This is a genomic window from Ollibium composti (assembly GCF_004801285.1).
In the GTDB taxonomy this organism is placed as follows: Bacteria; Pseudomonadota; Alphaproteobacteria; order Rhizobiales; family Rhizobiaceae; genus Mesorhizobium; species Mesorhizobium composti.
Window position 1 is genome coordinate 1 of the sequence record NZ_SSNY01000015.1, and the last position, 84,656, is coordinate 84,656.

The following is an 84,656-nucleotide window of genomic DNA, read 5'->3' on the forward strand; positions in this document are numbered from 1 at the left end:
GCACAGGCCGCAACGAGCAAGAAGGAGAAAGCCGCCCCTTGACCAAAACCTAAGACCCAAACCATACATGAAGGCGGGTCACTTCTCGGCGAAAATCCCGGGTCAGCTCTCAGCGGAAATCAACACCTTGCCCTCAGCCAGGTTGTCGGCAATGCACTTCTTCGTCACCTTCTGAATGTATTCGCGACAGAACTGGATCGCGTTCTCGCGCGTGTGTATCGTGGTGATCTTCGCGTGCGTCGAATTCAAATTCGACTTCTTGACGACGGTTACGACCATGCCCGCTCGCGAGCCGTAATAAATCGTCTCGGCTGCTGCCATGGTTGTCATTGCCAGCAGCGCTGCGATCAGGATCATGTTTCGCAAGATCGACCTCCGGTTCCTGTCTCGTCGAGACACTATCCCGGCTTCCGGGCTTCTTCCAACGGCGGCGCGGACTTGAGCCATGCTGCGATCTCTTCGGCGATTTGAGCGTCAGCGGCCGTTCTATCGGAAGCGGGCGGCGCGGTAGGGCTCGACCGGGATCGCAGGCGCGCGGCCGCAAACGATGTCGGCGACGATCCGGCCGGTCGCCGGCCCCGCAGCCAGGCCGACATGGCCGTGGCCGAAGGCATGGAAAATGTCGGCCGACGCAGTGGAGCGGCCGATGACGGGCAGGCCGTCGGGGGTCGAGGGCCGATGCCCCATCCAGCGGCCAAGGGAGTCGGGCCTGACCGTGCCGGCCAGCGGCGGAAAGGCGCGCTTGAGGTGGTCGAGCAGCACATCGGCCCGCCTCCAGTCGGGGGCGGCTTCGACCGCCGCGAGCTCGACCTGACCGGCGGCGCGCTGCCCGCCCTCCGTCATCGTGATGCCCATCTTGCCGTCGCTGGGCATCACCGGAACGGCAAGCGTCATCGCCGGATCGCGGATCTCGACATGATAGCCGCGCTCGCTGACGAGCGGCACGCTGTCGCCGGCCTGCCGGGCAAGGCTTCGCGAGCCGATGCCGGCTGCGAGGACCGCCGTGTCGCAGGCGATGGTTTCCCGCCCGGCGACCTTGACCCCGCTCAGCCGGCCGGCGTCGAAGACGAAGCCGGTCGCCTGCGCCTTGACGAGCCGGGCGCCGCGCGACACCGCATGCGCCACCAGGGCCGCGACGTAGGCGCCGGGGTCGAGGCAATGCGCGCCTTCGCCGACGAGGATGCCGAGCCTGTACTGCGGTCCGAGCGACGGTTCGAAGGCGCGCAGTTCAGTTTCCTCGAGTTCGCTCCAGGCGACGCCGTTGTCGCGCCGCAGCCGCCAGGCGAGGCTTTCGGCCTCGAAGGCGGTGCGGTCGGGATAGGCGTAGAGCAGCCCCGACTGCCGGATCAGGTGCCCGGCGCCGGCTTCGTCGGCCAGATCCTTATGGCGCGCCGGTGCGTCCGCCAGCAGGGCCGAAAGCAGGCGCGCCGTTCTCTCCACCCGCGCCACGCTCGACCCGGCCTTGAGAAATCGCATCAGCCAGGAGGCGAGGCCGGGCAGCGCCGTCCAGCGTACGGTCAGCGGCCCGAGCGGGTCGAGGAGAAAGCCCGGCACCTTGCGCCAGAGGCCGGGCATGGACATTGGAACGATCGAGGCTGGACTGATCCATGCGCCGTTGCCGAAGCTTGCCGCTTGCCGCCCGCCTGCTTCGCCGGCTTCCAAGATGGTGACGCGGCAGCCGCTGCGCAAAAGCTCGACCGCCGTGCATGCGCCGACGATACCCGCACCGATGACGACGACGTGGCGGCTCATTCGATCACTCCTCGAACGCCTGTTCACGGACCTTGCCGATCGCCGACATCGACACGGCGACGAGCGCGACAAGCGAAAGGACCAGCAATCCCAGCGAGATGGGCCGGGTGACGAAATTGGTGAAATGGCCGCGCGCAAGGAATATGGCGCGGCGAAAAATCTCCTCCATCATGGGGCCGAGGATGACGCTCATGATGAGCGACGCCGGCTCGCAGCCCAGCTTGAGGAAGATATAGCCGAGGGCCTCGAAGCCTATCAAGGGCCAGACGTCGAACAGCGTGGCCGACAACGTGCAGGTGCCGATGGCGCAGGGCACGAGGATCAAGGGATAGAGATACTCGAAGGGAACGCTCAGCAGCTTCACCCATATGCCGACCGAAGGCAGGTTGAGCACGACGAGCATCACGTCGCCGACCCACATCGATGCGATGACGCCCCGGAAGCTCTCCGGCTTCCCGGAGGCGGGCATCGGTCCGGGAGCGACGCCGTGGGCAATCAGCGCGCCGATCATCAGCGCCATCACGGCGACGAATGCCCTCAGACCACTGCATGGAAAACATGGGCCCGCCTAAGCTCGGGACCTGGGCAATCGAAGTTTGTGCCGATCCTCAGGATTTCGTTTGACATTCGTTCTCGCTTCGAAATAATCGCCACATGGTTTCGGAAATGTCGCATGACGTGCGATACGAAATCGCGGGAGGCAAAGGTGGGCGAGTCCCCGATCCACGACATCTTCGTCATCGGCGGCGGCATCAACGGCTGCGGCATCGCCCGCGACGCGGTCGGACGCGGCTTCTCGGTTTTCCTGGCGGAGATGGGCGATCTCGCCGGCGGCACGTCTTCCGGCTCCACCAAGCTCATCCACGGCGGCTTGCGCTATCTCGAATTCTACGAATTCCGCCTGGTGCGCGAGGCGCTGATGGAGCGCGAGGTGCTGTGGAAGAACGCGCCGCACATCATCTGGCCGATGCGCTTCGTGCTGCCCTATTTCAGCGGCGGCCAGCGGCCGGCCTGGATGCTCAGGCTCGGCCTGTTTCTCTACGATCATATCGGCGGCCGCAAGCTGCTGCCGGCGACCCGCACACTCGACATGCGCAGGGACCCTGCCGGCAAGCCGTTGAAGCCGATTTTTTCCAAGGCGTTCGAGTATTCCGACGGCTGGGTCAACGACGCCCGGCTGGTGGCGTTGAACGCCCGTGACGCGGCGGATCGCGGTGCGACCATCCGGACGCGTACCAGGGTGGTCGGCGCGCGCCGCGACGGCGACAATTGGGCGATTACCCTCGAGGACCTTCGCAGCCGCAGGACCGAAGAGGTGAAGGCGCGGCTGCTGGTCAACGCCGCCGGCCCTTGGGTCGACCATGTGCTGGCCGAAGTGGTCGGCCAGAACGCGCACAATGTCCGCCTCGTGCAGGGCAGCCATATCGTCGTGCGCAAGAAATTCGACGATCCGCGCGCCTATTTCTTCCAGAACAAGGACGGGCGCATCATCTTCGCCATTCCCTATGAGGAAGACTTCACGCTGATCGGCACGACCGACCGCGACTACGATGCCGATCCGCATGATGTGAAGATTTCCGATGCGGAGATCGACTACCTGTGCGCGGCGGCGAGCGAATATTTCGCCGATCCCGTTCGCCGCGAGGATATCGTTTGGAGCTATTCGGCGGTGCGCCCGCTGTATGACGATGGAGCGTCGAAGGCGCAGGAGGCGACGCGCGACTACGTGCTCAAGGCTGACGGCGGCGGCGCCACCGCCCCGCTGGTCAGCGCCTTCGGCGGCAAGATCACCACCTATCGCCGGCTGTCGGAATCCATGCTGGAGAAGATCGAAGGCTTTCTCGGCAAGCGCGGCAAACCATGGACCGCGACGGCGCCGCTGCCGGGCGGCGATTTCCCGGCGACCGGCTTCAAGGCCGAAGTCGGCACGCTGCAGGCCGATTTCCCTTTCCTGGAAGCACGCCTCGCGCATCGGCTGGTCCGGCTCTACGGCACGCGTGCCCGCACGCTGCTCGGAACCGCCAGATCATATGCCGACCTCGGCCGCGACTTCGGCGGCGACCTCTATGAGGCCGAGGTGCGCTATCTCGTCGAGCACGAATGGGCGCAAACGGTCGAGGACGTGCTGTGGCGCCGCACCAAGCGCGGCCTGCATCTGAGCCGCGAGCAGGTGGCGGCGCTGGAGGATTTCATGCGGGAGCTGGACAAGGGACAGAGCGCGGCGGCGGAATAGACCGCAAAAAGGGGGAGAAGCCGAATGCTGGAACTGAAGAACGTCTCGAAGGTCGTGGGCGGTGCCACGCACATCGCCGATGTGTCGCTGACGCTCGCGCACGGCTCGCTGAACGTTCTGCTCGGCCCAACGCTTTCCGGCAAGACCAGCCTGATGCGGCTGATGGCGGGCCTGGACAAGCCGACCTCCGGCTCCGTCTGGTTCGACGGCAAGGATGTTACCGGCTTGGCCGTCCAGCAGCGCAACGTCGCCATGGTCTACCAGCAGTTCATCAACTACCCGGCGATGACGGTCTACGAGAACATCGCCTCGCCGCTACGCGTTGCAGGCGTCGAGAAGGGCAAGGTCGACAGCGAGGTTCGCAAGGCAGCGGAACTGCTGAAGCTGACACCCTATCTCGACCGCACGCCGCTCAACCTTTCCGGCGGCCAGCAGCAGCGCACCGCGCTCGCCCGAGCCATCGTCAAGAACGCCAGCTTGGTGCTGCTGGACGAGCCGCTGGCCAATCTCGACTACAAGCTGCGCGAGGAACTGCGCGAGGAACTGCCGAAGATATTCGCCGAGGCCGGCACCATCTTCGTCTATGCCACGACCGAGCCGCACGAGGCGTTGCTGCTTGGCGGCAACACCGCGACGCTGAGCGAAGGCCGCGTCACCCAGTTCGGGCCAACGGTCGAGGTGTTCCGCAAGCCGGTCGACCTGGTCACGGCGAGGACCTTCGCCGACCCGCCGCTGAACACCATTATGCTCGGCAAGCAGGGCAATCATTTTCTGCTCGACGGCGGGGTAAACCTGCCCGTGCCGGCGGCCCTCGCCGGCATTGCCGACGCCAGCTACATAATCGGCTTCCAGCCGCATCATCTTTCTCTCGAACGGCCGAACCCGGCCGCCGTGCCGGTGCGCGCCAAGGTGTCGATCACCGAAATCACCGGCTCGGAAAGCTTCGTGCATCTCGATTTTGCCGACGTGCGCTGGATCATGCTGGCGCATGGCATCCGCGAGTTCGAGCCGGACGAGCAGGTCGAGGTGTTCATCGACCCGCGCCACATCATGGTCTTCGACGAGCATGGCCGCGCCGTTTCGGTCGCGCCCCGGCTGGCGGCGTAGGAGGAGACGATGGCCCGCATCGACGTCGAGCATATCCGCCACTCCTACCTGCCGAATCCGTCGAAGGATTCCGACTTTGCGCTGAGGGAGGTCGATCACACTTTCGAGGACGGCGGCGCCTATGCGCTGCTTGGGCCTTCCGGCTGCGGCAAGACCACGCTGCTCAACATCATTTCCGGCCTGCTCAAACCCTCCCACGGGAAACTGCTGTTCGATGGCAAGGATGTGACCGGCCTGTCGACGCAGGAGCGCAACATCGCCCAGGTGTTCCAGTTCCCGGTCATCTACGACACCATGACCGTCTACGACAACCTGGCCTTTCCGCTGCGCAATCGCGGTGTGCCGGCGGACGTGGTCGAGCGCCGGGTGCGCGAGACGCTGGACATGATCGACCTTGCCGACTGGGCCAGGCGCAAGGCGAGGGGCCTGACCGCCGACCAGAAGCAGAAGATCTCGCTCGGCCGCGGCCTGGTGCGCTCCGACGTCAATGCCATCCTGTTCGACGAGCCGCTGACGGTCATCGATCCGCACATGAAATGGGTATTGCGCTCGCAACTGAAGCAGCTTCACCGGCGCTTCGGCTACACCATGGTCTATGTCACCCACGATCAGACCGAAGCGTTGACCTTTGCCGATCAGGTCGTCGTCATGTTTGACGGCGGCATCGTCCAGATCGGCACGCCGGCGGAACTGTTCGAGCGGCCGAAGCACACCTTCGTCGGCTATTTCATCGGCTCGCCGGGCATGAATTTCATGCCGGTGGCGGTGGACGGACGCCGGGCGAAGCTGGGCGACCAGATCATCGAACTGCCCGGCACGCCGACGAGCACGGAACGGGCAATGGAACTCGGTATCCGGCCCGAATATGTCCGCGTTGGCCGCGAAGGCATGCCCGTTTCGGTTTCCAAGGTCGAGGATGTCGGCCGCCACAAGGTCGTGCGCGCCAGGCTGGAAGGCCGTGATGTCGCTGCGATCGTGGGCGAGGACGAGGAGATTCCCGCCGAGCCGAAGCTCAGCTTCGACCCCGCGGGCATCAACATCTACGCCGGATCCTGGCGCGTCGAGATGGGAGCCTGAGCCATGGACAAGACATGGAACAACAGGGCCTGGTTCCTCGTACTGCCGGTGCTGGTGCTGGTCGCCTTCTCCGCCGTCATCCCGCTGATGACGGTCGTGAACTATTCGGTGCAGGACACGTTCGGCAACAACCAGTTCTTCTGGAACGGCGTGGACTGGTATCAGGAACTGCTGGCTTCGTCCCGGTTCTGGGAATCGATGTTCCGCAACCTGATCTTCTCCGCAATCATCCTCGCGATCGAAGTGCCGCTGGGCATCTTCATCGCCCTCAACATGCCGCGGCGCGGCTGGGGCGTGCCGACCTGCCTGGTGCTGATGGCGCTGCCGCTCCTGGTGCCGTGGAATGTCGTCGGCACCATCTGGCAGGTATTCGGACGCGGCGACATCGGCCTGCTCGGTTACTATGTCAACGCGCTCGGCGTCGACTACAACTACGTGCAGGATCCGTTCGACGCCTGGGTGACGGTCATCGTCATGGACGTCTGGCACTGGACCAGCCTCGTCGTGCTGCTCTGCTATGCCGGCCTGGTGTCGATCCCCGATGCCTTCTACCAAGCGGCGAAGATCGACGGCGCCTCGCGCTGGGCGGTGTTCCGCTATATCCAGTTACCGAAGATGCAGCGGGTTTTGCTGATTGCGGTGCTGCTGCGCTTCATGGACAGTTTCATGATCTATACCGAACCCTTCGTCGTCACCGGCGGCGGGCCGGGCAACTCGACGACCTTCATGTCCATCGACCTCGTGAAGATGGCGCTCGGCGAGTTCAATCTCGGCCAGGCGGCGGCGATGTCGCTGGTCTACTTCCTCATCATCCTGCTTCTGTCATGGGCGTTTTACACCGTCATGACCAACTATGACGCGGAACGCTGAGCCATGGCCGGGGTGAACGAAAGGACAGGGCAGGCGATGGACGATGCGGGCGCCCCCGCGGCGAACGCCGCACAGGAACAGATCGCCCGCCGCATGCGTCGGCGCGGCGACGAATCGCGCTGGTGGTGGCTGGTTCCGACACTCTATATCGTCTTCCTGCTGGTGCCGATCTACTGGCTCGTCAACATGAGCTTCAAGACCAACCGGGAGATCGTGACCGGACTGACGCTCTATCCGCACCAGCCGACGCTCCGCAACTACGCCATCATCTTCACCGATCCGTCGTGGTATTCCGGCTACATCAACTCCATCTCCTATGTGGTCATGAACATGGTGATCTCGGTCGCCGTGGCGCTGCCGGCGGCTTATGCCTTCTCGCGCTACCGTTTCCTCGGCGACAAGCACCTGTTCTTCTGGCTGCTGACCAACCGCATGGCGCCGCCGGCGGTGTTCGCCCTGCCGTTCTTCCAGCTTTATTCGGCCTTCGGCCTGATCGACACCTATTGGGCGGTGGCGCTGGCGCACTGCCTGTTCAACGTGCCGCTGGCGGTGTGGATTCTCGAAGGCTTCATGTCGGGCGTACCGAAGGAGATCGACGAGACGGCCTATATCGACGGCTATTCCTTCCCGCGCTTCTTCGTGAGGATCTTCATGCCGCTGATCGCAAGCGGCATAGGCGTCGCCTGCTTCTTCTGCTTCATGTTCTCCTGGGTGGAACTGCTGCTCGCCCGTACGCTCACCACCACCGACGCCAAGCCGATCGCCGCCGTCATGACCCGCACGGTTTCGGCGGCCGGCATGGACTGGGGCCTGCTCGCCGCCGCCGGCGTGCTCACCCTCATCCCCGGCGCGCTGGTGATCTGGTTCGTGCGCAACTACATCGCCAAGGGCTTCGCCCTGGGGAGGGTGTGATGGAAGTCAGGAGCAACTGGACCATCCCTCTGATCGCGGTTCTTGCGATCTACCTCGCAGCCACCGGCCTGCTGGCCGCCTTCGTTCCGACCGCGGATGGCGCGCGCGACTGGACCGCGCCGCTGGTCACCGGCGGCTGGATGGCATGGACGTTTCCGACGGCCCTGTTCTTTCTGACCATCGCCTTCATCCTGTCGCTGATGGCGGTGTGGGAATACGCCTCGCCGGGTGGCGCTCCGCGTATCGGCCTGCTGCGCTTCGAGACGACGCGCGGCGACCGCCTGTTCATTTCGCTGCTCGGCAGCGCCTTCATCCATCTCGCTTGGCTGGGCCTTGTCGGACCCAACCTGTGGTGGGCTCTCGCTCTCTGCGTAGTCTACGCCATCGCGGTGTTTCGCTACGTTTAGGGGAGAAACAGTCGGGGCGGCGGCCTGCACGCCACCGCCCCGGATCGCACTTGAAACCTTTTTCAATCGGAGGAAACGCAATGCGACGGCAAATATTAGCATCGACGAGCGCGCTGGCACTTCTCTTCTGCGTGAACCAGGCTTTCGCCGGCATGGACGAGGCGAAAACCTTCCTGGACAAGGAAATCGGCGACCTGTCGACGCTTTCGCGCGCCGACCAGGAAAAGGAAATGCAGTGGTTCATCGACGCGGCCAAGCCCTTTGCCGGCATGGACATCAAGGTTGTGTCGGAAACACTGACGACTCACGAGTATGAATCGAAGGTGCTTGCGCCCGCCTTCACCGCCATCACCGGCATCAAGGTGACGCACGACCTTCTGCAGGAAGGCGACGTGGTCGAGAAGATCCAGACCCAGATGCAGACCGGCCAGAACCTCTACGACGGCTGGGTCAACGATTCCGACCTGATCGGCACGCACTGGCGTTACAAGCAGGTGCGCAACCTGACCGACTTCATGGCCAACGAAGGCAAGGACGTCACCAACCCGGGCCTTGACCTCAAGGACTTCATCGGCTCGTCCTTCACTACCGCGCCGGACAAGAAGCTCTACCAGCTTCCCGACCAGCAGTTCGCCAACCTCTACTGGTTCCGCTACGACTGGTTCAACGACGAAAAGAACAAGGCCGACTTCAAGGCCAAGTACGGCTATGACCTTGGCGTGCCGGTCAACTGGTCGGCTTATGAGGACATCGCCGAGTTCTTCACCGGTCGCGAGGTCGACGGCAAGAAGGTCTATGGCCACATGGACTACGGCAAGAAGGACCCGTCGCTGGGCTGGCGTTTCACCGATGCGTGGCTCTCCATGGCTGGCAACGGCGACAAGGGCATCCCGAACGGCCTGCCGGTCGACGAATGGGGCATCAAGGTCAATGAGAAATCACAGCCGGTCGGCTCCTGCGTGGCACGCGGCGGCGATACCAATGGCCCGGCCTCGGTCTACGCCATCCAGAAGTACCTTGACTGGATCAAGGCTTACGCACCGGCGGAAGCCCAGGGCATGACCTTCTCCGAGTCCGGGCCGGTTCCGGCACAGGGCAACATCGCCCAGCAGATATTCTGGTACACCGCTTTCACGGCAGACATGGTCAAGCCCGGCCTGCCGGTGATGAACGAGGACGGCACGCCGAAGTGGCGCATGGCGCCGTCGCCGCACGGCGTCTACTGGAAGGACGGCATGAAGCTCGGCTATCAGGACGTCGGTTCGTGGACGCTGATGAAATCGACGCCCGACGACCGCGCCAAGGCCGCCTGGCTTTATGCGCAGTTCGTCACCTCCAAGACCGTGGACGTGAAGAAGAGCCATGTCGGCCTCACCTTCATCCGCGACTCCACCATCCACGACAAGAGCTTCACCGAACGTGCGCCGAAGCTCGGCGGCCTGATCGAGTTCTACCGCTCGCCGGCCCGCGTGCAGTGGTCCCCCACCGGAACGAATGTTCCGGATTACCCGAAGCTGGCGCAGCTCTGGTGGCAGGCGATCGGCGATGCGTCCTCCGGCGCCAAGACGGCGCAGGAAGCCATGGATTCTCTCTGCGCCGAGCAGGAGAAGGTCATGGCCCGCATCGAGAAGTCGGGCGTGCAGGGCGACATCGGCCCGAAGCTCGCCGAGGAGCACGATCTCGAATACTGGAACAAGGATGCCGTCTCGAAGGGCAACCTTGCGCCGCAGCTGAAGATCGAGAACGAGAAGGAAAAGCCGATCACGATCAACTACGACGAGTTGGTCAAGAGCTGGCAGAAACAGTAAGTTGACGCGGGCGCCCGCGCCCGTGCCGTGACAAGGGGGAGGCGGCATCGCGCCGCCTCCCCTGCTCATGTCCGCAAAGGGGCGATCACGAAGGGGAGGCAATGACCGGTTTTATTCTCGCCATCGACCAGGGCACGACCTCCAGCCGTGCCATCGTCTTCGATCGAAATATGAAGATCGTCGGCGTCGGCCAGAAGGAATTCACGCAGCATTATCCTGCTTCCGGCTGGGTCGAGCACGATCCGGAGGAAATCTGGTCGAGCGTGCTTTGGGCGGTCAAGACGGCACTCAAGAAGGCCGGGCTTACCGCTTCCGACATCGCCGCCATCGGCATCACCAACCAGCGCGAGACGGTGGTCGTCTGGGACAGGGCGACCGGCGAACCGATCCACAACGCCATCGTCTGGCAGGACAGGCGCACCGCGCCGCTTTGCGCCAAGCTCAAGAAGCAGGGGCTGGAACCGAAATTCACGAAAAAGACCGGCCTGCTGCTCGATCCCTATTTCTCCGGCACCAAGATCGCCTGGCTGCTGGACAAGGTGAAGGGCGCGCGCCGCCGCGCTGGGAAGGGCGAACTCATCGCCGGCACCATCGACAGTTTTCTCGTCTGGCGGCTGACCGGCGGCAAGGTCCATGCCACCGACGCCACCAACGCCTCGCGCACGCTCATCTACAACATTGCCAGAAACGAATGGGACGATGAGCTTCTGCGCATCCTGAACATCCCGGCAGGGATGATGCCGGAAGTGCGGGATTGCGCCGATCATTTTGGAAGCACGGATGAAAGCCTGTTCGGAGCGCCGATCCCGATCCTCGGTGTCGCCGGAGACCAGCAGGCCGCCACCATCGGCCAGGCCTGTTTCCGGCCAGGAATGATGAAGTCGACCTATGGCACCGGCTGCTTTGCCTTGCTCAACACCGGCACCGACATGGTGCGCTCGAAGAACCGGCTTTTGACCACCATTGCCTACCGGTTGAACGGCAGGACCACCTATGCGCTGGAAGGCTCGATCTTCATCGCCGGCGCTGCCGTTCAGTGGCTGCGCGACGGCACCAGGATGATCGACAAGGCCGCCCAGAGCGGCGAACTGGCGGCGAAAGCCGATCCGACGCAGAACGTCTATCTGGTGCCGGCTTTCGTCGGCCTCGGCGCGCCGCACTGGGACGCCGAGGCGCGCGGTGCGATCTTCGGCCTGACCCGCAATTCCGGCCCGCCCGAGTTCGCTCGGGCCGCCCTGGAGTCGGTGGCCTACCAGACTCTCGACCTGCTCGACGCCATGAAGAAGGACTGGAAGGGCGATTCGACACAAACCGTTCTGCGTGTCGACGGCGGCATGGTGGCGTCGGACTGGACCATGCAGTGCCTCGCCGACATCCTCGATGCGCCGGTGGACCGGCCGACCATCCTGGAAACGACGGCGCTGGGAGCGGCGTGGCTTGCCGGTTCGAAAGCCGGCGTGTGGCCGGATATGGCGGAGTTCGCCCGAAGCTGGGCGCTCGATCGCCGCTTCGAGCCGGCCATGGACGCCAGGACCCGGACGGCCAAGCTGAAGGGCTGGCACGACGCGGTGAGGCGAACCCTGTCGACCGGCTGAGCCTGCCGGCGACGTTGCCGGCCCACCGTGTCCACCGCTCTGCACGGCGAGGTTGTGAAATCCGGCAGGCGCTGATGTATGGTGTACCGGCACCGATTCGCTCCGATCATGCTGGCTGACCGATATGAGAAAAATCGCCGCCGCGCTGATTGTCGTCGCAACGCTCGTTGTTGCGCTGCTTTTCCTGCTGCCCCTGCTGATTTCGACCGACTGGGCCCGATCCGAACTGGGGCGGCAACTGTCGTCCGCAAGCGGCATGGACATCCGGCTGGAAGGACCGGTGCGGCTGTCGTTCCTGCCCGGCCTGGCGGTGGTCGCCAGGGACATCGGCATCTCGACCGAGGCGGGCGATCTTTCGGTCAAGGTTCCCGGATTCTCGACGGCGATCACGCTGTCGTCCCTGTGGTCGGACAGGCTCGAGATCCGGTCCATCGCGCTGGTCGGGCCGGTCATCACCGTCAAGCCGCCGGCTGTGGCGAAGACTGCGGAACCGGCATCGGCCGGCCAGTCGAAAGGCGATCCCTTCGCCGCGCTCGTGACGACGCTGGAGCGGCTGGCGGTCAACCGCATCACCATCGAAAACGGCAGTCTCACCATCGTCGACGAAGCCGGGGCGGCAAGCACTGTCGGCGCCATCGACGCGGATTTGAAGGCGCCGGACCTCGACGGCGAGGTCGCCTTCTCGCTTTCGGCCACGCGGGACGACCGCCGCGTGCAACTGAACGGAAGGCTTTCCGCGCTCAGGCCGATCCTCCAGCACCAGCCGGCCCAAATCGCCCTCGATGCGGAAATCAAGCCGGCGCCCTCGCCGTTGCTTGCCTCGTTGAAAGCGAGCGGCGAGATCAGGCTGAACGAGAACGGCAGCTATCAGATCAGGGGCGGGCAGTTCGATCTCGGTGGCCAGGCTTTGCGGATGGATGCGCTTTTCCTGCCCGGGCAGCGACCTCGTTTCCTTGCCGACCTGTCGGCGAAGCGCGTCGACATCGGCACCCTGATGGCAGCCGGGGACGGAGGCGCAAGCGGGGAGGGGGCGTCCGCCGGCGCGGGTGAGCCCAGTCTCGCCATGCTGGCGGCCTTCGATGCTGACGTCAGCGTTACGGTCGATCAACTGGTCAGCGGCGCGCTCGCCGCATCCGACGTGCAAGTCGCCGCGACGCTGCGCAACGGGCGGCTCGAAGCGAAACTGGAACATCTCGGCCTCGATGCGGGAACCGTCGCCGCCTCGGTTTCGACCGATGTAACGGAGGCGTCTCCCGCCTTCCAGGGCAAGGTCGCCAGTTCCGGCCTGGACATCGGCGCGCTGGCGAAGCTTGTCGGCCAGGCCGTCCCGCTGGCGGGGAAAGTCACGATGGATACGGCCTTCGCCTTTCGCGGGATGACGCCGGCCAGGATGCGCGAAAGCCTCAACCTGCGCGGAACGGTCGGCATCCGCCAGGGCAAGGTTCCGCTTGCGGCACTCGCCGACGCAAAGGGCGGCACCGTCGGCGACATCACCGGCCTGACCCTCGATGCGAAGATTCAAGACATCGCCAAGCCGGTCGACGTGGCGGGTAAACTGACCTGGCAGGGGCAGGAGGTCGCTTTCAAATCACAGCTCGCGCCCGCCGATTTCCTGGCCGGCGCTTCCGCAGCCCAGGCCTCGGGACCGGTCAGCCTTTCCGTCGCCTCGAAATATCTCGGCGCCAGCGCGACCGGCAGGGTCGGCGCAGGCGGCACGTTCAAGGGCCAGGTTTCCGCCACCTCGCCGTCGCTCGACAAGCTCCTGCGCTGGCTGGGGCAGGGCGGTTCCCCCGGCCTGCGGGATTTCGCCTTCGACGGCGCCGTAGATGCCGGCCCGCAAGGGGTTTCCTTCACCAAGGCGAAGGTCGGCCTGAATGGCGTCAGGGCATCTGGCGAAGGCGCCGTCAAACTCGGAACGCCGCTTGACATCCGCACGTCGCTCAGCTTTGCGAAGCTCGATTTCGCAGCGCTCACGAGCGGGACAAACGGCACGGCCACGGGCAGCAAAGGCCCGGCCGGATCCGGTGACGCTCCAATCGATCTTTCGTTCCTGAAAGGACTGGATGCGAAGATCGACGTGGAGGCGGACAAGATCGGCTACGGCAAGGTTTTTGCCGGCCCGGTGAAAACCACGCTTGTCGTGGCCGACGGAACCGCCGCCCTGACCGTCCCGCAAAGTCCTTTCTACGGCGGCACCGTGGCCGCTACAATGTCCGCCGACGGCTCCGGCGATGTGCCGGCCATAAAGCTGGGCATGGCGATTGCCGGCGCCGCGGCGGCGCCGCTGCTTCGCGACGCGGCGGAGTTCGACCGTCTGGAAGGCAGGCTCGACACGAACGTCGCCGTTTCGGGAGCCGGGAAAACCAGCAAGGCGCTGAGGCGCTCGCTTGACGGCAAGGCCTCGGTGAAGTTCAGCGACGGCGCGCTGCGCGGCATCGACATCGCCGAGGTCTATAACAACCTGGTCGGACTGCTCGCCAGCGGCTTCAAACCGGACGAAGGCAAGAAGACGACATTCACCGAGCTCGGCGCTTCCTTTTCCATCGGCAACGGCATCGCGCAGACCAACGACATCAGCCTGCTGGGCCCGCTGGTCAGGATGGATGGCGCCGGCAGGATCGACCTCGCCGAGCAGACGCTTGAAATCAAGCTCAACCCGCGCATCGTCGCCTCGCTTTCCGGACAGGGTGGCGACATCGCGACGAAGGGGATCGGCGTGCCCGTCATCGTCGACGGTTCGCTTTCGGCGCCGCGCATCTATCCGGATCTGAGCAAATTGCTGCAGGATCCGAAAGGTGCGCTGGAAATGCTGAACCGCTTCGGGTTGCCGACCGAAAAGCTAGGCCTCGACAAGCTGCTGCCCGGCCAGGCTGGATCGGGCGAAGCGGGAAAGGGAGCAGCCGACCTGATCGGCGATCTCATCAGGGGCGACGGCTCTGAAACCGGCAGGCAGGATCCCGCAAAGCCCTCCTCGGCGGAAGACGCCGCCAAGGCGATCATCGGCGATCTTCTCAAGAGCAAGGCCGCGAAACAGGTTCCTTCGACCGGCGGCGTGGCCACGGACGCGGAGAACACGGCCGAAACGCCGGATTCGGCCGCGCAGCAGCCCGAAACATCGAAAGAAGACGGGATCGGCTCGCTTCTCGATCAGTTTCTGCGTTAGGCCTTGGAATGGATAACGGGCCGTCGGCAGTCCTTGTCTGGCCCTGTCGCCACCGCGTCCGACAGAGCGGATTGTCAAGCCGAGAGTCAGCCGTAGGTCCGCGGCGCCAGCGCCCCCTGGAACCAGCGGACGAATGTCTCGATGGAGAAGACAGGAAGTCTCGTCTTCGCGTGGATGTCGGCTGCGTATGGCACCATGTTGGTGCATTCGAGCACGATCGCGCCGAGATCCGGATTGGCGGCGACCAATGCGGCGGCGGCGTCGATATTGTCCTGCCGCGCCGCCTCTACGTCGAGCTCCAGCTCGTTTCCGAGAATGGCGCGGGTGAATTCGCGGCCGCCTTCGGTGGTGCCGACCGGCGTTCCCGCCGGGACGCCGGCCTTGTCCAGGTGCAGCGGCGTCAACGTCGAGGCCGAGATGGTGAGGATGCCGGCGCGCCTGCCTCTCGGCAGCAGGCGGTTGACCATGGCGACCTGCATCAGCGACGAGGTTGCCACCGGTACGCCGACGGCATCGGCAAGCTCCTCCTGGAAAAGCGACAGGAAGCCGCAATTGGTCGTGATCCCGTCGACGCCGTCGGCCACCAGTTCCCGTGCAGCCGCGATGAAATCGCCGAGCAGGCCCTCGGCGCCCTTGCGCACGACGCGGTCGGGCGTGGCGCTGCGCACGATCCTGTAGTGGACCGGGAACGGCCAGGTGGTGGCGTTGCCCATGTCGCCGGGAATGCGGGGAAAACGCGCATCGAGCATGAGAATGCCTACCGAAGCGCCGTAGATCGATTTTCCGCCGGTTACGCGCATGCCTGATCCATTGTCTTGAAAGCGGGATGAACGAAGTCGTCTTCGACGAAGAGCCGGGCGTGGCACTCCTTGACCGCCTCGGCGATCTCGTCGCGCCGCCTGGCGATATGGCCGTCGACCAGCGCGACGGCCTTGCCCTTATCGCGCGCCCGGATGGCGTCGAGAATGGCGCGGTGCTCGCCCTGCGTGCGCTGCCGCCGGCTGCCCAGGTCTATCCAGCGAAAGAAGCGGATGCGCGCATTGACGTTGGCGAGCGTGCGGCCGATCTCGGCGTTTTGCGAGAACGATGCGATCGTCTCATGGAAATGTTCGTCGAAAGCGAGCAGGTCTTCCAGGGACCGGCCGGCCGGGTCGCCGGTACGGTCGAGGAAAGCCGCGAGTTCGGCCAGCTCGGCGTCGGCTGCCAGTTCGACGGCGCGCTCGGCCGCGAAACGCTCGATCGCCTGCCGCAACTGATAGAGGTCCTGCACCTCCGTGACCGAATACTTGCGGCAGAAGAAGCCCTTGCCGCTCTCGAAGGTGAGGAAGCCTTCGGCGACCAGCCGGTTCAGCGCCTCGCGCAGCGGCGTCCGGCTCGCATCGAGGCGCTTCGACAGCGCGACCTCGTTGATGCGCTCGCCGGGCTTGAGGCGAAAGTCGATCGCCATGGCCCGGATGTCGGCATGCAGTGCCTCGACCAGCCCGTCGCTCACGATCCGCCCTCGTTCCCCCGGCCTCTTGACTCAATCATGGTCTGCCACCAGTATTCAGACCTGTATACAGAATAAGCCGTGATCTTGAAAGGCCTTATCCAAGACAATCGGGAGAGACAGACTTGGCGGCGCCATCCGTGACCGTGCATGACAGGACCAACGCGATGACCGGCGCCGAAGCCATGGTCCGCATGCTTCAGGCCTATGGGGTCAGGCATATCTTCGGCCTTTGCGGCGACACGACGCTGCCGCTCTACGACGCGCTTCACAGGCTGGACCACGGCATTGCCCACCTGCTGACGCGCGACGAGCGCCACGCCGGCTACATGGCCGACGCCTATGCGCGCGTCACCGGGCGCCCCGGCGTCTGCGAGGGCCCGTCGGGCGGTGGCGCGACCTACATCCTGCCCGGCGTCGTCGAGGCCAACGAGAGCTCGATTCCGATCCTTGCCATCAACAGCGATGTCTCGACCGGTTCGCGCGGCCGCTATCCGCTGACCGAACTCGACCAGGTCGGGCTGTTTCGGCCGGCGACGAAATGGAACGCTTCGCTCGACGATGCGCAGCGCCTGCCGTCGATGGTGCGCCGCGCTTTCCGTGAGATGACGACGGGGCGGCCGGGTGCGGTCCATCTGGCGCTGCCTTTCGACACCCAGAAGGCCAGCGTCGCGCCCGACGAGATATGGGCCGACACGCGCCATCAGACGTTTCCGGCGCTTCGCGCTGGCCCCGACGCCGCGTCGGTCGAGGCGGCGGCCGAGGCGCTGCTGTCGGCAAAAAGGGCGGTCGCCATCTGCGGTGGCGGTGTCGTCGTCGCCGGGGCGATGGAGGCGCTGCGACAGTTGTCGACGATGCTCGACATGCCGGTTGCGACAACCGTTTCGGGGCAGGGGGCCATCGCCGAGACGGACCCGCGCGCCGTCGGCGTGGTCGGCTCCAACGGTGGCGTTGATTCGACCCGCGCCGTGGTTGAAGAGGCCGATCTGGTCCTGTTCGTCGCCTGCCGTGCCGGCTCCGTCACCACCGAGCGCTGGCGTCATCCGAGGACGGACGTGCGGGTCGTTCATATCGATTCCGATCCGGCCGTCATCGGCGCCAACTACAAGACGGAGGTGGCCATCGCCGCGGATGCGCGGCTGGCGCTGGAGGCGATTGCGGCTGACATCGCGCGACGCGGTACAGGCGGTTCAAATGGAGGCGCGGCGCGCGCCAAGGCCGCCTGGGACGCCAAGCTGGCCGCTTTTGCGCCGCTCGCCACATCCGGCGAGGCGCCGATCCGGCCTGAACGGGTGATCGCGACACTGCAGGCGCTGCTTGGTGACGACGCCATCGTCTGCGCCGATCCCGGGACGCCGTGCCCCTATTTCTCGGCCCACTACCGCTGGCCGAGCGTAGGCCGCCATTTCATCACCAACCGTGCCCACGGCGCCCTCGGTTTCGCCATGGGCGCGGCGATGGGGGCGCATATCGGCCGGCCCGGCGTCAAGACGGTCGCCGTCATGGGCGACGGCTCGTTCGGCATGAGCGTCGGCGAACTGGAAACAGCGATCCGCTACCGCATGCCGATCACCTTCATCACACTCTCCAACAGCGTCTACGGATGGATCAAGGCCGGCCAGCGTTCGGGCTTCGGCGCGCGGTTCCACAATGTCGATTTCACCCGCACCGACCATGCCGCGGTCGCCGCCGCCTTCGGGCTCAAGAGCTGGCGCGTCGAAGACCCCGACGATCTGGATACGGTATTGAGGGAGGCGCTCGAGGCCGACGGGCCGACGCTTGTCGACGTCATTTCCCAGCCGCTGGACGAGGCCGCCGCGCCGGTTTCCGAATGGGTTGCCTAGAGCGGCGGCCGGGCGGGATGATGGCGCACCCGGTTTCTGCAAGGACGACGAACTTAAATCTTGCGTCGCGAGCGCCTCGCGGTTCCAATAAGGGCATGAGAACAGGGAACGCCATACCAATCAACAATGGGAGCATGACGATATGAAGCGACTGACCACACTCCTGGCGACGACCGCCATGGCGTGCTTCGCCGCGAGCGCCGCACTTGCCGAAAAGTGGGATATGCCGATGGCCTATCCGGCGACGAACCTGCACTCCGAAAACGGTGCGGCCTTCGCCAAATGCGTCGGCGACGGCAGCGGCGGCAAGCTTCAGATCGTGACCCATCCGGGTGGGTCGCTGTTCGCGGGCAACGACATCAAGCGCGCGGTACAGACCGGCCAGGCGCCGATCGGCGAGCGGTTGATCTCGGCGCACGCCAACGAGAACCCGCTGTTCGGCATCGATTCGATCCCCTTCCTCGCAACCTCCTTCGAGCAGTCGGACAAGCTGTGGAACGCCGCGCGGCCGAAGATGGAAGAACTCCTGGCCAGCCAGAACCTCGTCTACGTCTACGCCGTGCCGTGGCCGCCGCAGGGCCTCTACGTCAAGAAGGAGGTCAATTCGGTCGCCGACCTGAAGGGTGTCAAGTTCCGCGCCTATAACGCCGCGACCGCCCGCATCGCCGAGCTGGCCGGCATGGCGCCGGTGCAGATCGAGGCCGCGGACCTGAGCCAGGCGCTCGCCACCGGGGTCGCCGAGAGCTTCATCTCATCGGGTTCGACAGGCGTCGACTCCAAGGTGTGGGAAAGCCTGACGCATTTCTACGACGTCCAGGCCTGGCTGCCGCGCAACGTCGTCTTTGCCAACAAGGATGCCTTCGAAGCGCTCGACGAAGCGACCAGGAAAGTCGTCATGGACTGCGGCGACAAGACCGCCAAGGAAGGCACCGCCAAGTCGCAGGAGCAGTCGGCCGGCTACCTGAAGACGCTCGCAGACAACGGCATGAAGGTCTCGGCTCCGGGCGACCAGCTCAAGAAGGAACTGGCCGGCTTCGGCGAAACCATGACGGAGGAATGGATCAAGGCGGCCGGGCCTGACGGCAAGGCGATCATCGACGCCTACAAGGGTAACTGATCCCCAAAAGCGCGAGAGGGTCCGGCATTGCGCCGGACCCGTCCATGACAGCCGTCAAGGGGGAACGCCATGAAAACGACAAGACGCGCGCTCGACGCGTTGTATGACGGCGCGGCGGTGCTCGCCGCCATCTGCCTGGTGCTGCTGCTCGTCGTCATCGTCCTGCAGATGGCGGCACGCTGGACCGGAATTCCGTTTCCCGGATCGTCGGACTATGCCGGCTACCTGATGGCGGCGGCGTCCTTCCTGGCATTCGCGCAGGCGCTGAACCGCGGCGCGCACATCCGGGTTTCGTTGCTGTTCAACGCGCTCGACGCCCGCAAGCGCTACTGGGCAGAATTGTGGAGCCTGACCATCGCCACGGCGGCTTCCGTCTATCTCGCCTGGTATGCGGTGAAGATGGTCTACTGGTCGCGCAAGCTGCACGACCTGAGCCAGGGACAGGATGCGACGCCGTTGTGGATCGCGCAAATGCCCATGGCGATCGGCGCGGTGATCCTCGCCATCTGCTTCGTCGACAACCTGGTGACGTTGCTGGTCAGCGGGCGCGACAACATACGCACCGAAAACCTCGAACAGTCGCACGCGGAGTAGGACGATGCAGGAGGTCTATTTCATCGGCATCTTCCTCTTCATCCTGTTCCTCCTTCTGGGGACGGGCGTGTGGATCGGCCTGGCGCTGCTCGGCGTCGCCTATGTCGGCATGGAGCTTTTCACGCTGCGTCCCGTCGGCGACGCCATGATGACCGTCATCTGGCGGTCCTCCTCCTCTTGGTCGCTGACGGCGCTGCCGATGTTCATCTGGATGGGCGAGATCCTTTTCCGGACGCGCCTGTCGGAGGACATGTTCAAGGGTCTCGCGCCGTGGATGGCCAGGCTGCCGGGCGGCCTGCTGCACACCAACGTCGTTGGCTGCACGGTCTTCGCCGCCGTTTCCGGTTCGTCCGCCGCGACGCTGCTGACGGTCGGCAAGATGTCGGTGCCGGAACTCAGGAAACGCAAGTATCCCGAGCATCTGGTCATCGGCACGCTCGCCGGTGCGGCGACGCTCGGCCTGATGATCCCGCCGTCGCTGACGCTCATCGTCTACGGCGTGACGATCAACGAATCCATCACCAAGCTGTTCATCGCCGGCATTCTGCCGGGTCTGGTGCTGGCGGCGATGTTCATGGTCTATGTCATTGTCGTTTCGCAGATCTCGAAGAAGTACCATCCCGATCCCGAACCCCCCATGACCTTCCTCCAGAAGGTCAGCAATTCGCGCTTCCTGATTCCCGTCATCCTGCTCATCCTCGTCGTCATCGGCTCGATGTATCTCGGTTTCGCGACAGCTACCGAGGCAGCGGTGTTCGGCGTCATCGGCTCGCTCATCCTCGCCGCCGCGCAGGGTTCGCTGACCTGGGCAAGCTTCGTCGAGAGCCTGATGGGCGCGACGCGCACCTCGGCGATGATCGCGCTGATCCTGTCGGGAGCGTCCTTCCTGTCGCTGTCGATGGGCTTCACCGGCCTGCCGCAGAACCTCGCCGAATGGATCAATTCGCTGCAATTGACGCGGTTCGAGCTTTTGATGGCGCTGTTGGTCTTCTACATCATTCTCGGCTGTTTCCTCGACGGCATTTCCGCCGTGGTACTGACCATCGCGGTGGTCGAACCGATGATCCGCCAGGTCGGCATCGACATCATCTGGTTCGGCATCTTCATCGTCGTCGTGGTCGAGATGGCGCAGATCACACCGCCGGTCGGCTTCAACCTCTTCGTCATGCAGGGCATGACCGGGCACGAGATGAACTACATCGCCAGAGCCGCCTTCCCGATGTTCCTCATCATGGTGCTGATGGTGTTTATCCTGATCGCCTTTCCAGACCTCGCGACCTGGCTGCCGGAGAATATGCGCCTTGGCCCCGGTGGCTGACCTGGACTGCGCGCAGGCATGATCGTGGTTCGGCTGCTTGCGGGTGCTGCGCGTCACGGCCGCCTGATCCTGGTGATCGGTCTTGTCGTCGGCATCCTTTTGCCGGGCCTCGCGCTTGCGATGAAGGACTGGATCGCCGAGCTGATCGCCGGCCTGCTGTTCATCGCCGCGCTGCGCGTCGGGCCGCGCCAGGCGGTGGGCGCGCTCGCCGAGGCGCGCGCCTCGCTCGGTCTCGCGCTGGTCTATCAGATCGCTGTCCCCGCAGCGGCCTTGTCCGCCTTCGCGCTTTGCGGCTGGAAAGGCGCGCTGGCGACGGGGCTTATCCTGATGATGGCCGCCTCACCGATCTCCGGCGCGCCGAACCTAGCCATCCTGACCGGCAACGACCCCGCGCCGGCGCTGCGTCAGCTCGTCATCGGCACGGCGCTGCTGCCGCTCACCGTGCTGCCTGTCTTCTGGCTGGCGCCGGCGCTCGGCGAGACGGCCGAGGTGTTGAGGGCGGCAGGCAGGTTGCTCGTCATCATCGGCGCGGCCGCCGGGGCGGCATTCCTCGTGCGCGCCTTTCTCCTCAAGGCGCCGTCCCGGACCGCGCTCGATGTCATCGACGGCCTCTCGGCGATCGCCATGGCGATCGTCGTCGTCGGGCTGATGTCGGCGGTGGGGCCGGCGCTGCGTGGCGACCCGGCCCTGCTCGCGGCCGCGCTGGCTGCCGCCTTTATCGGCAATTTCGGATTGCAGATAGCCGCCGCAGTCCTGCTGCGCCGTCTTGCGCCGGATCGTGCCGTGGCGCCGCTTGCGATCACAGCCGGCAACCGCAACGTAGCCCTGTTCCTGACCGCACTGCCGACGTCCGTTACCGATCCGCTGCTTCTGTTCATCGGCTGCTATCAGATACCGATGTACCTGACGCCGCTGCTGCTCGGACGGTTCTACCGGAGTCGCGACTCCGAGCGGTGAAGGAAGAGCCGAGGTCTATGACGCGGGCTTTACCCTTGCGCCAGTAGGCGATGGCCAACCGGCTCTATTCGTCGCTGCTCGGCGTGGTGCGGGTCATTCCCATCCTGTTGCGGCACTCGAGCGCGCGGCATAGCGACGAGGCGCAACCCGCCTGAAGCGCGGCGCAGCGGCAAGGCGCTTCCAGGCGGGTGCGGCTCAGCGCCGTTGAAACGTATCGCCGAAGCGGTCGCGCAGGACGTTCTTCTGCACCTTGCCCATCGTGTTGCGCGGCAGTTCGTCCACCGAGAAGATGCGCTTCGGCTGCTTGAAGCGGGCGATCTGGTCGTGAATGGCCGCAAGCAGCTTTTCTTCGTGGATGACGCTGCCCTTCTTCGGCACGACGACACCGACGACGCCCTCGCCGAAGTCGGGATGCGGCACGCCGATCACCGCCGATTCCAGCACGCCTTCCTGCTCATCCAGTAGCAGTTCCACTTCCTTCGGATAAATGTTGAAGCCGCCGGAAATTATGAGGTCCTTGGCGCGACCGACGATCTGGACATAGCCGTCTCGGTCGACGGTGACGACGTCGCCGGTGATGAAGAAGCCGTCGTCGCGGAATTCCTCCTTCGTCTTTTCCGGCATGCGCCAATACCCTTTGAAGACGTTGGGTCCGCGCACTTCGAGCACGCCGGTCTCACCGTTCGGCAGCACCTTCCTCGTCTCCGGATCGACGACGCGGATCTCGACGGCGGGTAGCGGGAAGCCCACCGTGCCGGCCCGCCGCTCGCCGTCATAGGGGTTCGACGTGGTCATGTTGGTTTCGGTCATGCCGTAGCGCTCGAGAATGCGGTGACCGGTGCGGGCCTCGAAGGCGTTGTGCGTCTCGGCCAGAAGCGGCGCGCTACCGGAGGTGAAAAGCCGCATGTGCGAGACGAGAGCCTTCGTGAAGCGCGGATCGTCGAGCAGGCGGGTATAGAAGGTCGGCACGCCCATCATCGAGGTCGCCTTCGGCAGCCAACCGATCACCTCGTCGGTCTTGAAGGAGGGCAGGAAGATCATCGAGCCGCCGGCGAGTAGGATGACGTTACAGGCGACGAACAGGCCGTGCGTGTGGAAGATCGGCAGCGCATGCAGCAGCACGTCGTTCGCCGTGAAGCGCCATGCCTCGACCAGCGACTTCGCATTGGAGAGCAGGTTGTCGTGCGTCAGCATCGCGCCCTTGGAGCGGCCGGTGGTGCCGGAAGTGTAGAGGAAGGCGGCGAGGTCGTCGCCCTTGCGCACAGCCGTTTCGAAGCGGTCCGTCTTGCCGGCCGCTTCCGCCGTCAGCGTGCCCGTGCCGTCGCCGTTCAGCGTCATCAGGCGCGCGCCGGCCTTTTCGGCGATGGGGAGAAGGGCTGCGCTGGAAGCGTCGTCGCAGACGACGAGGCCCGGTTCGGCGTTGCCGACGAAGTACTCGACCTCGCTCGGCGTGTAGGCGGTGTTGAGCGGCAGGAAGATGGCGCCGGCCTGGATGCAGGCGGCGTAGAGCGCCAGCGCCTCGGCGCTCTTCTTCACCTGGACCGCGACGCGGTCGCCCGACTTGACGCCCTGATCCCGCAGGACATGGGCGATCCGCGCCGCAAGCCGGATGAAGGCATCGTACGACAGCGTCGAGCCGTCCTCCAGGAAGAGGAAAGGCCCGGCCTTGCCCTGATGGGGCGCGAACAGCGCATCATAGAGCACGTTTGCCATTGTCGCTTCTCCGTCAGCTCCGCTCGGGGCCGCTCCGGCCCAGCATGGATTTTATCGCGCGCGTCGTGACCACTTCTGCGCGATGCGCGTACAGTTCGTGGTTCGTCTCTACCGTGTCGAGGTCGTAGCGGTAATTGACCATGACGCCGCAGGATTGGGCGATGCCTTTTTCCGAAAGGTCCGCGGCGGGATTGATCTTCTCAAGGCTCGCGCCGTTGCCGAAATGGAAGCGCGCCACCGGATCGAGCGGCAGGTCGTCCGCGCGTTTTGCCCGCACCAGGTATTCGGCGGCGAGCGCGGCCAGCGCCTTGCCGTGGGGTTTGAGGTCGTCGGCGGATTTCGCTTCGAGGAGTTGTGTGAGCAACACCCGGCGCTGCTCGTCGCCGTCCTTCGCCTGTGCTTGGCCGCGCATCCAGCGCGTCAGGCCGGGAACCGGCGAAAGCGTGACGAAGGTCTTGAGGTTCGGCAGCGACTGCATCAGGTCGGTCGCGACCTGCTTGATGAGGAAATTACCGAAGGAGATGCCGGCCAGGCCCTTCTGGCAATTCGAGATCGAATAGAAGACGGCGGTCGTCGCCTCGTCCGCCGCGATCGGCTGCCGGTCCTCCGACAAGAGCGCGTCGATCGAGCCGGGAATGCCGGCCGTCAGCGCCACCTCGACGAAGATCAGCGGCTCGTCCGGCATTGCCGGATGGAAGAAGGCGTAGCATTGCCGATCCGCCGGCTGCAGGCGGCGGCGCAGTTCCTCCCAACTGTTGATGGTGTGGACGGCTTCGTAGGCGATGATCTTTTCCAGGATGTTGGCCGGCGTCGCCCAGTCGATCGGCCGCAGCACCAGGAAGCCGCGGTTGAACCACGACATGAAAAGATGCTGGAAGTCGAGATCGGCGCGGCGGAAGGAAGGCGTTTCGTTGACCAGTGAAAGCAGGTCGCCGCGCATCGCGACCAGCCGTCCGGTCGCGCCGGGAAGCCGGTTCAGCCGCCTGAGCAGTTCCTGGCGCGGCGGCTCCGCTTCCTCGATAAGCCGGGCGAGTGTCGAAGCGTCGGGAGACGCCTTGTAGGCTTGCGCCGCCGTCGCAACCGCGCCGGCGTCGAGGTCGTGCGCGTCGGTCAGCAGGCGGAAGAAGTCCGCCTTGTCCTCCCGCGTGCCGTTCTCGTAGCGGTCGAGGATAGCGGTGGCGATGGAGAAGCCTGAAGCCTCGCCGCGCTCCGAAATGAGGGCGGCGCACAGGTCCTCCATCGAGCGCAGGTCGTCGCTTATCGAGCGCGGCGTGCTGCGTTCGAAGATCGTCGCGAGAAGGTCCTGCAGGAAGCTCGTTCTGCTCATGTACCGGGACCCATCAGGTAGGTCGGCAACCACGTCGCTATCTCCGGGAAGATACAGAGGATGACGATCTCCAGCATCATGCACAGCACGAAGGGGATCGTGCCCCAGATGATGCGGGTCAGCGGTACGTCGGGCGCGATGGAGTTGACGATGTAGATGTTGAGGCCCACCGGCGGATGGATCAGGCCGATCTCCATGTTGATGGTGATGATGACGCCGAACCAGATTGGATCGAACCCTGCCGCGGTGATGATCGGCAGCAGGATCGGCGCCGTCATCAGGATCACCGCCGCCGGCGGAATGAAGAAGCCGCAGACGAGCAGGAAGATGTTGATCATGAACATCAGCACCCAGCGGTTGACTTCCATCTCGGCGATGGCCTGCGCCAGCGTCTGGGTGAGGTAGAGCGAGGTCAGCATGTAGCCGAACAGCACGGCGGCCGCGATGATCATCAGGATCATGACGCTTTCACGGGTGGTGTCGCGCAGGATCTGCCACCAGTCTGTCGGCCGCCACATCCTGTAGATCATGATGGCGAGAAGCACGCAAAGCGCGGCGCCCACGCCGGCCGCCTCCGACGGCGTGGCGACGCCGCCGTAGAGCACGTACATGACGCCGATCACGATCGCCAGGAAGGGCGCGATTTTCGGGATCGACTCGAATTTCTGCTTCCAGGTGTAGCGGAAGTCCGCGGCATAGGCGCGGAAGCCGCGCTTCCACAGCAGGAAGATGGTCCACAGCATGAACAGGCCAGTCAGCATCAGGCCGGGAAAGACGCCGGCCAGGAACAGCCGCCCGATCGAGGTTTCGGTGGCGATGCCGTAGAGGATGAAGGTGATCGACGGCGGAATCAGGATGCCGAGCGTGCCGCCGGCGCAGATCGAGCCGGTCGCGACGTCGTCCGGATAGCCGCGGCGGCGCATTTCGGGGATGCCCATGCGGCCGATGGCGGCGCAGGTCGCCGGCGAGGAGCCGGTGAGTGCGGCGAACAGCGCGCAGGCCCCGAGATTGGAGATGACTAGCCCGCCGGGCAGCCGGTAGAGCCATCGGTCGAGCGCCTCGTAGAGGTCTCGGCCGGCGGGCGAGGAGCCGATGGCGGCGCCCATCATGACGAACATCGGGATCGAGACGAGGGTGAAGTCGTTGAGGCCGCCGTAAAAGGTCTCGGCGGCGACGTTGAGCGCGCCGAAGCCTTCGAAGACGGCGATGAAGACGAGCGCGATGGCGCCCAGCCCGAACGCCACCGGGGCGCCCGAGAGCAGCACGAGGAGCGTGACGACAAGGACGATGCCGCCTTCGATTGCCGGGTTCATGCGGGCACTCCCCCTTGGCTGGCACCGGCGTCATGGCCGCCGGCGGACGGGAAGGGCGGTTCGCGCCCGGTGGCGAGGCTATAGAGGTCGACGACATATTGCAGCGTCAGGATAGCGAAGCCGACCGGCATGGAGGCGAAGGGAATCCACAGCCGCGCCCGCCACATCGTGTCGGAAACCCAGTTGCCGTCCCAGGCCTCCCACCAGTAGAGGCAGGCGAACATGGTCATCGCAGCGGAAAAGGCGAGCGACAGGATAGCTGAGAACAGCGCAAGCCGGAATTTCCCGACCGGCCCCATGTAGTGCGGCAGGATGTCGACGTTGACGTGACCGCGCGTCAAAAGCACGTAGGGGCTGCCGAGGAAGGTCGCGGCGACGATCGAATAGGTGGTGAAATCGGTCTGCCAGATCGTGTTGGAGCCAAGCACGAAGCGTACGAAGACCATCTGGCACACGACGACGACGCCGGCCGTGATGAGGGCTGCGGCAGAAAAGCCGCAAAGCGTCGAGATCAGCCTGACCGTTCGGATGAATCTGTCCATGGATTCCAGCCTGGGTTGTGGGAGTTGGCGTTTATGACCCCCACCCCTAACCCCTCCCCGCAAGGGGGAGGGGGACTTGGGCGCGGCAGCTTCCCCTCCCCCTTGAGGGGAGGGGTTAGGGGTGGGGTACGGCAGGTGTTCGCAACGCGAGCACCTGCCTGCTAACGGAAAGAGCGACCGAATAGGACTTGCTCCCACCTCACTTCACGGCGAGCGCCTCGTCGATCAGCTTCTGGCCGTCCGGCACTTCCTTGGCGAAGTCCTTGTAGGAGCTCTCCTTGGCGACCGCGATCCAGGCGTCGTATTCCTCCGGCGTCATGGTGACGACCTCGACGCCGTGGTCCTTGAAGGCCTTGACCATCTTGTCGTCGAGCTTGAGAGCCTCGGCGGCGAAGAATTCCTGCGCCTTCTTCGAAGCCTTCATCAGCACGTCCTGCTGCTCCTTCGACAGGTTGTCGAAGCTCTTCTTGGACATCAGCACCGGCTCGTACATGAACCACAGTGCATTGTCGCCGGGCGCGGTGATGCACTTGACCTGCTCGTAGAGGCGGTACGACACGAAGCTCGCCGAGCTCGTGTCCGTCGCATCGGCGACGCCGGTCTGCAAGGCGTTGTAGACCTCGTTCGAGGCGATGGAGACGATCGAGCCGCCGGCAGCCTGCCACATGGCGGCGAAGGTCGGGCCGGCGGAGCGGATCTTCAACCCCTTCATGTCCTCAGGCTTGTGGATGCAGCCTTGCTTCGACGCGACCGCACCGGCCAGCCAGGCATCGGCGAGCACGATGGCGCCGGCGTCCTCGATCTTGGCCTTGATCGCCTTCATGAACGGGGACTCGTTGAGACGCTGCGCCCGCTCGTGGTTCCTGACCAGACCCGGCATCAGCGTTGCACCGAATTCGCGCACGCGACCGCTGGCGTAGTCGAGCGGGAAGGACGTGATGTCGAGCTGGCCCTTGATGAGAGCGTTCCACTGGTCCTTCGCCTTGAACAGCGAGGCGCCCGGATAGACCTGGATGTCGAGGTCGACGTTGGCGGCCTTGGCTTCCTTGGCGATGATCTGCACCATCTCGTCGCGCGGGTCGCCCTTGCCGCCGGGGAACTGGTGCGAGGCCTTCAGCGTGACGGCACCGGCGCCGCCGGCCAAAGCGAGTGAGAGGCCGGCGGCGGTCGCCAGCTTTGCGATACTGGATTTCATTGTTTCCTCCCTGCGGACTGTCGCCGCATGTCGTTTGTACTCCTCCGTACGCCTGTCACTCTAACCCACATGCACTCTAAGTCAACTTTCTTGTATACAAGATCGTTATTGATGAATGCAGATGGTTGATCTACGATCGGGTATGGTTTTGAGAAGCGCCGACAGGGTCAGGGAAGAGCTGGAGCAGGCGATCATGGCCGCCGAGTTCGCCGAGGGCGAGCGCCTCGACGAGGTGACGCTGTCGGCCCGCTTCGCGGTTTCGCGTACGCCGGTTCGCGAAGCCCTGCACGGGCTCGCCGCCTCCGGCCTCGTCGAGACGATCCCGCGACGGGGCGCCTTCGTGCGATATCCGAGCTTCATCAAGCTGGTCGAGATGTTCGACGTGATGGCCGAACTGGAGGCCATGTGCGGACGGCTGGCCGCGCGCCGCATTACGCCTGAAGAACTGGAGCGCCTGGAGGAGGCGGCGGTCGCCTGCGAAAGGGCGATGGAGAAGGGCGATGCCGACGATTACTATCGCGAGAACGAACGGTTTCACCACGTTCTCTACCAGGCAAGCGGCAACTCGTACCTCGCCGGGGAAGCGTCGAAGCTGCACAAGCGGCTGCAGCCGTTCCGGCGGCTCCAGCTCCGTGTGCGCGGGCGGCTTCAGCAGTCGATGCGGGAGCATCGCCAGGTCCAGGACGCCATAGTGAAGGGCGACGCCGAGCGCGCCGCCGATGTGCTGCGTGGCCATATCGCCATTCAAGGTGAGAACCTCAGGGACCTGATGGCGAATTTCGCCAAGCAGCAGGCCGGGACGGCGGCACGGAGCCAGAGCGCGTCTCCCGAAAGTGGGACCCGGTTTCGGGACAAAGACATGCGTAAGATCAGGAACCCGGAGCGTGCCGAGTGAATCTGAAAGATCGCGACGCGCCTTAGAGCATTTTGCATGCCGGGCGGAATCGTCTGGCGGCGCATGAATGCGGCAAAACAAGGAGATAGATCGTTTCACCGTCTCGGTGAAACGATCCGGAACCTATCGACCCAGCCGCGTCAGCGCATGCTCGTGCAGCGGACGGTCGCCGGCGGCGACGACGCAACCTCGCCAGTGGATGTCGAGCGGATCGCCCTGCCAGTCGGTGACGATGCCGCCCGCGCCTTCGATGATCGCCGTCGGGGCGAACAGATCATAGGCGTCGAAGCCGGCGTCGACGGCTAGATCGGTGCGGCCGCGGGCAAGGCAGGCATAGCCGTAGCAACTGCCGCCATACTGGGTGAAGCGCACCGCCCCGTCCAGCCGCGCGAACGGCGCGCGATCCGCCTCGGGAATGAAGCGGGGGTTCGATGAGGTCATATAGGCGTCGGCGAGCGTGGTGCCCGCGCGGCAGCGGATCGGCTTCCCGTCATGCCAGGCGCCGCGCCCGGAAATGCCGGTCAGGCGCTCTGCGGTGGCCGGCAGGTCGATGACGCCGGTCAGCGGCCGTCCCGCGCGGGCGACGGCGATCAGCGTGCCGTAGACCGGGATGCCGGCGATCCAGGCCGCCGTCCCGTCGATCGGGTCCAGCACCCAGACGAACTCGGCGTCGAGCCTTTCGGAGCCGTGTTCCTCGCCGAGGATGCCGTGGTCGGGGAAGGCGGCGCCGATCTCCTCGCGCAGCCTCGTCTCGACCGCGCGGTCGGTGGCGGTGACGAAGCTGTCGTCCTGTTTCAGGTCGATGCGCATCGCTTCGCGCGCGGCCTGAAGGATCATGGCGCGCGAGATGTCGGCCAACTTCTCGGAGAAAGCCAGGAGTGTATCGGCGATGTCGGTCATGTTTTCCGTACTCAGTGGGCGAGGATCTGGCCGAGGAAGGTGCGGGCCCGCTCGGTTTTGGGGGCGGCGAAGAAATCCGCGGGCGTGGATGTCTCGATGATCTCGCCGTTGTCCATGAAGACGATGCGGTCGGCGACCGAGCGGGCAAAGCCCATCTCGTGGGTGACGCAGATCATTGTCATGCCCTCGCGGGCGAGGTCGGTCATGACGTCCAGCACCTCGGAGATCATTTCCGGGTCGAGGGCGGAAGTCGGTTCGTCGAACAGCATGACCTCGGGATTCATGCAAAGCGCGCGCGCAATCGCCACACGCTGCTGCTGGCCGCCGGACAGTTGCGAGGGATATTTGTTCGCCTGGTCGTGGATGCGCACGCGCGTCAGGTATTTCATGGCGGCTTCTTCCGCCTCGCCCCGTGGCTTCTTGTGCACGAGGCGCGGCGCCAGCGTCAGGTTTTGCAGCACGGTCATGTGCGGAAACAGGTTGAAGGCCTGGAACACCATGCCGACTTCGCGCCGCACACTCTCGATCTTGCTTTCGTCGTCGGTCAGCTCCTTGCCGTCGACGACGATGCGGCCGCTGTCGTGCTCCTCCAGCCGGTTGATGCAGCGGATCATCGTCGACTTGCCGGAGCCGGATGGACCGCAGACCACGACCTTTTCGCCCTTGGCGACGGAAAGGTCGACATTCCGCAGCGCATGGTAGTCGCCGTAGAACTTGTTCACCTGTTCCAGGTCGACGATGCCGGTCATGGCTCAGCCCTTTCTGACATGGCGGTTGGCGTAGCCTTCGATCAGGGTGAAGGCGGTCTGTATGAACCAGACCAGAACCAGGTAGATGATCGTGGCGGCGATGAAGATCTCGTAGGGGGCGAAGGTGTCGGCCACGATGGTGCGGGCGACGCCGGTCATCTCCATCAGCGTGACGGTCGAGGCGAGCGCGGTCGATTTCAGCATCGACACGATCTCGTTGCTGTAGGCCGGCAGCGCCAGCCGCACCGCCAGCGGCGTGGTGATGCGGCTGGCGCGCTGGAACTTCGTCAGGCCGAGAGCCTTGCCGGCTTCGATCAATCCCTTGTCGACGCCGAGCACGCCGCCGCGCAGGATTTCCGAGACATAGGCCGCCGTATTGAGCGCCAGGGCGATGACCGAGCACCAATAGGGCTCCCGCAGAAGCGGCCACAGGAAGCTGTGCCGCAACAAGCCGAATTGCGGCAGGCCGTAATAGATGATGAACAGCTGCACCAGCAGCGGCGTGCCACGGAAGAAGTAGATGTAGGCCTTTGCGGGCCACACCAGCCAGGCGTGTTGGGACAGCCGCATCAGCAGGATGCCGACGGCCAGCAGCAGCCCGAGAAGGGTCGAAACCACCAGCAGATTGAGCGTCAGGCCTAGTCCCTGCAGGATCTTCGGCAGGCTGGTGGCGATCAGCGCGAAATCGAAGCTCATCGCGTCCCCCGCAGGTGGCGGTTGGCGCGCACTTCCAGTTGCCCGACGACAAGCGTGATGACCGTCGTCATCGCCAGGTAGATCATGGCGACGGTGACGTAGAGCAGGAACGGCCGATGCACGACGGAATTGGCCATCTTGGCGACGAAGAGGATCTCCTCCAGCCCGATGATGGAGATCAGCGCCGTATCCTTCATGATCGAAAGCATGTGGTTGCCGAAGTTGGGCAGGGCCAGTCGCCACATCTGCGGAACGCGCACGTACCAGAACACCTGGTAGGGGTTGAGGCTGAGCGCGCGGGCGGCTTCGATGTGGCCGCGGTCGACGCCGAGGAAGGCGCCGCGGAACGTCTCCGTCATATAGGCGCCGACGATGAGGCCGATGGCGATCGAGCCAGCCCAGAAGGGCGGCAGGTCGATGAACTTCACCGACGGATCGAACAGCTGCACGAACCAGGTCAGGGTCAGGGCCATGCCGAAATAGAACAGCAGCAGCACCAGCAGTTCCGGGGCGCCGCGGAAGACCACCGTATAGACCTGCGCCAGTGCGCGCAGCAGGCGGCTATTCGAAAGCTTCGCCGAGGCGCCGAGAAGCCCGAGCGCGACCGCGATGGCCAGCGCGACAGCGAAGACCTGCAGGACGGTCAAAAGACCGAAGAAGAAGTCATCCCACCAGCCGTCCAGCAGCGACATGGCAAACCCTCGCGAGCCAGGCGGGCGCCGCGGTCAAGCGGCGCCCGGAGGTTTTCGTTCGTCAGTCGACGCCCTTCCAGTTTTCCGGCTGGATGGAGAAGGGGAAGTATTTGTGGCTGTACTTCTCGAGCGAGCCGTCCTTGATCATCTCGGCCAGCGCCTTGTCGATGCGCTTCAGAAGCTCGTCGTTGCCCTTGCGCAGGCCGACGCCAACGCCCGGGCCGAAATACTTGACCTCGTCGATCGCCGGCGAGACGAATTCGAAGCCGGCGCCGTCATCCTTGCTGAGGAAGTCGAGATAGGCCTTCATCGGATTGGTGATGGCGATGTCGATACGGCCGTTCTGCAGGTCGAGCAGCATCGACTGGTTGCTGTCGTAGTAGACGACCTCGGCTTCGGGCAGCTTGGCTTCCAGCCATTTCGAATAGGTGGAGGCACGCTCCACGCCGAAGCGCAATCCCTTGAATGCTTCGGGGATCGGCTGGCCGGCGTCGTCGAACAGCATCAGCTTGGCGTCTTTCGCACCGAGGATGCGGCCGATCGAGACGCGATAGGGAATGGAGAAGTCGATCTTCTGCTTGCGCTCCTCGGTGATCGACAGGGAGGCGACGATCAGGTCGAACTTGGAGGCCAGCAGGGCCGGGATCATGCCGTCCCATTCCTGGCAGACATATTCGAGGTCTACGCCGATGCGCTCGGCGATGCCCTGGGCGACGTCGACGTCGTAGCCGGCCATCTGGCCGTCGGGCGTGCGGTAGTTGAAGGGCGCATAGGTGCATTCCATGCCGACCCGAAGGGTTTCGGCTTGGGCCGGCAGCGCCGCCGTCAGGCCCAGAAGCGCGGCGGCCAAAAGACCAGTCCTGAATTTCATGATGTCCTCCCGGTTCTTGGAACTCGTTGCGGCGATCCTCCCGCCGATTCCGGAACGATGCGCTGGTCGTCGGGCGAAGAATATCCTCCCAAGGGATGATGGTCGCCATCGGCCTCGGGGTGGATGGAAAGTGCCGACGGCTTGGCTTAGCCATCTGCCGAGCGTCGAGCGGAGGGAACGGTCCGATGAACTATTCGCGCATGCCTATCGAACTGGAATCGCCGGAACAGCTCGGCTACGACACCATCCGCTATAACCTGTCGGAAAGCTCGGTCGCCGACCGGCGGCTGGGCGAGCTCAATCTGAAGCTCGACGACATCCTGTTGTGCTACGGCGATCATCGCGGCGCACCTGACCTGCGCGCGCTGGTCGCGAAGACGGGCGAGGGGCTGGCGGCAGACGACGTGCTGATCACCGCCGGTGCCGCCGGCGCGCTGTTCATCATCTCGACCTCTATGCTGAAGGCCGGAGACCACATCGTCGTGGTACGGCCGAACTACGCCACCAACATCGAGACGCCGCGCGCCATCGGCTGCGACCTGAGCTTCATCGATCTCAAGTTCGAGGACGGTTTCAGGCTGGATCTCGGCAAGATCGAGGAGGCGATCCGGCCCGATACGAAATACGTCTCGGTGACCTATCCGCACAACCCGACCGGCGTGATGATCTCGCAGGAGGAACTGCGCGCCCTGATCGATCTGGTCGAGCGCAAGGGCATTCGCCTGCTCTTCGACGAGACCTATCGCGAGATGACGTCCGGCCCGATGCTGCCCCTCGCCGCCGGCCTGTCGGACCGCGTCATCAGCGTGTCATCGCTGTCGAAGACCTACGGCATTCCCGGCATCCGCATCGGCTGGCTCGTCACCCGCGACAGCGCGCTGATGGAAACCTTCCTGGCGGCGCGCGAGCAGATCGGCATTTCGGGCAGCATGGTCGACGAGTACATCGCCTATGTCGCGCTCAGCCGGCGCGAGGATTGGCTCGCCTTCAACAACGCCCGCATCGCCAGCGCCTTCGCCATCGTCAAGGACTGGATCGCTTCCGAGCCCCTGGTTGAATGGGTCGAGCCGTCGGGCGGCTGCGTCTGCTTTCCCCGCATCGTGCCTTCGGCCAAGGTGGACGTGGCCGGCTTCCACGAACGGCTCTACCGCAAGCACGACACCTATGTCGGCCGTGGCCGCTGGTTCGAGCAGGACGATCGCCATTTCCGCATCGGCTATGCCTGGCCGAACGAGGACGAACTGCGCAAGGGGCTGGCCGCCATATCGGCGGCGATCCGCGAAAGCCTCGTTGGTTGAGCGGATGAACCCGCACGTACGGCCGAGCCTAGAGATTGAGGCTTTTCAGGAAGGTCGAGAAAAGCTCCTGCTGGGTGGAAAGGTTGAGCTTGGTGTAGAGCTTCTGCCGATGGGTCTTCACCGTCGCCGTCGAGATGCCGAGATGATAGCCGATCGATTCGCTCGAATGGCCTTTCAGGATGAGAAGGGCGACCTCGCGTTCGCGCGGACTGAGCAGGCCGCGGCCGAAGTCGGTGAACAGGTGGTCGATGGGTCGCCCTTGGGATCGCGCCTCGCCGCGTGACAGATGCGCCCACAGGCGGCGGAAGATGGCCGCGATCAGCGGCTGCACCTGTTGAAGGCTGGCGATCGAGGCTTCGTCGAAGCCGCCTTCGCTGCGGATGCGCGACAGGCTGATCTCAGCCAGTTCGTTGCCCGGCAGGTCGATCGCGATGATCAGTTCTTCCATGCCTTCGGGCCAGCCGTGCGTGCGATAGCCCAGTTCCTCGTCCTCGTGACGGCGGATGTCGAGGTTCCGATAGAGATCGGAATCGAAATAGTTGTCGGGCGCCAGATCCCGCATCAGGTAGATGCCGGGCTTCAGGCCACCGAGATAGGCATTGTAGACCGGGTTGAGCAGATAGGTGCCTGCCGTGAAAAGCTCGATGGCCCGCTTGGCGCGCGGGCCGGAGAAGGTGTCGAACACATAGGCCGGCCGGCTGGTGCGCCGGTGGATCACCGACAGCGCGAGATGAAAATGCACGACGGAGCCGATGGCGGCCAGCAGGGCCGCCACGCCGTCCGGCTGGTCATGACGGTCGAGCGCGTGGGCAAAAGGAGCGATCCAGCTGGCGGGGGAAGGTTCGGACATGGACCTTTCGGTGCGGCGCCCGCAAGGGGCTGATATCTCAACCGAAAGTTATGACATGGCGGCTTTCGGCACAAGCTTGGCGATCGCCGCAAGCGTCCGGTCGATCTCTTCGGCGGTGTTGTAGTGGGCGATGCCGATGCGCACCACGCCTTCGTCCTCGGAGAGGCCGAGATGGCGCGCCGGTTCCAGCGCGTAGTTGTGGCCGGACCACACGTTGATGTCCTCGGCCGCCAGCGCCTCGGCAAAGCGATGGGTGGATATCCGGTCGTGGACGAACGAGATCGTCGGCACCCGGCGGGAAAAAAGGTTCGGATTGGCGATGCCCATCAGCCTGACGCCGGGCAGCGCCGTCAGGCCGCCGACGAGCTGCCGCGTCAGGCCGGCTTCGTAGGCGTCGAAAGCCTGGTAGGCGCCGGCCATCTTCTCGCGTCGCGTTCCACTGTGGCCGGTCTGTTCGCCCGCCCATGCCAGATAGTCGATCGTCGCCGTCAGCCCGGCCATGAGCTCGGTCTGCGGCGTGCCGGTCGAGAAGCGGTCCGGAAGGTCGTCGCTCTGGCAGCGCACCCGGTGCGGCGGCAGCGCGCGCAGCAGCGCCTCGCGCCCCCACAGGACACCGAGATGCGGGCCGAAGAACTTGTAGGACGAGCAGACGAGGAAATCGCAACCGACGGCCTGCACGTCCGGCAGGTGATGCGGCGCCAGCTGCACGGCATCGATCCAGACCAGTGCGCCGGCCGCCTTCGCCATGGCGGTCAGGGTGGCGGCGTCGTTGATGCTGCCGGTCATGTTGGAGGCGTAGTTGAGCGCCAGGAACTTCGTGCGCGAGGACAGAAGCGGCGCGAGGTTGTCCGGCTCGATGCGCCAGGTCTCCTTGTCGAAGGGAAGCCATTTCACGACAAGGCCATGCCGTTCGGCCATGTCGAGCCAGGGCGAGATGTCGCCTTCATGGTCCATGCGCGTGACGATGATCTCGTCGCCGGGCTTGAGCGTTTTGCCGATGACGCGCGCCATCTGGTAGGCGAGCGTCGTCATATTCGGGCCGATGACGATCTCCTGCCAGGACGCCGCGTTGACGAAATCCGCCGCCGCCTCGTGGGCGGCGCGCCAGATCGCGTCGGCGCGTTGCGAGGCGGCGAAGTGTCCGCCCAGATTGGCCGATGCCGTCGCCATCGTCTCGGCCACCGCGGCGATGACCGGTTCGGGAACCAGCGTTCCCGCCGGATTGTCGAGATGGGCGGTGCGGGAGTTCACGAGGGCCGGGAAACGGCTGCGAATGAGGTCCAGGGGATAAAGCGTCATGCGTCGAACTCCTTCGCGGCGATTTTGTCCGCCTTTGTCCCGCCTTCTCGTATCGCTGGCCATCCACCCCGAAGGGGATGGGCAGTCAGCCTCGGGGAGGATGGCGCACCGGCGCCGATCGTGCAGGATTGCCGGCGCGAACAGGGAGGAACGGCATGAAGATCCGCGAATTCGGCGTCGAGATCTGGATGAACGCCTATGAGAACGACGCAAAATTCAATCTCGCCGAAACCTGCGTGGATTCGATCACCGTTGCCGAATTGCTGTCGATGGCCGGCCGCAACGATACGGCGCTGGCCGAACTGTTGCCGATGCGCCTTGGATACGGAGCCATTGAGGGGTCGGACCGGCTTAAGGACGCGATCTGCCGCCTCTATCAGGAACAGAAACGGGAGAACGTGATCGTCACGCACGGGACGATCGGCGCCAACCACCTCGTTCACGTCGCTCTGGTCGAACCCGGCGATACGGTGGTTTCGATCGTGCCGACCTACCAGCAGCACACGTCCATACCCGAAAGCTGCGGGGCCGAGGTGCGGCTGCTCTGGCTGAAGCCGGAGAACGGTTTCCTGCCCGATCTCGCCGAACTGGCCGAACTGGCCAGGGGCGCGAAGCTGATCGCCCTGACCAACCCCAACAACCCGACTGGCTCGCTGATCGACAGGACCGGGCTGGAGGCGATCGCCGCCATTGCCCGCGCCGAGGGGGCATGGGTTCTGTGCGACGAGGTCTATCGCGGCATTGACCAGGAGGGGGACGGATTCACCCCCGCAATGTGCGATCTCTATGAGAAGGGCATTTCCACCTGCGGCATGTCGAAGGCGTTCTCGCTCGCCGGCCTGCGGCTCGGCTGGATCGCCGCGCCTGAGGAGGTCATCCGTGCGGTCTTCATCCATCGCGACTATACGACGATCAGCGTCGGCCGCCTCGACGATCATTTTTCCGCGCTGGCGCTGGAAAACAGCGAGCGGGTGCTGGAACGCAGCCGCAGGATGACCAGGACCAACCTGAAGATCCTCGACGACTGGATCGCGGGCGAGCCCAAGATCAGCTACGTGAAGCCGAAATCGGGGACGACGGCGCTCCTGCGCTACGATCTCGACATGCCCTCGGCGGAGCTGTGCCGCAGCCTGCAGGCCGAGACGGGCGTGATGCTGCTGCCCGGATCGGCACTGGACATGGAGGGCTGGCTGCGCATCGGCTATGCCTGCGACACCGAAGTGCTGCGGCAGGGTCTGGCGCTGTTTTCGCGGTTCCTGGCGCGGCAGGCTGGCGCGGGTCGCTCGCCGGTTCCCTGAGACAGGGCGGCGCGCATGCGCTCGTAATGCGCTAGGTCCACAATGTGGAATGATCTGGCCGTGTTTCCTGGTCCATTCACGCTGGCATGCCGTTTTGGCTTGCCGCTCGGCTGGTTTGTGTGAAATAAAAACAGTCTTCGGGAGAGGTAAGGTCCATTATGTGGACCTTTGGAGAATGTTTGAATTGGCGCTGCCGCGGAGCCAGGCGCCGAACTGGGAGGAAACGATGGCTGGACTGACGCGCAGAGATTTTCTTGGAACCACGGCGGTCACCGCGGCGGCGCTGACCATGCCGGCGATCCGATCCGCGCGGGCTGCCGATTTCCGCTACAAATACGCCAACAACCTGCCGGTCGCGCATCCGCTCAACGTGCGCGCCAAGGAGGCGGCCGATGCCATCGCCAAGGACACGGATGGCCGCTTCGAACTGCAGATATTCCCCAACAACCAGCTTGGCTCCGACACGGACGTGCTCAGCCAGCTTCGGTCGGGCGCGGTCGAGTTCTTCACTCTGTCGGGCCTGATCCTGTCGACGCTGGTGCCGGTCGCCTCGATCAACGGCATCGGCTTCGCCTTCCCGGACTACGATACGGTCTGGAAGGCGATGGACGGCGAGCTCGGCGCCTTCGTGCGTGGCGAGATCGCCAAGTCCGGCCTCGTCGCCATGGAAAAGATCTGGGACAACGGCTTCCGCCAGACGACGTCGAGCAGCAGGCCCATCGCCACGCCCGAGGATCTCGCCGGCTTCAAGATCCGCGTCCCGGTGAGCCCGTTGTGGACCTCGATGTTCGAGGCTTTCGGCGCGGCCCCCACCAGCATCAATTTCGCCGAGGTCTACACCTCGTTGCAGACCAAGGTCGTCGAAGGCCAGGAAAACCCGCTCGCCATCATCCAGACGGCGAAGCTCTACGAGGTGCAGAAATACTGCTCCATGACCAACCATATGTGGGACGGTTTCTGGTTCCTCGCCAACAAGGAGATGTGGGAGGCGCTGCCGGAGGACATCCGCGCCGTCGTCACCAAGCACATCAACGCCGCGGCGGTAGCCGAACGGGCGGACACCGCCGCGCTCAACGCTTCGCTGGCCGACAAGCTGAAATCCGAAGGCATGGAACTCAACACGCCCGATCCGGCACCGTTCCGCGACAAGCTGCGTTCGGCCGGCTTCTATGCCTCCTGGCGCGATAAATACGGCCAGGAGCCGTGGGATCTTCTGGAAAAGGCCGTCGGCAAGCTGGTGTAGGGCTTCGGGCCGAACGGTGGAAAACGGCTCTCGGATGATCCGGCGCGACATCGAGCGGAAAGGGTTGGGCAAGCGGCCTCGGCAGCCTGCCCGGCTGTCTGGCCGATGATGGAGCCGGCAGCCGAGGCGGAGGCGGGTATTTCGCTGCGACCGTGGGCAGCGAAGGCTGATGCTTTCCTCGGCCATCTGGTGGAGATCCCGGCGGCGGTCCTCGTCATCGCCGAGGTCGTGGTGCTATTCGCCGGCGTCGTCTCGCGCTATGTCTTCGACCGGCCGCTGGTCTGGTCCGACGAGCTAGCTTCGCTGTGCTTCCTGTGGCTCGGACTGCTCGGCGCCTGCGTTGCGCTGCGCCGCGGCGAGCATATGCGCATGACCGCCATGGTCACCGCACTGCCGCCGCGCGGGCGCGCCTTCATCGAGGTGCTGGCGATCGCTGCCTCGGCGGCCTTCCTGTTGCTGATTGTCATGCCCGCCTACAGGTTCGCGCTCAACGAAACCTTCATCACCACGCCGGCGCTCGGCATTTCGGCCGCATGGCGCGCCTCGGCGCTTCCGGTATGTGCCGCGCTGATGATCCTGATCGCGCTGGTGCGGCTGGCTTGTGTCGCTTCCACGCGGCAGGTCGTCGAGGCGGTGGCGCTGACGCTGGCCATCGGCGCCGTGCTCTACTTGATGAAGCCGGTCTTCGCCGACCTCGGCAACATCAATCTCGTCATCTTCTTCGTCGTGCTGCTCGCCGCCGCCATCTTCGCCGGCGTGCCCATCGCCTTCGCCTTCGGCCTCGGCACCTTCGCCTATCTGGCGCTGACGACGCGCGTGCCGATGAGCATCGTGGTCAGCCGCATGGACGAGGGCATGTCACATCTGATCCTGCTCGCCGTGCCGCTGTTCGTGCTGCTCGGCTATCTGATCGAGACGACCGGCATGGCGCGCGCCATGGTGGCCTTTCTGGCCGCCCTCGTCGGCCATGTACGCGGCGGGCTCTCCTATGTGCTGCTCGGCGCGATTTTCCTGGTGTCCGGCATTTCCGGCGCCAAGGCCGCCGACATGGCCGCCGTCGCCCCGGTGTTGTTTCCCGAGATGAAGGCGCGCGGCGCCAAGCCTGGCGAACTGATCGCGCTTCTGTCGTCGTCGGGCGCCATGTCTGAGACGATCCCGCCGAGCCTCGTTCTCATCACCATCGGTTCGGTCACCGGCGTCTCTATCGCCGCTCTCTTCACCGGCGGCCTTTTGCCGGCGCTGGTGCTGGCATTGGCGCTGGCGGGCGTCGCCTGGTGGCGCTCGCGCGGCGAGGACCTTTCGGCCGTGCGCCGCGCCAGTGCCGGCGAGATCGCCCGCACCTTCGCCATCGCGCTGCCGGCGCTGATCCTGCCCTTCGTCATCCGCTTCGCGGTGGTGGAAGGTATCGCCACGGCAACGGAGGTTTCCACCATCGGCATCGTCTATTCGGTGCTGGCCGGCCTGCTGATCTACCGCCGCTTCGAATGGCACAGGCTGCGCGCCATGCTGGTCGGCACGGCCTCGCTGTCGGGCGCCATCCTGTTCATCATCGGCGCGGCGACGGCGATGGCCTGGGCGCTCACCCAGTCCGGCTTTTCCGGTCAGCTCGCCTCCTTCATGTCGACGCTGCCGGGCGGGGTGGCGAGCTTCATGGCGATGTCGATCGTCGTCTTCGTCATCCTCGGCTCGGTGCTCGAGGGGATTCCGGCCATCGTGCTGTTCGGGCCGCTCCTGTTCCCCATCGCCGAGGCCGTCGGCATCAATGACGTGCACTATGCCATCGTCGTCATCCTGGCGATGGGCATCGGCCTGTTCGCACCGCCCTTCGGCGTCGGCTACTACACCGCCTGCGCCATCGGCCGGGTCAATCCCGATGAGGGCATGCGGCCGATCATGGGTTATCTGCTGGCGTTGCTCATCGGCGTCATCGTGATCGCGGCGGTGCCGTGGTTCTCCATCGGCTTTCTTTAAAGCATGATGCCGAAAAGTTGCAGACTTTTCGGAAAACATCATACTTCAAAAACAAAGGGTTAGAGTGAAATACCGATTCAGGGAAACGGCATTTCGCTCTAAGCGTCAGGCGCAGCGCGCGGTGAGTCCTCCGTCGACGATGATATGCGTGCCGTTGACATAACGCGCCTCGTCGGAAGCCAGGAACAGCGCGGCATAGGCGGTATCCCAGGCATCGCCCATGCTTCCCGTCGGGCTCTGGGCATTGCGCTTGGCGAGCATTGTCTCGACATCCGCGCCGTAACTCGCCGCCAGCGGCTCGCGAATCATCGGCGTGTCCATCAGGCCGGGCAGCACGCAGTTGGCGCGGATGCCTTTGCCGGCATATTGCAGGGCGATGTTCTGCGTCAGCGCCAGCACGGCAGCCTTCGACGCCGTATAGGCGGCGTAGGGGAAGCCGATCCAGCGCAAAGCCGCCGCCGACGAAATGTTGACGATGGCGCCGGCCCCTTGCTCGACCATCGCTGGCAGCACATGCTTGCAGGCGAGGAACACGCCGGTCTGGTTGACCGCGACGATGCGGTTCCATTCCTCCTCGCTTGTCTCGACCGGCCCTCCGGTGGCGGCGATGCCGACATTGTTGTGCAGCACGTCGATGCGGCCATGGGCGCCGAGGGTGGCAGCCACGGTGCGCTCCAGGCTGGCGCTGTCGGTCACGTCGGCCGTGAGCGCTAGGCAATCGCCGCCCTGCGCCGTGATCTCGCCGCGGGTTCGTTGCGCCGCCGCAAGGTCGCGGTCGGCGACGACGACGGCGCCGCCCTCGCGCGCATAGAGCAGCGCGGCCGCCTTGCCGTTGTTCAGCCCTTCAGGCGGCGCGCCGCCGCCGACGACGAGCACGACCTTGTTTTGCATGCGTCCGGGCATAAACGTGTTCCTCTGCCGGTTGTTCACAGTATGGACCGTTTGGCCCGGCTCAGAAGGCGACAATAGCGCAAGACGCGCGCTTGCGCAGCCTTAGGTGCAATGCAAATATGAATCAGGATAAGGATCGCGTGCCTACATGGTCCATATTATGACCAAACGGAAGTTGCCATAACATGAGCGCTATGCGGGAGGTCACCGGCGCGCAGAGCGTCGACCGCGCGCTCGGCCTGCTGGCTATCGTGCGCCGCAATGCCGAAGCCGGCATCGGCCTCTCCGATATCCTGGCCGAAAGCGGCTTGAACAAGCCGACGGCGCGGCGCCTGCTGCTCGCCCTGATGCGGGCCGGACTGGTGGAGCAGGACGCGAAAAGCCGGCGCTACCATCTCGGCGAGGAGGCCTTCCTGATGGGCGCGCTGGCGGCAACGCGCCATAGCCTGCTCGAATTCACCGGCGAGAGCCTGCGGCATATCTCCGACAAAAGCGAGGATTCTTCGTTCTTCTCCGTGCGCCGTCAGAACCTTTCGGTGTGTCTGCAGCGCGAGGAAGGCCGCTTTCCGATCCGCACTCATGTGCTGCAGGCGGGCGCCCATCACCCGCTCGGCATCGGCGCCGGCTCGATGGCGCTGCTGGCGGACCTGCCCGACGAGGAGATCGACCACATCGTCGCCGAGAACGAGGCCGCCGTCGCCGCCCGCTTTCCGCGCTATACGCCACAGGTCATCCGCGAGCAGGTCGAGGCGACGCGCGCCCGCGGCTGGTCACTCAATCCGGGGCTGGTGCTGCCCAATTCTTGGGCGATCGGCATGGTCGTTCGCTATCCCGACGGCCGCACCGCCGGCGCGCTCAGCCTGTCGGCCATCGACAGTCGTATGGGAGCCGAACGGCAGGAAAATCTCGCCGCGCTTCTGCGCGACGAGACCGGCCGCCTGTCCGTGAAACTGCAACGCATTTTTGCGCGCCGCGACGGCCGCGCGAGGAAACCGACGGAGACGTAGAGTGGGGCAGCAAGCGCCATCCGCAAACGAGGCCCTGCCGCGTTCGACGCGGGTGTCCAACCTGGCACATCTTTTGACGCGGTCGGCGCGCCGGTTCGGCGACGAAATTGCGCTGGCGTGGGGCGAGCAAAGCTGGACATGGCGCGATCTCGACGCGCGCGTCAGCGCCATGGCCGCAGGACTTCGCGACCGTTTCGGCGTGAAGAAGGGCGATCGCATCCTGGTCCAGTCGCAGAACTGCAACCAGATGCTGGAATCGATGTTCGCCTGCTTCCGGCTGGGCGCGGTCTGGGTGCCGACCAATTTCCGCCAGACCCCGGCGGAAGTCGCCTATCTGGCCGAGGCGAGCGGCGCGAAGGGAATGATCTGCCACGCCGCCTTTCCCGATCATGCCGCCGCCTGCGCCGCGCTTGCCGCGCCGCCGGCTTTCATGCTCGCCATCGGCGAGGCCGGGTTCGGCGACAGCTACGAGGCCGTGGTCGCCGAGTATCTGGGCAGGGCGGTTTCCAACGAGGCGGTCGGGCGCGACGATCCCTGCTGGTTCTTCTTCACCTCCGGCACCACCGGGCGGCCGAAGGCGGCGGTGCTGACGCACGGCCAGATGGGCTTTGTCGTTGTCAATCATCTGTGCGACCTGATGCCGGGCACCACGCAACACGACGCCTCGCTGGTCGTCGCCCCGCTCTCGCACGGCGCCGGCGTGCATCTGCTGACCCAGGTGGCGGCCGGCGCCAGGACGGTGCTGACAGCGTCGGAGCGCTTCGACCCGGCTGAAATCTGGTCGCTGGTCGAACACTGGCGCATCACCAACATGTTCACCGTGCCAACCATCCTGAAGCGCCTTGTCGAGCACCCCGCCGTCGAGGGCGCCGACCACGGCTCGCTGCGCTACATCATCTATGCCGGCGCGCCGATGTACCGGGAGGACCAGAAGCGCGCTTTGGCGAAGCTCGGGCCGGTCATCGTGCAGTATTTCGGCCTCGGTGAAGTGACGGGAAACATCACCGTCCTGCCGGCTGCGGAGCACGAGGCCGAGGACAGGCCCGGCATGCGTCTCAACACCTGCGGCTTCGAGCGCACGGCGATGGAAATCTCCATCCAGGACGATGACGGCGCCGAACTTGCGGCCAATGCCAGCGGCGAGATCTGCGTCACCGGTCCGGCCGTCTTCGCCGGCTATTACGACAATCCGGAAGCCAACGCCAAGGCCTTCCGCAACGGCTGGTTCCGCACCGGCGATCTCGGCTATCTCGACGAGCAAGGCTATCTCTACATCACCGGCCGAGCCTCCGATATGTACATTTCCGGCGGCTCCAACATCTATCCGCGCGAGATCGAGGAGAAGATCCTCGCCCATCCGGGGGTCGGCGAGGTGGCGGTGCTCGGCGTGCCGGACCCGGCATGGGGCGAGGCCGGCATCGCCGTGTGCGTGCCGGCGCAAGGCGCGACGGTGGGCGAGGCCGAACTGATCGCCTTCCTCGACGGCAAGCTCGCCCGCTACAAGATGCCGAAGCGCTTCATCTTCATCGAGGAGATGCCGAAATCGGCCTATGGCAAGATCACCAAGAAGCTGGTGCGCGAGGCGCTGGAGGCGCGCGGCCTGCTCGCCGGGACGACGGCATGACCGCCCGTCCGCCCATCGCCCATCCGGGGCCGGTGGCGCAACGGCGGCATGCGCTGGCATGGGCAAGGGCGGTGCCGCTCGATTTCACCCTGGCGCGCGGCGAGGCGGTGGAAACCGGGTTGGCGAAGACGGTCGCCGCCGCCGGCTGCGACAGTGCCTGTGTCGGGATCGACGGCGGCCGCTTCGATCCGTTCCGCTACGTGCTGCCCGCGGCTTCGCCCGATAGCGAACATGCCGCCTGGTATTCCGCGACCATCGCACCTGAAGGTGGCGTCACGGTGGAGCGGGCGACGGCGATCGTCGGCCGCCGCGACGGCGCCGGCTTCGTTCATTGCCATGGGCTTTGGCAGGACGAGAGGGGCTCACCTGCGCTCGGCCATATGCTGCCGTCCGAGAGCTTGCCGGCCGAGGCCGTGCGGGTGCGCGGTGTCGGGCTGCGCGGCGCGGTCTTCGAGTCGCGGCACGATCCGGAGACGAATTTCCGGCTGTTCGCCGCCGGGCCGGCGCAAGGTGGCGAAGCCGGCGGCAGGTCGGCGCTCGCCGTCACCTTGCGGCCGAACCAGGACATTTCACTTGCGCTGGAGGCGATCTGTCGCGACGGGGGCATCCGCCGGGCTACGATCCTTGGTATCGGCAGCCTGAACGGCGCACGCTTCGAGAGCGGCCCGGTGATGGAGTCCTACGCTTCCGAGTTCTTCGTCACCGAGGGGCGACTGGAGGAAACGCCGGCCGGCCCGGTCGTACGGCTCGACATCGCCATCGTCGACATGCGCGGCGCCATCTTCCATGGCCGTCTGGTGCGCGGCGAAAATCCGATCTGCGTGACCGCGGAGTTGGTCGTAGTACCTGAGTGAGCCTTACTCACGCCACGGAATGCGCGCTGGTTCGCCGATCCGGCCGGTTTTTCAGGAACGCGGCGATCGGCTTTTCCAGAATTTCGTGGACGGCCGCGCCGATGGCGACGCCAGCGACGATCGCGGCGACGCAGATGACTGGTCCCGGCAGGGAAAGCACGGAGCCGGCCTTGGCCACCACCGAGATCGCCACCATTCTTAGGATTGCCGGAAGGTGTAGTTTTCACCACTTCGGCTCGATCGCTCGTACACTGCAACCGCGTCAATGCTGCAGCGCCCTCATCGCGATGCAAAAAAGAAGACCTCCACTCTCGCCGAGTGTACGGCTGATCTCGAAATGGTTGTGGCCTTCCGCCAGCACGAGTTCACTTTGTTTGCCGGCCGCGCGCAGCGCGGCGTGAAACGTCGTCGCCTGGCGGCGGTATTCGTCGGTCTCGGCCGAGCCGTAAGCCACCACCATCGGGCAGGCGAGACGCGACAGATGGCGGATCGGACTGAATGCGTCGATCTCTGCGGCGCTCAGTTGCAGGTAAGCGCCCCGCGCGCTCAGCATCGTGCCCTGGAGATCGTAGGCCCCGCTGGCGCACAGGGCGGCGCGTACCGAGCCGGGGATGACATGCTCGGGCGTGTCGGCCGTCAGCGCTGCGGCGACCAGATGCGCGCCGGAAGAATGGCCGACGACGACGACACGGACGCTGTCGAAGCCCAGTTCCGCAGAGTTGCGTAAAAGCCAGCCTATACCGCGCTGCACCTGCCTTACCATGTCCGGCAGTCGAGCGTCGGGAATGCTCGCGAAATCCAGCACGGCGAAGTCGATGCCCGCAGCAACGAACGCCTCGGCGGCGAAGGCGCTGTCCATGCGGTCCAGCATGCGCCATGCGCCGCCATGGACGTAGACGACCAGCGGTGCGCCCGGCCTGCCGGCGGAAAACAGGTCGATGCGCTCGAGCGGCGTCTCGCCATAGGCGAAGCTGCGGCAGGCGAGCCGTTCATGCGCGGCAATGCTGGCGCTGCGATACCAGGCGATGATGGCGTCGGCATTCGGCGCCCAGGCGCTTTGCGTGTAATTGAGGTCCAGCCTCGCCTGATCGTAGTCGAGGAAGACATATTCGGGTTTCGGTCGGCTCATGGCTTCCTCTCTCGGGTGCATCAGCGCCGGATCCTCGCTCACCGCTGGTGGACGACGCGGCCGTCAACGATGGTCAGGTCGGCGGTGATTCCGGCGATCCTGTCGGGCGTGCAGGTCAGCGGGTCGTCCGACAGGACCGCCAGGTCCGCGAGCCGCCCGACCGCGATGCTGCCCTTGTCGTCCTCCTCGAAGGTCAGCGCTGCGCCGCCGCGCGTCGCGCATTCGAGCGCTTCCGCGCGTGTCAGCGCCTGCTCGGGGGCGATTACCGCGCCATGCTTGTCGCGCCGGTTGACCGCGTGTCCGATCGAATGGAACAGGCTGAGCGGGGCATTGTCGCTGCCGAACGAGATGGGTACGCCCGCCTCGCGCAGCGAGCGCAGCGGCACGATCTCGCCGGCGCGCTCGCTGCCGAGTTTTTCGACCAGTTCGCTGCCGCGCTTGTAGATATAGGCGGTCAGATGCGTGGTCACGGCAAGACCGAGATCCGCGACCTGCCTGACCTGGTCCGGTGTCAGGTTGACGATATGGCCGAGCACCCAGCGCTGCCCGGCGATCGGCGCGGTTTCGTTCACCTCGGCGAAGAGATCGAGCATGTTGGGCAGGATGCCGACGGCGCGGATGCCGTTGCGGGCGGCTTCGACCAGGACGGCCTTGAGGGCGTCGCGCGGCAGCGAGGAATCGTAGTGAAAGCCCGCCCAGCCGGTCTGCGGAAAGGCGGCGCTGCGAAGCGTGCGCTCGACGGAATTGTCGATCTCGCCATAGAGGCCTGCCATCCCGAGCCATTTGTCCCCGAGACCGCGGCCGGCCAGCCAATGGCCCCAGGATTTCAGCAGCGCCCGGCAATCGTCGGCGCTGGTGGAAGCCCATGCCGGGCTGAAAACCAGGGACGCCCGCACCGTCTGGCCCCCGGCCATGTTGACCTTCCGGTAAGCGTCGAGCACCTCGGCGGCGATGCCGTGGCCCTCGAACACGCTGGTCGTGCCGGCGCGGTTGTAGGCTCGCATCGAGGCGGCAAGCGCGGTGACGCGGTCGGCCGGCGCGAAATTCGGTGCGCGCCGCATCAGGCTGAGCTCAACGACGGGCATCTTGTTGGCTTCGATGAAGACGCCGGTCGGCTCGCCGTTGCGCGGATCACGGCAGATTTCGATCGACGGTGCAGGCGGAACCGTCGCGGCGTCGATGCCGGCCAGCCGGAGCGCAGCGCTGTTGGCGATCGAAACCAGCGGCAGGTCCGAACGCCAGTAGCCCCATATCGAGCGGATGTAGACGGGATTGTCCGGCGCGGCGCGGTCGAGGTCGTGGCGGTCGGGGAAACGACCCTCGGCGATGCCGGCCAGCACATTCTCGTAACCCGGCGGCTTGCCGATCGGCATGGTGACGATCCATTCGCCGGGCTTCCGGGAACGCGCGATTTCGGCGATACGGCCGACGATGTCCTCGATCGAGCGGCAGTCCGCCAGCGAGGGCAGCAGGTCCTTCAACCCCTCCCGGTCCATGTGGGCGTGGCCGTCGACCAGACCCGGCACCACCGTCCGTCCCGCGAGGTCGATCGTTTCCGTCGCCGCCGTGGCGAGCGCCGAGATGGCCGCCGTCGAGCCAAGGGCGGCGATGCGCGCGCCCGACACGGCCAGCGCCTCGTGGCGGCCGTCGTCGCCGAGGACGTTGCCGTTGACGAGAACGAGCGTCGGATATGCGGATGCGCCGTTCATGATTGTCCGTTTTCCATGGATGTTTCCTGCCGTTGAAATCCGTCGTCGGGGCGGGTCGATTGCCGTGTTGCGCCGGGCAGCGCTTAGCCGTCGCGCGCGCTCGCGCCGTTGAAATCGGCGGCAACGAAGACCTGCCGGGTCAATTCGATATGCGCGCCGAGCAATTCGACCGCGCCGTCGATATCGTGGTTAAGCGCCGCGTTCATCAATTCGGTATGCGGCGCCAGTGCGAGCGCGCTGCACAATGCATGGAAGGCGGCGCTATCGCGCCATTTCTCGCCTCTCGTGGCCGAAAGGCCGGGCGCGATGGCGAGCACGCGGTGATGGCGGCGCAACTGGTCGCGAATCTGGATATAGAAGCGCATCAGCCAGGGCGACTTGCAGGCCGACAAGAGCGCCATGTGGAAGGCTTCGTGCCGCTCCTCCCAATCGGTGATGACCAGGTCTTCCGGCCGTTCGGTTGGCGGTGCGCAGCGCGACAGGCGGAAATGGGCGGCCACGAGTTTGGTTTCCCACGCCTCGTCGCCGTTTGCGATGGATGCGGCCAGCATCGGCAGTTCCACCAGCCGCCGGGCGGCGGTCAGGTCGCCCAATTCCTCCAACGATACCGGCGCGACCGTATAGCCCTTGTTGGCGCTGGACGTGACGAGATGTTCGGCCTCCAGCCGCGACAACGCTTCGCGCAGGGGCGTCCAGCCGATGCCGTAGGCTTCGCGCATGGCACCCAGCTTCAGCGGGACGCCGGGCTTCAGTCGTGTTTCGAGAATCTCCTGCCGCAGCGTTCGGTAGGCGAACTCCGTCTTTGTGATCTCGTCCATTTGGGTCCCTTGCTCTTTCGATTTTATATATAATTCCCCTTGAGAAGCAAGGTTATATATATCTATTGACATCTTCGATATTACATCGAATGATCGATGCAACCAAGCCACCCAGGTGGCCGTGGCCCACGGGGAAGCATCATGACACCGGTAATCACCAACGCCGTAGGCGTTGCCCTGGATATCGCGCGCCGCGACGAATCCGATCCGCTCGCCCGTCTGAAGCAGCGTTTCCATCTTCCGGCCGGCATGGTCTATCTCGCCGGCAATTCGCTCGGACCGACGCCTGTTGCGGCCTTCGCCGACATGGAAGCCGCCATGCGCCGGGAATGGGCAGAAGGTCTCGTGCGCAGCTGGAACGACGCGGGCTGGTTCACACTGGCCGAGAGCCTCGGCGACCGCGTCGGCGCGCTGGCCGGTGCGGCCGCCGGACAGACGATGGTCTGCGATTCGGTGTCGGTGAACGTCTACAAGGCTCTGCAGGCGGGTCGCTCGCTGCGGCCGAAGCGTACCACGATCGTCGCCGAGGGCGGCAGCTTCCCGACCGACCTTTATGTCGCCGAGGGCGTCGTGGCGGGAGCGCCGGGCATGGAGCTGCTGCTCGAGGGCGTCGACGGCGCAAGGATCGAGGACCTCGTCGACGAGCGGACCGCCGTCGTGCTGGTGAACCACGTCGACTATCGGACCGGCGAACTGCGTGACATGGCCGCCATGACGCGCTTCATCCACGACAAGGGCGCGCTTGTCGTCTGGGATCTATGCCACAGCATCGGCGTCGTCCCGGTCGAGCTCGACCGCGCGGGTGCCGACCTGGCGGTGGGCTGCACCTACAAATATCTCAACTGCGGCCCCGGCGCGCCGGCCTTCATCTATGCCGCCGCACGCCATCAGGCGACGTTGCGCCAGCCGCTTTCCGGCTGGTGGGGTCACGCCACGCCCTTCGCCTTCGAGCGCGGCTACCGGCCCGACAACGGCGCCCGCCGCCTGCTTTGCGGCACCCAGCCGATCCTGTCCATGCGTACCCTCGACGCCGGTCTCGCCGCCATCGAGGATGTCGACATGCATACCCTTCGCGCCAAGAGCATTGCCATCACCGACCTGTTCATGACGCTCGTGGAAGACGCCTGCCGGACCCACGGCGCGACGATCGTCACCCCGCGCGATCCGGCCCGGCGCGGCAGCCAGGTGTCGATCGCCTTCGAGCATGGCTATCCGGTGGTCCAGGCGTTGATGGCGCGCGGTGTCGTCGGAGACTTCCGCGCGCCGGACATGATGCGCTTCGGCTTCTCGCCGGCCTATCTCAGCTATGCCGACGTGCATCGGGCTGCGTCCGCGTTCAACGCCGTGCTGGAGGGGGGCGACTGGCGCGACGCGCGCTTTACGGCGCGACGCGCCGTCACCTGACGCCGGCCGCCGGGAGGGCGGCCGCAGCTGTAGGGATCTTTCAATCCGGGTGAAATGAAAGACAAGGGAGGAAATGCGATGAACCATCTGCTCAGAAACGGTCTTGCGGGCGCCATGCTGATGGCGACCTGCGCGGGCTTTGCCATGCCGGCGCAGGCGGGCACCACCATCGACGGCATCCGCCAGCGCGGCGAAACCGCCTGCGGCGTCAGCACCGGCATCGGCGGCTTCTCGATCGCCGACAGTTCGGGCCAGTGGACCGGCCTGACCACCGATTTCTGCCGCGCGGTGTCGACCGCCATCCTGGGCGACGCCGCCAAGGAGAAGTTCGTGCCGCTCAGCCCGCAGCAGCGCTTTACCGCCCTGCAGTCCGGCGAGGTCGACATGCTGACCACCGTCGCCACCTGGACGCTGACGCGCGACGCTTCGCTCGGCCTGCTCTATGCCGGCGTCTATTTCTATGACGGCCAGGGCTTCCTGGTCCCCAAGTCGCTTGATCTCAAGAGCGCGCTCGACCTCGACGGCGCCAGCATCTGCACCGCCACCGGCACCACCAGCGAACTGAACATGGCGGACTATTTCCGCGCCAACGGCAAGACGTTCACGCCGGTGGTGTTCGAATCCCAGCAGGAAGCGCGTGCCGCCTTCTTCAGCGGGCGCTGCCAGGCTTTTTCCGCAGACATGTCCTACCTGTCCTCGGTCCGCGCATCCGACGCGCCCAATCCGGACGACTGGCAGATCCTGCCGGAAATGATCTCCAAGGAGCCGCTCGGGCCGGTCGTCGGCCGCAACGATCTCGACTTCTTCACCGTCGCCAAGTGGACGCTGATGGCGCTGGTGGAGGCCGAGGAAAGGGGCGTCACCTCTGCCAATGTGGACGAGATGAAGGACAGCAAGGACCCCGGCATCCAGCGGCTGCTCGGCTCGTCGGGCGATATGGGCGAGAAGCTCGGCCTCGACGCCGCCTGGGCCTACCGCGTGATCAAGCGGGTCGGCAACTACGGCGAAATCTTCGACCGCAATGTCGGACCCGGGACGCCGTTGCGCATGGAGCGCAACGCCAACGCGCTGTGGACGCATGGCGGGCTGATGTACGCCCTGCCGATACGATGAGATGAAGGCCGCCGCAGTCGAAACGGAGCGGCGTGCGGGAGGCTGGAACGAGCCGGCCTTCCGCGCTCTCGCCATTCAGGTGCTGGTGCTGGCCATCGTCGCCGGCGTCGTCGCCTTCCTTGGCCTCAACCTCGTCGGCAATCTCGAAGCGCGCTCGATCCGCACCGGATTCGGGTTCCTGTGGCAGGCGGCCAGTTTCGAGATCGGCCAGAGCTTCATCCCCTACAGCGCCGATGCCACATTTGGCACAGCGCTGCTGGTCGGCCTGCTCAACACGCTGGTGGTCGCGCTGCTCGGCGTCATCCTGTCGACCGTCGCCGGCACCTTCGTCGGCATCGCCAGCCTGTCGCGCAATCCGCTCGTCGCTCCCCTTGCGACGGGCTATGTCGAATTGGTCCGCAACGTCCCGCTGCTGTTGCAGCTCTATGTCTGGTACGCGGTGCTGACCCAGATGCTGCCGGCCGCTGCCGCGGCGCCGAAACTGCCGTTCGGCGTTTATTTGGCCAAGAGCGGCCTGCATTTCCCGATCCTGCATTCGGGTCTCTGGCTGGTGCTCGCCGCGCTTTTTGTCGGCATGGTCGCCGCCTTCGCCTATGGCCTTTTGGCGCGGCGTCGGGCCGATCGCTTCGGCGGCCCGCCGCCGCTCTGGCCACGAGCCCTGCTGCTTGCCGGGCTGCCGAGCCTCGCGTTCCTGTTCGTCGCCATGACGACGCCCTTCGACGTGCCGCGCCCCACCCGCTTTGGCTTCTCGGGCGGCGGCCAGGTATCTCCCGAACTGACGGCGCTGCTGATCGGCCTGTCGCTCTACAACGCCGCCTTCATCGCCGAGATCCTGCGCGCCGGCATCATGTCGGTCGATCGGGGGCAAGCGGAGGCCGCCGCGGCACTCGGCCTCAAGCGGGGCCAGACCATGCGGCTGGTCGTCATCCCGCAGGCATTGAAGGTCGCGGTGCCTCCGCTCGCCAACCAGTATCTCAATCTCGCCAAGAACACCTCGCTGGCGATTGCCATCGGCTATCCCGACCTGATGTCCATCGGCAATACGATCATCAACCAGACCGGCCAGGCGGTCGAGGTGATCGCCATCATGATGGCCGCGTACCTGGCGATTAGCCTGTCGATCTCCGCCTTCATGAACTGGTACAATGCGCGCGTGGCGCTGGTCGGTACACAATGAACGCCGCCGTTTCCGGATTGCGCTACAGGTTGTTCGGCAGCATCAGCAATTCGCTGCTGACGGTGGCGATGCTTGCCGCCTTCGTCATGCTGCTGCCGCCGCTGTTGCGCTGGGCCTTCTTCGACGCCACGTGGGCGGCCGCCTCTCCGGACGCCTGCCGCGCCAATGGCGGGGCCTGCTGGGCATTCATCCATGAGAAGTACCGGCTGATCCTGTTCGGCCGCTACCCTTATGAGGAGCAATGGCGGCCGCTTCTGGCGCTCGCGCTCGCCGTCGTCCTGGTGTTGGCGAGTTGCTCGCTGCGCTTCGGCTGGCGCATGGTGCTTGGAGGATGGCTGCTCGGCACGGCCATCATCCTCCTGCTGATGCGCGGCGGCACACTCGGCCTGGCGCCGGTGCCGACCGACCTGTGGGGCGGCCTGCCGCTGACGGTCCTGCTCGCCATCGGCGGCATCGTCTGTGCCTTTCCGCTCGCGGTGCTGCTGGCGCTCGGCCGCCGTTCGCGGCTGCCGGTGGTGAAATCGATCTGCGTCGCCACCATCGAGATGGTCCGCGGGGTGCCGCTGGTGAGCGTGCTGTTCATGGCGTCGTTCATGATACCGCTGTTCCTACCCGGCAGGCTGCAAGTCGACGCCCTGCTGCGCGCTCTGGCGGCGATCACGCTGTTCAGCGCCGCCTATCTCGCCGAGGCCATCCGCGGCGGCCTGCAGGCCGTGTCCCCGGGCCAGGAGCAGGCGGCTGCGGCGCTCGGCCTCACCTACTGGCAGACATCGCTGCTGGTGGTGCTGCCACAGGCGCTGCGGCATGCCATTCCGGCGATCGCCAACCTGTTCATCGGCTTGTTCAAGGACACCTCGCTCGTCGGTATCGTGGGGTTGACGGACCTGCTGCTCGCCGCGAAGCAGGCGCTGGCCGACCCGCAATGGCGGACCTTCATCGTCGAGGGTTACGTCTTCGTTGCCCTGATCTATGCGGCGTTCTGCTTTTTCATCTCGCGCTACAGCCGCGCGCTCGAGCGCAGGCTGCGGAATGAGCGGTAGATCAGATAACGATGGAACTCTCGGACGATTGCCGATCGGTCAAGTAGGTCCTTGTGGTGGGTCAAATGCAGTGCGTCTGCATCTCGAAGTTCTGATTGCCCCAGATCAGACGGCTCTTGTCATCACAGGCTATGACGAACCTTCCATAATCTATGTAGCTGCGAAGATGGCGAACCTTGCTATCGTCGCTCATGCGTAGACGTCGATCTGGCTGAGACAGATCGCATGGGGGCGATTTCCTTCCCTCCCTATCCATGATGCTCGCCGCCATCGCCGAGATCGCGCGCGTCATCGAACAGGCAGGCTGGCACCGGTCCTTCTCCGCCAGATTGACCGAGTTGGAAACCAGGCAGGACGGTCTCACCGCACGTCTGCAGGACATGCTTCCAGGCACGCCCAACATTCATCCGAATACAGCGGAGGCCTATCGCCGCAGGATCGAACGGCTGACCGAAGTGCCTTCGCATCCTGACGATGCGCTCCAAGCCACCGACGCCATCCGTTGGATCATCGACTTCCTGATGGTCACTCCCGGCGAAAAGCAGGGTCGCTGCATAATCACCATTCAGGGCGAGCTTGGCACGATCCTCGACTGGGTCGGCCGCAGCGACAAACTCGGCTCCAAATCCGATCGAGGCCTGCCGGCGGCGCGGTCTGATCGGCGGCGGTACGACATTCTCGATTCCCGGTTGCTTACGAAGGTGGTGCTGTGTTAAAAGCCTCCCATTGGTCCTATTGTTGGACCAATGGGAGGTTGACTTGGCCAGAACGAGCGCGGTCCAAAGCGTCGTCTCGACGTTGCGGAGCGAAATTCCGGAAAACTACAAGCCCGGCGACCTGCTCCAGAACGAGCGGGATATCGCCGAGCGGCTGGATGTGAGCCGCAATACGGTCCGCGAAGCTCTTATCCACCTGGAAGCGTTTGGCATAATCGAGAAGACGCAGCGAGGCCCGCGCGTCTGTGCGCCCAATATCGGCGCCGTCTTCCATGTCATGGACCAGTATTTCGACCGCAGTCCGAAGACCTGTCAGGATCTTCTCGATTTTCGTCGCATCATCGATCTCGGCCTGCTTCCGCAGGCGCTGGAGAACGCGACGGAAGATGACCTGGCCCTGCTGGAGAAACATGTTTCGCGCATGGAGCGGGCGCTCACGGCACGTGAGGCGGCCGAGGCCGACTATGCCTTCCACAACGAGATCGTCCGCGTTGCCGACAACCGCGTGGCGATGACGCTGTACACGGTGCTGACCCACACGCTCATCTTCTACATGGAGATCGGCAAGAACAGCCGCGAGAACAGCGAGCGCACGATAGAAGACCACCGCGCCATCGTCGCGGCACTCCGTTCGCGGAATCTTCCGGACGCGCTTCGCGCCCTTTCCAATCACTACGAATACAGCGAGCAGGCCGTGCGGGCGGTTCTGACCCGCAGCGCGACGGCGGCCGAAACGCGGGATATGGCATCATGATCAGGGCATTGCGGATCGAAAAGGAAAAGGTCGCCCGCTTCCACGAAGTGCCGCTCGACGCACCAGCAGAGGGCGAGGTACGGATATCCGTGCATCATGTCGGCCTTTGCGGCAGCGACCTGAACACCTTCAGGGGATTGAACCCGCTTGTCGGTTTGCCGCGCATTCCGGGCCACGAGATCGGCGGGGAGATCGTATCGGCGGGGCGGGGCGTCGACCCGGCCTATGCCGTCGGAAGGCGCGTCATCGTCATGCCGTATACCAGTTGCGGCCGGTGTACGTCATGTCGCAAGGGCAGGGTCAACGCCTGCCGCTACAACAAGACACTGGGTGTCCAGCAGGACGGCGGTCTGGCCGAGGAGGTCAACCTTCCGGCCGAAAAGCTGATCCTCAACGAAACCCTGGCGCCTCGCCACCTGGCATTGGTGGAGCCGCTTTCGGTCGGTTTCCATGCGGTCGGCCGCGGACGTGTCACGGCACACGATACGGTGGCCGTGATTGGCTGCGGCATGATCGGCATGGGCGTGCTGATCGGTGCCGTTGCACGCGGAGCGCGCGTGATCGCCATCGATCCGAGCGAGGAAAAGCGCCGTCTGGCCGTCAAGTTCGGCGCAGCCCACGCGTTGCCGGCGGGCGGGGACGAAGTTGTCGCCGAAATCAACCGGCTGACGCATGACGACGGCGTCGACGTTGCCTTCGAGGCGGTCGGCCTGCCTGCGACCTTCACCCAGGCGGTCGATCTGGCCGGCTTTTCGGGCCGCGTCGTCTATGTCGGCTACTCCAAGGCGCCGGTCACGTACCAGACCCAGTTCTTCAATCTGAAGGAACTCGACATCCTGGGCTCGCGCAATGCCACGCTCAACGATTTCCATGCCGTGATTGCGCATCTGGAGACGATCGGCGCGGCGGCCGACGACCTCATTTCGAAAGTCTTTCCCTTCGACCAAGCCGAAGCGGCGCTGCCCTATTGGGACGGCGATCGCGATGTCCTCAAGATCCTTGTCGAGCGTATCTGACACATGACTGAACCGACCCCACTCGAAAAGGCGTTCGGCCTCTCCGGAAAACACGCGCTGGTCACCGGCGGCGGCGGCGGATTGGGACTTGCCATCGCCAAGGCGCTTGCAGCCGCCGGAGCGCGCGTCACCGTCGCCGGCCGCCGCGCCGATGTGCTGGAGGCCGCGAAAGCCGAGATCGGCGGCGACGTTGCCTCCAGAACGATGGACCTTAGCGACTTGGCGTCGCTGAAGGATGCCGCGGCCGATATCGAGGCGAGCCGGGGGGCGGTCGATATTCTGGTCAACAACGCCGGCAACACCGTCAAGAAGCCGTTCGAGGAACAGACGGCGGAAGACTTTGACAGGGTGTTCGACGTCCATGTGCGCGGAGCGCTCGAACTGACCCGCTGCATCGTTCCGGGCCAGGCGGCGCGCGGCGGCGGATCGGTGATCTTCCTCGCCTCGATGACATCCTTCATCGGCCAGCCCTTTGTCATGGGCTACACGACCGCGAAATCGGCGCTGCTTGGCGCCGTGCGCGGGCTCTCCGCGGAATATGCCAGCCGCGGCGTGCGCGTGAACGGCATCGCGCCGGGCTGGATCGACACAGCGCTGTTCCGTGCCGCCACCTCGAACGACGCCGCCCGGCTGAACAAGATCCTCGGCCGCATCCAGATGGGACGCGTGGGACAGCCTGAGGATATCGGCTGGGCCGCGGTGTTCCTTGCCTCGCCGGCCGCCGGCTACGTCACCGGCCAGACGCTCGTCGTCGACGGCGGAGCCCTGGTCGGCTTCTGAAACCAACCACAACCGTCCAACACAGGGAGGACCCGCAAATGAACATTTTCAACAGATGCCTGCTTGCGGCGGGACTGCTGCTTGCCGGCAGCGCCGCCGGTTTCGCCGACCCGCTATCCATCAAGGTCGCCTATGAGAACAATCCGGGCGAACCTGTCGATCAGGTCATGCACTACTGGAAGGACGAATTGGAGAAGAAGAGCAACGGCGAGATCACGCTGGAGCTTTTCCCCAGTTCCCAGCTCGGCTCCAAGAAGGACGTCACCGAGCAGGCCATGATGGGCCTCAACGTCATCACCATCACCGATGTCGGCTTCCTGGCCGACTATGATCCGGACCTCGGCGTGCTGTTCGGGCCGTATCTCGCCGACGATCCGTCGAAGCTGTTCAAGATCTATGACGGCGAATGGTTCAAGAAGAAGTCGGACGAACTGAAGGAGAAGGGCATCCACATCGTGATGCGCAACTACCTCTACGGCGTCCGGCAGTTGATCACCAAGAAGCCGGTCCGCACCCCGGACGACCTGAAGGGCATGAAGATCCGCGTGCCGAACAACAACATGCAGATCAAGATCTTCGAGGCGATGGGTGCCACTCCGACGCCGATGCCGCTGGGTGAGACGTTCCCGGCGCTGACGCAGGGCGTCATCGACGGCGTCGAGAATCCGATCGCCGTTCTCTATGGCCAAAAGTTCCACGAGGAAGCCAAATATCTGAGCAAGATCGGCTATCTGACGAACACGGCCATGTTCGTCGGCGGTGAGGCTTTCTTCAGCAAGATCCCCGCCGACCAGCTCAAGCTGATCGAAGATACGGCTTACGACGCAGGGCTCTACAGCCAGAAGCTGACCACCGATCTCGACAACCAGATGATCGGGAAAATGAAGGAGGCGGGCGTCGAAGTCATCGATGTCGATACAGCGCCCTTCAAGGCCCTGACCGAGAAGGTCTACACCGAATTTCCGGAATGGACGCCGGGTCTCTACGACCAGATCAAGGCCGAGCTGAACTGAAACCGCTCCCAGGCGAAAGGGGCGGCCGGATACGGCCGTCCCCGATCGTCGCGAGCCGGCGCCCTGCGTTTGCAGGGATGGCCGCAGTGATACCAGGAGCATCGTCATGGAATCCATAGCGCGCCTCGCGCATCGGCTCGCAGCCATACCGCTGCTGATCCTCCTCGTCGTGTTCAACGTCGCGGTGGTGATGCGGTATTTCCTCGGCCGGCCGCTGCAGTCCACGGAAGAAATCTCCGGCCTGCTCATGATCTGGATCATCATGCTGGGCGCCATCGCCGCCGAACAGGACGACCAGCACCTGCATATCCCGCTGCTGCTGGAGATGTGCTCCGCCAAGGTCGCAGCCGCCATCAATCTGGCGATGTCGCTGCTGTCGGCAGCCTTCCTTCTCTATGTCTCTTATGTCGGCCTGCTTTTGGCGATGAATGTCCACTTCAAGGTGACCGGCATTCTGAGAATCTCCTACTTCTGGATCGACATCGCCGTGCCGGTCGGTTTCGTCGTCATCGCCATCTATATGGCCCAGCACGCCATTCGCAGTGCGCGTGCAGCGTTTTCGGGGCACGCGCAATGAACCTGTCCATCGTCATCCTCATCATGCTTGCCCTCTTCGCGCTGAATCTGCGCCTCTACGTGGGCATCCTCATGGCGGTTTTCGCCTACTTCATCTTCATCAACCAGATTCCGATCCAGATTGCCGTCCAGCGCTTCATCGGGCCGGCCCAGAACAGCTCCCTGCTGGCGATCCCCTTCTTCATCATGCTGGGCACGGTCATGTCGCATACGGGGATCGCGGAGCGCATGATCAAGGTCGCAGACCTCTTCGTCGGACGCCTGCGCGGCGGCATGGCGCTCACCAATATCCTGGTGTCCACCCTCATGGGCGGCGTCAGCGCGTCCAATCTCGCCGACAGCGCCATGCTCACGCGCATGATGGTTCCGGAAATGGAAAAGCGCGGCTACGACCGGGCCTTTTCCTGTGCCGTGACGGCAGCGGGGTCGCTGATCACGCCCATTATCCCGCCCGGCATCGCCCTCATCATCTACGGCCTGATTGCCGACGTCTCGATCGGCAAGATGTTCATGGCCGGCATCATCCCCGGCATCGTCGGCGCCGCCATCTTGATGTTCGCCGCCTATACGACCTCCGTGCGGCGCGGCTACAAGGCAAGTCGCACGCATCGTCTCACGGGCAAGGAACTCGTCGATACGCTGGCTTCCGCCTGGCCCGCCGTCGTCCTCATCCTGGCGATCCTCGGCGGCATCAGGGCCAACATCTTCACGCCTACCGAGGCGGGTGCCGTCGCGGTGACGCTGGTTCTCGTCATCGGCTTCGTCATCTACCGCGAAATGCGTGTCAGCCATGTCGTCGACGCTCTTATCGAGACCACCAAGTCGACGGCGTCGGTGCTGCTCGTCATCATGGCGTCCTCGGCGCTCGCCTGGGTGTTCTCCATGGAGCAGGCCGGCCAGTCGCTGGCCCAGCTGATCTCGTCGCTGACGTCCAATCCTTATGTTTTCCTTCTCCTGCTGAACATCGTGCTGCTGTTTCTCGGGATGCTGATCGAAGGCACCGCACTGATGATCGTGCTGGTGCCGCTCCTCCTGCCGACCGTGAAGGCGCTCGGTATCGACCCCATCCATTTCGGCATCGTGATCATCGTCAACCTGTCCATCGGCACGCTGACGCCGCCGGTCGGCACGGTCATGCTGATGGTCTGCAACATCGCCAAGGTGAAGGTGAGCGATTTCACGCGCCAGGCCTTCAGCATGTATGCGGGCCTGTTCGCCTTCCTGCTGCTGGTCACCTACGTGCCGATCCTTTCCACCCTTCTGTCCCGTTAGAGGAAAGCGCCTATGTCCGAGCAATTCCAGAAATCCGACAAGACCGTCTTCCAGGTCCTCAAGGACGAGCTGTTCACCGCCGTCGTCGGCGACGTTCTCGACGTGATGGGTTATCAGCACCAGTTCCTGCCGGCCGGCATCGCGCCGCTGCGTTCCGACATGAAGATCGTCGGTCGCGCAATGACCGTGCTGGAGGCGGACGTCTTCTCCGAGGGATCGCCATCGTCGGTCGGGCCTCTGGCCAACAAGCCGTTCGGCTTGATGATGGAGGCGCTCGACGACTTGCGCGAGGATGAGGTCTACATCGCCACCGGCGCGTCGCTGCGCTACGCGCTTTGGGGCGGCCTGATGTCGACGCGCGCCCAGCATCTGAAAGCGGCCGGAGCCATCGTGGACGGCTACCTGCGCGACAGCTGGGAAATCGAGAATCTCGGCTTCAACGTGTTCTCGCGCGGCATCTATGCGCAGGACCAGGGTCCCCGCGGCAAGGTGATCGATTATCGCTGCCCGATCCGGATCGGCGACGTGACGATCGTCCCGGGCGACCTGGTCTTCGCCGACCGTGAAGGTGTGCTCATCATCCCGAAGGCGGCCGAAGCCGAAGCGATCCAGCGCGCGCTCGACAAGGTGCGTACGGAAAACAAGGTGGCGGTCGCCATCCGCGAGGGCATGAGCGCGTGCGAGGCGTTTTCCACCTTCGGCGTGATGTGATGCCCACCGCTGACGCAGTCTCGCCCGGCATGCCACCCGATCGCTATGACGAGCGGCTGCTGCTGCTGGCCGACAGCGACAACGTGCTGGTGGCGAAGCGGCCGATCGGCGACGGCGAGGAGATCGTCGTTGCCGGTCGGCTCGTGCGCATCGGCAAATCCGTCCTGCTCGGCCACAAGGTCGCCCGCCGCGCCATTGCGCCGGGCGAGAAGATCATGAAGTACGGCGTGCCGATCGGCTCGGCCACGAGCCGCATCGACGCCGGCGAGCATGTGCATGTCCACAACATGCAGAGCGACTATACCAAGACCCATGTCATCGAGGCATCGGACGAGGAGAAGGCGAAATGAGCAACGAGGCCGAACTGCGCGGGTATCTGAGGTCCGATGGCCGCAAGGGGATCCGGAACGTGGTGGTCGTCGCCTACCTGGTCGAATGCGCGCATCATGTCGGCCGCGAGATCATCGCCAATTTCAGGGGCGGTGACGTTCATCTCATCGGTTTTCCCGGTTGTTTCCCCAATGAATACGCGCAGAAGATGATGGAGCGCCTCTGCACGCATCCCAATGTGGGCGCTGTGCTGTTGCTTTCCCTCGGCTGCGAAAGCTTCAACAAGTTCTCGCTGTCCCGGATCGTCGCCGAAAGCGGCCGCCCGGTGCAGACACTGACAATCCAGAACAATGGCGGGACGCTGTCGACGATCGAGGATGGCACCCACTGGGTGAGCGAGCAGCTCGACGCGCTGGCCGGCGCCGAGACGGTTCCGATGCGCCTCGACGAACTGATGATTGGCACCGTATGCGGCGGCTCGGACGGCACCAGCGGCCTGACCGGGAATCCAGCCGTGGGTCGCGCCTTCGACCGTCTGGTGGATGCAGGCGCCACCTGCATCTTCGAGGAGACGGGCGAGTTGATCGGTTGCGAGGAGATCATGGCCGCGCGGGCCTTGACGCCGGAACTCGGCGACGAGTTGCGCGCCGCGGTCGACAAGGCCGCGCGCTACTATGCGACGCTCGGCTACGGCAGCTTCGCGCCGGGCAATGCCGATGGCGGGCTCTCCACCATCGAGGAGAAGTCGATGGGGGCCTACGCCAAATCCGGCTCTTCAAAAATCTCAGGCATCATCAAACCCGGCGATATTCCGCCCGCCGGAGGTCTGTTCCTGATGGATGTCGTTCCCGATGGCGAAGTTCGCTTCGGCTTCCCGAACATTTCCGACAATGCCGAGATCGTGGAGATGATCGCTTCCGGCTGCCACATGACCCTGTTCGTGACGGGTCGCGGTTCGGTGTCCGGATCGGCCATTTCGCCGGTCGTCAAGGTCTGCGCCAATCCCGATACCTACCGCAAGCTGGCCGGCGACATGGACGTGGATGCCGGACGCATCCTGGAAGACCGTGCCACGCTGGAAGACGTCGGCTCCGAGATCGTCGATTTGATCAAGGATGTCGCGCGCGGCAAGCTGACGAAGTCGGAGCATCTTGGCCACCGTGAGTTCATCCTCACCTATAAGAGCTTCGAGCCCATCGGCCCCGCCTGCCTGCCGTCCGCCGCCTGAAAGCGGCGGTGAAAACTGGGTCGGTTGCTCCGCCGTTGACAAGTGGACCCGTCTCAGCCTGCTATCGGGAGCGTCATTTCCACCTTCGTGCCTTTGCCGGGGCAGGAGACGATATTGGCTTCGCCGCCGCTTTGCCGCACGAAGCCGTACACCATGGCAAGGCCGAGGCCGGCGCCGCCTTTTCCCTCGCGCGTGGTGAAATAAGGCTCGAACGCCTTGTCCACGGCCTCGGGCGACATGCCGATGCCTTCGTCCGTCACCGAGACGACGACGCTTGCTTCCCTTTCCGCGCAGCTTATGCGGATCCGGCCGCCTTCGGGCATGGCGGCCGAGGCGTTGAGGCATAGATTGAGAATGGATTGCTCGAACAGAGCCGCATCGAGCAGCACCGTTGGCAACTGGTCCGGGATGTCGAAGGCAAGCCGGCAGTTCTCGCCGATGGCGATCTCCAGCACGTCGGCCATGCCGCGCAGCAGGGCGCCGAGTTCCAGCACGTTGGGATGGATCGGCTGCTGGCTGCCGACCGAAAGCATGCTCGCGGCCAGCGAGCGGCCCCGGTCGGCGGCCTTGCGGATGCGCGCAAGGTGCCGCTTCTGGCGCGGACTGAAGCCGCCTTCCTCGCGCTCCAGCAGGCCGAGACTGCCGGTGATGATGCCGATCATGTTGCCGACCTCGTGGCTGACCTGGTGCGTCATGCGCATGATGCCGTCGAGACGATAGGCCCGGGCCGCTTCCGCTTCCCGCCGGTCCATCTCGGTCACGTCGCGCGCCAGGAGCACGATGCCGCCGTCCGTCTGGCGCGACAGCGAAACCTCCGTCACCCGCTCGGCCCGCCGATGGCGCGTGACGAAGCGGCCGTCGAGCAGGCCGGCTTCGCCGCCGCTTGGCAGCAGAGCGGGATCTATGTCGGGTATGGGCGCGACGAAGGCCCGCAAAGGCAGCTTGCGCGCAGATCCGGACCAGCCGACGAGTTCGATCACGCGCCGGTTCATGGTGATCGGCCGGCCGGACGGATCGAACAGGGCGATGCCCTCGTTCATGTTGCGGAAGGTGGAGCGGATCGTCCGGGCAGCCGCCTCGGCGGTGCGCCGTAGCCGCGAAATGCGCCCGACGCTCTCGCGGAAGGCGCGGAAGGCTTCCAGAAGCCGGACCAGTTCCGTTTCGGTGCCGTTATAATCCGGCGTTTCCACGTCTTTACGCCCTTCGGCCAGCGCGTTCATGCCACCGGAAAGGGAAACGATGCCGCGCGATACGCGCATGACCGAGCGGATCGACAGGATAGCCATGGCCAGAACCAGCAGCGAGGCGATGGTGACGACGGCGAGCAGGTGGCTCAGTGCGTCGGAGGTGGCGACAAGGTCGTCGTTGAGGCCGCGGGCGACGGCCTCGCTCTGCGTTTCGGTGGCGTGCGAAAGGTCGCGCGAGACCAGATGCAGCCGTGCCACTGCCGCGCGGATAGAAAACATCTCGAGCAGGTATTGCGTCTGTGCCTCGAAGACGCGCTCATACGGCGCAAGCTCAACCCTGGAGACCCTTGCGTCAGGTGCGGCGCGTTCGAGGCGCGGCGCTGTCTCGGCGACGTAGCGGCGGCGCAGTTCGCCAAGCTGGAAGAGGCTGTCGGAACTGGCGGCCGCTTGCACCACGGCGTTCAGCCGGCGGCGGAAATCCCCGTCGGCGACGCCGCGCCCGGCGGCGATCTCGCCCAGCGCCCCCGCCGCTTCGGCCTTGTGCTGCTGAGCGGAATCGGCGTCGCTGGCAAGCGTCGTCGTCTGGGTGCGGATAGTTTCCAGAAGCTCGACGATGTGGGCGCTGGCGAAACCCCTTGCCGCCGTTTCGCCGCTCTCCGGCTGCATGGCGCGCAACAGCGCATCGACCTGGGCGACCACCGAACGGCTTTCGCTGGAGACGCGGTAGGGCGACGTCGCGTTCATCAGGAAGGGAGCGCTGGAAACGAGGTCGGAGACCTGCCGCGACACCAGCGACGCCTTGGCAAGACTGGAAAAAGCCTGCAGGCCATAGGCCGCCATCTCCTGCCGCGCCCGTTGCAGGCCGAAGACGGCAATGGTCGCCAGGCTGAAGACGAGCACGCAGATGAAGACGATCGCGAAGGGCAGGCGAAAGGCGATCGAGGAGAGGAAGGAGCGGCTGATCACGAAGCGGGCTCGCCGTCATCCGTCTCGAGAACATAGCCCTTGCCGCGTCGCGTCCTGATGTGGCGAGGCAGGTCGGGATTGCGCTCGATCTTGCGCCGGAGTCTCAGCACCAGCACGTCCACGTTGCGATCGATGTAGCGGTCGCTTTCGGTGCCCAGGCGTTCGAGGATATGGGCGCGGCTGACCGGCACGTTCGGCGTTTCGGCAAGGATTTCCAGCAGGCTGAATTCGGCACTGGTCAGCGATTTCGCCGGATCGGCCAGGCACAGCGCGTTGCGCCTGGTCAGGTCCACCGACCAGTCGCCGAGCCTGAGCGCGGCAGGCTCGGAGCCCCGCTCGCTTTCCCGGTCGGGCTTCAGGGAGGGGATCGTTCGGCGCAGCACCGCCTTGATGCGCGCCGTCAGCTCGATCGGCTCGAAGGGCTTGACGACATAGTCGTCGGCCGCCGTTTCCAGCCCCAGCACCCGGTCAGCGGCGCTTCCCGCCGCCGTCACCATGACGATGCCGATGTTGGTGCGGGCGCGCAGGCGCTGCGCGAAGGTGCGCCCCGACGTGCCCGGCAGGTTGTGGTCGACAAGCACGAGATGCACGGTTTCGCGCGCCAGCACGGTCTCGGCCGCTTCGGCCGACGAGGCGGCGAGCGGCGTCCAGCCTTCCGCCTCCACGAGGTCGGAAACAAGCTCCGCCATCTCCGGATCGTCTTCGACGATCAGGATGCGAATCCGATCGTTCAGCACTGGCCTTCCTCCCGCCCGCATCATAGGCAGGGCGGCGGCAATGTTCAAAGCGGCTCGCATTATACGGCGGCGTCACATTTGTCATGTTTGTCATTTTCCGCCGCCGCACCGCCGCCCTGCTGTAAGAAAGGTAACGATTCTTCGATTGCGGCGGGTCGCGAATGTGCCATCCTGAACGCGGAGGAAGGGACGGCGACGTCCCGAACGGGAGGATCAAGTGAGAGGCATCACCGCTCTCGGCGCGGGCGTGGCCCTTTGGCTGTGCGGCACGGCGGCATCCATGGCGGCGCCGGCGCTGACCGTGCTGTGCGCGGTGGACGAGGCGTGGTGTTCTGCCATGCAGCGCGTCTACGAGGCGAAGTCCGGCCTCGAGATCTCCATGACGCGCAGGAGCACCGGCGACATCCTCAACCAGATCCGTGCCGAGAAGGCGGCGCCGACCGCCGACGTCTGGTGGGGCGGTACCGGCGACACGCATTTGCAGGCGGGATCGGAAAACCTGCTGGAGCCGTATCATCCCGCGCATGAAAGCGACATGCTGCCCTGGGCGCAGAATTTCTTCGCCCTGTCCGGCGGGCGCTCGGCCGGCATCTATGCCGGGGCGCTTGGCTTCGCCTACAACGCCGACCTGCTGCGTAAGTTGAAGCTGCCGGCCCCGGCCTGCTGGAAGGACCTGGCCGACGCCGCCTATCGCGGCCGCATCGAGAGCGGCAATCCGAACTCCTCGGGAACCGCCTTCACGACGCTGGCGACGCTGGTGCAGCTCTTCGGCGAGGACGAGGCGTTCCGCTTCCTGGCGCAGCTGAACCGCAATATCGCCCGCTACACCAGCGCCGGCGCGGACCCGGTGAAGGCAGCGGCGCGCGGCGAAACGGTGATCGGCATCTCCTTCATGCATGACGCCGTCACCCAGAAGCAGGCCGGCTATCCGCTGGTCATCGTCGCCCCCTGCGAGGGCACGGGCTACGAGATCGGCGCCGTCAGCATCGTCAAGGGCGCGCGGCATCCGGCCGAGGCCCGGCGCTTCGTCGACTTCGTCCTCAGCCCGGAGGGCCAGAGCACCGGTGCGGCCGCCGGCCAGAACCAGGTGCCGTCCAACGCCCGCTCGGTGCTGCCGGCGGCCGCGCCCGACATCTCGATGATCAAGATGGTCGACTACGATTTCGCCACTTTCGGCTCGCCGCAGGAGCGAAGTCGGCTGCTGGAGCGGTTCGACGCGGAGATCGCCCCGACGAACTGACCGGACCCCGCAGGCACTCCCGAAACCCGAACTGACGAGCGCGCCGCCGAGGGGCGAGCCGAAAGCCTTTTTGCGTCCCGTTCACAGGCAAACCGATTACAAACGGAGGATACCGATGAAAACGAAGACCCTTTCCATGCTGCTGTTCGCCGGCACGGCTGCGGCCGCGGTGCCGGCCCAGGCGGCGGGCGAACTCAATCTCATCTGCTCGGCCGACGTCGTCATCTGCGAACAGATGAAGGGCGATTTCGAGAAGGCCCACAACGACATCAAGGTCAACATGGTGCGCCTGTCCTCGGGCGAGACCTACGCCAAGGTGCGCGCCGAAGCCCGCAATCCGAAGACCGACATCTGGTGGGCCGGCACCGGCGATCCGCACCTCCAGGCGGCTTCCGAGGGCCTGACGTTGGAATACAAGTCGCCGATGCTCGACCAGCTCAACGACTGGGCCAAGAAGCAGGCCGAAAGCTCCGGCTACCGCACGGTCGGCGTCTATGCCGGCGCGCTCGGCTGGGGTTACAACACCGACATCTTCAAGGCGAAGGGCTACAAGGAGCCGAAGTGCTGGGCCGACCTTCTGGCGCCGGAACTGAAGGGCGAGATCCAGATCGCCAACCCGAATTCCTCGGGCACCGCCTACACCGCGCTCGCCTCCCTCGTGCAGATCATGGGCGAGGAGAAGGCCTTCGACTATCTGAAGCAGCTCAACGGCAGCGTCTCGCAATACACCAAGTCCGGCTCCGCGCCGGTCAAGGCGGCGGCGCGCGGCGAGACGGCGCTCGGCATCGTCTTCGTCCACGATGCGGTGGCGCAGGCCGTCGAAGGCTTCCCCGTCAAGTCCGGCACGCCCTGCGAAGGCACCGGTTACGAGATCGGTTCCATGTCGATCATCAAGGGGGCGCGCAACCTCGAAAACGCCAAGACCTGGTACGACTGGGCTCTGACGGCAGAGGTGCAGTCGCGCATGAAGGACGCCAAGTCCTTCCAGCTTCCCTCCAACAAGAATGCGGAAATCCCCAAGGAGGCGCCGCGCTTCGAGGACATCAAGCTGATCGACTACGACTTCAAGACCTACGGCGACCCGGCCAAGCGCAAGGAACTGCTCGAGCGCTGGGACCGCGAAGTCGGCGCAGCCGCCAACTGACGCGCCAATAGGCGGCGCCCGCCCCCAGAACCCCAGGGCGCCGCCTCTTCTCAACGCTGACAGCGAGGTCCGCCATGACGCGCCCCAATCGAAGGCTGGACATCGTCCTCGTTCTGGGCGTGGCGGCGCTCATGCTGCTGCCGTGGTATCGGATCGAAGGCGGCTTCTTCGGTTTCGGCTGGCTGGGCGGCTTTCCTCTGTCGCCGGAGGCCGCGCCCGGCCTGGTGCAGATCGTCACGCACGGCCGGTTCTGGCTTGCCGGCGTCGTCCTGTTCCTGCTCGCGGCCGGCATGGCGCGCGGCATGGCGGACCCGATGCGCCGCGGCGCCATGCTGGCCTGGGCAGGGGGGCTCGGCCTGCTGTTCCTCTGCCTCCAGGGCCTCTCCATCGGCTTCACCGGCTGGACCTGGACCGTCAGCGAGAACCTGTTCGGGCCGCTCGCCGACGGCCAGCCGTCGATGGGTGCCGGCGCGGTGCTGAGCGCCGTCGTCTTCGTGCTGGTGTTTTCATTCGGCCTGGCCGAGCGCGGCGTCATGAAGGGCGACGCCTTCGTCGTCAGCGCCATCGCGCTGCTCGTCTTCCTGGTCGCCGTCTTCGTCTTCTATCCCGTCGGCAGCATGTTCGTCGGCGCCGTGCAGGACTTCGACGGCTCGTTCAATCCGGATGGCTTCATCCGCAACATGCAGGATCCGGGCATCTGGAGCCTCGACTGCGTCGTCGGCGGCGCCCGGTGCGGGGTCGCCTGGCGCACGCTGTGGCTCGGCATCGTGACCGGCCTTTCCTCGACGCTGCTCGGCCTCGCCTTCGCGCTCGTCGCTACCCGCACGCGCTTTCCCTGCAAGAAGGCGCTCAGGCTCCTGACCATCCTGCCGATCATCACGCCTCCCTTCGTCATCGGCCTGGCGCTGATCCTGCTGTTTGGCCGCGCCGGCTTCGTCACCCAGGCGGTCGCCAGCCTGTTCGGCGTCGAGCCCGGCCGCTGGCTCTACGGGCTGACCGGCATCTGGATCTCGCAGGTCCTGTCCTTCACGCCGGTCGCCTTCCTGGTGCTGATTGGCGTCGTCGAGGGCGTCAGCCCGTCGATGGAGGAGGCGTCGCAGACGCTGCGCGCCGACCGCTGGCGCACCTTCGTCAAGGTCTCGCTGCCGCTGATGAAACCGGGGCTGGCCAACGCCTTCCTCATCGGCTTCATCGAGAGCATGGCCGATTTCGGCAATCCGCTGGTGCTCGGCGGCAGCCACGGGGTGCTATCGACGGAGATTTTCTTCGCCGTCGTCGGCTCGCAGAACGACCCTTCGCGCGCCGCCGTGCTTGCCATGGTGCTGCTCGCCTTCACCCTGTCGGCCTTCCTTGCACAGCGGCTTTGGCTGTCGGGCCGGAATTTCTCCACCGTCACCGGCAAGGGCGACAACGGTGTCCATGCGGCCTTGCCGCGCTGGCTTTCGACCGGCCTCTACGCGGTGGTCGTTCCGTGGATCGCCTTCACGCTCGTCGTCTACGGGATGATCCTGTTCGGCGGCTTCATGAAGACCTGGGGCCTCGACAATTCGCTGACGCTGGACCACTACGTCAAGGCCTTCTCGGTGAACCTGTCGGGTGGAACCGTCTGGACCGGCGTCGCCTGGAACTCCTTCTGGACGACGATGGAGATCGCGCTGATCGCCGCGCCGCTGACGGCCGCCGTCGGCCTGCTCACCGCCTATCTGATCGTGCGGCAGAAATTCGCCGGCAGGAACGTCTTCGAGTTCGCGCTGATGATGAGCTTCGCCATTCCCGGCACCGTCATCGGCGTCAGCTATATCATGGCCTTCAACCTGCCGCCGCTGGAGATGACCGGCACGGCGCTGATCCTGATCGCCTGTTTCGTCTTCCGCAACATGCCGGTGGGGGTGCGCGGCGGCGTGGCGGCCATGAGCCAGCTCGACAAGAGCCTCGACGAAGCCTCGCTGACGCTGGGCGCGGGCAGCTTCCGCACGGTGCGCAGGATCATCCTGCCGCTGCTGCGCCCCGCCATCACGGCCGCGCTGGTCTATTCCTTCGTCCGCGCCATCACCTCGATCAGCGCCGTCATCTTCCTCGTCAGCGCCGAATACAACATGGCCACCGCCTATATTGTCGGACTGGTAGAGAATGGCGAATACGGCGTCGCCATCGCCTATTCCTCGATGCTGATCGTCGTCATGCTCGTCGTCATTTCCGGCTTCCAGTTCCTTGTCGGCGAGCGGCGGCTGAGGCGCGACAATCGCCTCGCCGGCGCCCCCCGCACCCTATCCCCCGAGCAGGAGAGAACCGCATGACCACGCAAAAGGCCGGTTCCGTCGTCTTCGAGAACATCCGCAAGAACTACGGTGCCGTCACCGTCATTCCGGACCTTTCCTTCACCATCGAGCCCGGCACGCTCGTCACCCTTCTCGGTCCCTCCGGCTGCGGCAAGACGACGACGCTGAGGATGCTGGCCGGCCTGGAGCATCCGAGCGCCGGCCGGGTGTTCATCGGCGGCAAGGACGTCACCATGCTGCCGGCCAACGAGCGCGACGTCTCGATGGTCTTCCAGTCCTATGCGCTGTTTCCGCACATGAACTCGCTCGACAACGTCGCCTACGGCCTGGAAGCCTCCGGCCTTTCGCGCAAGGAGGCGCGGGAAAAGGCGGAGGACGGGCTTTCGCTGGTCGGCCTCGCCGGCATGGGCCACCGCCTGCCGGCCGAGCTTTCCGGCGGCCAGCAGCAGCGCGTCGCCGTCGCCCGCGCGCTGGTGCTGGAGCCGCAGGTGCTGCTGCTCGACGAGCCGCTGTCGAACCTCGATGCGCGCCTGCGCCGCAAGGTGCGCACCGACATCCGCGAACTGCAGCAGCGCCTCGGTTTCACCGCCGTCTACGTCACGCACGACCAGGACGAGGCGCTGGCCGTCTCCGACCGCATCATCGTCATGAAGGAAGGCCGCATCGCGCAGGCCGGTGCGCCGCGCGAACTGTACGAAATGCCGGCATCCTCCTTCATCGCCGACTTCATGGGCGAGGCCAACGTCATCGCCTGCGAGGTGATCGACGTTGCCGGCGGCGAGGCGCGCGTGCGCATCGGCAAGCTCGAGCAGCGTGTGCCGGCGCGAAACGCCAGGCCCGGCGCGGCCAGCCTTGCTGTCCGTCCCGGTTCGATCACCGTCGCCGAAGGGCAGGGGACAGGCCTTGCCGGCCGCGTCCTGCATTCGGCCTATCTCGGCGGCCATGTGGAATACGAGATGGAAACCGAGGTCGGAACCCTCTTCATCGTCGACCACGCCGTCGACCGCACGCTTCCCGCCGGCGCCGACGCGACGCTGGGTTTCAAGACCCGCGGCATCGCCCTTATCGAACACTGACCATCGCAAGGAAACACAGCATGACATCGCAGGAACTGGACGCGCGCTTTGCCGCCGCAAAGGCCATCGCGCAGGAGGCCGGGGCCATGGCGCTCGACTATTTCAACCGGCGCGAAACGCTGACCATCGAGACCAAGCACGATTTGCAGGACGTCGTTTCGATCGCCGACCGCAACACCGAAAAGCTGATCCGCCGGCGCGTCGAGGCGGCATTCCCGCAGGACGGGTGTCTCGGCGAGGAATTCGGCCATGTCGCCGGCACGTCCGGCTACACCTGGATCGTCGATCCCATCGACGGCACCGCACCCTTCGTCAACGGCATGCCCAACTGGTGCGTCTCCGTCGCGGTCGCCCATGCCGGCAAACCGGTGATCGGCATCATCGCCGCTCCTTGCCATGGCGAGCTTTACGCAGCGGCGGCCGGCAGGGGCGCCGAGCTCGACGGCAAGGCGCTGAAGCTCGATTCCTCCCGCACCGTCCAGAACGGCCTGACCGGCATCGGCGCCAATTCCCATGTCACGCCCGATTCGGTGGGAAAGATGGTGAGCGAGCTTCTGCGGATGGAGGGCAATTTCATCCGCAACGGCTCCGGCGCGCTGATGCTGGCCTATGTCGCTGCGGGCCGGCTGGTCGGCTACTACGAGCCGTATATGCACGCCTGGGATTGCTTTGCCGGCTTCTGTCTCGTGCAGGAGGCCGGCGGCTGGTATCACGATTTCCCGATCGAGGGCGCGAGGCTGACCGAGGGCGCGCCGGTGGTGGCGGCGGCACCCGGGGCGCGCCACGCTCTCGAAAGGCTGGCGGGGCTGGCCTGAGGCTTGCAACAGATCAGCGGTCCAGGAGTTTTGTCGCAAACTCGAACTTGACGCGAACAAAGGCTTCTGCCCGGTTTTGTCTGGCCAGGATTTCGAAGCTCGGCGAATGACGATGCTGGCCGGCGCGCTCGACCTGGGCGCATGCGCTTGACCTCCGGTGGAATATATCAGCGCTTCTTCCAGTTGCAAAAGCTCGCGTCGCTGATACCCGCCTTGCGGCAGCGAGATAGGGGACCTTTCCAGGGATGGCTGTTTAAGCAGCTTGCAATGCCCGCCGCCTGGCGCGGCGTGCCAGATAGGCTGGCAGGATTGCGACGGCTGCAGCCAGGATCCACAGCACGATGCAGATGGTGCTCGAGAACAGGATCGAGACGTCGCCGCCGCTGATCGCCAGCGCGTTGCGCAGGTTGACCTCGGTGATCTGGCCGAGGACGAAGCCGAGGATGATCGGCGCCATGTCAAATCCGGCCTTGCGCAACAGCCATCCCACCATGCCGATCCCCATCATCAGGAAGACGGAAAAGATCGAGGAGTTGGTGGAATAGACGCCGACGACCGAAAGCACCAGGATGCCCGGCACCAGCAGCCAGTTCGGCACCGTCAGCACGCGGGCGAAGATCTGCACCAGCGGCAGGTTGAGCGCGAGCAGGATGAAGTTGCCGACGAACATCGAGGCGACGAGGCCGCCAACGATCTCCGGCCGCTCTGTCAGCAGCATCGGGCCGGGCTGGATGTTGTAGAGCATCAATGCGCCCAGCATCACCGCCGTGGTGCCGGAGCCGGGAACGCCGAGCGTCAGCATCGGCACGAAGGCGCCGCAGGCGGTGGCGTTGTTGGCGGCTTCCGGCGCCGCCAGGCCGCGCACATCGCCCTTGCCGAAGGTCCCCTCGGTGTCGGAGAGACGCTTTTCAGTGGTGTAGGAGATGGCGCTGGAGACGGAAGCCCCGGTGCCCGGCAGCACGCCGACGATGAAGCCGATCACCGAAGCGCGCATCGTCGCGCCGGTGCATTTCACCAGGTCGCTCATGCGCGCGGTCATGCGGCCGAGTTCGCGGATCACCGTGATGCCGCGCCCTTCGTTCTCGAGGATGATCAGTGCTTCCGAGATCGAGAACAGGCCGATCACCAGCACGACGAATTCGATGCCCTCGCTGAGTTCCGGCTGGTCGAAGGTGAAACGATAGGCGCCGGAGGTCGGATCGAGGCCGACCGTGGCGAGCACCAGGCCGATGGCGCAGCCGATCAGCGTCTTGGCCGGCTGGCTGCCGACCATCGAGCCCAGCGTGGCGAAGGCGAAGACCATCAGCACGAAATATTCGGCCGGACCGAAACCGATCGCCAGGCCGGACAGGATGGGCGCGAACAATGCCAGGCCGATGGTGCCGAAGATGCCGCCGAAGAACGAGGAAATACCGGAGATCGCCAGCGCTTCTCCTGCCCGCCCCTGCTTGGCCATGGGATAGCCGTCCATCGCCGTCATGACGGCGCCGGCGTCGCCCGGCACGTTGAGCAGGATGGAGGAAATGCGCCCACCATATTCGGCACCACAATAGATCGCGGCCAGCAGGATCATCGTGCTCTCGGCGGGAAGCCCCATCGTGTAGGCGATCGGCAACAGCAGCGCGATGCCGTTGATCGGGCCGATGGCCGGCAGCGCGCCGACCAGCGTGCCGACGAAGCAACCGATGAAGCCGATGATGAGGTTCTGCGTGGTCAGCGCGACGGCGAAGCCGTGCCAGAGATAGTCGAGGTTCATGTTCGGGACCTTTCAGGTTCCAGGCGCGCGCGGCCGATTTGGCCTAGTGGCCAAACAGGGCGCCGGCCGGCAGATATACTTCCAGCACGTAGGAAAAGACGAACCACCACAGCACGGCCTGGCCAACGGCGCCGAGCAACGCCTTGAATGGTGGCGCGCCGAAGATCAGCGCGGTGCCGAAGGTCAGGACGAAGGTGGAGACCAGGAAACCGGCGGGCTCGAACAACGCGACGGCGGCGAGCATCACCAGCGGGATTCCCAGCACGCGCAGCAGAAGCCTGCCGGACGGATAGCCTTCAGCTGGGCCGGGCGAAAAGAAATACCAGACGCTGAGCAGCGCAAGCATCGCCGCCAGGCCGAGCGGGAAGACACGCGGTCCCAGCGGATCGGAGGCGAAGGCATAGTCGATGGCGGTCGCGACGAGGCCGTAGGCAAGGGCGAACAGCAACAGGCAGGCCGCCGTGGCCCGGCCGATCAGCCGCATCGACCGGTGCGAAGGTTCGTGGTGCTCGGACATGGATGTCTCCACAAGAGGGCGTCCGCACCCGCCGGCCGGCAACGCAGTGCAGGGGAGGGGCGGCTCTCCGGCGATCGAACGCTGGCCGATCGCCGGGAGATGGTTTTCGCGGTGAAGAATGAGGCCGCCGTGGCGGGGCCTACATGCCCGCTTCCTTGGCCAGGATCTTGAACTGCGCGACGTCCTTCTTCACGCGTTCGTCGAAATCCTTGCCGAACGACTTGAACTCGAACAAGCCGCGCGCCTCGCGCTCCTTGGCGAATTCGGGCGTCGCCATGGCGTTCTTGAACGCCTGCACCCACCAGTCGTAGTCGGCGTCGGAAACCTCCTTGCCGACATAGAAGCCGCGCCACACCGGCCAGTCGATGTCGAAGCCCTGTTCGCGCGCCGTCGGCACGTTGGCGAGGTCGCCGGGCAGCCGTTCGGGCGCCATGACGGCAAGGATGCGGATTTTTCCGGCCATATGGTGCTTGACCATTTCGGCGGCGTCGCCTGAGCCGACCTTGACATGGCCGCCCTCGAGCGCGGTCAGCACGGCGCCGCCACCCTCGAGCGCGACGTAGCGCATCTGCTTCGGGTCCTGCCCCGCCGCCTTGGCGAGCAGCGATCCCTTCATCCAGTCCTGCGAGCCGACCGCGCCGCCGCCGGCGATGGCGAAATCGGCGGGATTGGCCTTGTAGGCCTCGACCAGGTCCTTCAGCGTCTTGTAGGGCGCGTCCGCCGCGACCACCAGCACGCCGTAGTCGGCGCCGATGGCGCCCAGCCAGCGCACGGCGTTCTCGTCGTAGTGGCCGAACTTGCCCTGCGCCAGAAGCAGCGCGGACCCCGACGACGCCGCGGTGATGAGGCTGCCGTCCTTGGAGCGCTTGGAGATGACGTGGTTGTAGGCCACCGCGCCGACGCCGCCTTCCATGTAGGTGACGGCCATCGGCGCCGCGATCTGCTTGGTCTTGAGCAGCGCGTCGGCGGCAAGGCGGCAGGTGAGGTCGAAGCCGCCGCCTGGCTTGGCGCCGGCGAGGCATTCCGGCTTTGCAGGCTCCGCATTTGCGGATGCCGCGAAGGCAAAGGCCGCCACGGCTGCGCCGAGGATCGCCTTGATGAGACTGTTTGACATAAGTCCTCCCGTTGAATCCGGAGCGGCCGGTTTCACGGAACGCCTGCAGGACGGCGCGTGCGCAATGGTCTTGCGCGACAACCGATATATGCTGGCTTCCTCCCCGGACCGGACCCATCGCTCCCTCGATCAGGCCGGCGCGGGGGAAAATAGCGCCCGTTCCTGTCACGATCCTGTCACGCCGGAATTCTTCGGTTTCCTTGCGCGACGTGCGCCAGCGAATCTTGCCGGTCCCCCGGCTGCGTGTAATCATCCGCGCGTGCGCATCCTTCTGGTCGAAGACACTCATGACGTGGGCGAAGCCATCTGCCGGCGCTTCCAGCAGATCGGTCATACCGTCGATTGGGAAACCGACGGCACCGCGGCGTCCGACATCCTCGCCCATACCGCCTATGACCTGCTGATCCTGGACGTCATGCTGCCCGGCATGGACGGCTTCTCCATACTGAAGGCGCTGCGCCGCGCGCGGATCGGCGTTCCGGTGCTCGTGCTGACCGCCCGCTCCGAGATCGACGACCGGGTCGGCGCGCTGGATCTCGGCGCCGACGACTATCTCGTCAAGCCTTTCGATTTCCGCGAGCTGGAGGCGCGTGCGCGGGTGTTGCTCAGGCGCAGCAGCGGCGGCGATGCGACCAACGTCATTGTCTGCGGCGACATCAGGCTCGACCGCACCAACCGCAACGTGACGGTGGGCCGGCGCGAGGTGCAACTGAAGCGGCGAGAGATCGCCCTTCTGGAAATCCTCGCTTCGCGGCCGGGGCGCGTCTTCAGCAAGGACGAGTTGCTGGATCAGCTTTTCGGCTTTGACGAGGCCGCCGGCGTCAACGCGATCGAACTCTATGTCGGCCGGCTGCGCAAGAAGCTCGAAGGCGCCAGCGCGCGCATCGTTACGCTGCGCGGCAGCGGCTACCAGCTCGTCTCCGACGATGCGCACTAGCAATTCGCTCTTTGCCCGGCTGATGCGCCGCGTCGGCATCGTGCTGGCGCTGGGTGCGGCCGCGCTGACAACGGCCGCATGGTTTTATGCCCGCACGGCAGCCAACGAGGCTTACGACCGGCTGCTGCTCGGCGCCGCCTTCCAGATGAGCGAAGGCCTCGTCGTGGCCGACGGCAGGCTGCGCTTCCTGCTGCCGCCCTCGGCGTTCGAACTGCTGGGGCTGGCTGAGCGCGACCGTATCTTCTACCGCGTGGTCGACCCCGATGGCGCGACGCTGACCGGCTATCCCGACCTCGGGCCGAAGATCGATCTCCATGCCAGTCGCGGCGGCCCGGTCTTCTCCAACGGCAGCTATCTCGGCGTGCCGGTCCGCAACGTCACCGTGGCGCGGGCCATGAGCATGCCGCGCGGACCCGGCTGGGCCTACGTCATGGTGGCGCAGACCACCGAGGCCCGCCAGGCGCTCGCTTCCGAGCTGACGACCCGCGCGGTCATCCTGGTCGGCATCATGAGCTTGGTGGCCGTCATCGGCACCGCGCTCGCCGTCCGCTATTCGCTACGCCCGGTGGGCGAGCTCGGCACCGCGCTGAGGCGGCGCGACCCGCAGGACCTGACGCCGCTGAAAGTCTCGGTTCCCTCCGAGCTTTCCCCCTTCGTCACCTCGATCAACCATTTCATCACCCGGCTCGACGAGCGCGTGAAGCTGTTGCAGCGCTATATCGCCGACAGCGCGCACCAGATCCGCACGCCGCTCACCGCCCTGTCGGCGCAGGTCAGCCTGATCGACGAGGCGAAGCTTGCGCCCGAGGACCGCCGCCATCTTGAGCGGGTCCAAAGCCGCACCGCCGAACTCGCCCGCTTCACCAACCAACTGCTCAACCACGCGATGGTGATCCATCGCTTCGATTCGATCCAGCTTGCTCCGGTTTTCCTGAACGACGTCGCTCGCAAGGCGCTGCGCAACGCCGTTCCCATCACCGTCGACCCGGATCTCGTCGTGTCGTTCGAGCCGGCCGACGAGGAGCTTGCCGTGCTGGGCGACATGCTCAGCCTGCGCGAAGCCATCGTCAACGTCATCGACAATGCCCTGCGCCACGGCGCGGTGGCGCGCCTGGAGGTGCATGTCAGGCAGGCCGGCGATTTCGGCTCCGTCGACGTCCTCGACGACGGCCCCGGCATCCGGCCGGAAGATTGGCCGACGGCAACGAGCCGCTTTTATTCCGGCCGTTCGGATGCCGAAGGTGCCTCGGGCCTCGGCTTCGCCATCGCCGCGGAGGTCGCCGCCAGGCTCGGCGGCCGCCTGCGGTTCCGGCAACGGTCCGAAAGTGAGCTGTTTTGCGTTTCCATCGAACTGCCTCTGGCGGAGAGGCCGAGCTGATGCGCAGAACCCTGATCTTCGCATTTGCGGCGGCGACGCTCCTGCTGCCCATGCTGGCGAACGCGCTCGAGGGCGATCACAGGATCTTCCCCGCGAAGGGCTCCGAAACCGGGCGCCTTCTCATCCACGGCGCCACGGATCTCGATGCGATGCAGCCGCTGATCGCCGACTTCCAGGACCGCAATCCCGATATCGCCGTCGAATATACGGATATGGTCACCAACGACCTGTTCCGGCAGGCACAGCAAATCTGCGCCGCAAAAGCCGAGGGTGCGGACATTCTGCTGTCGTCATCGGTCGACCAGCTCGTCAGGCTGGCCAACGATGGCTGCGCGCAGCCGCACCGCTCCGCCGAGACGATGGCCGTGCCGGACTGGGCCAACTGGCGCGACGAGGTCTTCGGCTTCACCTTCGAGCCCGTCGTTTTCGTTTACGACCGCCGCACCGTGCCCGCCGAGGACGTTCCGCGCAGCCACGAGGCGCTGTCGAACCTGCTGAGAAGCAAGGCGGAAGCCTATCGCGGCCGCGTCGGCACCTACGACATCGCGGCCTCCGGCGTCGGCTACCTGCTGGCCTTCAACGATTCGCGCCAGGCGCCCACCGCAAACGGCCGGCTGCTGGAAACGCTGAGCCGGACCGACACCGTCATCCGCTGCTGCAACAACGAGGTGCTGGGCGAGCTTGCCGCCGGCAGGATCAGCCTCGCCTACAACGTGCTCGGCTCCTATGCCTATGCCGCCGCACGCGCCAACGCCGCCCTCGGCATCGTCCTGCCCCGCGATTACACGCTGATCCTGTCGCGCGGCGCGCTCATCCCGTCGCACGCTCCGCACCCGGATGTCGGCAAGCGTTTCCTGAACTACCTGCTGTCGGCCCGCGGCCGCGGCGTCGCGCGGGAAAAATCCTTCTTCTTCGCCGAGGACGCGCCGCTGCCCGACGGCGTCGACGGACCGCCCGACCTGATGCAGTCCGGCATCGGCCGGCCGATCCGCATCGGCCCCGCCCTTCTTGCCGCGCAGGATGAGGTGCAGCGCAGGACCTTCATTGCCGACTGGATGGAACTGATCCGGAAAAGCCGTACGGATCGCTAACTGGCGTATTCAGTGTTGACGCCAATAATTACGCTGGAGAGATTCCAGTTGCGGGTCACGTTCGAGGCTCTTGGCCATGACGAATGCGGAGCGCCTGCATGACTGGCCACGAGACCTATTCAGCGCCGTTCATTACCGCACACGACGATCCGGGCCAGCTTTGAGACACGGCCTGCCGCAAGGACATTCCGGAGAAATGCCGGCGTGACCGTCGCGCATGCGCCGGTCACGCCATAAGTTTCCTTAGTCCTTGCGGCTGAGAAGGTCCGCCGGCAAGTCGCGCTTGTGGAACTTCTTGAACATGGCGGGAAGCTCGCCGCTCTTGAACTTCTCGGTGATCCAGTTGTTGAGCCATTCCTTCAGCTTCGGCTCGTTCTGCGGCAGGGCGATGCCGAGGTCGAGCGACTTCTGCACGAACTTGACGTCCAGCGGGTCGCCGCCCTTCTTCTCGTTCATGGCGGCGAGCACGGCCGTCTGCGTCGAGACGAGGTCGACCTGGCCCGACGCCACGGCGGTAATCAGCGTCGCGTCGTCCTCGAAGCGGACGATCTCGGCATCCTTGGCATTCTCGGACACCATCATGTCGTTGACCGTCGCGCGCGTGACGCCGATACGCTTGCCGGTGAGGTCCTTGTAGTCCTTGATGGCGACGTCCTTGGGACCGGCGACGATGATGTCGAGGGTCGCATAGGGGATGGTGAAATCGACGGCCTTCTTTCGCTCGGGCGTGATGGCCAGGTTGGCCACGAGAATGTCGGCCTTGTGCGCCTGGATAGTCGGCACGCGCGCGGCGTTGGTGATCTGCACCAGCTCCAGCTTCACGCCGAGGCTGTCGGCGATCATCTTGGCGGTCTCCACGTCGGAGCCGGCGGGCTGCAACTGGGCGTCGACATAGGCGAAGAGCGGCACGCCCATGGCGGTCGCGACACGGATCTTGCCGGCCGCCTTGATGTCCGAAAGCGCGTCGGCGCGAGCCGCCGGCATGGCCATGACGAAGGCGGCGGCCAGGGCGGCCATGCCGAATGCGAGTTTGAGTTTCATAGCTGTTTCCTCCTTGGTTATCATCGACCGTCCCGCTCCTCCGCGGGTGCCGGCTTCACAGTTCGTTGGCGAGAAAATTCTTCAGTTCCGGCGTCTGCGGGCTGCCCAGCATCGCACCGGTGCCGGTTTCCCAGACCTTGCCGGTGTGCATGTAGATGACGCGGTCGGCGGCACGGCGCGCGAAGCCCATTTCGTGCGTCACCATGATCATCGTCATGCCGCCCTTGGCGAGCTTCTCCATCACCCGCAGCACCTCGCCGGTCAGTTCCGGATCGAGCGCCGACGTCACCTCGTCGAACAGCATCACCTTCGGCGACATCGCCAGCGAGCGGGCGATGGCGACGCGCTGCTGCTGGCCGCCGGACAGCTGCTCGGGATAGGCGTCGATCTTGTCGGAGAGGCCGACCTGCTCCAGCGCGGTCCGGGCGAGCGCGTGCGCCTCGGCGCCCTTGACGTTCTTCACGCGGCGCGGCGCCAGGACGATGTTTTCCTCCACCGTCAGGTGTGGGAAGAGGTTGTAGCTCTGGAAGACGATGCCGACGTCCTGCCTGAGCGCGCGCAGGTCGAGATCGGGCGCCTCGACGCGCCGGCCGCAGACCTCGATCGAGCCGGACTGGATCTTCTCCAGCCTGTTGATGCAGCGAAGTGCCGTGCTCTTGCCCGAGCCGGAGCGGCCGATGATCGCCACGACCTCGCCGGCGCTGACCTCGAAGGAAACGCCGCGCAACACCTCGACCAGGCCGAAGCTCTTGTGCACGTCCTCAAGCTTGACGACGACTGACATTGAGCCTCCTTTCGAGCGCCCGGCTCCAGATCGACAGCGGATAGCAAAGGGCGAAGTACAACAGCCCGGCGATGCCGAAGATCAGGAAAGGCTGGAACGTCGAGTTGTTGATGACCTGCGCCGCGCGCGTCAGCTCGACGAAGCCGACCACCGAGGCGAGCGAGGTGCTCTTGAGCACCTGCACGAGGAAGCCGACCGTCGGCGGCGTGGCGATGCGGGCCGCCTGCGGCAGGACGACGTCGCGCAGCGTTTGCCAGCGCGTCAGCGCCAGGCACTCCGCCGCTTCCGTCTGGGTGCGCGGCACCGCCTCGACGCAGCCGCGCCAGATCTCGCCGAGGAAAGCGCTGCAATAGATCATCAGGGACAAGCCGGCGGCGAACAGCGGCGGCATCTCGACGCCGAAGATGCCGAGGCCGAAATAGACCACGAACAGGATGATGAGCAGCGGCGTGCCCTGGACGATCTGGACATAGACGAAGACCAGGCGGCGAAGCGCGGCCGAACGGGATATGCGCGCCAGCATGACGATGAAGCCGGCCGCGCCGCCGACGACGAAGGCCAGCGCCGACAGCACGACCGTCCAGCCCATGCCCTCCAGCAGGTAGTAGAAATAGTAAAGGCTGAAGCCGCCGTTCATGTCGTCTCCTAGAGCGGGGTGCCGAGGCGGCGCCGGCGCGGGAACAGGCCCTGTCCCAGCAGCCAGAAGCCCGATTTCAGGAGAACGGTGAGCACCAGGTAAAGCAGCGCCACCACGATGTAGGTTTCCAGCGAGCGAAAGGTGATCGACTGGATGTTGTTGGCGACCGCCGTCAGCTCCTCGGCCGAGATCTGCGAGGTGATGGAAGACGACAGCATCATCAGCACGAACTGGCTGGTCAGCGCCGGATAGACGCGCTCCAGCGCCGGCCGCAGGATGACGTACCAGTAGACTTGCGGCACCGACAGGCCGAGCGATTCGGCCGCCTCGATCTGGCCGGGATGAACGGCCTCGATGCCGGCGCGCACGATCTCCGTCGTATAGGCTCCGACATTGATGACCATGGCGAGCACGGCAGCGGCCAGCACCGGCATCCTGACGCCGACGCTGGCGAGGCCGAAGAACAGGAAGAATATCTGGATCAGGAAAGGCGTGTTGCGCACGAGTTCGACATAGCCGCCGGCGACGACCCGCAGCCAGGCATGGCGGCTGCCGCGCGCGATCGCGCCGGCGACGCCGATGCAAAGGCCGAGCACGGTGGCGGCGAACGTCATCTCGAGCGTCGTTAGCGCGCCGGCCAGGAACTCCGGCCAGTATGCCCACAGGCTCGAGAAGTCGAACGTGTACATCATCGGGCGAGCCAGCCTCCGTCCACCGGCAGGACCGTGCCGTGCACATAGTCGGACGCCTGCGAGGCGAGGAAGACCGCGGCACCCCCCATGTCGGCGGGCTCGGCCCAGCGGCCGGCCGGGATACGCGCCAGGATGTCGCGCGAGCGCTGCTCGTCCTGCCGCAGCGCGGCCGTGTTGTTGGTGACGACGTAGCCGGGCGCGATGGCGTTGACGTTGATGCCTTTGTGCGCCCACTCGCAGGCGAGCAGCCGCGTCAGCCCGGCAAGACCGCTCTTGCTCGCCGTGTAGGACGGGATGCGGATGCCGCCCTGGAAGGAAAGCAGCGAGGCGATGTTGATGATCTTGCCGCCCTTGCCGCGTTCCAGCATGGCGCGGGCTGCCGCCTGCGACAGGAAGAAGGCGGTCTTGAGATTGACGTTCATCACGTCGTCCCAGTCTCGCTCGGTGAAATCGAGGGCATCGGCGCGGCGGATGATGCCGGCGTTGTTGACGAGGATGTCGACCGCGCCCTTCCAGGCCACGGCCTCGGCGACGATGCCGGCGACCGGCGCGATCGAGCCGAGGTCGGCTGAAACGCAGCGGACCTCGACGCCGGCCTGCGCGCACAGTCTTTCGGTGTCGTCCATGGCCGAACGGCCGACCGCGACTATGGCCGCGCCGGCCCGCCCCAGCGCCAGCGCGATGGCCTGCCCGATGCCGGTGTTGGCGCCGGTGACGATGGCCGTGCGCCCGGACAGGTCGAACGGGTTCCGGCTCTCCACGCTCACCGGAGCGCCTCCATTGGCACCATGTCCATGTCGTCGAAATCCTGGTTGTCGCCGGCCATCGCCCAGATGAAGGCATAGTTGGAGGTGCCAACGCCGGAGTGGATCGACCAGCCGGGCGAGAGGATCGCCTGCTCGTTGGCGACCACCAGGTGGCGGGTCTCCTGCGGCTCGCCCATCAGGTGGATCACGCGGGCGTCGGCCCGCAGGTCGAAATAGAGGTAGGCTTCCGAACGCCGGTCATGCGTATGGCACGGCATGGTGTTCCACATGTTGTTCGGCTTCAGGACCGTCATGCCGAGGACGAGCTGGCAGGAGGCGCACACGTCCGGATGGATCATCTGGTAGATGGTGCGCTCGTTCGCCTGCGCCGGGCTGCCGAGTTCGCGGACATTGGCCATCGCCCGCGAGATCTTGACCGTCTTGTGGCGCGCATGTGCCGGCGCGCTGATCAGGTAGAACTTGGCGGGGCTGGCAACGTCGACGCTCTCGAAGCGGACCTCGCCCGCGCCCATCGCCACGTAGAGCGCCTCGTGCGCATCGAGGTCGTGGACGCCGCCGTCGGCCCACACGCGCCCGGCGCCGCCGATGTTGACGACGCCGAGTTCGCGGCGCGCCATGAAGCTCGTCGTGCCGATCGGCTTCGGCGCCGTCAGCTCGAGCGCTTTGGAGACAGGCATCGCGCCGCCGACCACGAGACGGTCGATATGGCTGTAGGTGAGGGCGATCTCGTCCGGCTGGAACAGGCTCTCGATCAGGAAATGACGGCGCAGCGCGGCGGTGTCGAATCCCTTCGTCGCTTCCGGATGGCTGACTTGCCTGACTTCGATCTTCATGACTGCTCCAGAAATGATCCGACCGTCACGCCCCGCGCGCTGGCGCCGGGGCGTCGACGAAATAGTCGGGGTTGAGGTCCTTGATGTCGCCGATATCGGTGATGAGCGTGCTCAGGTGCCCGTTCATGAGCGTGGCGGCGGCGACCGGGTCACGCGCCTCGATCGCCCTGGCGATAGCCGTATGCTCCTCGATGACGCGCAGCATCCGGCCCTCCTGCGGCAGCGTCAGGCGCCGGTAGCGATCGACCTGCACCTTGACCTGCTGAACGACCGCCCAGATGCCCGGATAGCCGGCCATCTCAGCGACCGCGGCGTGAAAACGCTCGTCTGCCTGATGGAAGGCTTCCCGGTCGCCCGCGGCCTCGCTTTCGCGCATTTTCTCGATGACGGCATGGAGGCCGATGACCTGGCTGCGGCTGGCGCGGCCGGCAGCAAGACGCGCCGCCGTCTCCTCGAGTGAGGTGCGGATGACGATCGCTTCGGGCAACGCGCGCAGCGGGATATGGGCAACGAAGGTGCCCGATTGCGGGAAAATGTCGACAAGCTTTTCGTTCGCCAGCCGCAGCAGCGCCTCGCGCACCGGCGTACGGCTCACGCCGTAGGCTTCGACGATCTCCTTCTCGACGATCGGCTCGCCCGGCGCGCGGCGCATGGAAATGATGTCGTCGCGCAGTTTCGCATGGATCAGCGAGGCGGCGGTCGCCGGCCTGTTGGGCTCGCCGGCGCGGCCGCCGGCGAGCGCGTGTCGGCCGCGTCCCTCACGCCCGGCTGCGGCGGCTTCGCTCATTCCGGGGCCCTCCGCGTGGCGGGCTGCGGGGCGCCGCCGGGACGACCCGCCAGGCGGGGCATGCGCTTCATCGTCAACTCCGCTCGACATCGGGAAAGGTCACGATCTCACTAACTAATATATCTAATATACTAGTTAGTGAGATGTGCAAGAAGGAATCCAGTCAGGGGCGTTGCCCTATGACGACGGCCGCGCAATGCAGTTGGTGACGGGCTTGGTCGATGGCGTCGGGCTCAGACGCCTCACGCCGGCAATTCCCTCAGGCTCGGCACCCTGGAAGCACAGATGGCAAGCAGTTGAATCAGGAACCCTACAGCAGCCACCATCAAACAAGCCTCTACTCCGAACCGAGACGCGACAATGGCGCCCAGGACGGCCCCAACAGGCCTCGCGCCGGCTGTGGCGGTCATGATCAGGGCAGATACCCGCCCCAGCATGGAATGAGGCGTGACGGCCTGCCGCAAGGTGGTGGTGGATATCGTCCAGAGCATTGGTTGTTGATTTCCGCCGAGAACTGACCCGGGATTGGGCGGTTTTTCCATTGAGAAGTGACCCATGTTTGAACCCACCCCTGCTGGTTGATTGCAGGGGACTTTGGAGTGATAGACATGGCGTTACTGA

78 protein-coding genes are annotated in these 84,656 nt (G+C 65.2%); 44 read left to right on the plus strand and 34 right to left on the minus strand.

From position 1 onward, the window contains the following. Window positions 1-102: 102 nt before the first annotated feature. From E6C48_RS20190 to E6C48_RS20200, 3 genes are all read right to left on the minus strand, one after another. Entirely contained in the window at window positions 103-366 is a 264-nt protein-coding gene (locus E6C48_RS20190) for a hypothetical protein (protein ID WP_136359991.1), read from the minus strand. Between the two features lie 120 nt (window positions 367-486). Beyond that, window positions 487-1,752, minus strand: coding sequence for an NAD(P)/FAD-dependent oxidoreductase (locus E6C48_RS20195; RefSeq protein ID WP_136359992.1), 1,266 nt, complete (start codon window positions 1,750-1,752; stop codon window positions 487-489). Between the two features lie 4 nt (window positions 1,753-1,756). Further along, window positions 1,757-2,272 (minus strand): tripartite tricarboxylate transporter permease, encoded by a 516-nt coding sequence (locus E6C48_RS20200; RefSeq protein ID WP_136359993.1) that lies wholly within the window; start codon window positions 2,270-2,272, stop codon window positions 1,757-1,759. A 186-nt stretch (window positions 2,273-2,458) separates the two neighbouring features. On the opposite strand from E6C48_RS20200, the gene glpD reads away from it, so the two are divergent. The 9 genes from glpD (at window position 2,459) to E6C48_RS20245 (ending at window position 14,924) form a co-directional block, all read left to right on the plus strand. Next, a complete protein-coding gene (glpD, locus tag E6C48_RS20205; RefSeq protein ID WP_136359994.1) occupies window positions 2,459-3,985 on the plus strand; it encodes a glycerol-3-phosphate dehydrogenase in 1,527 nt (508 codons plus the stop codon). 24 nt (window positions 3,986-4,009) lie between these two features. Continuing rightward, on the plus strand, window positions 4,010-5,092 hold the full coding sequence (locus E6C48_RS20210) for an ABC transporter ATP-binding protein (RefSeq protein WP_136359995.1): 1,083 nt from the start codon (window positions 4,010-4,012) through the stop codon (window positions 5,090-5,092). Between the two features lie 9 nt (window positions 5,093-5,101). After that, a complete protein-coding gene (locus tag E6C48_RS20215) occupies window positions 5,102-6,169 on the plus strand; it encodes an ABC transporter ATP-binding protein (RefSeq protein ID WP_136359996.1) in 1,068 nt (355 codons plus the stop codon). Window positions 6,170-6,172: 3 nt separating this feature from the next. After that, complete coding sequence (locus E6C48_RS20220) at window positions 6,173-7,039, plus strand: carbohydrate ABC transporter permease (RefSeq protein ID WP_136359997.1); 867 nt, start codon at window positions 6,173-6,175, stop codon at window positions 7,037-7,039. 3 nt (window positions 7,040-7,042) lie between these two features. Beyond that, window positions 7,043-7,951: a carbohydrate ABC transporter permease gene (locus E6C48_RS20225; protein WP_136359998.1), complete on the plus strand. Its 909-nt coding sequence runs from the start codon at window positions 7,043-7,045 to the stop codon at window positions 7,949-7,951. 140 nt (window positions 7,952-8,091) lie between these two features. Further along, window positions 8,092-8,358 (plus strand): DUF2160 domain-containing protein, encoded by a 267-nt coding sequence (locus tag E6C48_RS20230; protein ID WP_136360061.1) that lies wholly within the window; start codon window positions 8,092-8,094, stop codon window positions 8,356-8,358. Window positions 8,359-8,438: 80 nt separating this feature from the next. Continuing rightward, window positions 8,439-10,166, plus strand: coding sequence for an ABC transporter substrate-binding protein (locus tag E6C48_RS20235; RefSeq protein WP_136359999.1), 1,728 nt, complete (start codon window positions 8,439-8,441; stop codon window positions 10,164-10,166). Window positions 10,167-10,267: 101 nt separating this feature from the next. Further along, entirely contained in the window at window positions 10,268-11,761 is a 1,494-nt protein-coding gene (gene glpK, locus E6C48_RS20240) for a glycerol kinase GlpK (RefSeq protein ID WP_136360000.1), read from the plus strand. Between the two features lie 124 nt (window positions 11,762-11,885). After that, a complete protein-coding gene (locus E6C48_RS20245) occupies window positions 11,886-14,924 on the plus strand; it encodes an AsmA family protein (RefSeq protein WP_136360001.1) in 3,039 nt (1,012 codons plus the stop codon). A gap of 86 nt (window positions 14,925-15,010) precedes the next feature. Here E6C48_RS20245 and E6C48_RS20250 read toward each other — a convergent pair whose 3' ends face one another. Both E6C48_RS20250 and E6C48_RS20255 read right to left on the minus strand, forming a co-directional pair. Beyond that, a complete protein-coding gene (locus E6C48_RS20250; RefSeq protein WP_136360002.1) occupies window positions 15,011-15,724 on the minus strand; it encodes an aspartate/glutamate racemase family protein in 714 nt (237 codons plus the stop codon). Next, window positions 15,715-16,416 (minus strand): GntR family transcriptional regulator, encoded by a 702-nt coding sequence (locus E6C48_RS20255; protein ID WP_206086542.1) that lies wholly within the window; start codon window positions 16,414-16,416, stop codon window positions 15,715-15,717. Before E6C48_RS20255 ends, E6C48_RS20250 begins: the two co-directional genes overlap by 10 nt. 122 nt (window positions 16,417-16,538) lie before the next feature. On the opposite strand from E6C48_RS20255, the gene E6C48_RS20260 reads away from it, so the two are divergent. The 5 genes from E6C48_RS20260 to E6C48_RS20280 all read left to right on the plus strand — a co-directional run bounded on the left by E6C48_RS20260 (window position 16,539) and on the right by E6C48_RS20280 (window position 22,243). Then, the gene (locus E6C48_RS20260) at window positions 16,539-18,257 is read left to right on the plus strand and encodes a thiamine pyrophosphate-binding protein (RefSeq protein ID WP_230978886.1); all 1,719 of its coding nucleotides are present in this window, start codon (window positions 16,539-16,541) and stop codon (window positions 18,255-18,257) included. 142 nt (window positions 18,258-18,399) lie between these two features. Beyond that, window positions 18,400-19,374, plus strand: a complete 975-nt coding sequence (locus E6C48_RS20265) for a TRAP transporter substrate-binding protein (protein ID WP_136360003.1) — start codon at window positions 18,400-18,402, stop codon at window positions 19,372-19,374. Window positions 19,375-19,443: 69 nt separating this feature from the next. Beyond that, entirely contained in the window at window positions 19,444-19,968 is a 525-nt protein-coding gene (locus tag E6C48_RS20270) for a TRAP transporter small permease (RefSeq protein ID WP_136360004.1), read from the plus strand. 4 nt (window positions 19,969-19,972) lie between these two features. Further along, entirely contained in the window at window positions 19,973-21,286 is a 1,314-nt protein-coding gene (locus E6C48_RS20275) for a TRAP transporter large permease (RefSeq protein ID WP_136360005.1), read from the plus strand. An 18-nt stretch (window positions 21,287-21,304) separates the two neighbouring features. Beyond that, complete coding sequence (locus E6C48_RS20280) at window positions 21,305-22,243, plus strand: hypothetical protein (protein WP_136360006.1); 939 nt, start codon at window positions 21,305-21,307, stop codon at window positions 22,241-22,243. A gap of 195 nt (window positions 22,244-22,438) precedes the next feature. On the opposite strand, the gene E6C48_RS20285 is transcribed toward E6C48_RS20280, so the two are convergent. The 5 genes from E6C48_RS20285 to dctP all read right to left on the minus strand — a co-directional run bounded on the left by E6C48_RS20285 (window position 22,439) and on the right by dctP (window position 28,333). After that, window positions 22,439-23,956: a malonate--CoA ligase gene (locus E6C48_RS20285; RefSeq protein ID WP_136360007.1), complete on the minus strand. Its 1,518-nt coding sequence runs from the start codon at window positions 23,954-23,956 to the stop codon at window positions 22,439-22,441. Window positions 23,957-23,969: 13 nt separating this feature from the next. Further along, the gene (locus E6C48_RS20290) at window positions 23,970-25,283 is read right to left on the minus strand and encodes a malonyl-CoA decarboxylase (RefSeq protein WP_136360008.1); all 1,314 of its coding nucleotides are present in this window, start codon (window positions 25,281-25,283) and stop codon (window positions 23,970-23,972) included. Continuing rightward, window positions 25,280-26,596 carry a TRAP transporter large permease gene (locus E6C48_RS20295; RefSeq protein ID WP_136360009.1) on the minus strand — a complete coding sequence of 439 codons (1,317 nt, stop codon included), beginning with the start codon at window positions 26,594-26,596 and terminating at the stop codon, window positions 25,280-25,282. Before E6C48_RS20295 ends, E6C48_RS20290 begins: the two co-directional genes overlap by 4 nt. Then, window positions 26,593-27,138: a TRAP transporter small permease gene (locus E6C48_RS20300; protein ID WP_136360010.1), complete on the minus strand. Its 546-nt coding sequence runs from the start codon at window positions 27,136-27,138 to the stop codon at window positions 26,593-26,595. The genes E6C48_RS20295 and E6C48_RS20300 overlap by 4 nt, the downstream gene beginning before the upstream one ends. A gap of 199 nt (window positions 27,139-27,337) precedes the next feature. Then, window positions 27,338-28,333 (minus strand): TRAP transporter substrate-binding protein DctP, encoded by a 996-nt coding sequence (gene dctP / locus E6C48_RS20305; RefSeq protein WP_136360011.1) that lies wholly within the window; start codon window positions 28,331-28,333, stop codon window positions 27,338-27,340. Between the two features lie 142 nt (window positions 28,334-28,475). Between dctP and E6C48_RS20310 the strand changes: the two genes are divergently transcribed. After that, entirely contained in the window at window positions 28,476-29,228 is a 753-nt protein-coding gene (locus tag E6C48_RS20310; protein ID WP_136360012.1) for a GntR family transcriptional regulator, read from the plus strand. A gap of 123 nt (window positions 29,229-29,351) precedes the next feature. Here the strand turns inward: E6C48_RS20310 and E6C48_RS20315 are convergent, their stop codons facing one another. The 5 genes from E6C48_RS20315 to E6C48_RS20335 form a co-directional block, all read right to left on the minus strand. Continuing rightward, entirely contained in the window at window positions 29,352-30,128 is a 777-nt protein-coding gene (locus E6C48_RS20315; protein ID WP_136360013.1) for an inositol monophosphatase family protein, read from the minus strand. Window positions 30,129-30,139: 11 nt separating this feature from the next. Beyond that, a complete protein-coding gene (locus E6C48_RS20320; protein ID WP_168734600.1) occupies window positions 30,140-30,877 on the minus strand; it encodes an amino acid ABC transporter ATP-binding protein in 738 nt (245 codons plus the stop codon). A 3-nt stretch (window positions 30,878-30,880) separates the two neighbouring features. After that, window positions 30,881-31,573 carry an ABC transporter permease gene (locus tag E6C48_RS20325; RefSeq protein ID WP_136360014.1) on the minus strand — a complete coding sequence of 231 codons (693 nt, stop codon included), beginning with the start codon at window positions 31,571-31,573 and terminating at the stop codon, window positions 30,881-30,883. Further along, on the minus strand, window positions 31,570-32,265 hold the full coding sequence (locus E6C48_RS20330; protein WP_136360015.1) for an ABC transporter permease: 696 nt from the start codon (window positions 32,263-32,265) through the stop codon (window positions 31,570-31,572). Before E6C48_RS20330 ends, E6C48_RS20325 begins: the two co-directional genes overlap by 4 nt. A 61-nt stretch (window positions 32,266-32,326) precedes the next feature. After that, window positions 32,327-33,136: a transporter substrate-binding domain-containing protein gene (locus tag E6C48_RS20335; protein ID WP_136360016.1), complete on the minus strand. Its 810-nt coding sequence runs from the start codon at window positions 33,134-33,136 to the stop codon at window positions 32,327-32,329. A 185-nt stretch (window positions 33,137-33,321) separates the two neighbouring features. Here E6C48_RS20335 and E6C48_RS20340 point away from each other — a divergent pair, with 185 nt between their 5' ends. Continuing rightward, complete coding sequence (locus E6C48_RS20340; RefSeq protein ID WP_136360017.1) at window positions 33,322-34,434, plus strand: aminotransferase class I/II-fold pyridoxal phosphate-dependent enzyme; 1,113 nt, start codon at window positions 33,322-33,324, stop codon at window positions 34,432-34,434. A gap of 28 nt (window positions 34,435-34,462) precedes the next feature. On the opposite strand, the gene E6C48_RS20345 is transcribed toward E6C48_RS20340, so the two are convergent. Both E6C48_RS20345 and E6C48_RS20350 read right to left on the minus strand, forming a co-directional pair. Next, window positions 34,463-35,284 carry a helix-turn-helix transcriptional regulator gene (locus E6C48_RS20345; RefSeq protein WP_136360018.1) on the minus strand — a complete coding sequence of 274 codons (822 nt, stop codon included), beginning with the start codon at window positions 35,282-35,284 and terminating at the stop codon, window positions 34,463-34,465. A 48-nt stretch (window positions 35,285-35,332) separates the two neighbouring features. Further along, window positions 35,333-36,583 carry a cysteine desulfurase-like protein gene (locus tag E6C48_RS20350; RefSeq protein WP_136360019.1) on the minus strand — a complete coding sequence of 417 codons (1,251 nt, stop codon included), beginning with the start codon at window positions 36,581-36,583 and terminating at the stop codon, window positions 35,333-35,335. Window positions 36,584-36,738: 155 nt separating this feature from the next. Here E6C48_RS20350 and E6C48_RS20355 point away from each other — a divergent pair, with 155 nt between their 5' ends. The 3 genes from E6C48_RS20355 to E6C48_RS20365 all read left to right on the plus strand — a co-directional run bounded on the left by E6C48_RS20355 (window position 36,739) and on the right by E6C48_RS20365 (window position 41,095). Next, window positions 36,739-37,881 (plus strand): aminotransferase, encoded by a 1,143-nt coding sequence (locus tag E6C48_RS20355; RefSeq protein ID WP_136360020.1) that lies wholly within the window; start codon window positions 36,739-36,741, stop codon window positions 37,879-37,881. Window positions 37,882-38,107: 226 nt separating this feature from the next. Beyond that, window positions 38,108-39,124: a TRAP transporter substrate-binding protein gene (locus E6C48_RS20360; protein ID WP_136360021.1), complete on the plus strand. Its 1,017-nt coding sequence runs from the start codon at window positions 38,108-38,110 to the stop codon at window positions 39,122-39,124. 108 nt (window positions 39,125-39,232) lie between these two features. Further along, window positions 39,233-41,095 carry a TRAP transporter large permease gene (locus E6C48_RS20365; RefSeq protein WP_136360065.1) on the plus strand — a complete coding sequence of 621 codons (1,863 nt, stop codon included), beginning with the start codon at window positions 39,233-39,235 and terminating at the stop codon, window positions 41,093-41,095. A gap of 105 nt (window positions 41,096-41,200) precedes the next feature. On the opposite strand, the gene E6C48_RS20370 is transcribed toward E6C48_RS20365, so the two are convergent. Beyond that, complete coding sequence (locus tag E6C48_RS20370; RefSeq protein WP_136360022.1) at window positions 41,201-41,998, minus strand: SDR family NAD(P)-dependent oxidoreductase; 798 nt, start codon at window positions 41,996-41,998, stop codon at window positions 41,201-41,203. Between the two features lie 173 nt (window positions 41,999-42,171). Here E6C48_RS20370 and E6C48_RS20375 point away from each other — a divergent pair, with 173 nt between their 5' ends. The 3 genes from E6C48_RS20375 to E6C48_RS20385 are packed head-to-tail and all read left to right on the plus strand — an operon-like array spanning window position 42,172 to window position 45,471. After that, on the plus strand, window positions 42,172-42,993 hold the full coding sequence (locus tag E6C48_RS20375) for an IclR family transcriptional regulator (RefSeq protein WP_136360023.1): 822 nt from the start codon (window positions 42,172-42,174) through the stop codon (window positions 42,991-42,993). Between the two features lies 1 nt (window position 42,994). Then, window positions 42,995-44,617, plus strand: a complete 1,623-nt coding sequence (locus tag E6C48_RS20380; protein ID WP_136360024.1) for an acyl-CoA synthetase — start codon at window positions 42,995-42,997, stop codon at window positions 44,615-44,617. Beyond that, window positions 44,614-45,471, plus strand: a complete 858-nt coding sequence (locus E6C48_RS20385) for a PCC domain-containing protein (RefSeq protein WP_136360025.1) — start codon at window positions 44,614-44,616, stop codon at window positions 45,469-45,471. Before E6C48_RS20380 ends, E6C48_RS20385 begins: the two co-directional genes overlap by 4 nt. Before the next feature lie 7 nt (window positions 45,472-45,478). Here the strand turns inward: E6C48_RS20385 and E6C48_RS20390 are convergent, their stop codons facing one another. From E6C48_RS20390 to E6C48_RS20405, 4 genes are all read right to left on the minus strand, one after another. Then, window positions 45,479-45,667: a hypothetical protein gene (locus tag E6C48_RS20390; RefSeq protein ID WP_136360026.1), complete on the minus strand. Its 189-nt coding sequence runs from the start codon at window positions 45,665-45,667 to the stop codon at window positions 45,479-45,481. Window positions 45,668-45,733: 66 nt separating this feature from the next. Next, a complete protein-coding gene (locus E6C48_RS20395) occupies window positions 45,734-46,600 on the minus strand; it encodes an alpha/beta hydrolase (protein WP_168734602.1) in 867 nt (288 codons plus the stop codon). 38 nt (window positions 46,601-46,638) lie between these two features. Then, window positions 46,639-48,309 carry an amidohydrolase gene (locus E6C48_RS20400; protein ID WP_136360028.1) on the minus strand — a complete coding sequence of 557 codons (1,671 nt, stop codon included), beginning with the start codon at window positions 48,307-48,309 and terminating at the stop codon, window positions 46,639-46,641. Window positions 48,310-48,392: 83 nt separating this feature from the next. Beyond that, a complete protein-coding gene (locus E6C48_RS20405; protein WP_136360029.1) occupies window positions 48,393-49,127 on the minus strand; it encodes a GntR family transcriptional regulator in 735 nt (244 codons plus the stop codon). 141 nt (window positions 49,128-49,268) lie between these two features. Between E6C48_RS20405 and kynU the strand changes: the two genes are divergently transcribed. From kynU to E6C48_RS20470, 14 genes are all read left to right on the plus strand, one after another. Beyond that, the gene (gene kynU / locus E6C48_RS20410) at window positions 49,269-50,531 is read left to right on the plus strand and encodes a kynureninase (RefSeq protein ID WP_136360030.1); all 1,263 of its coding nucleotides are present in this window, start codon (window positions 49,269-49,271) and stop codon (window positions 50,529-50,531) included. 78 nt (window positions 50,532-50,609) lie between these two features. Further along, on the plus strand, window positions 50,610-51,644 hold the full coding sequence (locus tag E6C48_RS20415) for an amino acid ABC transporter substrate-binding protein (RefSeq protein ID WP_136360031.1): 1,035 nt from the start codon (window positions 50,610-50,612) through the stop codon (window positions 51,642-51,644). Window position 51,645: 1 nt separating this feature from the next. Then, entirely contained in the window at window positions 51,646-52,821 is a 1,176-nt protein-coding gene (locus E6C48_RS20420; protein WP_136360032.1) for an amino acid ABC transporter permease, read from the plus strand. Continuing rightward, window positions 52,818-53,861, plus strand: a complete 1,044-nt coding sequence (locus E6C48_RS20425) for an amino acid ABC transporter permease (RefSeq protein ID WP_136360033.1) — start codon at window positions 52,818-52,820, stop codon at window positions 53,859-53,861. The genes E6C48_RS20420 and E6C48_RS20425 overlap by 4 nt, the downstream gene beginning before the upstream one ends. A gap of 254 nt (window positions 53,862-54,115) precedes the next feature. Continuing rightward, a complete protein-coding gene (locus tag E6C48_RS22655; RefSeq protein WP_168734603.1) occupies window positions 54,116-54,577 on the plus strand; it encodes a hypothetical protein in 462 nt (153 codons plus the stop codon). Window positions 54,578-54,620: 43 nt separating this feature from the next. Beyond that, window positions 54,621-55,331: a FadR/GntR family transcriptional regulator gene (locus tag E6C48_RS20430; RefSeq protein ID WP_139954618.1), complete on the plus strand. Its 711-nt coding sequence runs from the start codon at window positions 54,621-54,623 to the stop codon at window positions 55,329-55,331. Continuing rightward, complete coding sequence (locus E6C48_RS20435) at window positions 55,328-56,347, plus strand: zinc-binding alcohol dehydrogenase family protein (protein ID WP_136360035.1); 1,020 nt, start codon at window positions 55,328-55,330, stop codon at window positions 56,345-56,347. Before E6C48_RS20430 ends, E6C48_RS20435 begins: the two co-directional genes overlap by 4 nt. A 3-nt stretch (window positions 56,348-56,350) precedes the next feature. Beyond that, the gene (locus tag E6C48_RS20440) at window positions 56,351-57,127 is read left to right on the plus strand and encodes an SDR family NAD(P)-dependent oxidoreductase (RefSeq protein WP_136360036.1); all 777 of its coding nucleotides are present in this window, start codon (window positions 56,351-56,353) and stop codon (window positions 57,125-57,127) included. A 38-nt stretch (window positions 57,128-57,165) separates the two neighbouring features. Beyond that, window positions 57,166-58,140, plus strand: coding sequence for a C4-dicarboxylate TRAP transporter substrate-binding protein (locus E6C48_RS20445; protein WP_136360037.1), 975 nt, complete (start codon window positions 57,166-57,168; stop codon window positions 58,138-58,140). A gap of 106 nt (window positions 58,141-58,246) precedes the next feature. Further along, a complete protein-coding gene (locus tag E6C48_RS20450) occupies window positions 58,247-58,717 on the plus strand; it encodes a TRAP transporter small permease (RefSeq protein WP_136360038.1) in 471 nt (156 codons plus the stop codon). After that, window positions 58,714-59,988: a TRAP transporter large permease gene (locus E6C48_RS20455; protein WP_136360039.1), complete on the plus strand. Its 1,275-nt coding sequence runs from the start codon at window positions 58,714-58,716 to the stop codon at window positions 59,986-59,988. Before E6C48_RS20450 ends, E6C48_RS20455 begins: the two co-directional genes overlap by 4 nt. A gap of 12 nt (window positions 59,989-60,000) precedes the next feature. Continuing rightward, window positions 60,001-60,699: an RraA family protein gene (locus E6C48_RS20460; protein WP_136360040.1), complete on the plus strand. Its 699-nt coding sequence runs from the start codon at window positions 60,001-60,003 to the stop codon at window positions 60,697-60,699. After that, window positions 60,699-61,049, plus strand: coding sequence for a UxaA family hydrolase (locus E6C48_RS20465; RefSeq protein ID WP_230978887.1), 351 nt, complete (start codon window positions 60,699-60,701; stop codon window positions 61,047-61,049). The genes E6C48_RS20460 and E6C48_RS20465 overlap by 1 nt, the downstream gene beginning before the upstream one ends. Next, window positions 61,046-62,257, plus strand: coding sequence for a UxaA family hydrolase (locus tag E6C48_RS20470; protein ID WP_136360041.1), 1,212 nt, complete (start codon window positions 61,046-61,048; stop codon window positions 62,255-62,257). Before E6C48_RS20465 ends, E6C48_RS20470 begins: the two co-directional genes overlap by 4 nt. A 53-nt stretch (window positions 62,258-62,310) precedes the next feature. Here E6C48_RS20470 and E6C48_RS20475 read toward each other — a convergent pair whose 3' ends face one another. Together E6C48_RS20475 and E6C48_RS20480 are read right to left on the minus strand one after the other, a co-directional pair. After that, window positions 62,311-64,410, minus strand: a complete 2,100-nt coding sequence (locus E6C48_RS20475) for a sensor histidine kinase (protein ID WP_136360042.1) — start codon at window positions 64,408-64,410, stop codon at window positions 62,311-62,313. After that, the gene (locus E6C48_RS20480; RefSeq protein WP_136360043.1) at window positions 64,407-65,147 is read right to left on the minus strand and encodes a response regulator; all 741 of its coding nucleotides are present in this window, start codon (window positions 65,145-65,147) and stop codon (window positions 64,407-64,409) included. The genes E6C48_RS20475 and E6C48_RS20480 overlap by 4 nt, the downstream gene beginning before the upstream one ends. A gap of 217 nt (window positions 65,148-65,364) precedes the next feature. On the opposite strand from E6C48_RS20480, the gene E6C48_RS20485 reads away from it, so the two are divergent. From E6C48_RS20485 to E6C48_RS20505, 5 genes are all read left to right on the plus strand, one after another. After that, a complete protein-coding gene (locus E6C48_RS20485; protein WP_136360044.1) occupies window positions 65,365-66,387 on the plus strand; it encodes an ABC transporter substrate-binding protein in 1,023 nt (340 codons plus the stop codon). A gap of 115 nt (window positions 66,388-66,502) precedes the next feature. After that, window positions 66,503-67,531: an ABC transporter substrate-binding protein gene (locus tag E6C48_RS20490; protein WP_136360045.1), complete on the plus strand. Its 1,029-nt coding sequence runs from the start codon at window positions 66,503-66,505 to the stop codon at window positions 67,529-67,531. A 74-nt stretch (window positions 67,532-67,605) separates the two neighbouring features. Then, a complete protein-coding gene (locus tag E6C48_RS20495) occupies window positions 67,606-69,828 on the plus strand; it encodes an ABC transporter permease (protein ID WP_136360046.1) in 2,223 nt (740 codons plus the stop codon). Then, a complete protein-coding gene (locus E6C48_RS20500; protein WP_136360047.1) occupies window positions 69,825-70,886 on the plus strand; it encodes an ABC transporter ATP-binding protein in 1,062 nt (353 codons plus the stop codon). Before E6C48_RS20495 ends, E6C48_RS20500 begins: the two co-directional genes overlap by 4 nt. A gap of 20 nt (window positions 70,887-70,906) precedes the next feature. After that, a complete protein-coding gene (locus E6C48_RS20505) occupies window positions 70,907-71,701 on the plus strand; it encodes an inositol monophosphatase family protein (protein WP_136360048.1) in 795 nt (264 codons plus the stop codon). A 253-nt stretch (window positions 71,702-71,954) separates the two neighbouring features. Here E6C48_RS20505 and E6C48_RS20510 read toward each other — a convergent pair whose 3' ends face one another. The 3 genes from E6C48_RS20510 to E6C48_RS20520 form a co-directional block, all read right to left on the minus strand. After that, entirely contained in the window at window positions 71,955-73,457 is a 1,503-nt protein-coding gene (locus tag E6C48_RS20510) for a tripartite tricarboxylate transporter permease (RefSeq protein ID WP_136360049.1), read from the minus strand. Window positions 73,458-73,500: 43 nt separating this feature from the next. After that, window positions 73,501-73,974 (minus strand): tripartite tricarboxylate transporter TctB family protein, encoded by a 474-nt coding sequence (locus E6C48_RS20515; protein ID WP_206086543.1) that lies wholly within the window; start codon window positions 73,972-73,974, stop codon window positions 73,501-73,503. Window positions 73,975-74,113: 139 nt separating this feature from the next. Beyond that, a complete protein-coding gene (locus E6C48_RS20520) occupies window positions 74,114-75,088 on the minus strand; it encodes a Bug family tripartite tricarboxylate transporter substrate binding protein (protein ID WP_136360050.1) in 975 nt (324 codons plus the stop codon). Between the two features lie 259 nt (window positions 75,089-75,347). On the opposite strand from E6C48_RS20520, the gene E6C48_RS20525 reads away from it, so the two are divergent. The 3 genes from E6C48_RS20525 to E6C48_RS20535 are packed head-to-tail and all read left to right on the plus strand — an operon-like array spanning window position 75,348 to window position 78,494. Next, a complete protein-coding gene (locus tag E6C48_RS20525) occupies window positions 75,348-76,025 on the plus strand; it encodes a response regulator transcription factor (RefSeq protein WP_136360051.1) in 678 nt (225 codons plus the stop codon). Further along, the gene (locus E6C48_RS20530; protein ID WP_136360052.1) at window positions 76,015-77,403 is read left to right on the plus strand and encodes a sensor histidine kinase; all 1,389 of its coding nucleotides are present in this window, start codon (window positions 76,015-76,017) and stop codon (window positions 77,401-77,403) included. The genes E6C48_RS20525 and E6C48_RS20530 overlap by 11 nt, the downstream gene beginning before the upstream one ends. Further along, the gene (locus E6C48_RS20535) at window positions 77,403-78,494 is read left to right on the plus strand and encodes an ABC transporter substrate-binding protein (RefSeq protein WP_230978888.1); all 1,092 of its coding nucleotides are present in this window, start codon (window positions 77,403-77,405) and stop codon (window positions 78,492-78,494) included. Before E6C48_RS20530 ends, E6C48_RS20535 begins: the two co-directional genes overlap by 1 nt. A 243-nt stretch (window positions 78,495-78,737) precedes the next feature. On the opposite strand, the gene E6C48_RS20540 is transcribed toward E6C48_RS20535, so the two are convergent. From E6C48_RS20540 to E6C48_RS20570, 7 genes are read right to left on the minus strand one after another with little or no spacing between them, the layout of a single operon-like run. Continuing rightward, window positions 78,738-79,535 (minus strand): transporter substrate-binding domain-containing protein, encoded by a 798-nt coding sequence (locus E6C48_RS20540; protein WP_136360053.1) that lies wholly within the window; start codon window positions 79,533-79,535, stop codon window positions 78,738-78,740. Between the two features lie 55 nt (window positions 79,536-79,590). Then, window positions 79,591-80,319, minus strand: a complete 729-nt coding sequence (locus E6C48_RS20545) for an amino acid ABC transporter ATP-binding protein (RefSeq protein WP_136360054.1) — start codon at window positions 80,317-80,319, stop codon at window positions 79,591-79,593. Next, a complete protein-coding gene (locus E6C48_RS20550) occupies window positions 80,297-80,956 on the minus strand; it encodes an amino acid ABC transporter permease (RefSeq protein ID WP_136360055.1) in 660 nt (219 codons plus the stop codon). Before E6C48_RS20550 ends, E6C48_RS20545 begins: the two co-directional genes overlap by 23 nt. Window positions 80,957-80,964: 8 nt before the next feature. Next, window positions 80,965-81,648, minus strand: coding sequence for an amino acid ABC transporter permease (locus tag E6C48_RS20555; RefSeq protein WP_136360056.1), 684 nt, complete (start codon window positions 81,646-81,648; stop codon window positions 80,965-80,967). Beyond that, on the minus strand, window positions 81,645-82,409 hold the full coding sequence (gene kduD / locus E6C48_RS20560) for a 2-dehydro-3-deoxy-D-gluconate 5-dehydrogenase KduD (protein WP_407941033.1): 765 nt from the start codon (window positions 82,407-82,409) through the stop codon (window positions 81,645-81,647). The genes E6C48_RS20555 and kduD overlap by 4 nt, the downstream gene beginning before the upstream one ends. 2 nt (window positions 82,410-82,411) lie before the next feature. Beyond that, window positions 82,412-83,248 carry a 5-dehydro-4-deoxy-D-glucuronate isomerase gene (kduI, locus tag E6C48_RS20565; protein WP_136360058.1) on the minus strand — a complete coding sequence of 279 codons (837 nt, stop codon included), beginning with the start codon at window positions 83,246-83,248 and terminating at the stop codon, window positions 82,412-82,414. Between the two features lie 25 nt (window positions 83,249-83,273). Continuing rightward, window positions 83,274-84,035, minus strand: a complete 762-nt coding sequence (locus E6C48_RS20570) for a GntR family transcriptional regulator (protein WP_136360059.1) — start codon at window positions 84,033-84,035, stop codon at window positions 83,274-83,276. Between the last annotated feature and the right edge of the window lie 621 nt (window positions 84,036-84,656).

Excerpts from the sequence above, each read along its gene's own strand:
- E6C48_RS20375 (WP_136360023.1), top strand. The coding sequence starts at position 42,172 with ATGAGCGCTATGCGGGAGGTCACCGGCGCGCAGAGCGTCGACCGCGCG.
- E6C48_RS20400 (WP_136360028.1), bottom strand. The coding sequence starts at position 48,309 with ATGAACGGCGCATCCGCATATCCGACGCTCGTTCTCGTCAACGGCAAC.
- E6C48_RS20385 (WP_136360025.1), top strand. The coding sequence starts at position 44,614 with ATGACCGCCCGTCCGCCCATCGCCCATCCGGGGCCGGTGGCGCAACGG.
- kynU (WP_136360030.1), top strand. The coding sequence starts at position 49,269 with ATGACACCGGTAATCACCAACGCCGTAGGCGTTGCCCTGGATATCGCG.
- E6C48_RS20415 (WP_136360031.1), top strand. The coding sequence starts at position 50,610 with ATGAACCATCTGCTCAGAAACGGTCTTGCGGGCGCCATGCTGATGGCG.
- E6C48_RS20405 (WP_136360029.1), bottom strand. The coding sequence starts at position 49,127 with ATGGACGAGATCACAAAGACGGAGTTCGCCTACCGAACGCTGCGGCAG.
- E6C48_RS20535 (WP_230978888.1), top strand. The coding sequence starts at position 77,403 with ATGCGCAGAACCCTGATCTTCGCATTTGCGGCGGCGACGCTCCTGCTG.
- E6C48_RS20435 (WP_136360035.1), top strand. The coding sequence starts at position 55,328 with ATGATCAGGGCATTGCGGATCGAAAAGGAAAAGGTCGCCCGCTTCCAC.
- E6C48_RS20330 (WP_136360015.1), bottom strand. The coding sequence starts at position 32,265 with ATGTCGCTGCTGGACGGCTGGTGGGATGACTTCTTCTTCGGTCTTTTG.
- E6C48_RS20510 (WP_136360049.1), bottom strand. The coding sequence starts at position 73,457 with ATGAACCTCGACTATCTCTGGCACGGCTTCGCCGTCGCGCTGACCACG.
- E6C48_RS20550 (WP_136360055.1), bottom strand. The coding sequence starts at position 80,956 with ATGAACGGCGGCTTCAGCCTTTACTATTTCTACTACCTGCTGGAGGGC.
- E6C48_RS20460 (WP_136360040.1), top strand. The coding sequence starts at position 60,001 with ATGTCCGAGCAATTCCAGAAATCCGACAAGACCGTCTTCCAGGTCCTC.
- E6C48_RS20300 (WP_136360010.1), bottom strand. The coding sequence starts at position 27,138 with ATGGACAGATTCATCCGAACGGTCAGGCTGATCTCGACGCTTTGCGGC.
- E6C48_RS20465 (WP_230978887.1), top strand. The coding sequence starts at position 60,699 with ATGCCCACCGCTGACGCAGTCTCGCCCGGCATGCCACCCGATCGCTAT.
- E6C48_RS20275 (WP_136360005.1), top strand. The coding sequence starts at position 19,973 with ATGCAGGAGGTCTATTTCATCGGCATCTTCCTCTTCATCCTGTTCCTC.
- E6C48_RS20505 (WP_136360048.1), top strand. The coding sequence starts at position 70,907 with ATGACATCGCAGGAACTGGACGCGCGCTTTGCCGCCGCAAAGGCCATC.
- E6C48_RS20420 (WP_136360032.1), top strand. The coding sequence starts at position 51,646 with ATGAAGGCCGCCGCAGTCGAAACGGAGCGGCGTGCGGGAGGCTGGAAC.
- E6C48_RS20325 (WP_136360014.1), bottom strand. The coding sequence starts at position 31,573 with ATGAGCTTCGATTTCGCGCTGATCGCCACCAGCCTGCCGAAGATCCTG.
- E6C48_RS20445 (WP_136360037.1), top strand. The coding sequence starts at position 57,166 with ATGAACATTTTCAACAGATGCCTGCTTGCGGCGGGACTGCTGCTTGCC.
- E6C48_RS20490 (WP_136360045.1), top strand. The coding sequence starts at position 66,503 with ATGAAAACGAAGACCCTTTCCATGCTGCTGTTCGCCGGCACGGCTGCG.
- E6C48_RS20455 (WP_136360039.1), top strand. The coding sequence starts at position 58,714 with ATGAACCTGTCCATCGTCATCCTCATCATGCTTGCCCTCTTCGCGCTG.
- E6C48_RS20245 (WP_136360001.1), top strand. The coding sequence starts at position 11,886 with ATGAGAAAAATCGCCGCCGCGCTGATTGTCGTCGCAACGCTCGTTGTT.
- E6C48_RS20520 (WP_136360050.1), bottom strand. The coding sequence starts at position 75,088 with ATGTCAAACAGTCTCATCAAGGCGATCCTCGGCGCAGCCGTGGCGGCC.
- E6C48_RS20360 (WP_136360021.1), top strand. The coding sequence starts at position 38,108 with ATGGCTGGACTGACGCGCAGAGATTTTCTTGGAACCACGGCGGTCACC.
- E6C48_RS20250 (WP_136360002.1), bottom strand. The coding sequence starts at position 15,724 with ATGCGCGTAACCGGCGGAAAATCGATCTACGGCGCTTCGGTAGGCATT.
- E6C48_RS20265 (WP_136360003.1), top strand. The coding sequence starts at position 18,400 with ATGAAGCGACTGACCACACTCCTGGCGACGACCGCCATGGCGTGCTTC.
- E6C48_RS22655 (WP_168734603.1), top strand. The coding sequence starts at position 54,116 with ATGATGCTCGCCGCCATCGCCGAGATCGCGCGCGTCATCGAACAGGCA.
- E6C48_RS20200 (WP_136359993.1), bottom strand. The coding sequence starts at position 2,272 with ATGGCGCTGATGATCGGCGCGCTGATTGCCCACGGCGTCGCTCCCGGA.
- E6C48_RS20315 (WP_136360013.1), bottom strand. The coding sequence starts at position 30,128 with ATGACCGACATCGCCGATACACTCCTGGCTTTCTCCGAGAAGTTGGCC.
- E6C48_RS20355 (WP_136360020.1), top strand. The coding sequence starts at position 36,739 with ATGAAGATCCGCGAATTCGGCGTCGAGATCTGGATGAACGCCTATGAG.
- E6C48_RS20285 (WP_136360007.1), bottom strand. The coding sequence starts at position 23,956 with ATGGCAAACGTGCTCTATGATGCGCTGTTCGCGCCCCATCAGGGCAAG.
- E6C48_RS20295 (WP_136360009.1), bottom strand. The coding sequence starts at position 26,596 with ATGAACCCGGCAATCGAAGGCGGCATCGTCCTTGTCGTCACGCTCCTC.
- E6C48_RS20370 (WP_136360022.1), bottom strand. The coding sequence starts at position 41,998 with ATGCCCGGACGCATGCAAAACAAGGTCGTGCTCGTCGTCGGCGGCGGC.
- E6C48_RS20540 (WP_136360053.1), bottom strand. The coding sequence starts at position 79,535 with ATGAAACTCAAACTCGCATTCGGCATGGCCGCCCTGGCCGCCGCCTTC.
- dctP (WP_136360011.1), bottom strand. The coding sequence starts at position 28,333 with ATGAAATCCAGTATCGCAAAGCTGGCGACCGCCGCCGGCCTCTCACTC.
- E6C48_RS20395 (WP_168734602.1), bottom strand. The coding sequence starts at position 46,600 with ATGAGCCGACCGAAACCCGAATATGTCTTCCTCGACTACGATCAGGCG.
- E6C48_RS20220 (WP_136359997.1), top strand. The coding sequence starts at position 6,173 with ATGGACAAGACATGGAACAACAGGGCCTGGTTCCTCGTACTGCCGGTG.
- E6C48_RS20280 (WP_136360006.1), top strand. The coding sequence starts at position 21,305 with ATGATCGTGGTTCGGCTGCTTGCGGGTGCTGCGCGTCACGGCCGCCTG.
- E6C48_RS20470 (WP_136360041.1), top strand. The coding sequence starts at position 61,046 with ATGAGCAACGAGGCCGAACTGCGCGGGTATCTGAGGTCCGATGGCCGC.
- E6C48_RS20210 (WP_136359995.1), top strand. The coding sequence starts at position 4,010 with ATGCTGGAACTGAAGAACGTCTCGAAGGTCGTGGGCGGTGCCACGCAC.
- E6C48_RS20555 (WP_136360056.1), bottom strand. The coding sequence starts at position 81,648 with ATGATGTACACGTTCGACTTCTCGAGCCTGTGGGCATACTGGCCGGAG.
- E6C48_RS20495 (WP_136360046.1), top strand. The coding sequence starts at position 67,606 with ATGACGCGCCCCAATCGAAGGCTGGACATCGTCCTCGTTCTGGGCGTG.
- E6C48_RS20195 (WP_136359992.1), bottom strand. The coding sequence starts at position 1,752 with ATGAGCCGCCACGTCGTCGTCATCGGTGCGGGTATCGTCGGCGCATGC.
- E6C48_RS20335 (WP_136360016.1), bottom strand. The coding sequence starts at position 33,136 with ATGAAATTCAGGACTGGTCTTTTGGCCGCCGCGCTTCTGGGCCTGACG.
- E6C48_RS20225 (WP_136359998.1), top strand. The coding sequence starts at position 7,043 with ATGGCCGGGGTGAACGAAAGGACAGGGCAGGCGATGGACGATGCGGGC.
- glpK (WP_136360000.1), top strand. The coding sequence starts at position 10,268 with ATGACCGGTTTTATTCTCGCCATCGACCAGGGCACGACCTCCAGCCGT.
- E6C48_RS20500 (WP_136360047.1), top strand. The coding sequence starts at position 69,825 with ATGACCACGCAAAAGGCCGGTTCCGTCGTCTTCGAGAACATCCGCAAG.
- E6C48_RS20530 (WP_136360052.1), top strand. The coding sequence starts at position 76,015 with ATGCGCACTAGCAATTCGCTCTTTGCCCGGCTGATGCGCCGCGTCGGC.
- E6C48_RS20450 (WP_136360038.1), top strand. The coding sequence starts at position 58,247 with ATGGAATCCATAGCGCGCCTCGCGCATCGGCTCGCAGCCATACCGCTG.
- E6C48_RS20310 (WP_136360012.1), top strand. The coding sequence starts at position 28,476 with ATGGTTTTGAGAAGCGCCGACAGGGTCAGGGAAGAGCTGGAGCAGGCG.
- E6C48_RS20440 (WP_136360036.1), top strand. The coding sequence starts at position 56,351 with ATGACTGAACCGACCCCACTCGAAAAGGCGTTCGGCCTCTCCGGAAAA.
- kduI (WP_136360058.1), bottom strand. The coding sequence starts at position 83,248 with ATGAAGATCGAAGTCAGGCAAGTCAGCCATCCGGAAGCGACGAAGGGA.
- E6C48_RS20365 (WP_136360065.1), top strand. The coding sequence starts at position 39,233 with ATGGAGCCGGCAGCCGAGGCGGAGGCGGGTATTTCGCTGCGACCGTGG.
- E6C48_RS20270 (WP_136360004.1), top strand. The coding sequence starts at position 19,444 with ATGAAAACGACAAGACGCGCGCTCGACGCGTTGTATGACGGCGCGGCG.
- E6C48_RS20290 (WP_136360008.1), bottom strand. The coding sequence starts at position 25,283 with ATGAGCAGAACGAGCTTCCTGCAGGACCTTCTCGCGACGATCTTCGAA.
- E6C48_RS20350 (WP_136360019.1), bottom strand. The coding sequence starts at position 36,583 with ATGACGCTTTATCCCCTGGACCTCATTCGCAGCCGTTTCCCGGCCCTC.
- E6C48_RS20345 (WP_136360018.1), bottom strand. The coding sequence starts at position 35,284 with ATGTCCGAACCTTCCCCCGCCAGCTGGATCGCTCCTTTTGCCCACGCG.
- E6C48_RS20515 (WP_206086543.1), bottom strand. The coding sequence starts at position 73,974 with ATGTCCGAGCACCACGAACCTTCGCACCGGTCGATGCGGCTGATCGGC.
- E6C48_RS20425 (WP_136360033.1), top strand. The coding sequence starts at position 52,818 with ATGAACGCCGCCGTTTCCGGATTGCGCTACAGGTTGTTCGGCAGCATC.
- E6C48_RS20340 (WP_136360017.1), top strand. The coding sequence starts at position 33,322 with ATGAACTATTCGCGCATGCCTATCGAACTGGAATCGCCGGAACAGCTC.
- E6C48_RS20545 (WP_136360054.1), bottom strand. The coding sequence starts at position 80,319 with ATGTCAGTCGTCGTCAAGCTTGAGGACGTGCACAAGAGCTTCGGCCTG.
- E6C48_RS20235 (WP_136359999.1), top strand. The coding sequence starts at position 8,439 with ATGCGACGGCAAATATTAGCATCGACGAGCGCGCTGGCACTTCTCTTC.
- E6C48_RS20320 (WP_168734600.1), bottom strand. The coding sequence starts at position 30,877 with ATGACCGGCATCGTCGACCTGGAACAGGTGAACAAGTTCTACGGCGAC.
- E6C48_RS20570 (WP_136360059.1), bottom strand. The coding sequence starts at position 84,035 with ATGAGCGAAGCCGCCGCAGCCGGGCGTGAGGGACGCGGCCGACACGCG.
- E6C48_RS20215 (WP_136359996.1), top strand. The coding sequence starts at position 5,102 with ATGGCCCGCATCGACGTCGAGCATATCCGCCACTCCTACCTGCCGAAT.
- E6C48_RS20390 (WP_136360026.1), bottom strand. The coding sequence starts at position 45,667 with ATGGTGGCGATCTCGGTGGTGGCCAAGGCCGGCTCCGTGCTTTCCCTG.
- E6C48_RS20230 (WP_136360061.1), top strand. The coding sequence starts at position 8,092 with ATGGCATGGACGTTTCCGACGGCCCTGTTCTTTCTGACCATCGCCTTC.